This window comes from Rhizobium sp. A37_96 (assembly GCF_053521765.1).
Genome location: NZ_JBNWDS010000001.1, coordinates 729140 through 841000, shown reverse-complemented (window position 1 = coordinate 841000; position 111861 = coordinate 729140). Strand labels below are relative to the sequence as shown.

General features: G+C 60.9%; 115 protein-coding genes, 1 tRNA gene and 3 riboswitches (2 of these 119 only partly in view). Of the genes, 71 read left to right on the top strand and 45 right to left on the bottom strand.

The features are described 5' to 3' along the window. On the bottom strand, nt 1–3274 hold the 5' portion of the coding sequence (locus ACQZ6J_RS04085) for a hybrid sensor histidine kinase/response regulator (RefSeq protein WP_449082125.1). 107 nt of this gene lie to the left of the window's left edge; only the first 3274 of its 3381 coding nucleotides appear in the window; its start codon is at nt 3272–3274; the stop codon falls past the left edge of the window. A 229-nt stretch (nt 3275–3503) separates the two neighbouring features. Here ACQZ6J_RS04085 and urtA point away from each other — a divergent pair, with 229 nt between their 5' ends. From urtA to ureG, 16 genes are all read left to right on the top strand, one after another. Continuing rightward, a complete protein-coding gene (urtA, locus tag ACQZ6J_RS04080; protein ID WP_163986436.1) occupies nt 3504–4793 on the top strand; it encodes an urea ABC transporter substrate-binding protein in 1290 nt (429 codons plus the stop codon). A 70-nt stretch (nt 4794–4863) separates the two neighbouring features. Further along, nucleotides 4864–6489 carry an urea ABC transporter permease subunit UrtB gene (gene urtB / locus ACQZ6J_RS04075; RefSeq protein WP_449082123.1) on the top strand — a complete coding sequence of 542 codons (1626 nt, stop codon included), beginning with the start codon at nt 4864–4866 and terminating at the stop codon, nt 6487–6489. Then, nucleotides 6486–7646 carry an urea ABC transporter permease subunit UrtC gene (gene urtC / locus ACQZ6J_RS04070; RefSeq protein ID WP_163986434.1) on the top strand — a complete coding sequence of 387 codons (1161 nt, stop codon included), beginning with the start codon at nt 6486–6488 and terminating at the stop codon, nt 7644–7646. Before urtB ends, urtC begins: the two co-directional genes overlap by 4 nt. Before the next feature lie 4 nt (nt 7647–7650). After that, entirely contained in the window at nt 7651–8406 is a 756-nt protein-coding gene (urtD, locus tag ACQZ6J_RS04065) for an urea ABC transporter ATP-binding protein UrtD (RefSeq protein WP_163986433.1), read from the top strand. A gap of 1 nt (nt 8407) precedes the next feature. Continuing rightward, a complete protein-coding gene (urtE, locus tag ACQZ6J_RS04060) occupies nt 8408–9103 on the top strand; it encodes an urea ABC transporter ATP-binding subunit UrtE (protein ID WP_449082120.1) in 696 nt (231 codons plus the stop codon). A 164-nt stretch (nt 9104–9267) separates the two neighbouring features. Further along, entirely contained in the window at nt 9268–10089 is an 822-nt protein-coding gene (locus ACQZ6J_RS04055; RefSeq protein ID WP_449082118.1) for an urease accessory protein UreD, read from the top strand. A 142-nt stretch (nt 10090–10231) separates the two neighbouring features. Then, nucleotides 10232–10534 carry an urease subunit gamma gene (locus tag ACQZ6J_RS04050; protein ID WP_034503828.1) on the top strand — a complete coding sequence of 101 codons (303 nt, stop codon included), beginning with the start codon at nt 10232–10234 and terminating at the stop codon, nt 10532–10534. A gap of 7 nt (nt 10535–10541) precedes the next feature. Continuing rightward, nucleotides 10542–10796, top strand: coding sequence for a DUF1272 domain-containing protein (locus tag ACQZ6J_RS04045; RefSeq protein WP_449082115.1), 255 nt, complete (start codon nt 10542–10544; stop codon nt 10794–10796). Nucleotides 10797–10806: 10 nt separating this feature from the next. Continuing rightward, nucleotides 10807–11112 (top strand): urease subunit beta, encoded by a 306-nt coding sequence (locus ACQZ6J_RS04040; RefSeq protein ID WP_449082113.1) that lies wholly within the window; start codon nt 10807–10809, stop codon nt 11110–11112. A gap of 26 nt (nt 11113–11138) precedes the next feature. Then, entirely contained in the window at nt 11139–11570 is a 432-nt protein-coding gene (locus tag ACQZ6J_RS04035; RefSeq protein WP_449082111.1) for a lysozyme inhibitor LprI family protein, read from the top strand. 17 nt (nt 11571–11587) lie between these two features. After that, nucleotides 11588–12211, top strand: coding sequence for a Urease operon accessory protein (locus ACQZ6J_RS04030; protein ID WP_449082768.1), 624 nt, complete (start codon nt 11588–11590; stop codon nt 12209–12211). Nucleotides 12212–12214: 3 nt separating this feature from the next. Continuing rightward, on the top strand, nt 12215–13927 hold the full coding sequence (gene ureC, locus ACQZ6J_RS04025; protein WP_449082109.1) for an urease subunit alpha: 1713 nt from the start codon (nt 12215–12217) through the stop codon (nt 13925–13927). Nucleotides 13928–14201: 274 nt separating this feature from the next. Next, nucleotides 14202–15062 (top strand): GGDEF domain-containing protein, encoded by an 861-nt coding sequence (locus tag ACQZ6J_RS04020; protein WP_449082107.1) that lies wholly within the window; start codon nt 14202–14204, stop codon nt 15060–15062. Nucleotides 15063–15140: 78 nt separating this feature from the next. Beyond that, nucleotides 15141–15644: an urease accessory protein UreE gene (ureE, locus tag ACQZ6J_RS04015; protein ID WP_449082105.1), complete on the top strand. Its 504-nt coding sequence runs from the start codon at nt 15141–15143 to the stop codon at nt 15642–15644. A 6-nt stretch (nt 15645–15650) separates the two neighbouring features. Continuing rightward, nucleotides 15651–16337, top strand: coding sequence for an urease accessory protein UreF (locus ACQZ6J_RS04010; RefSeq protein WP_449082103.1), 687 nt, complete (start codon nt 15651–15653; stop codon nt 16335–16337). A gap of 106 nt (nt 16338–16443) precedes the next feature. Further along, nucleotides 16444–17055: an urease accessory protein UreG gene (gene ureG, locus ACQZ6J_RS04005; protein WP_449082101.1), complete on the top strand. Its 612-nt coding sequence runs from the start codon at nt 16444–16446 to the stop codon at nt 17053–17055. Nucleotides 17056–17093: 38 nt separating this feature from the next. Here the strand turns inward: ureG and ACQZ6J_RS04000 are convergent, their stop codons facing one another. From ACQZ6J_RS04000 to ACQZ6J_RS03970, 7 genes are all read right to left on the bottom strand, one after another. Further along, nucleotides 17094–20417, bottom strand: a complete 3324-nt coding sequence (locus tag ACQZ6J_RS04000) for an efflux RND transporter permease subunit (RefSeq protein WP_449082099.1) — start codon at nt 20415–20417, stop codon at nt 17094–17096. A 14-nt stretch (nt 20418–20431) separates the two neighbouring features. Next, nucleotides 20432–21622, bottom strand: a complete 1191-nt coding sequence (locus tag ACQZ6J_RS03995) for an efflux RND transporter periplasmic adaptor subunit (protein WP_449082097.1) — start codon at nt 21620–21622, stop codon at nt 20432–20434. Nucleotides 21623–22117: 495 nt separating this feature from the next. Further along, nucleotides 22118–23086, bottom strand: a complete 969-nt coding sequence (locus tag ACQZ6J_RS03990; RefSeq protein ID WP_163986421.1) for an ABC transporter substrate-binding protein — start codon at nt 23084–23086, stop codon at nt 22118–22120. A 55-nt stretch (nt 23087–23141) separates the two neighbouring features. Further along, entirely contained in the window at nt 23142–24275 is a 1134-nt protein-coding gene (locus ACQZ6J_RS03985) for an ABC transporter permease (protein ID WP_449082094.1), read from the bottom strand. Then, a complete protein-coding gene (locus tag ACQZ6J_RS03980; protein ID WP_449082766.1) occupies nt 24272–25159 on the bottom strand; it encodes an ABC transporter permease in 888 nt (295 codons plus the stop codon). The genes ACQZ6J_RS03985 and ACQZ6J_RS03980 overlap by 4 nt, the downstream gene beginning before the upstream one ends. A gap of 2 nt (nt 25160–25161) precedes the next feature. Then, complete coding sequence (locus tag ACQZ6J_RS03975) at nt 25162–25497, bottom strand: hypothetical protein (RefSeq protein WP_163986418.1); 336 nt, start codon at nt 25495–25497, stop codon at nt 25162–25164. Nucleotides 25498–25611: 114 nt separating this feature from the next. Beyond that, nucleotides 25612–26403, bottom strand: a complete 792-nt coding sequence (locus ACQZ6J_RS03970; protein WP_449082092.1) for an ABC transporter ATP-binding protein — start codon at nt 26401–26403, stop codon at nt 25612–25614. 121 nt (nt 26404–26524) lie between these two features. On the opposite strand from ACQZ6J_RS03970, the gene ACQZ6J_RS03965 reads away from it, so the two are divergent. Beyond that, nucleotides 26525–26962, top strand: coding sequence for a cupin domain-containing protein (locus ACQZ6J_RS03965; RefSeq protein ID WP_163986416.1), 438 nt, complete (start codon nt 26525–26527; stop codon nt 26960–26962). Nucleotides 26963–26971: 9 nt separating this feature from the next. On the opposite strand, the gene hydA is transcribed toward ACQZ6J_RS03965, so the two are convergent. Continuing rightward, a complete protein-coding gene (gene hydA / locus ACQZ6J_RS03960; RefSeq protein WP_449082089.1) occupies nt 26972–28426 on the bottom strand; it encodes a dihydropyrimidinase in 1455 nt (484 codons plus the stop codon). Nucleotides 28427–28474: 48 nt separating this feature from the next. Beyond that, the gene (locus ACQZ6J_RS03955; RefSeq protein ID WP_449082087.1) at nt 28475–29728 is read right to left on the bottom strand and encodes a Zn-dependent hydrolase; all 1254 of its coding nucleotides are present in this window, start codon (nt 29726–29728) and stop codon (nt 28475–28477) included. Between the two features lie 300 nt (nt 29729–30028). On the opposite strand from ACQZ6J_RS03955, the gene ACQZ6J_RS03950 reads away from it, so the two are divergent. Next, the gene (locus ACQZ6J_RS03950) at nt 30029–30673 is read left to right on the top strand and encodes a TetR family transcriptional regulator C-terminal domain-containing protein (RefSeq protein ID WP_163986413.1); all 645 of its coding nucleotides are present in this window, start codon (nt 30029–30031) and stop codon (nt 30671–30673) included. A 238-nt stretch (nt 30674–30911) separates the two neighbouring features. On the opposite strand, the gene preA is transcribed toward ACQZ6J_RS03950, so the two are convergent. The 4 genes from preA to ACQZ6J_RS03930 all read right to left on the bottom strand — a co-directional run bounded on the left by preA (nt 30912) and on the right by ACQZ6J_RS03930 (nt 36051). Beyond that, nucleotides 30912–32225, bottom strand: coding sequence for an NAD-dependent dihydropyrimidine dehydrogenase subunit PreA (gene preA / locus ACQZ6J_RS03945; RefSeq protein WP_163986412.1), 1314 nt, complete (start codon nt 32223–32225; stop codon nt 30912–30914). A 13-nt stretch (nt 32226–32238) separates the two neighbouring features. After that, the gene (locus tag ACQZ6J_RS03940; RefSeq protein WP_449082085.1) at nt 32239–33597 is read right to left on the bottom strand and encodes an NAD(P)-dependent oxidoreductase; all 1359 of its coding nucleotides are present in this window, start codon (nt 33595–33597) and stop codon (nt 32239–32241) included. A gap of 480 nt (nt 33598–34077) precedes the next feature. Continuing rightward, a complete protein-coding gene (locus ACQZ6J_RS03935) occupies nt 34078–35028 on the bottom strand; it encodes a sensor histidine kinase (protein ID WP_449082764.1) in 951 nt (316 codons plus the stop codon). Between the two features lie 228 nt (nt 35029–35256). After that, nucleotides 35257–36051, bottom strand: coding sequence for a response regulator (locus ACQZ6J_RS03930; RefSeq protein WP_163986410.1), 795 nt, complete (start codon nt 36049–36051; stop codon nt 35257–35259). A gap of 266 nt (nt 36052–36317) precedes the next feature. On the opposite strand from ACQZ6J_RS03930, the gene ACQZ6J_RS03925 reads away from it, so the two are divergent. After that, the gene (locus ACQZ6J_RS03925; protein WP_163986409.1) at nt 36318–36524 is read left to right on the top strand and encodes a NepR family anti-sigma factor; all 207 of its coding nucleotides are present in this window, start codon (nt 36318–36320) and stop codon (nt 36522–36524) included. 12 nt (nt 36525–36536) lie between these two features. Then, entirely contained in the window at nt 36537–37088 is a 552-nt protein-coding gene (locus ACQZ6J_RS03920; RefSeq protein WP_449082082.1) for an RNA polymerase sigma factor, read from the top strand. An 88-nt stretch (nt 37089–37176) separates the two neighbouring features. Here ACQZ6J_RS03920 and ACQZ6J_RS03915 read toward each other — a convergent pair whose 3' ends face one another. The 7 genes from ACQZ6J_RS03915 to hemP form a co-directional block, all read right to left on the bottom strand. After that, complete coding sequence (locus tag ACQZ6J_RS03915) at nt 37177–37581, bottom strand: hypothetical protein (RefSeq protein WP_163986407.1); 405 nt, start codon at nt 37579–37581, stop codon at nt 37177–37179. A 9-nt stretch (nt 37582–37590) separates the two neighbouring features. Beyond that, entirely contained in the window at nt 37591–37941 is a 351-nt protein-coding gene (locus ACQZ6J_RS03910) for a glycine zipper domain-containing protein (protein WP_163986406.1), read from the bottom strand. Between the two features lie 165 nt (nt 37942–38106). Then, entirely contained in the window at nt 38107–38898 is a 792-nt protein-coding gene (locus tag ACQZ6J_RS03905; protein ID WP_163986405.1) for a heme ABC transporter ATP-binding protein, read from the bottom strand. A gap of 7 nt (nt 38899–38905) precedes the next feature. Further along, nucleotides 38906–39997: a FecCD family ABC transporter permease gene (locus ACQZ6J_RS03900; protein ID WP_449082762.1), complete on the bottom strand. Its 1092-nt coding sequence runs from the start codon at nt 39995–39997 to the stop codon at nt 38906–38908. Between the two features lie 19 nt (nt 39998–40016). Then, nucleotides 40017–40949, bottom strand: coding sequence for a heme/hemin ABC transporter substrate-binding protein (locus tag ACQZ6J_RS03895; RefSeq protein WP_163986403.1), 933 nt, complete (start codon nt 40947–40949; stop codon nt 40017–40019). 10 nt (nt 40950–40959) lie between these two features. Beyond that, nucleotides 40960–42015 carry a hemin-degrading factor gene (locus tag ACQZ6J_RS03890; RefSeq protein ID WP_449082079.1) on the bottom strand — a complete coding sequence of 352 codons (1056 nt, stop codon included), beginning with the start codon at nt 42013–42015 and terminating at the stop codon, nt 40960–40962. Nucleotides 42016–42023: 8 nt separating this feature from the next. Next, complete coding sequence (hemP, locus tag ACQZ6J_RS03885) at nt 42024–42197, bottom strand: hemin uptake protein HemP (RefSeq protein ID WP_449082077.1); 174 nt, start codon at nt 42195–42197, stop codon at nt 42024–42026. A gap of 192 nt (nt 42198–42389) precedes the next feature. Between hemP and ACQZ6J_RS03880 the strand changes: the two genes are divergently transcribed. The 5 genes from ACQZ6J_RS03880 (at nt 42390) to ACQZ6J_RS03860 (ending at nt 45371) form a co-directional block, all read left to right on the top strand. Continuing rightward, entirely contained in the window at nt 42390–42857 is a 468-nt protein-coding gene (locus ACQZ6J_RS03880) for a hypothetical protein (RefSeq protein WP_163986401.1), read from the top strand. A gap of 4 nt (nt 42858–42861) precedes the next feature. Beyond that, nucleotides 42862–44115: a TonB family protein gene (locus ACQZ6J_RS03875; RefSeq protein ID WP_449082074.1), complete on the top strand. Its 1254-nt coding sequence runs from the start codon at nt 42862–42864 to the stop codon at nt 44113–44115. A gap of 249 nt (nt 44116–44364) precedes the next feature. After that, nucleotides 44365–44763 (top strand): DUF2325 domain-containing protein, encoded by a 399-nt coding sequence (locus tag ACQZ6J_RS03870; protein ID WP_163986399.1) that lies wholly within the window; start codon nt 44365–44367, stop codon nt 44761–44763. Beyond that, entirely contained in the window at nt 44760–45038 is a 279-nt protein-coding gene (locus tag ACQZ6J_RS03865) for a hypothetical protein (protein WP_449082072.1), read from the top strand. The genes ACQZ6J_RS03870 and ACQZ6J_RS03865 overlap by 4 nt, the downstream gene beginning before the upstream one ends. 18 nt (nt 45039–45056) lie before the next feature. Then, nucleotides 45057–45371 (top strand): antibiotic biosynthesis monooxygenase family protein, encoded by a 315-nt coding sequence (locus tag ACQZ6J_RS03860; protein WP_163986397.1) that lies wholly within the window; start codon nt 45057–45059, stop codon nt 45369–45371. Between the two features lie 69 nt (nt 45372–45440). Here ACQZ6J_RS03860 and ACQZ6J_RS03855 read toward each other — a convergent pair whose 3' ends face one another. The 3 genes from ACQZ6J_RS03855 to ACQZ6J_RS03845 form a co-directional block, all read right to left on the bottom strand. Then, the gene (locus tag ACQZ6J_RS03855) at nt 45441–45818 is read right to left on the bottom strand and encodes a DUF423 domain-containing protein (RefSeq protein WP_449082070.1); all 378 of its coding nucleotides are present in this window, start codon (nt 45816–45818) and stop codon (nt 45441–45443) included. Nucleotides 45819–45825: 7 nt separating this feature from the next. Beyond that, a complete protein-coding gene (locus ACQZ6J_RS03850) occupies nt 45826–46215 on the bottom strand; it encodes a group II truncated hemoglobin (RefSeq protein ID WP_449082068.1) in 390 nt (129 codons plus the stop codon). Between the two features lie 90 nt (nt 46216–46305). Beyond that, complete coding sequence (locus ACQZ6J_RS03845) at nt 46306–47349, bottom strand: substrate-binding domain-containing protein (RefSeq protein WP_449082066.1); 1044 nt, start codon at nt 47347–47349, stop codon at nt 46306–46308. Between the two features lie 135 nt (nt 47350–47484). On the opposite strand from ACQZ6J_RS03845, the gene ACQZ6J_RS03840 reads away from it, so the two are divergent. The 14 genes from ACQZ6J_RS03840 (at nt 47485) to olsC (ending at nt 61050) form a co-directional block, all read left to right on the top strand. Next, a complete protein-coding gene (locus ACQZ6J_RS03840) occupies nt 47485–48528 on the top strand; it encodes a Gfo/Idh/MocA family protein (RefSeq protein ID WP_449082064.1) in 1044 nt (347 codons plus the stop codon). A gap of 4 nt (nt 48529–48532) precedes the next feature. Beyond that, complete coding sequence (locus ACQZ6J_RS03835) at nt 48533–49426, top strand: sugar phosphate isomerase/epimerase family protein (protein WP_449082062.1); 894 nt, start codon at nt 48533–48535, stop codon at nt 49424–49426. A 232-nt stretch (nt 49427–49658) separates the two neighbouring features. Beyond that, on the top strand, nt 49659–50924 hold the full coding sequence (locus tag ACQZ6J_RS03830; RefSeq protein ID WP_163986391.1) for an ABC transporter substrate-binding protein: 1266 nt from the start codon (nt 49659–49661) through the stop codon (nt 50922–50924). A gap of 71 nt (nt 50925–50995) precedes the next feature. After that, nucleotides 50996–51901: a carbohydrate ABC transporter permease gene (locus ACQZ6J_RS03825; RefSeq protein ID WP_163986390.1), complete on the top strand. Its 906-nt coding sequence runs from the start codon at nt 50996–50998 to the stop codon at nt 51899–51901. Between the two features lies 1 nt (nt 51902). Beyond that, entirely contained in the window at nt 51903–52778 is an 876-nt protein-coding gene (locus ACQZ6J_RS03820) for a carbohydrate ABC transporter permease (protein ID WP_163986389.1), read from the top strand. A 94-nt stretch (nt 52779–52872) separates the two neighbouring features. Further along, complete coding sequence (locus tag ACQZ6J_RS03815) at nt 52873–53961, top strand: sn-glycerol-3-phosphate ABC transporter ATP-binding protein UgpC (RefSeq protein WP_163986388.1); 1089 nt, start codon at nt 52873–52875, stop codon at nt 53959–53961. Nucleotides 53962–54059: 98 nt separating this feature from the next. Next, on the top strand, nt 54060–54623 hold the full coding sequence (locus ACQZ6J_RS03810) for a TetR/AcrR family transcriptional regulator (RefSeq protein ID WP_449082058.1): 564 nt from the start codon (nt 54060–54062) through the stop codon (nt 54621–54623). A 19-nt stretch (nt 54624–54642) separates the two neighbouring features. Beyond that, nucleotides 54643–54984 (top strand): DMT family transporter, encoded by a 342-nt coding sequence (locus tag ACQZ6J_RS03805; protein WP_163986386.1) that lies wholly within the window; start codon nt 54643–54645, stop codon nt 54982–54984. 163 nt (nt 54985–55147) lie between these two features. Next, entirely contained in the window at nt 55148–55933 is a 786-nt protein-coding gene (locus ACQZ6J_RS03800) for a ThuA domain-containing protein (protein WP_449082055.1), read from the top strand. A gap of 8 nt (nt 55934–55941) precedes the next feature. After that, entirely contained in the window at nt 55942–56985 is a 1044-nt protein-coding gene (locus tag ACQZ6J_RS03795) for a Gfo/Idh/MocA family protein (RefSeq protein ID WP_449082053.1), read from the top strand. A 41-nt stretch (nt 56986–57026) separates the two neighbouring features. After that, the gene (locus ACQZ6J_RS03790; RefSeq protein WP_163986383.1) at nt 57027–57854 is read left to right on the top strand and encodes a class I SAM-dependent methyltransferase; all 828 of its coding nucleotides are present in this window, start codon (nt 57027–57029) and stop codon (nt 57852–57854) included. A gap of 64 nt (nt 57855–57918) precedes the next feature. Beyond that, nucleotides 57919–58006, top strand: a riboswitch (Fluoride riboswitch). Between the two features lie 115 nt (nt 58007–58121). Beyond that, nucleotides 58122–59492, top strand: coding sequence for a voltage-gated chloride channel family protein (locus ACQZ6J_RS03785; RefSeq protein ID WP_449082051.1), 1371 nt, complete (start codon nt 58122–58124; stop codon nt 59490–59492). A gap of 23 nt (nt 59493–59515) precedes the next feature. Beyond that, entirely contained in the window at nt 59516–59905 is a 390-nt protein-coding gene (crcB, locus tag ACQZ6J_RS03780; protein WP_163986382.1) for a fluoride efflux transporter CrcB, read from the top strand. A 299-nt stretch (nt 59906–60204) separates the two neighbouring features. Then, nucleotides 60205–61050, top strand: a complete 846-nt coding sequence (olsC, locus tag ACQZ6J_RS03775; RefSeq protein ID WP_163986381.1) for an ornithine lipid ester-linked acyl 2-hydroxylase OlsC — start codon at nt 60205–60207, stop codon at nt 61048–61050. An 82-nt stretch (nt 61051–61132) separates the two neighbouring features. On the opposite strand, the gene ACQZ6J_RS03770 is transcribed toward olsC, so the two are convergent. The 5 genes from ACQZ6J_RS03770 to olsE form a co-directional block, all read right to left on the bottom strand. After that, nucleotides 61133–62851, bottom strand: a complete 1719-nt coding sequence (locus ACQZ6J_RS03770; protein ID WP_449082048.1) for a flotillin family protein — start codon at nt 62849–62851, stop codon at nt 61133–61135. Beyond that, nucleotides 62848–63501 (bottom strand): OB-fold-containig protein, encoded by a 654-nt coding sequence (locus tag ACQZ6J_RS03765; protein ID WP_449082046.1) that lies wholly within the window; start codon nt 63499–63501, stop codon nt 62848–62850. The genes ACQZ6J_RS03770 and ACQZ6J_RS03765 overlap by 4 nt, the downstream gene beginning before the upstream one ends. A gap of 3 nt (nt 63502–63504) precedes the next feature. Beyond that, a complete protein-coding gene (locus tag ACQZ6J_RS03760) occupies nt 63505–64650 on the bottom strand; it encodes a PspA/IM30 family protein (protein ID WP_449082044.1) in 1146 nt (381 codons plus the stop codon). Nucleotides 64651–64908: 258 nt separating this feature from the next. Next, a complete protein-coding gene (locus tag ACQZ6J_RS03755; protein ID WP_449082042.1) occupies nt 64909–68232 on the bottom strand; it encodes a thiamine pyrophosphate-dependent enzyme in 3324 nt (1107 codons plus the stop codon). Nucleotides 68233–68451: 219 nt separating this feature from the next. Further along, nucleotides 68452–69447 (bottom strand): ornithine lipid hydroxylase OlsE, encoded by a 996-nt coding sequence (olsE, locus tag ACQZ6J_RS03750; RefSeq protein ID WP_163986376.1) that lies wholly within the window; start codon nt 69445–69447, stop codon nt 68452–68454. A 133-nt stretch (nt 69448–69580) separates the two neighbouring features. Between olsE and aac(6') the strand changes: the two genes are divergently transcribed. Further along, complete coding sequence (aac(6'), locus tag ACQZ6J_RS03745) at nt 69581–70021, top strand: aminoglycoside 6'-N-acetyltransferase (protein ID WP_449082040.1); 441 nt, start codon at nt 69581–69583, stop codon at nt 70019–70021. Nucleotides 70022–70052: 31 nt separating this feature from the next. Here the strand turns inward: aac(6') and ACQZ6J_RS03740 are convergent, their stop codons facing one another. Together ACQZ6J_RS03740 and ACQZ6J_RS03735 are read right to left on the bottom strand one after the other, a co-directional pair. Further along, the gene (locus ACQZ6J_RS03740) at nt 70053–70712 is read right to left on the bottom strand and encodes a GNAT family N-acetyltransferase (protein ID WP_163986374.1); all 660 of its coding nucleotides are present in this window, start codon (nt 70710–70712) and stop codon (nt 70053–70055) included. A gap of 29 nt (nt 70713–70741) precedes the next feature. Then, the gene (locus tag ACQZ6J_RS03735; protein ID WP_449082037.1) at nt 70742–71425 is read right to left on the bottom strand and encodes a pyridoxamine 5'-phosphate oxidase family protein; all 684 of its coding nucleotides are present in this window, start codon (nt 71423–71425) and stop codon (nt 70742–70744) included. Nucleotides 71426–71519: 94 nt separating this feature from the next. On the opposite strand from ACQZ6J_RS03735, the gene pdxR reads away from it, so the two are divergent. After that, nucleotides 71520–72947, top strand: coding sequence for a MocR-like pyridoxine biosynthesis transcription factor PdxR (pdxR, locus tag ACQZ6J_RS03730; RefSeq protein WP_449082035.1), 1428 nt, complete (start codon nt 71520–71522; stop codon nt 72945–72947). Here pdxR and ACQZ6J_RS03725 read toward each other — a convergent pair. Then, nucleotides 72937–73800: a helix-turn-helix domain-containing protein gene (locus ACQZ6J_RS03725; RefSeq protein ID WP_449082033.1), complete on the bottom strand. Its 864-nt coding sequence runs from the start codon at nt 73798–73800 to the stop codon at nt 72937–72939. The genes pdxR and ACQZ6J_RS03725 overlap by 11 nt on opposite strands. A gap of 133 nt (nt 73801–73933) precedes the next feature. Between ACQZ6J_RS03725 and ACQZ6J_RS03720 the strand changes: the two genes are divergently transcribed. Beyond that, nucleotides 73934–74869 (top strand): phytanoyl-CoA dioxygenase family protein, encoded by a 936-nt coding sequence (locus ACQZ6J_RS03720; protein WP_449082031.1) that lies wholly within the window; start codon nt 73934–73936, stop codon nt 74867–74869. An 88-nt stretch (nt 74870–74957) separates the two neighbouring features. Here the strand turns inward: ACQZ6J_RS03720 and ACQZ6J_RS03715 are convergent, their stop codons facing one another. The 5 genes from ACQZ6J_RS03715 to ACQZ6J_RS03695 all read right to left on the bottom strand — a co-directional run bounded on the left by ACQZ6J_RS03715 (nt 74958) and on the right by ACQZ6J_RS03695 (nt 78838). Then, nucleotides 74958–75539: a histidine phosphatase family protein gene (locus tag ACQZ6J_RS03715; protein ID WP_449082029.1), complete on the bottom strand. Its 582-nt coding sequence runs from the start codon at nt 75537–75539 to the stop codon at nt 74958–74960. A gap of 131 nt (nt 75540–75670) precedes the next feature. Next, the gene (locus ACQZ6J_RS03710) at nt 75671–75877 is read right to left on the bottom strand and encodes a hypothetical protein (RefSeq protein WP_449082027.1); all 207 of its coding nucleotides are present in this window, start codon (nt 75875–75877) and stop codon (nt 75671–75673) included. Further along, nucleotides 75874–76629, bottom strand: coding sequence for a COG4280 domain-containing protein (locus ACQZ6J_RS03705; protein WP_449082025.1), 756 nt, complete (start codon nt 76627–76629; stop codon nt 75874–75876). The genes ACQZ6J_RS03710 and ACQZ6J_RS03705 overlap by 4 nt, the downstream gene beginning before the upstream one ends. A gap of 120 nt (nt 76630–76749) precedes the next feature. Next, entirely contained in the window at nt 76750–77649 is a 900-nt protein-coding gene (locus ACQZ6J_RS03700) for a MurR/RpiR family transcriptional regulator (protein WP_449082023.1), read from the bottom strand. A gap of 151 nt (nt 77650–77800) precedes the next feature. Beyond that, nucleotides 77801–78838 carry an LLM class flavin-dependent oxidoreductase gene (locus ACQZ6J_RS03695; RefSeq protein WP_163986365.1) on the bottom strand — a complete coding sequence of 346 codons (1038 nt, stop codon included), beginning with the start codon at nt 78836–78838 and terminating at the stop codon, nt 77801–77803. Between the two features lie 199 nt (nt 78839–79037). On the opposite strand from ACQZ6J_RS03695, the gene ACQZ6J_RS03690 reads away from it, so the two are divergent. Further along, a complete protein-coding gene (locus ACQZ6J_RS03690; protein ID WP_449082021.1) occupies nt 79038–79415 on the top strand; it encodes a cupin domain-containing protein in 378 nt (125 codons plus the stop codon). A gap of 75 nt (nt 79416–79490) precedes the next feature. Here ACQZ6J_RS03690 and ACQZ6J_RS03685 read toward each other — a convergent pair whose 3' ends face one another. Then, complete coding sequence (locus ACQZ6J_RS03685; RefSeq protein WP_449082019.1) at nt 79491–81044, bottom strand: phosphoethanolamine transferase; 1554 nt, start codon at nt 81042–81044, stop codon at nt 79491–79493. Between the two features lie 353 nt (nt 81045–81397). On the opposite strand from ACQZ6J_RS03685, the gene ACQZ6J_RS03680 reads away from it, so the two are divergent. After that, nucleotides 81398–81784, top strand: coding sequence for a response regulator (locus ACQZ6J_RS03680; RefSeq protein WP_449082017.1), 387 nt, complete (start codon nt 81398–81400; stop codon nt 81782–81784). A gap of 12 nt (nt 81785–81796) precedes the next feature. Here the strand turns inward: ACQZ6J_RS03680 and ACQZ6J_RS03675 are convergent, their stop codons facing one another. Both ACQZ6J_RS03675 and ACQZ6J_RS03670 read right to left on the bottom strand, forming a co-directional pair. After that, complete coding sequence (locus ACQZ6J_RS03675; protein WP_163986361.1) at nt 81797–82564, bottom strand: phosphatase PAP2 family protein; 768 nt, start codon at nt 82562–82564, stop codon at nt 81797–81799. A 217-nt stretch (nt 82565–82781) separates the two neighbouring features. After that, complete coding sequence (locus tag ACQZ6J_RS03670) at nt 82782–83159, bottom strand: VOC family protein (RefSeq protein WP_163986360.1); 378 nt, start codon at nt 83157–83159, stop codon at nt 82782–82784. 365 nt (nt 83160–83524) lie between these two features. Between ACQZ6J_RS03670 and ACQZ6J_RS03665 the strand changes: the two genes are divergently transcribed. Both ACQZ6J_RS03665 and ACQZ6J_RS03660 read left to right on the top strand, forming a co-directional pair. Next, complete coding sequence (locus ACQZ6J_RS03665) at nt 83525–83917, top strand: YciI family protein (protein WP_163986359.1); 393 nt, start codon at nt 83525–83527, stop codon at nt 83915–83917. 31 nt (nt 83918–83948) lie between these two features. Beyond that, nucleotides 83949–85220, top strand: coding sequence for an RNA polymerase sigma factor (locus tag ACQZ6J_RS03660; RefSeq protein ID WP_449082014.1), 1272 nt, complete (start codon nt 83949–83951; stop codon nt 85218–85220). A 32-nt stretch (nt 85221–85252) separates the two neighbouring features. Here ACQZ6J_RS03660 and ACQZ6J_RS03655 read toward each other — a convergent pair whose 3' ends face one another. Beyond that, entirely contained in the window at nt 85253–86653 is a 1401-nt protein-coding gene (locus ACQZ6J_RS03655) for an MFS transporter (protein WP_163986357.1), read from the bottom strand. A 121-nt stretch (nt 86654–86774) separates the two neighbouring features. On the opposite strand from ACQZ6J_RS03655, the gene ACQZ6J_RS03650 reads away from it, so the two are divergent. Beyond that, nucleotides 86775–87770 (top strand): LysR family transcriptional regulator, encoded by a 996-nt coding sequence (locus ACQZ6J_RS03650; RefSeq protein WP_163986356.1) that lies wholly within the window; start codon nt 86775–86777, stop codon nt 87768–87770. Between the two features lie 19 nt (nt 87771–87789). Further along, nucleotides 87790–88308, top strand: coding sequence for a GNAT family N-acetyltransferase (locus ACQZ6J_RS03645; RefSeq protein WP_449082011.1), 519 nt, complete (start codon nt 87790–87792; stop codon nt 88306–88308). Between the two features lie 30 nt (nt 88309–88338). Here the strand turns inward: ACQZ6J_RS03645 and ACQZ6J_RS03640 are convergent, their stop codons facing one another. Next, nucleotides 88339–88800, bottom strand: a complete 462-nt coding sequence (locus ACQZ6J_RS03640; RefSeq protein ID WP_449082009.1) for a cupin domain-containing protein — start codon at nt 88798–88800, stop codon at nt 88339–88341. A gap of 426 nt (nt 88801–89226) precedes the next feature. Between ACQZ6J_RS03640 and ACQZ6J_RS03635 the strand changes: the two genes are divergently transcribed. The 23 genes from ACQZ6J_RS03635 to ACQZ6J_RS03525 all read left to right on the top strand — a co-directional run bounded on the left by ACQZ6J_RS03635 (nt 89227) and on the right by ACQZ6J_RS03525 (nt 110220). Continuing rightward, nucleotides 89227–90327 (top strand): porin, encoded by a 1101-nt coding sequence (locus ACQZ6J_RS03635; protein WP_163986353.1) that lies wholly within the window; start codon nt 89227–89229, stop codon nt 90325–90327. Between the two features lie 284 nt (nt 90328–90611). Next, nucleotides 90612–90926: a hypothetical protein gene (locus ACQZ6J_RS03630; RefSeq protein ID WP_163986352.1), complete on the top strand. Its 315-nt coding sequence runs from the start codon at nt 90612–90614 to the stop codon at nt 90924–90926. A 401-nt stretch (nt 90927–91327) separates the two neighbouring features. Next, nucleotides 91328–91539: riboswitch (cobalamin riboswitch) on the top strand. Nucleotides 91540–91637: 98 nt separating this feature from the next. Further along, complete coding sequence (gene metE, locus ACQZ6J_RS03625) at nt 91638–93980, top strand: 5-methyltetrahydropteroyltriglutamate--homocysteine S-methyltransferase (protein ID WP_449082006.1); 2343 nt, start codon at nt 91638–91640, stop codon at nt 93978–93980. Between the two features lie 8 nt (nt 93981–93988). Continuing rightward, nucleotides 93989–94798, top strand: coding sequence for an acyl-CoA thioesterase (locus ACQZ6J_RS03620; RefSeq protein ID WP_449082004.1), 810 nt, complete (start codon nt 93989–93991; stop codon nt 94796–94798). Nucleotides 94799–94824: 26 nt separating this feature from the next. Continuing rightward, nucleotides 94825–95043, top strand: a riboswitch (cobalamin riboswitch). Between the two features lie 251 nt (nt 95044–95294). Continuing rightward, nucleotides 95295–95516 (top strand): glutaredoxin-like protein NrdH, encoded by a 222-nt coding sequence (gene nrdH, locus ACQZ6J_RS03615; RefSeq protein WP_163986349.1) that lies wholly within the window; start codon nt 95295–95297, stop codon nt 95514–95516. Nucleotides 95517–95526: 10 nt separating this feature from the next. Further along, nucleotides 95527–95922, top strand: coding sequence for a class Ib ribonucleoside-diphosphate reductase assembly flavoprotein NrdI (nrdI, locus tag ACQZ6J_RS03610; RefSeq protein ID WP_163986348.1), 396 nt, complete (start codon nt 95527–95529; stop codon nt 95920–95922). Then, on the top strand, nt 95910–98084 hold the full coding sequence (nrdE, locus tag ACQZ6J_RS03605; RefSeq protein WP_449082001.1) for a class 1b ribonucleoside-diphosphate reductase subunit alpha: 2175 nt from the start codon (nt 95910–95912) through the stop codon (nt 98082–98084). Before nrdI ends, nrdE begins: the two co-directional genes overlap by 13 nt. 25 nt (nt 98085–98109) lie before the next feature. Continuing rightward, the gene (gene nrdF / locus ACQZ6J_RS03600; protein ID WP_163986346.1) at nt 98110–99084 is read left to right on the top strand and encodes a class 1b ribonucleoside-diphosphate reductase subunit beta; all 975 of its coding nucleotides are present in this window, start codon (nt 98110–98112) and stop codon (nt 99082–99084) included. Nucleotides 99085–99441: 357 nt separating this feature from the next. After that, nucleotides 99442–99651 carry a cold-shock protein gene (locus ACQZ6J_RS03595; RefSeq protein ID WP_163986345.1) on the top strand — a complete coding sequence of 70 codons (210 nt, stop codon included), beginning with the start codon at nt 99442–99444 and terminating at the stop codon, nt 99649–99651. A gap of 106 nt (nt 99652–99757) precedes the next feature. Further along, on the top strand, nt 99758–100045 hold the full coding sequence (locus tag ACQZ6J_RS03590) for a cold-shock protein (protein ID WP_163986344.1): 288 nt from the start codon (nt 99758–99760) through the stop codon (nt 100043–100045). A gap of 14 nt (nt 100046–100059) precedes the next feature. After that, on the top strand, nt 100060–100296 hold the full coding sequence (gene rpsU / locus ACQZ6J_RS03585; protein ID WP_163986343.1) for a 30S ribosomal protein S21: 237 nt from the start codon (nt 100060–100062) through the stop codon (nt 100294–100296). Between the two features lie 36 nt (nt 100297–100332). Then, nucleotides 100333–100536 (top strand): hypothetical protein, encoded by a 204-nt coding sequence (locus ACQZ6J_RS03580; protein ID WP_163986342.1) that lies wholly within the window; start codon nt 100333–100335, stop codon nt 100534–100536. A gap of 304 nt (nt 100537–100840) precedes the next feature. Next, a complete protein-coding gene (locus ACQZ6J_RS03575) occupies nt 100841–101050 on the top strand; it encodes a cold-shock protein (RefSeq protein ID WP_163986341.1) in 210 nt (69 codons plus the stop codon). 109 nt (nt 101051–101159) lie between these two features. After that, nucleotides 101160–101333 carry a hypothetical protein gene (locus ACQZ6J_RS03570; RefSeq protein WP_449082800.1) on the top strand — a complete coding sequence of 58 codons (174 nt, stop codon included), beginning with the start codon at nt 101160–101162 and terminating at the stop codon, nt 101331–101333. 23 nt (nt 101334–101356) lie between these two features. Continuing rightward, entirely contained in the window at nt 101357–101761 is a 405-nt protein-coding gene (locus tag ACQZ6J_RS03565) for a hypothetical protein (protein ID WP_449081997.1), read from the top strand. Nucleotides 101762–101917: 156 nt separating this feature from the next. After that, nucleotides 101918–102202: a DUF982 domain-containing protein gene (locus ACQZ6J_RS03560; RefSeq protein WP_449081995.1), complete on the top strand. Its 285-nt coding sequence runs from the start codon at nt 101918–101920 to the stop codon at nt 102200–102202. Nucleotides 102203–102581: 379 nt separating this feature from the next. Further along, nucleotides 102582–104156 (top strand): hypothetical protein, encoded by a 1575-nt coding sequence (locus ACQZ6J_RS03555; protein ID WP_449081993.1) that lies wholly within the window; start codon nt 102582–102584, stop codon nt 104154–104156. Nucleotides 104157–104578: 422 nt separating this feature from the next. Then, nucleotides 104579–104959 (top strand): GtrA family protein, encoded by a 381-nt coding sequence (locus ACQZ6J_RS03550; RefSeq protein ID WP_449081991.1) that lies wholly within the window; start codon nt 104579–104581, stop codon nt 104957–104959. A 10-nt stretch (nt 104960–104969) separates the two neighbouring features. Beyond that, a complete protein-coding gene (locus ACQZ6J_RS03545) occupies nt 104970–105728 on the top strand; it encodes a class I SAM-dependent methyltransferase (RefSeq protein ID WP_449081989.1) in 759 nt (252 codons plus the stop codon). A 1-nt stretch (nt 105729) separates the two neighbouring features. Further along, entirely contained in the window at nt 105730–106443 is a 714-nt protein-coding gene (locus ACQZ6J_RS03540) for a class I SAM-dependent methyltransferase (protein ID WP_449081987.1), read from the top strand. Nucleotides 106444–106481: 38 nt separating this feature from the next. Then, on the top strand, nt 106482–107333 hold the full coding sequence (locus tag ACQZ6J_RS03535; protein ID WP_449081985.1) for a transketolase: 852 nt from the start codon (nt 106482–106484) through the stop codon (nt 107331–107333). Then, entirely contained in the window at nt 107330–108259 is a 930-nt protein-coding gene (locus ACQZ6J_RS03530; protein WP_449081983.1) for a transketolase family protein, read from the top strand. Before ACQZ6J_RS03535 ends, ACQZ6J_RS03530 begins: the two co-directional genes overlap by 4 nt. Next, nucleotides 108256–110220 carry an NAD-dependent epimerase/dehydratase family protein gene (locus ACQZ6J_RS03525; protein ID WP_449081981.1) on the top strand — a complete coding sequence of 655 codons (1965 nt, stop codon included), beginning with the start codon at nt 108256–108258 and terminating at the stop codon, nt 110218–110220. The genes ACQZ6J_RS03530 and ACQZ6J_RS03525 overlap by 4 nt, the downstream gene beginning before the upstream one ends. A 397-nt stretch (nt 110221–110617) precedes the next feature. On the opposite strand, the gene ACQZ6J_RS03520 is transcribed toward ACQZ6J_RS03525, so the two are convergent. The 3 genes from ACQZ6J_RS03520 to ACQZ6J_RS03510 all read right to left on the bottom strand — a co-directional run. Continuing rightward, a tRNA-Arg gene (locus tag ACQZ6J_RS03520) sits at nt 110618–110694 on the bottom strand. A 162-nt stretch (nt 110695–110856) separates the two neighbouring features. Continuing rightward, nucleotides 110857–111639: an ATP-binding cassette domain-containing protein gene (locus tag ACQZ6J_RS03515; protein WP_163988080.1), complete on the bottom strand. Its 783-nt coding sequence runs from the start codon at nt 111637–111639 to the stop codon at nt 110857–110859. 15 nt (nt 111640–111654) lie between these two features. Further along, nucleotides 111655–111861 carry the end of a sugar ABC transporter permease gene (locus tag ACQZ6J_RS03510; protein WP_163988078.1) on the bottom strand. The gene runs 1122 nt beyond the window's last position, so 207 of the gene's 1329 nt are visible here — the last part of the coding sequence; its start codon lies beyond the right edge, outside the window; its stop codon occupies nt 111655–111657.

Sequence of the window (111861 nt, the reverse complement as noted above, 5' to 3'; positions counted from 1 at the left end):
CGAGCTTGGCGAGGTCCGCAAGCTTCGCCTCGATGCCCCTGATATAGCCAATCTCGCCGAGCCGCATCAGCTCGCGCACATGATCTGTGCCGGGGCTCTTCAGGGGTGGCGGCGGCTTCGGCACGATCGGAACGATGGCATCGGCATAGATCCATTGCAGGCCGAGATGCAGCGCCAGCTTGTCGCGAAGCTGGCGGATGTCGACCGGCTTGGATATGGCGTCGTTATGGCTGTCGTCGCTGTCCGTCGCGGCGGCTGCATCGCCGATATTGGCCGACAGCATCAGGATCGGCGCCGTCTGGCCGTTTTCCCTGAGCCGCGAGACGAGCTGCCAGCCATTCATGCCGGGCATGGAGATATCGACCAGAAAGAGATCCGGCTTGATGCCTTCGATCAGCGTCAGGCAGTCGGGGCCGCCGGCGGCGGTCAGCACGATGAAATCGAGCGGCGACAGGATCTCGCGCATCAGCTCGCGATGGTCTTCGTTATCGTCGACGACGACGATGGTGCGCCGCGGCCCCTCGTAGCCGGCGATGCGCTGCTCCTGGGCCGGCGGCTTCATCGGGCGGATGACGGCCGACAGCATCAGGCGCACGCGGAATGTCGAGCCCTTGTCCTTTTCGCTGGTGACGGAAATCTCGCCGCCGAGCGTGTTCGTCAGCAGCCGCGTGATGGTCAGCCCCAGACCGAGGCCCGGCATCGGCCTCACGCTGTCGGCCTCGCCGCGCTGGAAGGGCTCATAGATGCGGGTGATATCTTTCTCGGCAATCCCCCGGCCCGTATCGGCGACGGTGACGGTGGCGACCTGGTTGCGGTAGCCGACATCGAAGCGAACGCTGCCCGTATCTGTGAACTTGATGGCGTTGGAGAGCAGGTTGACGAGGATCTGCCGCAACCGCTTCTCGTCGGTGCGGACATAATCGGGCAGGGCGGCGGCGCGCTCGTGGATGAAGGCCAGCCCTTTCGCCTGTGCCTGCGGACGGAACATGTCGACGATCTGGTCGAGGAAATCCTGGATATTGATCTCGTTGGAATAGACCTGCAGGCGGCCGGCCTCGATCTTCGAAATATCCAGCAGCCCGTCGATCAGGCCGGAAAGATGCTCGGCGCTGCGGCGGATGACCTTCAAGGAGGATTGGCGGGGAGCGGGAATGGTCTCGTCGCGCTCCAGGATCTGCGCGTAGCCGAGCACGGCATTGAGGGGCGTGCGCAATTCGTGGCTCAAGCCCACGACATAGCGGCTCTTGGCGCGGTTCGCCGCCTCGGCTGCCTCCTTGGCGCTCTGCAAAGCCGCATCCGTCTTTTTGTGGGCGGCAATCTCTTTCAGCAGCAGCGTGTTCTGGCGCGAGGATTCCTCCTCGGCGACCACGCGGCTGTCATGGGCGAGCACGTAGAACCAGCAGACGACGCCGGCGATGACGGCAAAGACGAAGAAGACGATCAGGATGGTGCGGTCGACCACGAAGGCCGTTTCGGGGGAAGCGGCGCCGACCTGATGCGCGATCATTGCCAGAATCGCGCCCATGGCGGTCAGCGCCAAGGCAACGGCAATGCCGTAGCGGCCGAGGCGTGTGGCGAGCTTCGCGACGATGCTTTCCGGCAGCAGGGTCTTTGCGACGGTGCCGACCTGCGTATTGAGCCGCGCCTTCGGCTTGCACATGTCATGGCAGCGGCTGTCGAGCGAACAGCAGAGCGAGCAGATCGGCGCGGCATAGGCCGGGCACCATGCCATATCTTCCGGCTCGAACGGATGTTCGCAGATAGAGCAGGTGATGGTGGTCAGGTTTTTCCAGCTCTGTCGCGGCTTGCGGGCGAGATAGTATTTGCCCTTGGTGGCCCAGGCGATGGCGGGCGAGGCGATGAGCGCGACGATCAGGGTGATATAAGGCGCAAGCGAAGCGGCGACCGTGCCGAAGGCGCCGAAATGCGCAATCAGGGCGATGGTTGCGGAAAGCGCCATGGCGCCCAGGCCGACCGGGTTGATGTCGTAGAGATGCGCGCGCTTGAATTCGATACCCGGCGGCGCCAGTCCCAGCGGCTTGTTGATGAAGAGATCGGCCGAGATGGTGCAGAGCCAGGCCATGGCGATGATCGAGAAGATGCCGAGCGTCTCCTCCAGCAGCCGGTAGATGCCGAGTTCCATCAGCAAGAGCGCGATGGCGACGTTGAAGACGAGCCAGATCACGCGGCCCGGATGGCTGTGCGTCAGCCGCGAAAAGAAGTTCGACCAGGCGAGCGAGCCGGCATAGGCGTTCATGACGTTGATCTTCAGCTGCGAGATCATCACGAAGGCGGCCATCAGCAGCAGCGCGGCATTGTGCCAGGGGATCATGTAGCCGAAGGCGGTGAGATACATCTGCGCGGGATCGGCGGCGCGATCGGCCGGCACGCCCGAGGTCAGCGTCAGGACGACGAGGAAGGAGCCGGCGAGCAGCTTCGGCGCGCCGATGATGACCCATCCCGGCCCGGCAAGGAAGATCGCCAGCCGATGCCGCCACTTGCGATGCCCATCCGGCGGCAGGAAGCGCAGGAAGTCGGCCTGTTCGCCGATCTGCGACATCAGCGCCAGGATGACGGCGGACGCGGCGCCGAACTCCACCAGATCGAAGGGAGCGGCGCTGCCCGGCGCGCTGGCAGGATGGTGAATACCGGCAAAGGCCCGCCAGAGATCGAACTTGCCCCAGTCGGATAGAGCGATGAAGACGAAGGGCAGGACGTTGAGAACGATCCAGAAGGGTTGTGTCAGCAGCTGGAACCGGCTGATGAGGCGCACACCATGGGTCACTAGTGGAATGACCATGACGGCGCTGACGATATAGCCGATCCATACGGGTATGCCGAGCGTCAGCTCCAGCGCGCCGGACATGATCGAGGCTTCGATCGCAAACAGCATGAAGGTGAAGCTGGCATAGATCAGCGAGGTGATGGTCGAGCCGATGTAGCCGAAGCTCGCGCCGCGCGTCAAAAGATCGATATCGACGCCGTGGCGGATGGCATAGCGGCTGATGGGCAAGCCCACCGCCAGCATGACGAGGCTGGCGACGATAATGGCGTAGAAGGCGTTGGTGGTGCCGTAGGACAGCGTGATCGCGCCGCCGATCGCCTCAAGCGCCAGGAAGGAAATGGCGCCGATCGCCGTCTGCGAGATGCGCTGCGAGGAGAATTGCCGCGCGCTCTTGGCGGTGAAACGAAGGGCGTAGTCTTCCAGCGTCTGGTTCGCGACCCAGCGGTTGTACTCGCGTCTCACAGGTATGATGCGTTGCCGCGCAGCCATGCTTACCCTTCAGCAGTCCCGCCATCGTAATTCCGGCAGTCCAGAGATGTCGTAACATGGATCCATACGGCGCTTAAGGGCACGAGGGCGCGCAAAGCTGCACATTTCGCCCCGACGCCTACGTCATATTACGTATGTGGTTTCCCCAGTGGCTGCCGGATAGTCGCGAAAGGCAACGGTTAATCTTCGTTTACCGGCCGTTGCGGCAGACAAAAAGAGGGGAACCACGATGAAATTCAAGACTCTCGTCTCCGGCGCGCTGCTTGGCGCCATCATGTCCACGACCGCATTCCACGGCGCCTTTGCCGCCGACGATACCATCAAGGTCGGCGTGCTGCATTCGCTGTCCGGCACCATGGCGATTTCGGAAACGACGCTGAAGGACGCCATGCTCATGCTCATCGACGAGCAGAACAAGAAGGGCGGCGTTCTCGGCAAGAAGCTCGAGCCCGTCGTCGTCGACCCGGCCTCCGACTGGCCGCTCTTTGCCGAAAAGGCCCGCGAGCTGATCGAGAAGGACAAGGTTTCCGCCGTGTTCGGCTGCTGGACCTCGGTGTCGCGCAAGTCCGTTCTGCCCGTGTTCAAGGAACTGGATTCGATCCTGTTCTATCCGGTGCAGTTCGAAGGCGAGGAGTCCGAGCGCAACGTCTTCTACACGGGTGCTGCTCCGAACCAGCAGGCGATCCCGGCCGTCGACTATCTGATGAAGAACGAAGGCGTGCAGCGCTGGGTGCTCGAAGGCACGGACTACGTCTATCCGCGCACGACCAACAAGATCCTCGAAGCCTATCTGAAGTCGAAGGGCGTCAAGGACGAAGACATCATCATCAACTACACGCCGTTCGGCTTCTCCGACTGGCAGACGGAAGTCTCCAAGATCAAGGCCTTTGGCGCAGCCGGCAAGAAGACAGCCGTCGTCTCCACGATCAACGGCGATGCCAACGTTCCCTTCTACAAGGAGCTGGGCAACCAGGGCGTCAAGGCCGAGGATATCCCGGTCGTCGCCTTCTCGGTCGGCGAAGAGGAACTGGCAGGCGTCGATACCAAGCCGCTTGTGGGGCATCTCGCCGCCTGGAACTACTTCCAGTCCGTCGACACGCCGGCCAACGCCGCCTTCATCAAGGAATGGCACGCCTACACCAAGAACGACAAGCGGGTGACCAACGACCCGATGGAAGCCGCCTATATCGGCTTCAACATGTGGGTGAAGGCCGTCGAGAAGGCCGGCACGACCGATCCCGACAAGGTCATCGATGCGCTCGTCGGCGTCTCGGTTCCGAACCTTTCGGGCGGCTATGCCACCATGATGCCGAACCACTACATCACCAAGCCGGTGCTGATCGGCGAAGTGCAGGAAAACGGCCAGTTCGACATCGTCTCGCAGACGCCTGAAGTGGTGGGCAAGGAATGGTCGGACTACCTGCCAGACAGCAAGGATCTGATCTCGGATTGGCGCATGCCGATGAACTGCGGCAACTTCAACGTTTCCACCGGCAAGTGCGGCGGCAAGGGCTCCTGAGATCCGCCATCGATGCGAGACCGCCGCGGGCAGGCTTCTCTGCCCGCGGCAGCTTGAGGGGACGGGCGCAATGTTCGACAAATTCGTTTACCGCATGGCCCTGGCGCTGGTCGCCGGCTTCTGCCTGGTGCTGGTGCTGACGGCCACAGGCCTGCGCGCCCAGGAGGATGCGCACGGGCTGATCAATTCGCTCGGCCAGGCCAATTTCCAGAAGGCCGGCGAGATCGTCCAGGATCTTGCAAAGACTGGCGATCCCAAGGTGGTGCCGGCGTTGCAGGCCTTCTCGGACGGCGATCTCTACGTCCGCAAATCCGACAATCAGGTGTTCATCGCCAAATCCTCCGGTGAGACGATGGACCTGCTGGATCCTCTGAGCGGGCAGGCCGGCGGGCAGGAAGCCAAGGACAATCTCAGCAAGATCAAGATCAACAACAGCCTCCGCCGCGCCGTTCGCGCGGCTCTCGGCAGTCTGACGCTGATGAGCCCGGATCGCGGCGTTCGCCTGGAAGCAGCGCAATCGGTGTTGAAATCGCCGAGCGCGGATTCGCTGGAGGCGGTCGAGACCGCACTGCAGAACGAGAAGGATGGAGAGATTCGCGCCGTGCTCGAACGGGCAAGGGCTGTTGCCGTGCTCGGCTCCGACCGTCCGCTGGAGGACAAGAAAGCCGCGATCGAGACGATCAAGAACGAAGGCGGCCGGGATGCCATCGGCATTCTCTCCTCGGTTTCCGTCGATGATAGTCTCAAGCCGGATGTCGCCGCCGCGATCGCCGGCATTCAGGAGCAGCTGAAGTTCTGGGATGCGGTGCAGAATGTCTGGTACGGCCTGTCGCTCGGCTCGGTGTTGCTGCTGGCCGCCATCGGCCTTGCCATCACCTTCGGCGTCATGGGCATCATCAACATGGCGCATGGCGAGATGGTGATGCTCGGTGCCTACTCGACCTTCGTCGTTCAAAGCATCATCCGCACCTCCTATCCCGCGCTGTTCGACTGGTCGCTGGCCATTGCCCTGCCGGTTGCCTTCATCGTCACCGGCGCCGTCGGCCTCGTCATCGAGCGCGGCGTCATCCGTTTCCTTTATGGCAGGCCGCTGGAGACGCTGCTTGCCACCTGGGGCATTTCGCTGATCCTGCAGCAGGCGGTGCGCTCGATCTTCGGGCCGACCAACCAGGAAGTCGGCAATCCCTCGTGGATGTCCGGTTCCTTCGACCTTGGCTATCTCTCGATCACCTGGAACCGTCTCTGGATCATCGTCTTCTCGCTCGGCGTCTTCGTGGCGCTGCTGCTGCTCCTCAAGCGCTCGGCCTTCGGGCTGCAGATGCGGGCGGTGACGCAGAACCGCCGCATGGCCTCCTCCATGGGGATACGCACATCCTGGGTCGATGCCTTTACTTTCGCCCTGGGATCCGGCATTGCCGGCATGGCGGGCGTCGCGCTCTCGCAGATCGACAACGTCTCGCCGAACCTCGGTCAGAGCTATATTATCGACAGTTTCATGGTCGTGGTGTTCGGCGGTGTCGGCAATCTGTGGGGCACGCTCGTCGGTGCCTTCTCGCTCGGCATCCTCAACAAGTTCCTCGAGCCCTATGCAGGAGCGGTGCTCGGCAAGATCCTCGTTCTTGTCCTCATCATCCTCTTCATCCAGAAACGTCCGCGCGGGCTCTTCGCGCTCAAGGGAAGGGCGGTGGAAGCATGATTACCGCCTTCATTCTTCGTTCGCTCGACCGCCGCATCAGCATCGCCATTGCGATCCTGCTTGCCGTCGCAGTGCTGGTGCCGCTGTCGAACCTGCTGTTGCCGGAAACGAGTGCGCTGCATGTGCCGACCTACCTGATGTCGCTGCTCGGCAAGTATCTGACCTATGCGCTGCTCGCTTTGGCACTCGATCTGGTCTGGGGTTATTGCGGCATTCTTTCGCTCGGCCACGGCGCGTTCTTCGCGCTCGGAGGCTATGCGATGGGCATGTATCTGATGCGGCAGATCGGTTCGCGTGGTACCTACGGCAACCCGATCCTGCCCGATTTCATGGTGTTCCTGAACTGGAAGGAGCTGCCGTGGTTCTGGTACGGCTTCGATCAGTTCTGGTTCGCCATGCTCATGGTTCTGGTCGCGCCCGGCCTGCTCGCCTTCGTCTTCGGCTGGTTCGCCTTCCGCTCGCGCGTCAACGGCGTCTACCTGTCGATCATCACGCAGGCAATGACCTATGCGCTGCTGCTTGCCTTCTTCCGCAACGACATGGGCTTCGGCGGCAATAATGGCCTGACCGATTTCAAGGATATCCTCGGCTTCAACATCCAGGCCGATGGCACGCGCGCCACGCTCTTTGCCGTGACGGCGTTGTTCCTGGCGTTGGCACTGCTATTGTCCTCGGCCATCGTGCGCTCGAAGTTCGGCAAGGTGCTGGTCGGCGTACGCGACGCCGAAAGCCGGACGCGCTTCCTCGGCTACCGCGTCGAACACATGAAGCTCTTCGTCTTCGTCGTATCGGCGATGATGGCGGGGATCGCCGGTGCGCTCTACGTGCCGCAGATCGGCATCATCAACCCCGGTGAATTCGCCCCGGCCAACTCGATCGAAGTGGTCATCTGGACGGCGGTCGGCGGACGGGCAACGCTGATCGGCCCGATCATCGGCGCCATCCTAGTCAACGGCGGCAAGACCGTTTTTACCGGCCTGTTTCCTGATTTCTGGCTGTTTGCGCTCGGCGGCCTGTTCGTCGCGGTGACGCTATTCCTGCCGAAGGGCATCGTCGGCACCATCGCGCAATATCTCGGCAGGAAGCGCAAACCGGCAAGCCCGCCGCCAAAGGCCGCGAAGGATGACACCCAACAATCGGTGCAGGCTGCGGAGTAGGACCATGATCCCGGATATCAAGCCCAACAGCATGCTCTATCTCAACAACGTCTCTGTCTCGTTCGATGGCTTCAAGGCTTTGAACGCATTGTCGATCGTGATCGAACCGGGGGAGCTTCGCGCCATCATCGGCCCGAACGGCGCCGGCAAGACCACGATGATGGACATCATCACCGGCAAAACGCGTCCCGACGACGGCGAAGTGTTCTTCAACGGCCAGATCGACCTGACGAAGAAGGACGAGGCCGATATCGCCCAGCTCGGCATCGGCCGGAAATTCCAGAAGCCGACCGTCTTCGAAAGCCATACCGTCTGGGACAATCTCGAACTGGCGCTCAACCGCAATCGCGGTGTTTTCGCGACGCTCTTCTATCGGCTGACGCCTGCCGATCGCAGCCGCATCGAGGAGATTCTTGAGACGGTGCGCCTGTCACATCGCCGCGACGAGCTGGCGGCCAACCTCTCCCATGGGCAAAAGCAATGGCTGGAGATCGGCATGCTGCTTGCGCAGGAGCCGAAGCTTCTGCTGGTGGACGAACCGGTGGCCGGCATGACGGATGCGGAGACGGCGGAGACGGCAGTGTTGCTGAAGGAGATCGCCAAGACGCGCTCGGTGGTGGTCGTCGAGCACGACATGGGCTTCATCCGAGACCTCGGCGTCAAGGTGACATGCCTGGCGGAAGGATCGGTTCTGGCGGAAGGGTCCATCGATTTCGTCAGCAGCGATCCGAAGGTGATCGAGAACTATCTGGGGCGGTGAGATGCTGACAGTCGAAAACGCAAATCTGCATTATGGCGCCGCGCAGGCGCTGCGCGGCATCTCCATCAAGGCGGAGATGGGCAAGATCACCTGCGTGCTCGGGCGCAACGGGGTCGGCAAGAGCTCGCTGTTGCGCGCCGTCACCGGGCAGCATGCATTGTCGGCAGGTACGGTTGCCTTCAATGGCGTGGCGCTGAACGGCATGGCGCCGTTCGCCCGCGCCAAGCAGGGGATCGGTTACGTGCCGCAGGGGCGCGAGATTTTTCCCCTGCTGACGGTCAGGGAAAATCTCGAGACCGGCTATGCGCCGCTTGCCCGCCGTGACCGCACTATTCCGGATGATATCTACAATCTGTTCCCCGTGTTGAAATCCATGCTGTCGCGTCGCGGCGGCGATCTCTCCGGCGGCCAACAGCAGCAGCTGGCGATCGGCCGGGCCATGGTGACGCGGCCGAAGATGCTGGTGCTGGACGAGCCGACCGAGGGTATCCAGCCGTCGATCATCAAGGATATCGGCAGGGCGATCCGCTATCTGAGGGATTCCACCGGCATGGCGATCCTGCTGGTCGAGCAATATCTCGATTTTTGCCGCGAGCTTGCCGACTACGTCTACATCATGGATCGCGGCGAGATCGTGCATGAAGGGCTGGCGGAGACGCTGGATACGCCCGAGGCCCGCAGGCACCTGACCGTCTGAGGCGGTTGCCTTTCTTTTCGGCGTTTGGTGAAAAATGCGGCTGGGGCGCACGGCGGCAGGCCATGATCGCGAGGGATCGCATAAGGCACAGAAATTGCTTGCGTTTATTCTTTGCCGGGTTTCAATGACCGGGCATCGGCATGATGTGGTGTGTGGAGAGGCAGATGGCAATGACGGCGGCAGGCACAAGACCGCAGCGGGCGCGTGGTCGCGGCCATCTTGCGGCCAAGTGGCTGGGCGGCCGAACGCGCCTTGCCGAGCTCTATCAGGAGGGGGCGGCCAAGATCCGATTGCCCGAGACCTTCGACCACTCGATAGAAGCAGTCATCATCAACACGGCAGGCGGCCTGACCGGCGGCGACCGGATGGACTGGAGCGTCGTTGCCGCGCCGGGCACGCGCATCGATGTGACGACGCAGGCCTGCGAAAAGATCTACAAGGCTTCGGCCGGCACGGCCGAGGTGGAGACGTCGATCAAGGTCGGCAGCGGCGCGAGGGTCGATTGGCTGCCGCAGGAGACGATCCTGTTCGACCGCGCCTCGCTTTCGCGTGCGTTGAACGTCGAGCTTGACGACACGGCGGAATTCCTGGCCGTCGAGGCGATCCTGCTCGGGCGGAAAGCCATGGGCGAAGCGATGGAGCAGGGGCTGTTCCGCGACCGCTGGCGCATCCGTCGCGGCGGCCGGCTGGTTCATGCCGAGGAGCTGCGCCTAGACGGCGATGTCGCCGGATTGACGGCCAAGGCGGCCGTGTTGAGCGGTCAGGTTGCCTTTGCGACCCTGCTTTATGTCGGGCCGCAGGCCGAAACCTATCTTGGCCGGATCCGGCCCCTCCTCGAAACCCATATGGGAGGCGCCAGCCAGTGGGGCGAAAAGCTCGTCGTGCGGCTCGCCGCCGCCGATGGCTTCGCGCTCAGAAAAATCCTCATCCCGATCATTTCAGCCTTGCGCAATGGAGCGCCTGTGCCGAAAGTCTGGAACCTGTAGTCCCCGGAGGTAGATGACTTTAGGCCCGCTTGACCTGAAATCATCCGGCTCCAAAATCAAAGAAGCGGAGCATGATGCCGTCCGAAACCCGCTCACACTTTTCGGCGTCGCGCTCTGAAAACCGCAATCACATAGGTAGGCGATGAACCTCACTCCGAGAGAAAAAGACAAGCTGCTGATTTCCATGGCGGCAATGGTGGCGCGGCGGCGGCTGGAGCGCGGCGTGAAGCTCAACCATCCCGAAGCCATCGCGCTGATTACGGACTTCGTCGTCGAAGGCGCGCGCGACGGCCGGCCGGTTGCCGAGCTGATGGAGGCCGGCGCCCACGTCATTACCCGGGATCAGGTGATGGAAGGCATTGCCGAAATGATCCATGACGTTCAGGTCGAGGCGACATTTCCCGACGGGACCAAGCTCGTGACCGTCCACGAGCCGATCCGGTGAGGCTGCCATGCTGGAGCTGAGGCCTAATTGCGAATGCTGCGACAAGGATCTGCCGCCGGAAAGCAGCGAGGCGATGATCTGCACCTTCGAGTGTACGTTTTGTGCCGATTGCGCCGATAATGTCTTGGATGGCGCCTGCCCGAATTGCGGCGGTGACTTCGCCCGTCGCCCCGTCCGCCCGGTGGCGTTGCTTGCCAAATATCCTGCTTCGACCAAGCGTATTCTGAAAGCAGAGGGATGTGCGCCCGTCCGGGCCGCATGAGGAGAAAATCATGATCCCAGGTGAAATCATCGCTGCGAGCGGCGACATCGAACTCAATGCCGGAGCGCCGACCGTGTCGCTGGAGGTGTCCAATACCGGCGACAGGCCCGTGCAGGTCGGCAGCCACTATCATTTTGCCGAAACCAATGCCGGGCTTTCCTTCGATCGCGACCAGGCAAAGGGGATGCGGCTCGATATTCCCGCCGGGACGGCTGTGCGTTTCGAGCCGGGGCAGACGCGTTCCGTGACGCTGATCCCCTTGTCGGGCAAGCGCGAAGTCTACGGCTTCCGTCAGCAGGTCATGGGCAAGCTTTAGGTTTTCTTGGGGGGAATTGCATGTCGATGAAATTGCTTATGCCCGCTGCAGCTCTTGCCGCAATCCTGCTCTGCGGTTCCGCTTTTGCACAGAACGATGCGGATGAACCGAAGATCGATTGCGCCAAGGCGGAAGCGCAGACGGATCTGAACATTTGTGCCGCGCGCGATTTCGACACGGCCGACAAGGCGCTGAACGTGCAATACAAGAAGACGCGTGCTGCGATGATCGCCATCGATGCCGATCTGGACGACGATATGAAGGGAGCCGAAAAGGCGCTCATCAAGGCGCAGCGCGCCTGGGTGGACTATCGCGACGGCGAATGCGAGGCGCAAGGGTTCCAGGCGCGCGGCGGTTCCATGGAGCCCATGCTCGTTTCAGGCTGCAAGGCGGACCTGACCACGAAGCGCACCAAGGAATTGAAGGATCTCGCCGACGGGCCGGAGGGCGATCAGTGAGCGCCAGGCGCAGCGTAATGATCGTCGGCAATGGTGAGATTGCGGCAGGCTCAGCCGCCGCGATCGACGCCGCCGATCTCGTGATCCGCTTCAACGATTGCCGCTCGATGGGCGCCGGGGGCAGCCGGACGGATGTCGTCGCCGTCTGCAACACCGGCCGGCCGGCGCGCGCCATGCTCGGCTCGGCCGAGTGGCGCAAGAGCCCTGCCGTCGCTTCTGCATCGGAAATCTGGAGCGTGCGCGATCCAGGCAAATTCGCCGCGCTGCGTGCGCCGCTGGCGATCTCGCATCCGGAACTCGACGATTTCTGCGATGACTATACGGACCAGTTCGCCGCCTTCTGCCAGGCAACGGGCAAACGTCATGCGGTGATCGGCCAGTCCGTCCACGAGGGCGTCGATGCCGCGCTCGCCGACCATGATCCCGGCTCCTACGTGGTGCCGAGCAGCGGCATGATCGTCATTGCCGATGTGCTGTTGCGCCATCCGGACGACGATGTCGCCATTACCGGCTTTAGCCATACCGGCTGGGAGGAGCATCCGTTTGCCGCCGAGAAACGGCTGGTGGACGCTTATATCTCTCTCGGCCGCCTGAAACGCCTTGCCGACACGAACCTCATCTCTGCCTCCCAAGGAGACTGATTCATGCCCTACAAGATTTCCCGCGCCGCCTACGCCAACATGTTCGGACCGACGGTCGGCGACAAGGTTCGTCTCGCCGATACCGAGTTGTTCATCGAGGTGGAGAAGGATTTCACCACCTATGGCGAGGAAGTGAAGTTCGGCGGCGGCAAGGTCATTCGCGATGGCATGGGGCAGAGCCAGGTGACGCGGGCGAACGGCGCCGTCGATACCGTCATCACCAATGCGGTGATCCTCGACCATTGGGGGATCGTCAAGGCCGATATCGGCCTGAAGGACGGCCGCATCGTCGCGATCGGCAAGGCCGGCAATCCGGATACGCAGCCTGATGTCAACATCATCGTCGGACCGGGCACGGAGGCGATCGCGGGCGAGGGCAAGATCGTCACCGCCGGCGGCATGGACAGCCATATCCATTTCATCTGCCCGCAGCAGATCGAGGAAGCGCTGATGTCGGGCATCACCACCATGCTTGGCGGCGGCACCGGCCCGGCGCATGGGACGCTGGCGACGACCTGCACGCCGGGTCCCTGGCACCTGGCGCGCATGATCGAATCCTTCGACGCCTTTCCCATGAACATCGGCCTGTCGGCCAAGGGCAACGCGTCTCTGCCGGCGGCGCTGGAGGAAATGGTGCTCGGCGGCGCTTGCGCATTGAAGCTGCATGAGGATTGGGGCACGACGCCAGCGGCGATCGACTGCTGCCTCAGCGTTGCCGACGAATACGATGTCCAGGTGATGATTCACACGGATACGTTGAACGAAAGCGGCTTCGTGGAAGACACGATCGGCGCCATCAAGGGCCGTACGATCCATGCCTTCCACACGGAAGGCGCCGGCGGCGGCCACGCGCCCGACATCATCAAGATCTGCGGTCAGTCGAACGTCATTCCCTCCTCGACCAATCCGACGCGGCCCTACACGGTTAATACCATCGCCGAGCATCTGGACATGCTGATGGTGTGCCATCACCTGTCTCCGTCGATCCCCGAGGATATCGCCTTTGCCGAAAGCCGCATCCGCAAGGAGACGATCGCGGCGGAGGATATTCTCCATGATATCGGCGCATTCTCGATCATTTCATCGGACAGCCAGGCCATGGGCCGCGTCGGAGAAGTGGCGATCCGCACCTGGCAGACCGCCGACAAGATGAAGCGCCAGCGTGGCCGACTGGCCCAGGAGATTGGCGACAACGACAATTTCCGCGTGAAGCGCTACATCGCAAAATATACGATCAACCCGGCGATCGCGCACGGCGTCAGCCATGAGGTCGGGTCGATCGAGGTCGGCAAGCGTGCCGATCTGGTTCTCTGGAACCCGGCCTTCTTCGGCGTGAAGCCCGAGATGATCCTGCTCGGCGGCTCCATCGCCGCGGCACCCATGGGCGATCCGAATGCCTCGATCCCGACGCCGCAGCCGATGCACTACCGGCCGATGTTCGGCGCCTACGGCAAGAACCGGACGAATTCCTCCGTGACCTTCGTTTCCCAGGCCGCGTTCGATGCCGGGCTTGCCGGCAAGCTCGGCATCGCCAAGACGCTGCTGCCCGTCCGGAACACGCGCGGCGGCATCTCAAAGGCGTCGATGATCCACAACAACCTGACGCCGCATATCGAGGTGGATCCGGAAACCTACGAGGTGCGCGCGGACGGCGAACTTCTGACCTGCGAACCGGCGATGATGCTGCCGATGGCGCAACGCTATTTCCTCTTCTGAGGATCTTTTGGCCATCAGCCATCGGCGAATGTGAAAGCCCCGGCAATCCGGGGCTTTTCTTCTGCTGCGCACTGAATACAGCATTATCGAAGATGGGAAGCGGCGGCGCCGCGGTGTCGCATTCTTGTCGGCAAACTGGATTTTGCGGGTGTGTGCTTCCTGCTGTTCACAACTTGGGAAATGCCGCGCATTTTAATCATTGCATTAAAGACCTGGAAGCGTCTTGGCCCCTATCTCACATGTTCGAAACGGTGGGCTGAGGAAGGTGAATCGCATGAAACAATGGATTTCGCTGCAGGCCGAACTCGGTAACTTTCAGCAGCGACGTGCGATTTTTATTTTCGCGCTTAAGATGAGTTTTGTCGCCGTCATCATGTCGCTTGCGATCATTCTGACGTTATTGCTCGTGCTGCAATGGCTCGATCTTCTGCCGCTGCCGATTCTGGAGGCGATGCGCCTCGGCGTTCTCCTGGCCTGGATCATCGGCGGAACCGTGTCCGGCGCGCTGGCGATGCTGGCCGGCTTTTCGATCCACAAGCTTGCCGTTTCCCGCGCCGAGTTCGAGCGGTTGAGCCGCACAGATACGCTGTCCGGCCTCCTCAACCGCCGCGCCTTCACCGAAGCGTTGAACATGGCTGGGGACGGCGCGTCTCTGGTGATCTTCGATGTCGACCGCTTCAAGACCATCAACGATCGCTTCGGGCACGCATCCGGCGATGCCGTGATCGTTGCCGTGTCGCAGATGTTTTCGGATGTCTTTGTTGGAAACGACGTCGTTGCGCGGCTCGGCGGGGAGGAGTTCGGTGCCATCATCCACGGCGGCGATACGGCGGAGCGCATCGCCCGCGTCGAAGAGGTCAAGGAGCAGATTGCCGGGCATTCGATTTCTGTCGATGGCGGGTCGGTGAAGATCACCATTTCCGCCGGCATCGCCGATATCGGCAAAGATCGCAAGACGGAGACCGTCTATGCCGCGGCCGACAAGGCCCTTTATCTGGCCAAGACGCTCGGCCGAAACCGCGTCATGCACGAGCGCGAGCGACTGTCCCAGGTCTGGCAACGCTGTGCGACCGAGCACGAACAGGAAGCGACGACCGATGTGAGGGAATTGCAACGGTATGTGCAGCGGATGTAGTCGCGCCAAGCGCCATAGCCGCTTGCACTGAGGGCGACTATTTTGCATGGTCTGACAAAGCTCTCATTTGGAACCGCCATGCAACGCGTTACCTCCTATCTGCCGGCCGGCACCCCTTCCTCCAATCCGATCGATCGCGTCGTGCTGCCGCACGATCTGCGCCATTTGCGCCGCAAGCTGCTGCATCTCGAAAACGGCGAGATGGTCATGCTCGACCTCAAGGAGCCGGTGCTGTTCGCCAGTGGCGATCTGCTGGTGCGCGAGGATGGCGAGCTGATCGAGATCGTGGCTGCGGACGAAAAGCTCTTCGAGATCCGTCCGCGCGACCGCAGGCATCTGATCGAACTTGCCTGGCATCTCGGCAACCGGCATCTTTCCGCACAGATCGAGGAAGAGCGCATCCTAATCCTGCGCGATCATGTGATCCGCTCCATGCTCGAAGGGCTGGGCGCGACGGTGAGCGAAGTGAGCGAGCCTTTCCAGCCTGCCCGCGGCGCTTATCATTCCCATGGCGGCCATTCGCATGGCCACGGCCAGCATCATGACCATGGGCACGATCACCACGACCACTCGCATGATTGAACGCCGATGACCGATACGGCGGTGACGGACAATAGCGATCTGCAGGCGCTCCTGCGGTTGATGGCTTGGCTGTCGCCCGCGTTTCCGGTGGGATCCTTCGCCTATTCCGGCGGCCTGGAGCGTGCCGTCCACGACGGCCTGGTAGGCGACGGCATCGGGCTCAAGGATTGGATCGAGGCCCTCATCCGGCATGGTTCGGTGTGGAATGACGCGGTGCTGCTGGCCGAGGCGCATCGCGCCGGTGGGGACATGACGCGGCTTGCAGCCGTTGCCGAACTTGCCGAGGCGCTGGCGGGCTCGAAAGAGCGCCATAACGAGACCATGCTGCTTGGCGATGCCTTCCTCTCGGCCGCGGGCGCCTGGCCGCACGAGATCTTTTCCATGCTTCCGGCAAGGACGGCTTATCCGGTTGCGGTAGGGGCCGTCGCGGGAGCGCATGGCATCCCGGCCGAAAAGGCCACCGCCGCGTTCCTGCATGCGCTCGCCTCACAGATGGTTTCGGCCGGTATCCGCCTCGGCGTCGGCGGACAGAGGGAAGGCGTCGCAATCCTTGCGCGGCTGGAGGATCTCCTTGCCGATGTGGCGCGGCGCGCAGCGCACTCAAGCCTTGATGAACTCGGCTCGGCGAGCGTCCACGCGGACATTGCGAGCCTGAGGCATGAAACCCAGGGCACTCGGCTCTTTCGTTCGTGATGTCCATTGCCGGGAAAATACTGAAATCGAAGCACGGCCTACGTCATTCGCCGCTGTGCGGCGGCGGGGTGCTTCGCTATGCTATCGCTTTATCGGAGTTGCGAGCATGAAATCGAGAAATGGACCCTTGCGCGTCGGCATCGGCGGCCCGGTCGGTTCGGGCAAGACGGCGCTGACGGAGAAGCTGTGCAAGGCGATGCGCGACGAGTATTCCGTCGCCGTCGTCACCAACGATATCTACACGACCGAGGACGCCGAGGCGCTGGTGCGGATGCAGGCGCTGACGTCGGATCGCATCGTCGGCGTCGAAACGGGCGGGTGCCCCCATACGGCAATCCGCGAAGACGCGACGATCAACCTGCAGGCTATCGCCGGCCTGAACGAGCGGCTTCCCGACCTGGACGTGGTCTTCATCGAATCCGGCGGAGACAACCTGGCGGCAACCTTCTCGCCTGACCTTGCCGACATCACCATCTACGTGATTTCGGTTTGCCAGGGCGAAGAAATCCCGCGCAAGGGTGGCCCCGGCATCACCAGATCGGACCTTCTCGTCATCAACAAGAAGGATCTGGCGCCCTTCGTGGAAGTCGATCTCGACGTGATGGATCGGGACGCGGCCCGGATGCGTCAGGCTCGTCCCTTCGTCTTTTCCGACATGAAGCGAGGCGAGGGCGTCGGCAGGATCGTCGATTTCCTAAAGGAACAGGGCGGCCTTTGAGCCGCCCCGTCATTTCTCGTATATCCAGTTAGGCCGTCTTATTCCGCCGCGAAGGGCGGGAGCTTCAGCACATTCGTGCCTGCCGGCTTTGCGCTGCGCGTGCCCCTGCTTTCCATGGCCTCCAGGCGCTCTTCCAACGTGGCGAGCGACTGCCGGTTTTCGTTGACGGCGGCCGCCAGGCCTTCCTTGGTCACGACCTCGTCATCCGCATCCTTCCTGCCGACAAGCTTGCCGAAGAGGAAGCCGAGCAGGCGCGACAGGTCGTTCATGATCAGGAAGAAGGACGGCACGACCACCAGGCTGAGCACGGTGGAGACGATGATGCCGCCGATCACGGCAATGGCCATCGGTGCGCGGAAGGAGCCGCCTTCGCCGACACCGAGGGCGGACGGCAACATGCCGGCCGACATGGCGATCGAGGTCATGATGATCGGGCGGGCCCGCTTGCGGCCGGCTTCGACGACCGCTTCCAGCCGCGGCATGCCCTGATGCATCATCTCGATGGCGAAATCGACCAGAAGGATGGCGTTCTTCGTCACGATGCCCATGAGCATCAGAATGCCAATCATGACGGGCATTGAAAGCGCGTTGCCGGTCAGGATCAATGCCAGCGCCACGCCGCCGATCGCCAAGGGCAGCGACAGCAGAATAGTGAAGGGCTGGATGATGTCCTTGAACAGCAGGATCAGCACCGTCAGAACAAGCAGAAGGCCAAGCAGCATGGCATTACCGAAGCTCTGCTGCATTTCCTTCTGGACCTTGGTGTCGCCGCTTTCCGCCAGATGCACCGTTGCCGGGATCTTGGCGTTGTTGACGATGTCGAGGAAGTGTTCGGACGCCGTATCCAGCGCCACACCCTGCGGCAGGTCGGCGCCGATGGCGACGACGCGGTAGCGGTTGTTGCGCTTGATGGAAGACAGGCCTTCCGAATAGTCGATGTCGGCAACGCTCGATAGCGGAACCGTGGTGCCCGAGGCGGTCTTGATGCGCAGGGCGCGGATCGCCGCGAGATCGCGACGCATGCCGAGCGAGGCCTGAACGCGGATCGGGATCTGGCGGTCGTCGAGCGAGATCTTCGCGAGCGAGGCGTCGATATCGCCGATGGTGGCCACGCGGATGGTATCGGAAATCATCTGCGGGGTGATGCCGAGGCGCGCGGCCTCGTCCTTGCGCGGATAGATCTGCAGTTCGGGACGCGGCAGGGCGCCGTCGGCGCTGACATTGGCGAGCGCCGGGTCGGTCCGCAGCTTGGCTTCCAGAATGCCGACGGCCTGGTTCAGATCCTTCTCGCTACGCGAGAGGAAGTTATAGGTCAGGTCGCGGTCGCCACGGTCGTTCAGCTTGGTGATGCGGACGTCGGGGATCGAGCGCAGTTTCGCAAAGACTTCTTTTTCCACGTCCCACTGCGGCCGCACGCGGCCGTGGACGGCGACCTTCGGCAAGTAAGGGCCGATGACCGGCAGCGAGCCGAGAACATCGTTCACCAGCTTCTTCGTCAGCGACTGGTCGAGCTTGCCGAGCGTCAGCGTCACGGTTGCGCGGCGCAGTTCCAGATCGCCCTTCGGCGATGCGCCGCCGAGAACGAAGACGTTTTCAACGCCGTCGATATCCTTCACGCGCCGATAGATTTCGTTGGTCGCAAGTTCCGTATCGTCGAGCCGCGCATTCGGCGGCAGTTCGGCCGACAGCACGATACGCGAGGAATCGTCCGGCGGAATGAAGCTGCCGGGGACGAACATCACGAGAGCGACAACGGAGGCGACCGAGAAGGCGAAGGCGGCAATCAGCGTCGGATAGCGCGTGTACCAGCGCTTCGTCGTCTGCCGCACCAGCCAGCTATAGCCGCGCATGAAGCGGCCGTCATTGTCGTGATGGTCTTCGACGCCATCCTCGGCGCGCATCAGATAGGCCGCCATCATCGGCGTTATCAGGCGCGCCACCAGCAGCGAGAAGAACACCGAGAAGGCGACCGTGAGGCCGAACTGGATGAAATACTGGCCCGGGATGCCCGGCATGAACGAGACGGGCACGAAGACCGCGATGATGGTGAATGTGGTCGCGATGACCGCCAGGCCGATTTCGTCGGCAGCATCGATGGCGGCCCGATATGGCGTCTTGCCCATCTTGATGTGGCGGGCGATATTTTCGATTTCGACGATGGCGTCGTCCACGAGAATACCGGTCGCCAGCGTCAGCGCCAGGAAGCTCACGAGGTTCAGCGAAAAGCCGATCTGGTGCATGACCCAGAAGGTCGGGATCGCAGACAGCGGCAACGCGACCGCCGATATCAGCGTCGCGCGCCAGTTCCGCAGGAACAGGAACACCACGATAACGGCCAGCAGGGCGCCTTCGAGCAGCGTATGCATCGCGGACTCGTAGTTGCCATAGGTATAGTAAACGGCGTCGTCGATCATCTCTATCGAGACGTTCGGGTTCTCCGCGCGTACCTTGCTGAGTGTATCGGCCACCGTCTTCGCGACCGTTACTTCGCTGGCGCCCTTGGCGCGGAACACGCCGAAGGTGACGACAGGCGCGCTGTCGAAGCGCGAGAAGGATTTCGGTTCCTGATAGGTGTCCTTGATCACGCCTAGATCGGAGAGCTTGACGAAGCGGCCGTTGGTGAGCGCGATCGTCGTATCGGCAAGCTGGGCGACATTGCGGGCGTCGCCGAGCACGCGGATCGCCTGTTCGCTGCCGGCGACCTGGCCGCGGCCGGAGCCAAGATCGATATTGGTGCTGCGCAGCTGCTGGCTCACCGAAAGCGCCGTGATACCGTAGGCGTTCAGCTTGTTCGGATCGAGCTCGATGCGCACTTCGCGGTCGGCGCCGCCGTAGCGATCGACGCGGCCGATGCCCGCCTGGCCCTGCAGGGCGCGCTTGACGGTATCGTCCACGAACCAGGACAGTTCTTCCAGCGTCATGTTCGGCGAGGAAACCGCAAAACTCTGGATCGCCTGGCCTTCGACGTCGACCTTGGAGACGATTGGCTCGTCGATCGTGGAGGGCAGGTTGCCGCGGATGCGGTCGATGGCGTCCTTGGTGTCCTGAACCGCCTGCTCCGTCGGCACTTCCAGGCGGAAGATGACCACGGTCTGCGACTGGCCGTCGGTGACGGTCGACTGGATCTCGTCGATGCCGTTGATGCCGGCGACCGCGTCTTCGACCTCCTTCGTCACCTGCATTTCGAGCTCGGCCGGCGAGGCGCCGCTCTGCGTTACGGTGACGTTGACAACCGGCACATCGATGTTCGGGAAGCGGGTGATCGGTAGATTGAAGAACGCATGCGCGCCCACCACCATCAACAGGAAGAAGCCGAGGAGCGGCGCGACCGGATTTCGGATTGACCAGGCGGAGAAGTTCATCTTGCCGTTCTCGCTCAGTTGGAGGCTTGCGACGCGTCGCGCACGGGCGTGATGTGATCGCCGTCGCGAACGTAGGCACCGGCCTTGGCGACGACTTCGTCGCCCGCCTTGAGGCCGTTGAGAATCTCGACGTAACCGCCGTCCTGAATGCCGGTCTCGACATTCACGAACTTGACCACGCCGTTGTCGACCTTGCGGGCGGAGGAGCCGTTTTCATCGCTGTTGACGGCCGTCAGGGGCAGGGCGACGCCATCCTCCTGGCGAATGATGATCTCGGCGCTGCCATACATGCCGGCGCGAGCCTTCTCGCCATCGTCGATGGAGATATGCACCGCGCCGAGACGGGTGACAGGATCGACGATCGGCGCAACGAGACGGACGGCTCCGGCAAGCTTCTCGCGGCTGCCGGAAAGCGCCATGAGAGCCTTCTGCCCGATGGCGATCTTGGTAATGTCGCTCTCGGACACATCGACCACCAGTTCGAGCTGGCTTTCGCGGATGATGGTGAAGAGCGGATCGCCATTGCCATTGGCGATGGCGCCGACGCGGGCGTTGCGCGAGGCGACGGTGCCCGCAACGGGGGTCTTGATGCCGGTGCGGGCAAGCTTGAGGTCGGTGTCGGCGATCTGGCTGTCCGTGACCTTGAGGTCGGCCTCGGCAACCGCGATCGCCTGTTCGGCGGAAACCACGCGCGCCTTGTTGGCGGCGGCGGCAGCCGTCGCCTGCTCGACCGAGGAGGTCGATACCGTGCCCTTGGCGCCCATGGCGACGGCTCGGATCCGCTGCAATTCCGCTTCTTCCGCATTGGCGCGAGCCTCGGTGAGCTGCGCGCGCAGCTGTGCAAGGCTTGCCTCGCCCTTGGCCCGGGTCGCTCCCATCTGGCTCTTCTGCAGGATCAGCGCATCGTCGTTCAGCGTGGCGAGCGTGCTGTTCGCATCGACCTTGTCGCCGACATCGGCATTGAGCGAGCGGATGGAGAGGCCATCGACCTGCGGCTGGATATAAACCTCCTCGACCGCCTTCACGGTGCCGGTCGCAACGACCTTGTCGGTCAGGTGGCGGATCGCGGCTGCCGTGATGACGATCGCGGGCAGGTTCTGCTTCGGCGTGGTAACGGCTGGCTGCTCTGCCAGCGCGGCGGGTGCCGAAAGCAGGGAAAGCAGGATTGCGGTCGTGCTCAGAAGTCTAAACGGCGTGAGGGCCATGCGTCCGGTTCCAGTTCGGCATTTGGTAAATGGGATTTCGCTGTTTTCCGTCGCGAACACGGGGGATCAATGCATGCGAGCCGGCTTACCCGGTGGATTACTGCATAATTCTTTAAATCGGAATCGATTTAAGGATAAAATTATGCAGCAAATTTAAAGTGTTACAGCGACCTTTGCGCGTCATATTTGACGTGCGGCGCTGTAATATCCGTCTGTCATGCGTTGCGGGTCCCTCATCCTAAAATCGCCTTGTAGATGGGAGCGGTTTTCAATTCTCGCAAGATCACGAGAAAATGATTTCGCGGGTATTTCTATCCTTCGCAACCTTGCGAAGCAATCACGGCATTGTGATGTCAGCATTCGAATAGTTGATGGCCGAGGGCTTTTCAGCCAAATGCTGCAAGAAAGCCAGCCTTTTGTTGCTGCTGTTACAAAATGAAAAAAACGCGCGAGGCCGGAACCTCGCGCGTTTCAGTGGCTGGAAGCGGTTTGAGACTACTTCAGCGCGGCGTCCGTGATCTCATGCGTATAGGCGCCGGACGGCTTCTTGGTGATGATCTTCTGATCGAGCAGGGCTTCGATCGTGCGGTCGTAAAGCTTCATGTCGAGCTTGCCGCTGCCGATCAGCTTGGCGACTTCGCCTGCCATGCGCTTCTGGTGGTTTTCATCCTGACCGCCGTTGTCCATGACGATCTCGGCGGCTTCGTCCGGATGTTCGACGGCGTATTTCCAGCCCTTCATCGAAGCGCGAACGAACTTCACCATGTCGGCCTTGAACTTCGCGTCCTTCAGCTTGTCTTCCTTGACGTAGAGACCGTCTTCCAGAAGGTCGTTGCCGAGCTTGGTATAGTTGAAGACAGTCAGGTCTTCCGCCTTGAAACCGGCATCGATCGCCTGCCAGTATTCATTATAGGTCATGACGGAGATGCAGTCGGCCTGCTTCTGGACGAGCGGCTGCACGTCGAAGCTCTGCTTCAGCACGTTGACGCCATCCTTGCCGCCGTCGGTTTTCAGGCCGAGCTTGTGCATCCAGGCGAAGAACGGATACTCGTTGCCGTAGAACCAGACGCCGAGGGTGTGTCCCTTGAAATCCTTCTCCGTCTTGACCGGGCCGTCCTTGGGGCAGATCAGCTCCAGGCCGGACTTGTCGAAGGGCTGGGCGATGTTGACCAGCGGCACGCCTTTCTCGCGGGCAACCAGCGCACCGCCCATCCAGTCGACGATGACATCGGCGCCGCCGCCGGCGATCACCTGTTCGGGAGCGATATCCGGGCCGCCCGGCTTGATATCGACATCGAGGCCTTCCTCCTTGTAGAAGCCCTTGTCCTTGGCGACGAAGTAGCCGCCGAACTGGCCCTGGGCCACCCATTTCAGCTGCAGCGTCACCTTGTCCGCTGCCATTGCAGCCTGGGTGGCGGCGAGCGTCATTGCGCTCGCCATCAATGCAAACATTATTTTTTTCATGTCTTCACCCTTTTCCCTCTGGAGTTATGCCTTGATCCCTTGAGGAGATCCTGGATTACGTCTGCCCACCACGGATAGACGGATGCCAGAACGTCACCATTCGTTCGATGATGGCGACGATACCGTAGAAGACGGAGCCTGCGATCGCGGCAACCGCGATTTCGGCCCAGACCATGTCGAGGTTCAACCGGCCGTTTTCGGTTGAAATGCGGAAGCCCATGCCCGACATGGGCGTGCCGAAGAATTCCGCCACGATGGCACCAATCATTGCCAGGGTCGAGTTGATCTTCAGCGCGTTGAAAATAAAGGGGGCGGCTGCAGGCAGGCGCAGCTTGAACAGGGTCTGCCAGTAGCTCGATGCGTAGGTGCGCATCAGGTCGCGTTCCATGTTGCCGGCGGCGGTGAGGCCCGTCACGGTGTTCACCAGCATCGGGAAGAACGTCATGATGACGACGACGGCGGCCTTGGACTGCCAATCGAAGCCGAACCACATGACCATGATCGGTGCGACGCCGATGATGGGTAGCGCCGAGACGAAATTGCCGATCGGCAGCAGACCGCGGCGCAGGAAGGCGAAGCGATCCGCGAGGATGGCAACGACGAAGCCGCTGGCGCAGCCGATGACGTAGCCGATCAGGACCGACGTCAGGATCGTCTGGCGAACGTCGATCCAGAGCGTCGGCAGCGAATTGGCGATTCTGACGCCGATGGCGCTGGGCGGCGGCAGCAGAACCAGGGAAACGCCGGCGCCGCGCGTGACCGCTTCCCAGATGATCAGGATCCATACGCCGAAGACCGCCGGGATCAGCAGGCGCAGCGCGTAGTTGCAGGCAGTCGATTGCGCGCGCATCGAGGACAGGACGGAAACGCATCTCCACGCCAGCAGCCATGCGGCTGCAATCAGAATGAAGAAGGATATCTGTGCCGTGCCTTCATTGCCGGAAACCCCCGACAGCAGCAGCCATGCCGCAGCATGCGCCCCGAAGAAGAGGATCGCCGCGCACAGGTCCTTTGAGATATTCATGAAGGAGAAGGCGGCGGCGGCGGCAATGAGAATGAAAACGACAAACGTCGTTCCGCTGCTGACGGGCGCGGCGGCATCGGCGCCAAGCAGCGGCAGCGCGGGGATCGCCACAAGACAGAGAAAAAGGGAGAGCGCGCCCTGCCAGGAAAAATGAAAATGCTTCATGCCGTTCTGCCTCCCATCGAACGGTCGACGATGCGGGCAGCGATGCTGACGATGCCGACGAGAATTGCCGCAAGAACGGAGCCGGCGACCAGCGCTGCCCAGATGTCGATCGTCTGGCTGTAGTAGGAGCCCGCGAGCAACTTCGCCCCGATGCCGGCAACCGCGCCCGTGGGAAGCTCGCCGACGATCGTGCCGACGAGGCTTGCGGCGATGGCGACCTTCATGGAGGTGAAGAGGAATGGGATCGAAGCGGGTACGCGCAGTTTCCAGAAGGTCTGCCAGGAGCTCGCATTGTAGGTGCGCATCAGGTCGAGATGCATGATTTCCGGCGAACGCAGGCCTTTTGTCATGCTGACGGTGACGGGAAAGAATGAGAGATAGGTCGAAATGAGAGCCTTGGGGATCAGTCCGTCTATGCCGAGGGCGCTGAAGACGACGATGATCGTCGGTGCGATGGCAAGGATCGGTATGGTTTGCGACGCGATGATCCAGGGCATGAGGCTGCGGTCGAGCGCGACGAGATGAACGATGCCGACCGCAAAGAGGATGCCGAGGATGGTGCCGAAGGCAAAGCCGACCGCCGTCGGAGCCAGGGTGACCCAGGCGTTATAGACGAGACTGCGGTTGCTTGTGGGCACTCGCAGGAACGTGTTTTCGAAGACGTTCTGCGCGACCTGATGCGGCGCAGGCAGCGTTGGCTTCGGCTGAGACAGCGTCTTGCCGATGAATTCCACCATCGTTGGCGCAACATTGCCGCGCCGGTCGATATCGCGCTGGAACGGCGCGTTGAGCAGAAAGGCGAAGACGTACCAAAGCAGGAGGATTGCGAGCACGATGGTCGTGACCGGCAGGAACTTGTGCTTGAAGAACTGTTCCTTTTCCATGCTCATGCCCTTCCTTGCGCGGGAAGCAGCATGAGCGCCATGGCAACGATGCCCAAGCCCACGCCGGCAAGCTGCTGCAGGCTTAGCCGCTCGCCGAAAACCATGAAGGCGATGATGTTGACGACGACGAGCTGTGCGATGGAAGAGGCCGAGATGGCCAGGCCAAGCCCACCTTCCCGCATCAGCCGAACCATCATCAGGTTCCCGACGCAATAGAGAACGAGCGCCAGAATCAGGACCAGTATGTTGTTGTTGGTAATATAGGCGCGCGAGGCGGTCGCGCCGCTGATGAAGATCGCCATCGCGCCGGCGAGCCAAAGGAGGAATTGCGGGTTCATAACGCGCCTCCTGTCATGGGAAGGCCCCTTATCCGGCTTGTTGGCCACCTTCTCCCGGTGTCCCGCAGTTGGGTTAGGGTGACGGGAGGTCGCGTGACGGCGCTATGTATCGACCTATTCTTCATAGCTGTGCCCCGCTCTCAGACCTTCCCGCACGCGATGGGCGATTTCCAGGAATTCCGGCGTTTCGCGAATGCCGAGCGGCCGTTCCGTCGGGAGCGTCGATTCGATGACGTCGGCGACACGGCCGGGACGCGGCGACATGACCACGATCCTGGTCGAAAGGTAGACGGCTTCCGGGATGGAGTGGGTGACGAAGCATATGGTCTTGTTCGTCCGCTTCCACAGCTTCAGCAACTGTTCGTTCAGGTGGTCGCGCACGATTTCGTCGAGAGCGCCGAAGGGCTCGTCCATCAGCAGGAGGTCGGCATCGAAGGCCAGCGCGCGGGCAATGGAGGCGCGCTGCTGCATGCCGCCCGAGAGCTGCCAGGGAAATTTATGTTCGAAGCCGTTGAGGTTGACGAGTTCGAGCGTCTGGGCGATGCGCCTGGCCTGCTCGCCCTTGTCATATCCCATGATTTCGAGCGGCAGGGCGATGTTCTTCTCGATCGTGCGCCAGGGATAGAGTGCCGCGGCCTGGAAGACGTAGCCGTAGGCGCGAGCCTTGCGGGCGTCTTCCGGCGACATGCCGTTGACGGTGATATCACCCGAGGTCTTGCGCTCGAGATCGGCGACCACACGCAGGAAGGTGGTCTTGCCGCAGCCGGACGGACCGATGAAGGAGACGAAATCACCCTTGCGTACATCGAGATCGACGTTGCTCAGCGCGTGCACCGGCCCGTCGTTCGTATTGTAGGTGAGACAGAGATTCCGCGCGGAGACGACGGAGGAAGCGGATGACGTCATTAACACCTACCAGTCCTGTTTTCGCCGCGCGGTCGGGGCGGATTGCGTGTTATCCTGCTTGGCATTGCGGCCTGGATTGGCGAGGGTGCCTTGCGGCTGCGAAATCCAGGGGAGCAATGCCATGAGTGTTTCATCGAAGCCCACCTGCCATGTCGTGCGGCCCGGCAATGCCTATGCCGGAAAACAGGGCTTCAACTATTTCGAAGGGATCGCCGCCGAGACAGTGGGCTCGACGGGGATCTGCATGCATCTTCTGACCATTCCGCCGGGCGCCCGCGCCAAGGCGCATCTTCATGCCTCGCATGAGACGGCGATCTACGCGATTTCCGGGGAGACGCATTGCTGGTTCGGGGACGAACTCGAAGAGCACGTCATCGTCCGCGAGGGCGAGATGTTCTATATCCCGGCCGGCGTTCCGCATCTTCCCGCCAATCTCAGCGACCGGCCGGCGACAGCCATCATCGCCCGCACCGATCCGAACGAGCAGGAAAGCGTCGTCCTGCTGCCGGATCTGGAGCGGTATGTGCCGCGCCAAGCGGTCGATGAGCCGAGGCGTTGATGGCAAGCGTCACACCCCGCTTGCGGGGATGCCGCTGCGCTGCACCTTGCGCGGCGCGGTGACTTCCTTCCAGGTCGAAAGGGCCCGGTTGACGGCGGTAAACGGCTCGCGCCTGACGAATTCGCCGTGGCCTTCCTTTGTCTTTACAGTGCCTTCCTCGATGGCGACGACGCCGCGCGTCAGCGTGTAGCGCGGCAGGCCCGTCACCTCCTTGCCTTCGAAGACGTTGTAGTCGATCGCCGACTGCTGCGTCTTGGCGGTGATCGTCTTCGAGCGCTTCGGATCCCAGACGACGATATCGGCATCGGCGCCGACGAGGATCGCGCCCTTCCTCGGATAGACGTTGAGGATCTTGGCGATGTTGGTGGAGGTGGCGGCGACGAATTCGTTCATCGTCAGGCGGCCGGTGTTGACGCCGTAGGTCCAGAGCATCGGCATGCGATCCTCGAGGCCGCCGGTGCCGTTCGGGATCTTGGTGAAGTCGTTGAGGCCGAAGCGCTTCTGCTCCGTCGTGAAGGCGCAATGGTCGGTCGCGACCACCTGCAGCGAACCGGAGGCAAGACCGGCCCAGAGGCTGTCCTGATGCTGCTTGTTGCGGAATGGCGGGGACATGACGCGGCGGGCGGCATGGTCCCAATCCGCATTGGCATATTCGCTTTCGTCGAGCGTCAGATGCTGGATCAGCGGCTCGCCATAGACGCGCATACCCTTCTGACGGGCGCGGCGGATGGCTTCATGCGCCTGTTCGCAGGAGGTGTGGACGATATAGACGGGCGAGCCGGCCATGTCGGCGATCATGATGGCGCGGTTGGTAGCCTCGCCCTCGACCTCGGCCGGACGGGAATAGGCATGGGCCTCCGGTCCGTTGTTGCCTTCGGCCAGCAGCTTTGCCTGCATCTGCGCGACCACATCGCCGTTTTCGGCATGGACGAGCGGCAAGGCGCCAAGCTCGGCGCAGCGCTGGAACGAGGAGAACATCTCGTCGTCATCCACCATCAAGGCGCCCTTGTAGGCCATGAAGTGCTTGAAGGTATTGATGCCCTTGTCGCGGACGATGGCTTCCATCTCGTTGAAGACCTGTTCGCCCCACCAGGTAATCGCCATGTGGAAGGAGTAATCGCAGGTGGCGCGGGTGGACTTGTTGTCCCACATCGTCAGCGCCTCGAGCAGCGACTGGCCGGGCGAGGGTAGGGCGAAATCCACCACCATCGTCGTGCCGCCAGCAAGGGCCGCGCGCGTGCCGCTCTCGAAATCGTCGGAGGAATAGGTGCCCATGAACGGCATTTCGAGATGGGTATGCGGGTCGATGCCGCCGGGCATGACATAACAGCCTGAAGCATCCAGCACTTCGCTGCCCGAGAGGTTCTGCCCGATTTCGACGATCTTGCCGCCTTCGATCTTCACATCCGCCTTATAGGTCAGGTCGGCCGTGACGATGGTTCCACCCTTGATGACTGTGCTCATGGTGTCTGCTCCAAATGTGTGGGGTTCCGATGCTGGGAATCGTGGCGGTCAAGCCACGATCTCCGCCGTCTCGACGACTGCGTGGAACAGCACATCCGCGCCTGCGGCTGCCCATTCCTTGGAGATTTCTTCGGCTTCGTTGTGCGAGAGGCCGCCGACGCAGGGGCACATGACCATCGTGGCGGGCGCGACCTTGGCGGCCCAGCAGGCATCATGGCCTGCGCCGGAGATGATGTTCATGTGGCTGTAGCCGAGCCTCTCGGCGGCATTGCGCACGGAAGTCACGAGCTTCGGATCGAAAGTCACCGGTTCGAAATGACCGATGGCTTCCACGGAGCAGCCGACGCCGAGGCTGTCGCTGATCTTTTTCGCTTCCGCCTCGATCTTGGCACGCATGCGATCGAGCTTTTCCTTGTCGGGCGTGCGCAGGTCGACGGTGAAGACCACCTTGCCCGGCAGGACGTTGCGCGAGTTCGGCGAGAAGAAGACCTGGCCGACGCCGGCGACGGCGCCCGGCTGGTTTTCCATCGCCACGCTCTGCACCATCTCGACGATCCGTGACATGGCAAGGCCGGCGTTGACGCGCATGGCCATCGGCGTCGAGCCGGTATGCGCTTCCTTGCCGGTGAGCGTGAATTCCAGCCACCACAGGCCCTGACAGTGCGTGACGACACCGATGGTCTTGTCCGCGGCTTCGAGGATCGGTCCCTGCTCGATGTGATATTCGAAATAGGCGTGCATCTTGCGGGCGCCGACCTCTTCGTCGCCGAGCCAGCCGATGCGCTTCAGTTCGTCGCCATAGGTCTTGCCTTCCGGATCCTTGCGGCCATAGGCATAGTCCAGCGTATGCACGCCGGCAAAGACGCCCGAGGCCAGCATGGCGGGCGCAAAGCGCGCGCCTTCCTCGTTGGCCCAGTTGGTGACCACGATCGGATGCTTGGTCTTGATGCCGAGGTCGTTCATCGTACGGACGACTTCGAGGGCTGCGAGCACACCGAGCACGCCGTCATATTTGCCGCCGGTCGGCTGGGTGTCGAGATGCGAGCCGACATAGACCGGCAGCGCATCCGCATCGGTGCCGGCGCGGGTCGCGAACATGGTGCCCATCTTGTCGACGCCGACGGTCATGCCCGCCTTGTCGCACCAGGTCTTGAAAAGGCTGCGTCCCTCGGCGTCGGCATCCGTCAGCGTTTGACGATTGTTGCCGCCGGCGATGCCGGGGCCGATCTTCGCCATGTCCATCAGCGTATCCCAAAGGCGGTCGCCATTGATACGCATGTTTTCTCCTGGCGCTGCCACCATGATGCAATCCTCACCTGTTTGTCCTGGGGCATGCAAGGCGCATGCCCAATTGTTCCCGTTGGTCTTGTTCCGGAGCGTCGTCTTGTTTTTCTCGCCCGGAAAATCGCCAGTTGCCTTTAAGAAACATCTGACGGATAATTTGACCGATTGGTAAACATTACAACTTCCGTGGCGCGGCTCAAGACGAAAAGCACGAAAATTTCCGATAAAATTTCAGGCGATTGCCTAAATTCTATCCATCGACAGGGTGAATGAGAGCTCGGCCGAAAGGCTTGGATTTCAAGGAGAAACAGAGCACACATGGCCATCCCCAGAGCCGCCAAGACGCAGCGCCGCACCCGAATCCAGGAAGAGAAAGAGGAAATCATACTCGAGGCTGCGCTGGACGTATTTTCCGTCAGCGGCTTCCGCGGCTCGACCATCGACCAGATCGCCGAGGTGGCCGGCATGTCGAAGCCCAATCTGCTCTACTATTTCCGCACCAAGGAGGCGATGCATCGGGCGCTGATCGACCGGGTGCTGTTTACCTGGCTGGAGCCGTTGCGCGCCTTCGACGCCAACGGCAATCCCGAGAGCGAGATCCGCTCCTATATCCGTCGGAAGCTTGAAATGGCACGCGATTTTCCCCGCGAAAGCAGGCTATTCGCCAATGAGATGCTGCAGGGCGCCCCGCATGTGGAGGACGAGCTGCGCGGGCCGCTGAAAAGCCTTGTCGACGAGAAGGCGGAGGTCATCCGCGCCTGGGCCCAGGCCGGCAAGATCGCCAGATGCGATCCCTATCACCTGATCTTCTCGATCTGGTCCACGACGCAGCATTATGCCGACTTCGACGTACAGGTGCGTGCGGTACTGGGGCAGGAGCACTCGGGCGAGGGGCGATTCGAGGATGCCGCGCGCTACCTGGAGCAGCTTTTCGTCGACGGACTTCGCATTCGCCACAACTGAGCTGCGGCGCAATCTGTCCGGGGGAACGTGCCGCGCGAGGCTGATGATTCTCAGCGCCCCTCGCTAAATACTCGTCCCGTTCAATGCCGTCGTACCGGCCGGATTTCAGGCAACAGTTTCTTGAAGCCGCCTCCTCGAGCCGGCAGGCCTCCGATATTAGCGACCCCGAAATTTGTGGCAAAAAGCGGCCGCAGCAAGCTGCGACCGCCAATTCATGCCTACGCGGATTCTCCCGCCTTTATTCCGCCGCCTGCCGGGCCATCGGATTGTTCGGATGGGTCGTCCAGTTGGCGTAGTTCGGGTCGACGACCTTGCCGGTGCGCTTGTCGAGGCTGCCGGCCGGCAGGGCTTCCATGGTGATGCAGTTCTCGACGGGACAGACGCTGACGCAGAGATTGCAGCCGACGCATTCGTCGTCCATCACCTCGAAATGCCTGACGCCATCGACCATGTTGGTGATCGCCTGGTGCGAGGTATCCTCGCAGGCGATGTAGCAACGGCCGCACTTGATGCAGGCGTCCTGGTCGATCTTGGCCTTGGCAATGTAGTTGAGGTTGAGATACTGCCAGTCGGAGACATTCGGCACGGCACGGGCGATGATATCGTCCAGGCTGCGGTGGCCCTTCTCATCCATCCAGTCGGAAAGGCCCGTAATCATCTCCTCGACGATTTTGAAGCCGTAGGTCATCGCAGCCGTGCAGACCTGCACGTTGCCGGCGCCAAGCGCCAGGAATTCCGCCGCATCGCGCCAGGTGGTGATGCCGCCGATGCCGGAGATCGGCAGGCCGTAGGTATCGGGATCGCGAGCGATCTCGGCCACCATGTTGAGCGCGATCGGCTTCACCGCCGGGCCGCAATAGCCGCCATGGCTGCCCTTGCCGCCGACGGTCGGGTTCGGCGCGAAATTGTCGAGATCGACCGACACGATCGAATTGATCGTATTGATCAGCGACACGGCGTCGGTGCCGCCGGCCTTGGCGGCGCGGGCAGGCTTGCGGATGTCGGTGATATTCGGCGTCAGCTTGGTGATGACGGGCATGCGGGTGTATTGCTTGCACCAGCGCACGACCATCTCGATATATTCCGGCACCTGTCCGACGGCGGCACCCATGCCGCGCTCGGACATGCCGTGAGGACAGCCGAAGTTGAGTTCGATGCCGTCGGCTTCCGTTTCCTCGACCAGCGGCAGGATCGCCTTCCAGGCATCCTCGACGCAGGGAACCATGATCGAGGCGATGAGCGCGCGATCCGGCCAGTTTTTCTTCACCTGCTTCATTTCGCGCAGGTTGGTATAGAGGTCGCGGTCGGTGATCAGCTCGATATTGTTGAGGCCGAGCAGGCGGCGGTCGGCGCCCCAGATCGCGCCGTAGCGCGGACCGTTGACGTTGACGACCGGTGGGCCTTCCTCGCCCAGCGTCTTCCAGACCACGCCGCCCCAGCCAGCCTTGAAGGCGCGCTCGACGTTGTAGGCCTTGTCGGTCGGCGGCGCGGAGGCCAGCCAGAACGGGTTCGGGGATTTGATGCCAACGAAATTATTGCGGAGATCAGCCATGTCGGTTCTCCTTTCAGGCGACTGCAACGGCCGGCTTGGCGGCAGCGAGCGCACGGTTGATGGATTCGGCCGCGTCGCGACCGTGCGCTACGGCCGAGACCGTCAGGTCATCGCCGCCGAGCACGCAGTCGCCGCCGGCCCATACGCCTTCGATCGAAGTGCGGCCTTCGCCATCGACGACGATGCGGCCGGACTCGATGCGCAGCGCGCCGAGGCCTGAAGCCTCGAACGTCTGGCCGATCGCCTTGAAGATCTGATCGGCGGCTATCACGCCGACATCGCCTGTGCTGGCAAGCTTGCCGTCGCGCAGCTCGGTATATTCGACCTCGATGCCGGCGACCTTGCCGTCCTTGTCGAGGATGCGCTTCGGGGCGAGCCAGTGGCGGATGATGACGCCCTTGGAGGCGGCCAGATCCTGCTCGAATTCCGAGGCGTTCATATGCTCCTTGCCGCGGCGATAACAGATCGTCACTTCTTCGGCGCCGAGCAGCTTGGCCTGTACGGCCGCGTCGATGGCGGTCATGCCGCCGCCGAGGACGACGACGCGGCGGCCGATGGCGATATCTGCCTTGCTGCCGGCCTGACGAAGTTCGGCGATGTAGGCGACGGCGTCGGCAACGCCGTCGAGCTCTTCGCCTTCGGCGCGCAGCGCGTTGACGCCGGCAAGGCCGAGGCCAAGGAACACGGCGTCATATTGCTGGGAGAGGTCGGAAAGGCTGAAATCGCGGCCGAGCGCCTGGCCGTTCTTTACCTCGATGCCGCCGATGGCGAGCACGTAATCGACTTCCTTCTGCGCGAAGTCATCGACCGCCTTGTAGGTGGCGATACCATATTCGTTCAGGCCGCCGGCCTTTTCGCGGGCGTCGAAGATGGTGACGTCGTGGCCCTTGACGGCGAGACGGTGTGCGCAGGCAAGCCCGGCCGGGCCGGCGCCGATGACGGCGATCTTCTTGCCGGTGGATTCGGCGCGCGAATAGAACTGCTTGTTCTCCGCCATCGCCGCGTCCGTCGCGTAGCGCTGCAGACGGCCGATTTCGACCGGACGCTCTTCGGCGGTGTTGCGCACGCACGCCTGCTCGCAGAGCTGTTCGGTGGGACAGACGCGGGCGCACATGCCGCCGAGGATGTTCTGGTCGAAGATCGTCTTGGCCGAGCCGATCGGATTGCCCGTCGAGATCTGGCGGATGAACATCGGAATGTCGATGGAGGTGGGACAGGCCGTCATGCACGGCGCGTCGTAGCAGAAATAACAGCGGTCGGATGCGACCAGCGCCTCGTGTTTGTTGAGGCGCGGGTGAAGATCGGAAAAGTTTGCATCATATTCGGCGGGCGTGAGCCTGCCTTTATGAATCCCAGTTTCCAGTCGTCCCATTGAAGTTCCCTCTTATAGTAAACGGCTAGTGCTGGAACGGTAACTCAGGATAAAAAATTTATCAAACGGTAAAATTTTTGCCGCCGAATGTGCCTTGACCTGCCTTTCAATCGGGCCGCGGGTCACCGGAGAAAAGCCGAAGGCGGTCATTCAACCTATTGTTTTTGAATTGAATTCTTGACGGATGCAGGCGTGGATATTCGGCTGCATCATGGTCTTGCCAGAAGGCATGAAGCCGCCCGAGGAGGCCGCTGGCATTTTGACCGGCGCTGGCGATATGAAGAAAAGATGAATTTTTTCACGATGGCATGGAACCAAGGCTCCGTAGCGTCGTTATGCAGATGTCCTGACGATATCGCATCTTCCGATGCACGCCCAATACATCTCAGGACTTCTACTCACGGTCCCCTCCCGATGAGTGCAAAGCAGCCAGTGCGCCGCCCTCGCACTGGCTGTTTTCTTTTGTCTTTGCCGTGGGCCTCAGCGGCGTCTCAGGATTTCATATTCGGTTTCGGGAATGGTCAGGCGGTAGCCTATGCCGCCGTCCGTGATGGCGAAGTCGGCGCGGCCGTTCATGGAGGTCGGCACGACGCGTTCGAGCACCGTGCGGCTGAAGCTGTTGTCCTCGAATTCATGATCGGAAGGGGCATAGAAGCGCTCCGACCAGGCGACCTCTATCGCCTTCTTGCCGTCAAGTTCGGCTTCCTTGCAATTCAACGTGATGCTGGTGGCGCCCGTCGAGATGGCGCCATGGGATGCGGAATTGACGATTAGCTCGTGCAGGGCAAGCCCCAGGTGCACGGCGGCATTGGGCGTGAGGTGTGCGTTGATCCCATAGATCGGCATGGGCACGCCGGCATCGGGCCAATAAGGAGCGAACTGCTTTTCCGCCAGTTCGAAGAGATAGGCGCCGCGCCAGCTGGAATCCGTGATCAGATCCTGCGAATTCGACAGGGATTGCAGGCGGCCGCGGAACTTGATGAGGAAATTGTCGACGGAAAGCGTGTGACGCGCCGTCTGTGTGGCGATGCCCTGAATGATCGCGAGCAGGTTCTTGGAGCGATGCGACAGCTCGCGCAGCAGCGACTTCAGAACCTTTTCACGATGGCGGCTTTCGGTGATTTCGGAGATCACGGAGAGCACGCCCTGCGGCTTGCGCCCGCCGATCCGCTCCATCTTCAGCTCATAGATGCGTACGCCGTCGCCACTGGCGATTTCGACCTCGGCGGTCACGGGCTTGCCGCTATCGAGAACGCCCTTCTTCAGTCTCAGAAGATGTTCGCCGTCCTTTTCGCCGAACAGATGTTCGTCATTGCCGCCTATGACAAGAAGCGGCTGCAAATGATCGGGCAGGTTATCGGCGTGGCGGATTGCAAGGGTCGTATCCTGAAACAATATCGACACGTTGGCGCTCGAAAGCGCCCGCTCCATCAGAGCGGCTTTGCCTTCCACACTCAAAGGCGCGCCGGGTAATGGTTCAGACGTATTCACCGGCTTGCCTTTCACTCGAATTCCGAGAACTCCGCCGATAGGACATTCTCACACGTAACAATTTGAACCGACCTATAAAATCGCCCCGTATAACAGTCGGTAAACCGGCCGTCCTCAACCCCAACGCCCGGTCATAATTTTTGTTCCGCCCCAGGGTCTTCACGTCAGTCAGGCGGCTACTTTCGTGGTTTCGTTGAAGAAAAGTGCCTGGCTGATGAGGGCCTTCACCATGTCCGGGTTGAACGGCTTGGTCACGAGGAAGGTCGGTTCGGGCCGCTCGCCCGTCAACAGCCGTTCCGGGAAGGCGGTGATGAAGATCACCGGGATGCTGGCGGATTTCAGGATGTCGTTGACGGCATCGATCCCCGAGCTGCCATCCGCGAGCTGGATGTCGGCAAGCACCATGTTCGGCTTCGTGGCATTATAGAGCGCCACGGCTTCGGCATGCGTGCGGGCGATGCCCGTGACGCGATGCCCGAGGCTTTCCACCATCTGCTCGATATCCATCGCGATCAGCGGCTCGTCTTCGATGATCATGATGTCCGTGGCCACCTGGCGCGAGATTTCCTGGGACGCGGTATCGAGCAGGTGCATGGCATCGCTTTCCGAGACGTCGAGAATATCGGCGATCTCGCCGAGACGGAAACTTTCGACCGAGGCCAGCAGGAACGCCTGGCGGGCAAGCGGGGAGACCTTGGAAAGGTTCACCGAGGCGCGCTGTTCCCAGGCAAAGGGAGAGGTTGGTTCGGGAATCTGAAGTGTCACGGAACCGAACAGCTTCGTGAACAGTTTATAGAGTGCGACACGGTCGCTATCCGTGTCCGGAAAGATGGAGATGTCGGCGATGATGGCTTCCAAAACCGCGGCAACATAAGCGTCTCCCGACGTCTGCGTTCCGGTCAAGGCACGGGAATAGCGGCGCAAATACGGAAGATGCGGCGCAATACGTGTGGAAAGTGTCATCAATGGCTCCCGCCTTTTATAAAATTCTAATTAAATACAGCCGCAGAGGCTGGAATGACTAACAAACGTCAGTTCAGTAAAAAAGTTCCTCTTTGTCGGAACTTTTTTTAGGCAGTCGCATTACAATGCTTACAATCGGCAGACCTCAACCTTTACGATTCGTTAGGTAATAGTTTTGGACGAGGTCGACCGGTCTCCTGGACGAGGGGGGCAAGAGTGCGCGCCTTATCGATGAACGCGAGACAAGTAAGAAGCGAGCGGGTTAAATGACTATCCAAAATCACGAGGACGCAGACAAGAAGGCGTCGGACCTACGTGCGATAGATATCCTCGATCCCAACAATCAGATCGGCAACCGGCTGCGTTCATTCTACGCCGCCATGCAGGACGAAGTTATTCCCGATCGTTTTCTCGATCTTCTCGAGAAGCTGGATCAGGCCGAACGCTCGGCCTCCGCAAAGGTCTCCGAATAGGAGGTGGGCGCGATGGAAACGCAAACGAGTTTCAAACGCGAACTTCTCGCAGCTCTGCCGAGCCTGCGTGCATTCGCCATCTCCCTGACCGGTCGTCACGACCGGGCCGACGATCTCGTCCAGGACACGATCATGAAGGCCTGGGCGAAGCAGGATCATTTCGAGATGGGCACGAATATGAAGGCCTGGCTCTTCACCATCCTGCGCAACGAGCTCTACAGCCAGATGCGCAAGAGCGGCCGCGAGGTGCAGGACACCGACGGCGTCTTCACCGAATCCATGGCAACGCATCCCTCGCAATATGGTGCGGTCGATCTGCAGGACTTCCGCAAGGCGCTGGAGCAGCTGCCGCCGGATCAGCGAGAAGCCATCATCCTGGTGGGCGCATCCGGATTTTCCTATGAGGAAGCCGCCGAGATTTGCGGCTGCGCGGTCGGTACGATCAAGAGCCGCGTCAACCGCGCGCGCCAGCGCCTGCAGGAACTACTGGGCATTTCCGGCGAAGCGGATTTCGGCCCCGATGCGACATCGGCTCCGCTGACCTCCAAGGCATTCGCCTTCTGACAAAAGAGGCCCGGTCTTCCGACCGGGCCGTTTCTCATTTGACGATGCGGGCCTGTCGGCCGCTGTCGAGTTGTTTCAGGCGACCGGATCAGTCGTCTTCATCGCGCGTTCCAAAGAGATTACCGAACACGAGAGCTGCCGCAACGGCTGCGGTCATCAGCGGCTGCTTGCGCACGAGGCCGAGAACCGCGGCCGCCATCGATTCCATCGCGAGACGGCGCTCGCGGGCGCGGCGCTGCTCCTGCTGGTTGATGATGGCCATGATGACGAGGACGATCAACCCCAGCACCAGCGCGCCCGCCGCTATCAGAAGCGCCGAGACGGCGGCGCCATAGATCGTCGCGAGCCATATGGCGGCCGCTACAAGCGCGAAGGCATAGCCGGTAAACAGGAGAAGCGCCGCGATGGCGATGAAAATACCGTTGCGCTTGGTTCGCGCAACGGTGCGGTTGAATGTGCCTGACAGAAGCAGGCCGAGGATCGGAGCGAGCATCCCGCCACCCTAGCGGCGAGACAGCAACAGAGCAACAGCGAGGCCGAACGCGGCCGCGGCGCCGATGGTGGCGACCGGGTGCTGGCGCACGGTCCTGCGCATTTCGCGCGAGCCCCTTGCATAGCCGCGCTGGAGATCGCGCAGCAATTCTTCGCCGCGAACCGTCAGGTCATCGAAGCCGGATTCGGCACTGGCACGTAGTTTCTTGCCCTGCTTTGCCCCGTTCTCGCCGATCAGCTTGGCAAAGGCCGCGACTTCCTCGCGCAGCGATTCGATCTGCTCTTCGATGCTTGCCTCGACGTCATCCAGGCTGGTGCCATTGCGCTTACCGCGCCCCGAATGGAGAATAGATGTAGCCATGGTCAGCTCCCTTTGGTTTTTGCTCGGGCGCCTGTGGCGCCTATTATCCCGCGCTGGTCGGAATTACCCGACACACTAAACTATCGTCCGTTCGAAACATTGATTTCGATCGCTTGTGTCAACGCGCGGATGCAACAAAAAGTTCCAGAACCGGCATTGCGGTTGTCAATCGGTCAGCGCGCTGTGAGCGAGGACGAAGGGGGCGCCATCGGCGGGAACGCGGTTGACCCGCAGGTTGCAGCCGAACACGTCCTGAAGATGCTGGTCGATCAGCACGTCCTTCACCGAGCCTTTGGCTTGCAGCCGGCCGTTCTTCAGCAGCACCATCCGGTCGGCGAAAAGCGCGGTCAGGTTGAGATCGTGCATCACGGCGATGACGCCGCCGCCACGCCGGCAGAATTGCCGGGCAAGCGTCATGATGGTGAGCTGGTGGCTGATATCGAGGCTGGAGACCGGCTCGTCGAGAAGAAGCCAGCAGGGCTTGCCGTCGATGACCGGCTCCGAGATCTGGCAGAGTACGCGGGCAAGCTGCACGCGTTGCTGTTCGCCGCCGGAAAGCTCCTGATAGAAGCGGCCTTCGAACCCGGCCAGATCGACGACGGAAAGAGCTTCCGTTGCGATGCGATCCGCCTGTTCCGGATGGCGGTTGCGGCCGCTGGTCAGACCCATGCGAACAATTTCGCGGACCGTGAAGGGGAAGGATATCGAGCTCGCCTGCGGCAGCACGCCGCGCATTTCGGCAAGCTGCCAGGCCTCGAGGCCACCGATTTCGGCTCCGTTCATGTGGACCGAGCCGCGATAGGCCAATTCGCCGGAGATGGCTTTCATCGTCGTGGTCTTGCCGGAGCCGTTCGGTCCGCAGATCGCCGTCATGGTGCCGGCCTCGGCCGTGAAGGATATGTCCTGCACGACCGGCTTGCCGGCAAGCCGGACGCTCAGATTGGAGACATCGATCATCGCAGGCTCACAGGCTGAGGCGCGAGCGCTGCCGCAGCAGCATCCACAGGAAGAAGGGGCCGCCGACGCCTGCCGTCAGAATGCCGATCGGCAGCTCCGCCGGGGAAACGATGGTGCGGGCAACCACATCGGCGATCATCAGCAGCGAACCGCCCAGCAGCGCCGAGGCGGGCAGCAGGAAACGATGGTCGGGCCCGATTACCATGCGCAGGATATGCGGGACGACGATGCCGACGAAGCCGATGCCGCCGCTGACGGCGACCGAGGCGCCGACTGCCGCCGCCACGCTGACGATGGCGATATTCTTCAACCGCTGCACGGCTATCCCCATGTGGAAAGCCGCCGCTTCGCCGAGCGTCAGCGCGTTCAGCCCGCGCGCCATGAAGGGGAGAGGCAGCAGGGAAAGGATGATGATCGGTCCGGCGCCGGTAACCTTGCTCCAGGTCGAGCCCGCCAGCGATCCCATGCTCCAGAAGGTAAGGTCGCGCAACTGACGGTCATCGGCCATGTAAATGAGGATTCCGGTCGCCGCGAGAGCGAGCGAACCGAGCGCGATGCCGGCAAGCAGCATGGTCGCGATGGATGTCTGCCCATGCCTGGTCGCCACCTTATAGAGCAGTACCGTCGTTGCCAGGCCGCCGATGAAGGCGGCGATCGGCAAGGAGAAGATGCCGAAGATATGCACGACGGGGGCCAGGACGCCGCCGCCGAGAACGATCATGGCGACCGCGCCGAGGCTCGAGCCGGCGGAGACGCCGATCAGCCCCGGATCGGCCAGCGGATTGCGAAAGAGGCCCTGCATGACCGCGCCCGAAACCGCCAGTCCGCCGCCGATCAGGAAGCCAAGCACGGCGCGGGGCAGGCGGATGTCGAAAATGACGATGCGATCGCGAATGCTGAGCGTGCTCTCGGCACTGCCGCTCACCATCCCGGCGATCACGTCGATGACCGAGGCATTCGAGGCGCCCGTGGTGATCGAGAAGAGAAATGCAGCCGCAGAAACCAGCACGAGACCGGCGATGACGAGGATCGCAAGTGCGGTGCGATCCCCCTCGCGACGGCGTGCCGTGGTTTGCGACATTTGCTTCAGCCCTGCCATGGCATCGTTGAATGCCACGTCAACCTCCGTAGATTGCGGCGTTCAGCTCGCGGATGGCGCTTGCGGTGCGCGGTCCGAAGCCGAGCAGGTGCAGGCCGTCCATGCGCACGATGGCCTTGTGGCTGGCCGCCGGCGTCAGCGAAATGGCCGGCTGCTTGAGCAGGTCCTCGTTCGACATCGACAGCGGGCCTTCGCGATCCATGATCAGGATGACGTCGGGCTTGGCTTCGATGATCGCCTCATCCGTTATGGACTTGTACCCGGAGAAGCCGCTGATCGCATTGATGGCGCCGGTGAGCTTGATGATGCCATCGGCAGCCGTGTTGCTGCCGGAGGCGAGGATCTTGCCGTTCTGGTTGCTGAGAATGAAGAGCACGCGCTTGCGCTCGGCTTCCGGGCGCTTGGCGGAATCGTTGATCGCCGCGTCGAGATCGGCCGCGACCTTGTCTTCCAGGGTCTTGGCCTTTTCCGGCACGCCGAGCAGCGCGCCGACGACTTCGATCTTCTTCAGGATGCCGTCGCGATCATAGTGCTGCGGCACGGTTTCGAAGGGTAGGCTGGCGTTGCGCAGCACGGCCAAGGCTTCCGGCGGGCCGGAGCCTTCCACGGCGATGATGGCCGTCGGATTGACGGCCAGGATGCCTTCCGGCGACAGCGCGCGCATGTAGCCGACATCGGGAAGCGTCGTCGCCTCCTTGGGATACAGGCTGGTCGAATCGCGGGCGATAAGCCGCTTTTCTTCGCCGAGCGCATAGATGATCTCGGTGACATCGCCGCCGATGGCGACGAGGCGCGACGTATCCAGCTTGGGCGTTTCGGCGGCATGTGCATGGCGCACGAGGCTGCCGAAGCCGGCAATCGGGTTCGCCGGCACGAGGGGCAGGGCCATCACCACCATGGTCAGGGCGATTTCCCACGGCCTGATGCGCTTGAAGTTCTTAAACATCGTCATCGACCATCTTTCATGCGGCGACGCTGGTGCCGGCCTTCGTCAGGTTTTCCATGATGACGCGCCAGGCGGGCTGCTCATCGAAGCCTTCCTTGCGCTTGCCGAAGAACTGGATGATCATCTCGCCCTTGGCGTTGTAGGCTTCGAGCGAGGTCACATGGCCGTCCTTGGTCGGCTTGCGCACCGCCCATGCCTCGGCGATATGATCCTGGCGCAGATGCAGGTGGAAGGTCGGGTCCATGACGTTGATCCAGGGGCCCATGGTCTGCACGTTGAAGATCGGGCCGGAGTGGATCTGCACGGTGCCTTCATTGGCAACGAAGCACATGATCGGCAGGCCTTCCTGCACCGAGGCGTGCATCATCTCGGCGACGGAGCCGGCATCCAGCTTCCATGCATAATCGTCGCCGACGGCGCGAACCGCTTCCTGGCGGCCGATCTTCAGCTTCTTCAGCATGCCGAAGAATTCGTGCGTATCCGTCATGCGGCTCCAGTGATCGCGCAATTCGTCGCGGGTGACATCGCCGTCCGTCGCGCCATTGTCATAGCCCGAGCGGTCCTCGACGAATTCCTGCGACTGGTCCTCGATACGCAGTTCGGCGACCATGGCGTGATAGGCCTCGACGTTCGAATCGGGGCGCAGATGTACCTTGTGGACGGCATCGCCGGCCTTGTCGAAGAACTGCAGGCTGAACTTCTCCTGATCGCCATCGGTCTTGGTGACGGCGAAGCCGTAGGCCCAGCGCTTCGGGAAGATGCGCAGGTCGATGTTTTCGCCCAGCACGATCGCCGCCTGAGCACCGAACTTCATGTTTTCATAGACACCGATCTTCTCATGCACGGCGCTTTCGTTGCGCGACAGGGCCATGATCTCGCCGAGCGAGGCAATCCGCTCCAGAAAACGATCGACGCCCGCATCGATGCGGATGGCCGAGATGCCGACTTCGGCCGCCACCAGCGCAGCTTCGGAAATATTGAGCCGTGCTGCGATATCGCGCTCGCGCATCTTCGGGTTTTCGGCGCGGAAGGCGCGGATTTCGGCGGGGGTCGGGCGGGTCGTCTCAGTCATCTGTCTGCCTATTTGTTGAGTATGAGCTTGCCTTGGCGTGTAATCTTCATGCGATAGATGACGCCTTCGTGCTTGATCATGATTTCGGTCTGGCCCCGGAAAATATCCGTGCTCTCGACAATTCTTACCTGCGGTGCGGTCGTGCATTGCACCGGCGGCGTTGGGGTCTTCTCAGCAATCATCCTGTTTAGTTTTGCCTGAAAATTCATCGGGGGCCGAACCGCTGTTCGGCCAAATTTATCTTGACTCTCATATTCATGCTTCCATAAAGACGCAATAGGAGACCGATAAAGTCAAGTTTAAAATTTCGACGATACACGCCAGGGCCGCTGGCCGGGCACGCAAGCGTCAAAACATATTCAGGAGACATGCCGATGCTGACGAAAACGATCTTGGCTCTCGCTGCTTCGGGGCTGTTCGCTGCGGCATCCTGCGTTCCCGCCCTTGCCCAGGATGCAAACGCGGCTGCGGCGCCTGCATCGACGGTCCCGGCTGCTGTCCACAAGCTCAACGTCGAGCTCAATGCGCTGGCGCCCTCCCAGAAGGGATGCATGATGACCTTCGTCGCTGAAAACGACATGGCGACGCCGATCAACAAGATCTCCTTCGAGCTTGCCTTCTTCAACGACAAAAACGCCGTCGACCGCGTCACCGTTCTCGATTTCCGTGACCTGCCGCTCGGCAAGAAGCGGGTGCGGCAATTCGATATGCCCGGCGTGAAGTGCGAGACCGTCTCCCGCATCATCATCAACGACACGCCGGTCTGCGATGGCCCGGCGGCGGGCGAGTGCAAGGCCGCGTTGACGACGCGCTCGCAGATATCGGTTCCATTCGAAGGCTGAAATCATGGCGACGCGCTCGGTCAAGGTTTCCATGGAGCGCCGCCGCGCAAGCGGCGACATGAACGACAACAATCCGAATGCGCTCCCCGGCCACGAACTGACCGGCCTCGAGGGCGTGCCGAGACCTCCTGCGGGGGAAGCGGTCGTCCACTACAGCCGCTTTACGCAGATCGATTCCTTTCCGAACCATCCGAGCGAGCCTGCGGCCATTGAGACGGCAGAGCAACTGCCGATGGATGCGCTGCCAGAGAGAGCGGGCAGGATAGCGGCGGGACATAAGACGTCGTTCATTTTCTCCGGCCTCGGCTCTTGCCTGTTTCACGCCGCGATCGTTGCGGTTCTGCTGATAACTTTCGTCGCGGCACCGGAAGACGCGCAGGAAGAGGCGGGCGACACCGTCAGCGTCATCATGATTGGCAATTCTGATGCCGATCAAATGACGGCTGGTGAGGAAGATCAGCATCCGGATCCTGAACAGGTGACTGCAGAGGCGGTTCAGCCGCAAACGGTTCAGCCGACCGAGGTGACGCCGGAAGAAACACAGGCACCGCAGCCCGACGTTGTTCAGCCGCAAACGACGGAAGCGCAGCCCGTCCAGACGGCTGAGGCCGTCCAGCCGGTCGAGCAGGCTCCACCCGAGACAGTCGCCTCCGAGCAGCCGCAGATATTGGCGACGCAAGCGCCGGCTGAAACGACTGTCGTTCAGCCCGTTGATCCGGTCCAGCCTGTCCAGAACGAAGTGGTCGAGGCGCAGCCGGTCGAACCGGCGCCGGAAGTCGTAACGCCTGTTGAAAAGCCGAAGCCTGTCGAGAAGCCGAAGGAAATCAAGAAGCCGGTTGCAAAGATCGTAAAGGCGAAATCCGGGTCGAGAGGCGATAACCAGCAGGATTCCAAGAGGGGATCTGTCGATGGGACCGAGACGGCTCAGTCCGATAACAATTCAGTTGTAAATGCGCGACGCACCGGGGCGGGAAGTGCCGAGATTGCCAATTATCCGGGCAAGGTTCAGTCGCGTATCCGTCGAGCGGTTCGGCTCTCGTCGAAATACCAAGGCGGGATCACAGTGCGTGTCCGCCTTACGATTGGGTCGAGCGGTGATCTGACATCGATGTCGATCGCCCGCAGCTCGGGTATTCCGGAACTGGATCAGTCAGTCACCGATGGTATTCGGCGAGCCGCACCGTTCCCGCCACTGCCATCGGAATGGGGCAAGCCGAGTTGGTCCTTCACCCAAGAGGTCCAGGTTACAGGGCGCTAGATTGGGGAGTGAGCGATCACCTCCCCACCGGCGGCAGCATTCGACGTGCACACCTCTGCTGCGGGCGCGAAGGATCGGTCTAGTCCATGGCATCCACTGGGCGAGGGGTTTCTCATCCAGGCATTTCGCTGCATAAAAATATGATGAAAACTCTCAACTTTATACTTTACTCCAAAACTCATGTTTAATAAGGTTGCCTCGCGCTCGATGGAATCGAGCGTGCAAGAGCAACCAGCAAACGGGTGATGTATGGCGCGTAAGGGGAAGAAGGATTTTGGCCGTGAGAGCCGCCAGGCGCAGACGCCGGCGCAAGTTCCGGCGAAATCCGGTCTCGACGTCCGCAGTTTTCTCTATGTCGGCGGTCGCGATTGCCAGGTGGCGCATCTGCGTCAGATCGCCAGCAATTTCGGGGCTGAACTGATCCATCACGATGGCGGCCTGCGCGAGGCGGTGTCGCGCATCGATACCGTTCTGCCCTCGGTCGACTGCGTCTTCTGCCCCATCGACTGTATCAGCCACGATGCCTGCTTGCGGGTGAAGACCGGCTGCAAGAAATTCGGCAAGGCGTTCATTCCCTTGCGCAACGGCAGCAAGTCCAGCCTCGAGCGCGCGCTGCAGACAATGAAAGAACGAGACGTTTCCCAATGATCGAGAATGGCCCTGACGGGTTTACGCTGATCGGCCTGCACAAGCTGGCCGCGCAGAATGGCGATGGGCTGGTGCCTGAACTTTACGAACTGTTGATGCGTCGTGCCGAAGAGCAGCGGCGTGCTGTGAATGTGACGACTTTTCCGGCCTGGAAGACGCGGAAGCCGGGAGAGGCGCCGGGTCTGCAACTGGACGAGGCAAGCCGAGACGGCGCGAATGTCATTGCCTTTGCGCCGGACGTGGATAAGACTGTCGCGCGTCGCAAGAAGGTCTGATCGTCGAACGAGGTTGCCATGTATATTGCCATGAACCGCTTCAAGGTCGTCATCGGTTTGGAGGGCGAGTTCGAAGAGGTTTGGAGAGGACGCGATTCCCGGCTGTCCGAAGTGCCCGGCTTTCTCGAGTTTCGCCTCCTGCGCGGCAAGGCGAATATGGATGAGGGCTATACCCTGTTTTCCTCGCACACCGTTTGGCACAGCGAAGAGGATTTCATCAACTGGACGAAATCCGAGCATTTTCGCATGGCGCATCGCAACGCGGGCGATAACAAGCGCCTCTACTGGGGTCCGCCGCAATTCGAAGGCTTCAGCGTGGTTCCCGGCATTTAGGGCAATTCCGTGAAAAGCTGAGCCGCTCAGCGGGGAAAGCCGGCTCGCGAAGCGCAATAATCCTTGGCTTTATGCCTTTGCCGTTCCCGTCCTGAAGAAGGCGCCGAGCGCTATCGCCACCCAGCCGGCAATCATGCCCATTCCGCCCATCGGGGCCGCCATCGGAAAGAGCGAGCTGCCGCCGAAATGCCTGATGATGAGATCGCCGGCGAAGATCAGCGTTCCCAATCCCAACAGGATAGCGGCGGCCGGCGCGGTGCGGATGCGGTCATAGCCGGCATAAAGCGCCAGCAGCGCAGGAGCATGGGCGAGGCTCATGGTGGAGGCCGCGCCGAGGAAATGCGTATCGCCGCCATGGGTGGCCGCTGCGGCAAGCGCGACGCCACCGCCGCCGAGAATGCCGGCAACAAACAGGGTGGCCGGACGGATTGCGGTGCCAATGCTCATGTCTTTGTCATTCCCTGTTCTGCATATGGAAAGCCAGACGCTCGACCGGCTCCCAGATGATTGCCCTTAGTTTTTCGTTCTCGATGGTTTCGTCCATGGCCCGGCGGAAGCATAGCAGCCATTCGTCGCGTTCCGTGGGGCCGATGGCGGCGACGAAATGCCGGCTGCGCAGGCGTGGGTGGCCGCGCTTTTCGATGTAGAGCTGAGGCCCGCCCAGATAACCGGTCAGATATTCGTAGAATTTCTCCTGCGAGCCTTCCAGGCTCGGCGGGTGAACGGCCCGGCAATTGGCTGCCTCCGGCAGCGTGTCCATCAGTTCGTAGAAACGTGAGGTCAGTGCCCGCACCGTCGGATCGCCGCCGATCGCTTCGTAAAGTGTGATGGTATTTTCGCTCAAGCCTCGGCCCCTGTTTGCGATGTCCTACATGGCAACTGAAGAGCGATGCCGCAACCGCCGAAGCGGCCGGTGCGGCGTTTCGGCGCTGCCTTATTTCGTCGTCTTCAGGTAGAAAGCGTCGCTTTCTCCAGGGATGAGCTCGAGCGGCCACACCGTCTGGCATGTCTGCCTTGGGTATTCCTGGCTGTAGGCGGGCATGCTGGAGAGCAGGACTTCAGCCAGTTCCACGCCGAGGTCATGCAGCGATGTGCGAAAGCAGGTCAGCGCCGGCTGCAGGAATTTGGCGCGTGGCGCCTCGCGAAAGCTTACGACGGCAATGTCGCGTCCGGGAATGATGCCGGATTCCATCACGCGCCGATAGAGGCCGATGGCCATCAACTCATAGATCAGGATCACGGCCGTCGGCCTGTCGTCGAGGCGAAGCAGCTCGTCCGCGACCTGATAGCCACCCTGTTCGCTCGATTTCGCGCGGATGACCATGGCCGGGTCGTAGGGGATGCCGTGCCGCTCCAGCGCGCGGCGATAGCCCTCCACGAAGACGAAGCCGAGATTGATGTCGCTCGAGGGCGCGCTGATGGCGATGCGGCGATGCCCATGCGCCACGAGCCTGTCGACCGCGCAATTGACGACGCCGTCGAAATCGAGATCGGCCCAGGGGTGCTGCGTGCCTGAAAGGCTGCGGCCGAGCGCGGCGAAGGGAATCTTCGCCTTGGCAAGCAGATCGAAGCGCTTGTCGATGCGCTGTGTCTCCGAAATGATGAGCGCATCGACGATGCGTCTTGCCACCATGCGCTTCAGATATTCATAGGGGTCCTCGTCATGCGGGCAGGGCAGCATGATCAGATCGAGCTTGTGGCGCGAAAAGACGCTCTGCAGTCCACCCGTTACGGTCAGGAAGAAATTGTCGCTGTTTTCAACGGTTTCCTTGCTGGATTGGATCATCAGACCGATGACATTCGTCGTGCCTTGCCGCAGACTGCGCCCGGACTGGTTCGCCACATAGCCCAGCTGTTCGGCAGCGGCGAGAACGCGCTTGCGGGTCTCGTCGTTGACATCAGGCTTGCCGTTCAACGCGCGTGATACTGTGCCGATCGAGATATCGAGATGTTCGGCAAGCTGACGAATTCCCTTCATCGGCCGCGGTTTTCCTCCCTGAACCATTTTCCGTAGTCCTCCTCTATTGACACAGGAAAATCTTTTCGCATAGTATCGTAAACGTTTACGGAGCGCGTGTCATGAGGGGTTACGCACCGCCCGCTGGAGGACATCGTGAAATTTAATGCCATTTTGTGCGGGTGCGGAGCTATGTCCAAGGGCTGGCTCAGGGCCATCGCCTCGACACCGGCGCTTGCCGAATCCATTCAGATCGTGGGTCTGGTCGATCTCAACAGAGCGACCGCTGAAAACCTCGCAAAAGAGTTCTCTCTCGAAAGCGTCGTTATCGGCTCCGATCTTGCAGACGTCATCGCGGCCACCAAGGCCGATCTGGTCTTCGACGTCGTCATTCCGGCCGCGCGCTTCGGCGTGGTTTCGACGGCGCTGAAGGCCGGCTGCCATGTGCTCAGCGAAAAGCCGATGGCGACGTCGCTTGCCGAGGGCGCCGCGCTGATCGATCTTGCCGCTCACGCCGGCAAGGTCCATGCCATCATCCAGAACCGCCGCTTCATCTCGGGCGTCCGCCGCTTGCGGCGTTTCGTGGAGGAGGGGGCGATCGGCGATCTCACCGGCGTCCATTGCGATTTCTTCCTCGGTCCGCATTTCGGCGGCTTCCGCGAGGAAATGGACAATGTGCTGCTGCTCGACATGGCGATCCACACCTTCGACGCCGCCCGCTTCGTGTCCGGCAAGGTGCCGCTCTCGGTCTATTGCGTCGAGAAGAACCCGGTCGGATCTTGGTACAAGCATGGCGCATCCGCTCACGCGCTGTTCGACTTTTCCGACGACGTCGTCTTCAGCTATCGCGGTTCCTGGTGTGCCGAAGGGCGGCGCACGAGCTGGGAAAGCCAATGGCGGCTGACCGGCAGCAAGGGCATGCTGACCTGGGATGGCGAAGAGAATTTCGAAGCGGCGGTTGCCGGCAATGAGCCGGGTCTGCTGCACGGCTTCACCCCGATCGAGGTTCCCGGACCGAAGCACGAGGAGGAGACGCATGGCCATGCCAGCGTCATCGCCTCCTTCATCGAGGCGATCAGGACCGGCAAGCCGCCCGAGACCGCGAGCGGTGACAATATTCGCAGCCTCGCCATGGTTCTCGGCGCGATCGAGAGCGCCAAGACGGGCCGGCGCGTCGATATATCAGCACAAGGACAGTGACATCATGACAAATCCGGCAAAGGCCATCCGCATCGGCACGATGATCAGGGCGACGAACGAGGATGCCGCCAAGGGCATCGCCAAGATCGCCGATCTGGGCTTCGAAAGCTTCGAGCCCTTCTTCTGGCAGACCACCAACGGCCAGAACCTTGCGGAACTCGGCAAGCGCTGCCGCGACGCCATCGGCGACCGCGACATCACGATTTCGACCCTCGGCATGTTCGGCAATCCGCTTGAAGAGCGTGAGCTGGACCTGCAGACGCTGCAGGGCTGGAAGGACTGCATCGACAACGCCCATCATTTCGGCGCCACCTGCGTCGCCGGCTTTACCGGGCGTATCCGCAACAAGCCGCTCACCGACAGCCTGCCGCGTTACAAGCAGATCTGGAGCGAGCTTGCCAAGCGGGCCGCCGACAAGGGCATCAGGATCGCTTTCGAAAATTGCGCCATGGACGGCAACTGGGCGACCGGCGACTGGAACATCGCGCACAATCCCGATGCCTGGGAGCTGATGTTCAACGAAACGCCGGACGACAATCTCGGCCTGGAGTGGGAGCCGTGCCATCAGATGGTCTATCTGATCGAGCCGCTGCCGCAGATCCGCAAATGGGCGAAGAAGATTTTCCACGTCCACGGCAAGGATGCGACGATCCGCTGGGATGTCATCAAGGAGCACGGCATTTTCGGCAAGGAGAAGTTCGTCTTCATGCGCACGCCCGGCTTCGGCGACAGCAACTGGACCGATATCATCTCCGAGCTGCGGCTTGCCGGCTGGTCCGGTTCCATCGACATCGAGGGCTGGCACGACCCGGTCTATCGCGACGCGCTGGAGATGACTGGTCAGGTTCACGGCCTGAACTATTTGAAGAGCAGCCGGGGCGGGGAATTTGTCGAATAGCGCGCATGTTTGCGAATCTGCATCGATTTAGGAGGCAAGTTGTGCGTTAATCAAATGCCCGGGGCGCGTGACGCTTCGGGCAGGACGGATACCAAAACGGAGGAACTGCCGAGCGTCCGCTCCTTGTCCCTGTGACCGGCGGACGCTTGGTGCAAGCGAGAGAAAAGCCGATGGCAGCGCGGGCCATGTCGTCGGTCAGATACCGTCACGGTTCGCAGGTGGAGGAGAATATATGAGTATTTTTTCGAAGCTGGCGATCACTGCCGGCATGTCGCTTCTGTTGGCTGCCGGTGTGGCGCAAGCCCAGAGCAAGACATTTAACGTCTGGTGGTACGAACTGCCCGACACGCCTCAGGCCGTGGCCTGGACGAAGGCACTCGACGTATTCAAGACCAAGCATCCCGATATCACCGTCAATTTCGAACAAAAGACCTTCGATCAATTGCAGAAGGCCGGCAGTCTCATTCTCAATTCGGACCAGGCGCCCGACGTGCTCGAGTACAACAAGGGCAACGCCACGGCAGGCCTCGTCGCCTCGCAGGGGCTCCTGACACCGCTCGACGACCAATTCAAGGCGCGCGGCTGGGACAAGGTCCTGAACGAAACCAACACGCAGCTCAGCAAATATGACGAGAACGGCGTCTATGGCTCGGGTCCGATCATCGGCATTCCGGCGCTCGGCGAGTTCGTCTCCGTCTTCTACAACATCGACATGTTCCAGGCCGACGGCCTGAAGGTGCCGACGACGCTGGCCGAGTTCGAGGCGGCTCTCGACCACTTCAAGCAGAAGGGCATCACGCCGCTCGCCTATGGCACGGTCGATTCGAACGCGCAGCATCTGCTTTACACGCTGGCGCTGACGCAGGCCGACGACACCTGGGTGAAGAACTATCAGGGCCTCAAGGCCCCGCTCGACACCAAGCCCTTCCTGTTCGCCGCTCAGAAGATCGCCGACTGGGTGAGCAAGGGTTACATCTCGAAGGATTCGACCGGCCTCAAGGGCACGGATGCCGCCACCGTCTTCTCTTCGGGCAAGGCGCCGATGTTCGTCAGCGGCACCTGGAACAACGGCAATTTTGCCAACACCATCAAGACGTTCAAGTGGAGCCAGTTCCTTTTCCCGACGCCGAAGTACACTGTCGGCTCGACCGGCAGCATGTTCATGGTGCCGAAGAGCGCCAAGAACAAGGATCTCGCCTATGAGTTCATCGACCTGGTGCTGAGCAAGGATAACCAGAACCTGCAGGCAAACCTCGGCGGCGTCGCCATTGGTGCCGATCCTGCTGCCATCACCGATGAAGTCGGCAAGCGCAACGTAGAGCTCTTCAACGAGATTTCCAGCAAGGGTGGCCTCGGCTTCTACCCGGACTGGCCGGTGCCCGGCTACTACGAGCTGCTGATCCAGGCAACGACCGGCCTGGTCAACGGCTCCACGACGCCTGATCAGTTCGTCGTGCGCCTGAAGAAGGCTTACGACGACGTACAGGCGGCCCAATAATCCCATCGGCGACAATCACAACGGCGGGACGGCCTTCAAGCCGCCTCGCCGTATCGGACTGGAGGAATTCGATGGATAAGTCGAGGAGCGCCGGCAGGGCGGGGTACTATCTCTATATGATCCCCGGAATGCTGGGGTTTGTGGTGGTCGTGCTCATTCCGCTGATTGCCAATTTCGCGATCAGCTTCACGACATGGAAGGGCGGCGTCATTCCGCCCCGTTATGTCGGTTTTGAAAACTATGCGAGGCTGCTTCAGGATGCCGCCTTCTGGGGCTCCATCCAGCACACGCTGCTGTTCATCATCTCGATGACCATCGTGCCCATCCTCCTGGGGTTGGTGCTTGCGGCGGTGCTGTTCGACTATATCAGCGCGCAATTCAGCGAGACCTGGTCGAGCTTCTTTCGCGCCGGCTTCTACCTGCCGCAGATCCTGCCGCTGACCGCGGCCGGCGTTCTCTGGGGATGGATCCTCAACCCCATCGGCATCATCAACGCCGTGCTGAAGGCGATCGGTCTCGACTTCCTGGCCAAAAACTGGCTGGGGGATGCCAACTACGCGCTCTGGGCGGTCTCGGCCGTGATCGTCTGGGTGCAGGTCGGCTACTGCCTGGTCGTCTTCATGTCGGGTTTGGCGCGCGTCGACCCTTCGCTGTACGAGGCCGCCGAGCTTGACAATGCAAGCTGGTTTGGGCGTTTCCGCTCCATCACGATCCCGATGCTCATGCCCGAGATCTTCGTCGTCGCTCTCACGACGCTGATTGCGGCACTCAAGGTCTTCGCGCCGATCTACGTCCTGACATCGGGCGGGCCCGACAACGCGACGACGGTTCCATCCTATCTGTCTTATTATCACTTCTTCACCACGAACCGCGTCGGCTATGCGGCCGCGATCGCGACGCTGCAAACGGTCATGACCATCGTGCTCGGCATCGTGTTCCTGCGCATGCAATCGAAGCAGACCGAGGGAGGGCACTGAGATGGCCGCCACATCTTCGATTTCCGCCTCGGTCGTTTCGACGGATCGTCGCCAGGGGAAGGGCTTTGGCCGCTGGGTGGTTCTGGCTGTCCTGCTCGTCTTCCTCGCGGGAACGCTCTTTCCGTTCTTCCTGGCAGCCTTCAACGCCATCAAGACGCCGTCCGACTATGCCGCCAACGGCCCGCTTGCATTCCCGCACAGCTTCGACCTGACGGCACTCAAGAACTTCTGGGACACGGTGAATTTCCCACGCAAGCTCTTCAACAGCATTCTCATCAGCGGATGCACGGCCATATTCGCCGTCGTTCTCAGCCTGCTCAATGCCTATGCCATCGGCATCGGCCGGGTGCGCGGCGGGCAGGCGTTGCTGGTGGTGCTGCTGATCGCCATCATGGCGCCGCAGGAAGCGCTTGTTTATCCGCTGTACTATATGGCCAAGCAGGTGGGCCTGTTCGATTCGATGTTATCGGTGATCCTGATCATCGGCGTTCTGCACACTGCCTTCGGCACCTACCTTCTGTCCTCGGTCCTGACGACCTTTCCGCGCGAGATCATCGAGGCGGCGCAGATCGACAACGCTACGCGATGGCAGATCCTGTGGCTGGTGATCGTGCCGGTGCTGCGCCCGACGCTGGCCGTGCTGGCGACCTTCTTCTTCATCTGGACCTGGAACGAGTTTCTGATTCCCTTGGTGTTCCTGGTCTCCAACAACAACCAGACGGTCTCCGTCGCCATGGGCGTTTTGTCGGGAGCCAATACGCAGGAACCGACCGCGATTGCGGCGGCCTCGCTGCTCGGCATCACGCCGACGGTGATCTTCTTTCTGATTTTCCAGCGGACACTGACGCGCGGCGTCGCCGTCGGTGCCGTCAAATAGACGAATGCGGAAGCCCCGTTCCGCCGGCGACGGTCGGGACGGGTGCGATGAATGGCAGGTCCGACGAAGTTCGATTTTCCGCAGGAGGAGTAAAGTGGCAGGTATCAATATCAAGTCCCTCACCAAGCATTTCGGTGCCGTGCAGGTTCTCAACGACATCGATCTGACGATCGAGCGCGGGGAGTTCGTCGTCTTCCTCGGCGGCTCCGGTTGCGGCAAGTCGACGTTGCTGCGGATGATCGCGGGCCTGGAGTCGATCACCAGCGGCGAGATCTGGATCGGTGGGCGGCGTGTCGATCAGCTGCCGCCGGGCGAGCGCGGGGTATCGATGGTGTTCCAATCCTACGCGCTCTATCCGCACATGACCGTGCGCGACAACATGTCGTTCGGCCTGCGCAACATCAAGACGCCGAAAGCCGAGATCGACCGGCGCATCGAGGAGGCTGCCAAGATCCTCGAAATGCCGCATCTCCTCGATCGCAAGCCCTCGGCGCTCTCCGGCGGTCAGCGTCAGCGTGTCGCGATCGGCCGCGCCATCGTGCGCGAGCCCGATGTGTTCCTTTTCGACGAGCCGCTCTCCAACCTCGATGCCGGCCTGCGCACGCGCACCCGCGTCGAGCTGGCACAGCTGCACGAGCGGCTTGGCGCGACGATGGTGTTCGTCACCCACGACCAGGTGGAGGCGATGACGCTTGCCGACCGTATCGTGCTGCTCAACAACAAGAAGATCGAGCAGGTGGCTTCACCCGTGGAGATCTACACGCGGCCCGCGACGCGCTATGTTGCCCAGTTCGTCGGCTCGCCGGGCATGAACTTCATAAGCATAGCCGGCGTCGGCGATGCCGGCGGCCTGGCGACGGCGACCTTGCCGGACGGCTCGGTCATCAGGACGGCTGTCGCGCTCGACGGCCTTTCGAACGCCGGGCTGACGCTCGGCATCCGCCCGGAGCATCTGGTCGTCACGACCTCGGAGAAGGGCGATATTGGCGGCCATGTCGAGACCGTGGAGCGTCTCGGCGACCGGTCGCTCGTTCACGTCAGGCTCAAGGACGGCTCGAAGATCATCGGCACCGATCCCGGCATGACGACCGTTGCGACCGGTTCGCCGATCGCCTTTGCCGTCGATGCAAAGAAAGTGAGCATCTTCGATGCGAACGATGCCGCGTATCATTCCGTAAACTGAGGAGGACACAACAGAAAGACCAGCCATACCCGACTGTGCCTTCAAAGGCCGCCGATTAGATCATTGACGAAACCGTCCAACTGGTATGTTATGTCGCCATGTCCACTGCGCACCACAGGAAGAAGCAACCTCTGTTCGTCCGCCAGCAATTGCTGGAGGTCGCGGCGCGGCTTGCTTCCGAAAAGGGGATGACAGCGGTGACGCTGGATGCCGTTTCCGGCGCGTCCGGCGTCAGCAAGGGCGGTTTGCTGCATCATTTCCCCAGCAAGAACATGCTTCTGGAAGCGCTGTTCGACAGCCTTCTGGAACGGCTCGACGCTGCAATCGAGGAAGCGATGCGCGCCGATCCGCTGCCGCATGGCCGCTTTACCCGCGGCTACCTGCATGCCTGCCTGGCATTGCGGGATCAGCCGCAGGGCACGAAGGACTGGGCACAGGTGACGATGGTGCTGCTCAGCGAACCGCAATTGCGGCAGCGCTGGCGCGAATGGGTGCGCGAGCGCAGCGAGGAATATGTCGGAACGGACTCATCGGTGGATGCCGCAATCGTCAGATTGGCGACCGATGGGATCTGGCTTGCGGACCTGCTCGGCAGCCACGACATGGACCAAAGCTCTCGTCAAAGGCTGATCGACCGGCTGGTCGAACTGACACAGCTCTAACATTATCGGAGAAAATGGAATGGCGAACGCATCGGTCTATGCAGTGCTGCTTGTCGCGATCGTGCTGGAGGTCGTCGGTACGACGGCCCTGCAGATGTCGCAGCAGTTCACTCGTCTCGGCCCGACGGTGGTTCTGGTGGTCTGCTACGCGGCCGCCTTCTATTGCCTTTCGGTAACGTTGCGGGTCATCCCGGTGGGCATTGCCTATGCCATCTGGAGCGCGCTCGGCATCGTGCTGATTTCGATAGTGGGGGTGGTGCTTTTCCGCCAGAAACTCGATCTCGCCGCCATCATCGGCCTCGCGCTGATCATTGTCGGGGTGCTCGTCGTAAACCTTTTCTCAAAATCCGTGTCGCACTGAAAACAGAGGTGTAGTTCATGGTTGCTTTTGCCTTTGTCAGATCGCTGTGGAGGCATTATGTCTTGCCCGAATAGGCTGACGGAGGCTTGAAATATGGCGCTTTCCCAAAGCGCTTTGGATCGCATAACCTATTCAATCTCAATGGTATCAGAGGAGTGCCGTAATGACTATTCGTGCCGTCGTATGGGGCGAGAACATTCATGAGCAGACAAACAAGATCGTCGCCGAGATCTATCCGGAAGGCATGCACAACACCATCGCAAAGGCGCTCAATACGGATGCCGGTATTCAGGCAACCACTGCAACGTTGCAGGAGCCGGAGCATGGCCTCAGCGAAGCTCGCCTGAAGGATACCGACGTTCTGCTGTGGTGGGGCCACAAGAACCATGGCGGCGTCGCGGACGAGGTCGTCGAGCGCGTGGCCAAGCGGGTATGGGAAGGCATGGGGCTCATCGTCCTGCATTCCGGCCACTTCTCCAAGATCTTCAAGCGCCTGATGGGCACGCCCTGCGCGCTGAAATGGCGTGAGGCCGGCGAGCGTGAACGTTTGTGGGTCATCAATCCGCGCCATCCGATCGCAGCCGGTCTCGGCGAGCATTTCGAGCTTGAGAACGAGGAAATGTACGGCGAGCAGTTCTCCGTTCCGGAGCCGCTGGAAACCGTGTTCATCTCCTGGTTCCAGGGCGGCGAAGTCTTCCGTTCGGGCATGACCTGGCGCCGTGGCGCCGGCAATATCTTCTATTTCCGCCCCGGCCATGAGACCTATCCGACCTATCACAACGATACGGTTCACAAGGTTCTCATCAACTCGGTGAAATGGGCCTACAACCCGCTCGGTACGCAGGCCAGCATCCACGATGCGCCGAACGTGCCGGTCGAAAAGGCACTGGAGCCGATCGTCGAACGCGGCCCGAGACTCCACCAGGCCGGCGAAGCCGGTTATCGCTGAGGTATCAGATGCGTCTCATAGTAGTTGGCACGGGCGGCATGGCGAAGAACCATGTGGAGCATTTCGCCCGCATTCCTGGCGTCGAAATCGTCGGCGCCGTCGATACGGATGCGACGAGGCTCACCGCCTTTTGCGATACGTTCGATATCAAGGAGCGCTTTTCGTCGCTTGACGAGGCGCTGGCCTGGGGCGAGTTCGATGCGGCGACCAACGTCACGCCGGACAAGGCTCACAACCCGACGACGTTGCCGCTGCTTGCCGCCGGCAAGCATGTTCTCTGCGAGAAGCCGCTCGCGGAGAATTATGAAAAGGCACTCGAGATGACGGAAGCTGCCGAGAGGGCAGGGGTCGTCAACATGGTCAACCTGACCTATCGCAATGTCGCGCAGCTGCAGAAGGCGCGCGAGATGGTGATTTCGGGCGAGATCGGCACGGTCAAGCATGTGGAGGCTTCCTATTTGCAGAGCTGGCTGGTCTCCAAGGCGTGGGGCGATTGGCGCAGCGAGTCCAAGTGGCTGTGGCGCCTGTCGACCGGGCATGGTTCGAACGGCGTTCTCGGCGATATCGGCATCCATATCCTCGACTTCGCCGCCTATGGCGCCGCGACGGATATCGACCACGTCTTCGCCCGCCTGAAGACCTTCAACAAGGCGCCCGGCGAGCGTATCGGCGAGTATACGCTCGATGCGAACGACAGCTTTTCGATGGCTGTCGACTTTGCCAACGGTGCGCTTGGCGTGGTGCATGCGAGCCGCTGGGCGACGGGGCACCTGAACGAGCTGAAGCTGCGCATTTACGGCGAACGCGGCGGCCTGGAAGTATCTCACAGCCCGAACGGCTCCGAGCTGCGGGGTTGCCTCGGCGATGACACCGAAACGGCGACGTGGAGGGTCATCGAAGTGCCGCCGGTGCTGACCAACTACCAGCGTTTCGCCGAAGCCGTCATGACCGGCAGCAGCCAGGACCCAAGCTTCCGCCACGCAGCCAACTTGCAGCGCGTGCTGGATCTTGCCATGGTAACGGAAACCGAGCGGCGCGAACTGAAGGTCTGAAGCCACGGACCACCTTCAGGCAAGGCCTTGGGAGTGCAAGCATGTCTACCGAGGAAAAAGTTGCCAGCCACTACACGCATGGATCGCTGGAAACGGCGATCCTGCAAAGCCTTGCTGAAAACGGCAAGGATATCGACAATCTGCGTCTCCGCGATCTGGCCGACGTCGATGAGTTCCATCTGGGGCGGCATGCGGCCACGGTGGATTTCGCGCGCGATCTCGATCTGTCCGCCGGCCTGCGGCTTGCCGATATCGGATCGGGGCTGGGCGGACCCGCCCGCCATTTTGCCGATGCCTATGGATGCAGCGTATCGGGCATCGACCTCACCGATGAATTCGTTCAGGTCGCCAATTCGCTCACGGTCCGCTGCGGCATGGCGGACCAGGTCTCCTTCCGGCAGGGGAGTGCCTTGGACCTGCCCTTCGAGAGCGGCAGCTTCGATCGGGCAACGCTCATTCATGTCGGCATGAACATCGAGGACAAGGCGGGGCTGTTCGTCGGGATCCGCCGCATTCTCAAGCCGGGCGGTCGTTTAGGGCTCTATGAGGTCATGCAGATGCGTGACGGCGCGCTTCCCTTTCCGATGCCCTGGGCGATGGAGCCGGAGACGAGTTTTGTCCGCAGTCCCGATGTCTATCGCCATCTGCTGGAGGAGGCCGGCTTCAGGCTCGAGCTGGAGCAGGATCGCAGCGCCCTGGCGATCCGGCTGGCACATGAAGCGCGGGCCAAGGCCGCCGCAGGCGGCGGCCGAAACCAGGGCTTTCGCACGCTGATGGGGCCGCGGGCCGGCGAGCGGAGCGGCAATGTCAACATATCGGTCGAAGGCGGCTTGCTCGCGCCGATCGAGATGATCGCCAGGGCCGTTTGAAGACATGGCAGCTGATGCTTTTGGCCGCAGTCCGTTGACAGCGGCGGGCCTGTTTCTATATTGAAATATCAACGGTAATGGATTTCTGCCGGGCCATGTGGCCGAACCGCTGCTCTGATTTTTCCAGGGAAGCTGATGACTCCTACTCAAGGCGCCTGAAAGGCGAAGGAGTAGAGTCGTGTCTTTTTTCTTGCCGTTATCCCGTTCATATTTCCTATCCAGTATCCCCGCAAGACCGTCCGTCGGCTTCGCGGGAGGGGCAAACTGATGTCCGCATCCGTATACTTCCATCATCGCTTTCAGCAATTTCGCAGCCTGTTCAAATGGATCATCCTGGTCGTGCCGATGGCTGTCGTTGTCGGCTCGCTCTGCGCGGCGTTCCTCTGGAGCCTGGACAAGGCAACCGCGACGCGCTTCGACCATCCCTGGCTGATTTTCCTGATGCCGGTCGCCGGTTTTCTCATGGTGCTTGTCTATCAGCGCTTCGGTCGCGGCTCGGAAGGCGGCAACAATCTGATCGTCGACCAGATCCATGAGCCCGGGGGCGGCGTGCCGTTGCGCATGGCGCCCTTCATTCTGGTCTCGACGGTCCTGACGCATCTGGTCGGAGGTTCGGCGGGCCGCGAGGGGACGGCCGTGCAGCTTGGCGGCAGCATTGCCAGCGCCTTCGCGAAGACCTTCCGGCTCAGCCACGCCGAGATCCGGATTCTTCTCATGGCGGGCATAGCGGCGGGCTTCGGCGCAGTGTTCGGCACGCCGATCGCGGGGGCGGTCTTCGCTATCGAGGTATTGACGATCGGGCGCATGCAATATGAGGCGTTGATCCCCAGCCTTGCGGCCGCGATCGCGGCCGACTGGACCTGCCACGCCTGGGGTATCGAGCATATCCAGTATCAGATCGGCTACTTTGCCGGCACCCCGGCCAGCAGCTTCCATCTCGATGCGTTGCTGCTTGTCAAGGTCGGCATTGCCGGTGTCCTGTTCGGCCTGGCGGCACGCTGCTTCAGCGAGGTCTCGCATATGGCGTCTGCGGCCTTCAAGCGCTTCTGCGCCTATGCCCCGCTGCGGCCCGTGATCGGCAGCGCGGTGCTGATCGGTCTCGTGTACCTGCTGGGCACCCGGCAGTATCTCGGGCTTGGCGTCTGGTCGCCCAATCCCGGCGATGCGACGATCCTCGGTTTCTTCGATCCGGCCCATATCGACTACTGGAGCTGGTTCTGGAAGGCGGTCTTTACGATCGTGACGCTCAGCGCCGGCTTCAAGGGCGGTGAGGTGACGCCGCTTTTCTTCATCGGCGCGGCGCTCGGCAATGCGCTTGCCGCCATTCTGGGCGCGCCCACCGATCTCTTTGCCGGATTGGGCTTTGTTGCCGTCTTTGCCGGCGCGACCAACACGCCGCTCGCGTGCATGATCATGGGCATCGAGCTGTTCGGCGCGACGCATACCGTCTATCTCGCCGTGGCCTGCTTCCTTGCCTACATCTGCAGCGGGCATACCAGCATTTATCTGTCCCAGCGTCTCGGCATCGCCAAGAGCGCAGTCTCCGGGCAGATTCCTGCCGATATGTCACTTCGCCATATTCGGGAACGCGGCCTGGAGACGCGGAGAAAGAATACCCATAAGATCGAAAGGGTCTGACGCAAGGATTGGTGGAGGTTGTCGTGCTCTATCTCATCGTGTTTCTCGGTGCCGGAGTGGGCGGCGCATTCCGTCTCGGCATCAACGAGGTCGCCGCCCGCCTGCTCGGGATCGAATTTCCATTCGGCACGCTCATCATCAATGTCCTAGGAGCGTTCATCATGGGGCTGCTGACGGAATATTTCGTCTTTCGCGGCGGTGTGTCGCAGGAGGTGCGATTGTTTCTGACAACCGGCGTTCTTGGTGGATTCACGACGTTTTCGACCTTCGCACTGGAAAGCGTCGCGCTCTGGGAGCGCGGCCAGTGGGTGCCGGCCATTGCCTATGTGATCCTGTCGGTTTTGCTGTCGATCGGCGCTCTGATTGCGGGACTTGCAATTGTCCGGCTAATAATTCAGGCTCAAACCGTATAGTGATGCGGCGTCGATCGATCTCGCCGTATTTTTGCCGATTCTGAGGTGAATTCCTCTCGGGAATCGCCGGAGACTCATTCCAGGACAAACCACCGCTCGTTGTGGAGGGACTCTCTTGCGAAATTCGACTAATCAACTCATATAATCGACTATTGCAATCACCGCATAACAAAGGAGTCGGGTGTCAATCGGGAAGGGACAGGCGAATATCCCAAGTTTCGATCCTGTTGCCCCTTCGGGATTCGCATGCAGATTCCCCGGGCCAAGACTTTCTCCCTGGACAGCCCTTAGAGACAGACATGACGGAGAGCCCCTTGAGCGCACCTGCTCCCACTTCCAATCAATCTCCCAGCCCGGAACAGACCTTCGGCACCGCCGGCATCGCTCCGATGGATCGTGCAAGCGCCATGACGCGCTTCTTCATGGGCATCGTTGCCTGGGCCGAGCGGCTCAATCTCAAATATGCCAAACTCGGCAATCCGCCTGTCTATGACAACGCGACTTTCCCCTGGGCCGCCGAGATCGAGAAGGATTATCCTGCGATCCGCGCCGAGCTCGAGAAGGTGCTGCTGCGCCAGAGCGAGCTGCCGACCTTCCAGGACATTTCCACCGACGTGAAGACCATTTCGACCGACACGCGCTGGAAGACCTTCTTCCTTCTCGGTTTCGGGGTGAAATCGGAGCAGAACATCAAGGCGTGCCCGAATACCTGGGCGGCGGTGCAGAAGATCCCCGGATTGACGACGGCGATGTTCTCCATTTTCGAGCCGGGCAAGCATCTTCCCGCCCATCGTGGCCCCTATAATGGTGTGCTGCGTCTGCATCTCGGGCTGATCGTGCCGGAGCCGAACGAGAAGCTCGCCATCCGCGTCGACAAGCAGGTTTGCCATTGGCAGGAAGGCAAGGCGCTGATCTTCGACGACGCCTATGAGCACGAGGCCTGGAACCATTCCGACAAGACCCGTGTGGTGCTCTTCGTCGATTTCGTCAAGCCGCTGAAATTCCCGGCCCGCTTCGTCAACTGGGCCTTGATGAACCTGGCGATCTTCACGCCCTTCATCAAGGAGGGCCTCGACAATCACAAGGAATGGGAAAAGAAGTTCTACGCCCAGGCAGAGGCGTTCAGAAATCGCCCGAAGGCTTGATCCGGCCGGCAGGTGAAGTAACGAAAACCCCGAAATCCATAGGGATTCCGGGGTTTGTTTTTTTGTTCGCCGAGCTTAACCGTCAGGCCGGCTTATCCGTCTCCTCGGTATCTTCGTCGTAATATTCTTCGTCCGGCTGTTGGGCATTGCTCTTGCCGTCCAGATTGCCGAGCAGCGCGGAGATGGCGTTGTCGCCATCGAAGCCGGCCTCCTTCAGCAGGCGGTCGAGGATAGGCTTGTTGGCCTGGTAGGAGAGCAGCTGGCCGGCAAGACCTTCGCCGAGACCGACGCCGCTGCCGCCGTTCGCGCCGTTGCCGTTGCGGCCGAGCATGCCGCCGGTGTCGAAGATCCGGATATCGGAGATCTTCTCGATCGGCTTGACCGCTTCGGCAAGTGCGGCCGGTACGATACGGATGCGCTCGCGGGTGATCTCGAATTCGATGATGGCGGGGCTGAGCTTGTTGCGGGCTTCGTTGAGCAGCGCTTCACTCTCGGCGGTCGCCTTACCGGTTTCCAGAATACCCTTGGCCTTGATGATCGCGGCGTCGGCCTCTGCTGTCGCCAGCGTCTTGATGGCGTCCGCCTGGTCGATGGCCGCCTGCTTTTCGGCTTCAGCGGCAATCGTGACGGCCGTCGCCTGGGTCTGTGCGCGCTTCTGCGCGTCGATCACGGCGATCTGCTTTTCACGGTCCGCGATTTCGACGGCCTTGGCGGTGCCGACCTTTTCTTCGGCGGCGATCGCAAGCGCGCGGGCGGCTTCAGCCTTTGCCTTGGCTTCCGACTCCTCGCGGCTCTTGTTGGCAACCGCGATGGCGCTTTCCTGTGCGACGATCTGGTTGTCACGGCGAGCTTCGGTCTCACGCTGCTGCACGGCGCGAGCCGAGTCGATGTTGGCGGATTCACGGGCCTGCTTTGCGGCGGCCTCGCGTTCTGCGATGGCCTGTTCGGAGGCGATGCGTGCTTCCTCTTCGGCGCGCTTGGCTGCCTGCTCCTGCTGTGCGGTTTCAGCGCGGGTGGCGGCCGACTTGTTGGCGATGTCGCGCTGCTGGTTCAGCTCGGCCTCGCGCTTGGTCCGCTCGATGGTGAGCGATTGCTGGCGGGCCTCGAGGTCCTTCTGGGCAATGGCGACTTCGGTATCGCGAACGACTTCGTTGCGCTCCTTCTTGCGGGCCTCGGTGACGCGGGTCAGCGCGGCAAGGCCGTGCGCGTCGAAGAAGTTGTTGGCGTTGAAATGCCTGATATCGGTCTGGTCGAGGCGCGTCAGCGACACGGATTCCAGTTCGAGACCGTTGGATTGCAGGTCTGAGCCGACGGCATCCTGCACGGCCTTGACGAAATCCATGCGCTGCTCCTGCAGGGCATCGAGGCTCATCGTGGCCGCGACCGAACGCAGGCTGTCGACGAACTTCGCCTCGATCAGCTGGCGCAGCTGCTCGCTGTCGTTGGTGCGGTTGCCGAGCGTCTGGGCGGCGAGCGCGATCGAGGAGCTGTCCGGCTTGACGCGGACATAGAACTCGGCGCCGATATCGACGCGCATGCGGTCCTTGGTGATCAGCGCGTCGTTCTCGCCGCGCTGCACTTCCAGGCGCAGGGTCTTGAGGTTGACGCGGGCGATCGAATGGAAGATCGGCAGGACGACGGAGCCGCCGTCGAGCACGACTTTCTGACCGCCGAGGCCGGTCCGTACATAGGCCTCATCCCGGCTCGAGCGGACATAGAGCGAGGCAAGGACAAAGCCGATCCCGAGGATCAGGACGAGGCCGATGCCAGCGGGAAGAATAAGGTCGTAAATGCCGTTCATGAAGGTTGCTCCGTAGAGGATTTATCATCGGATCCCACAAGGTCCGATGGGGCGGAAACTGCGATGAAGATGTCGGCCTTGCGGTCGACAAGCAGAACTTGGGCGCCGATCGGCAAGGGGCTTTCGCCCTTGGCGGCGCAGGCGCGCAGCTGATGCCAGTTGCCATGTGCGTCCTTGACGCTGACGCGCCCGGGCAGGCCCTGATCCAGAGGGCCGATGGAAACAATGCCGGTGCGGCCGACGAGATCGGCAGTGTCGACGGCATAGGTTTCATCGCGCGGCACGATCCTGGCGATCGTGCGCGTCGAACGCCGGACCAGGGGGACGGTGACGAGAAAGGCCGGAGGCGCGGCGATGATCGCCGGCAGCGGCGCCCAGACCATGTCGGCCACGGTCTGGATGGCAAAGCCCGTCACAGCGAAGATGCCCAGGACCAGCATGATCAGGATCAGCAACGGCACGCCGCCGATGTTGATCCATGACAGCAGGCCGGCGAGTACGCCGTCATGACCTTCGAAATGCGGCTTGCCGATGAGTTCGCTCAGCGAGAAGCCGAGCAGCAACGACAGGATTTCGATGACGGTCAACCCGATCAGGATCATTGCCGCTATGGCAAAAGGCGCACATTCGGGTGCGAGGAAGAGGTGCATCGTTTACTGGCCGTTGGCCTTGAAGCGGGCAAGGCGTGCTTCGATGGCCTGCTCCCGGTGCAGGCGGTCGAGCTCGTCGAGCTCGGCACTGGTGGCTGGTTCGCCCGACGGTACGCCGGTCAGGCGCGAGACGGCGGCGGCCGCGCGGGCTGCCCCGGCTGTCGGCGTTGCGCGCGGATTTCCGCCCACTGCTTCCTCGGGCGCATGGCGGGCAATGCTGCGCTTGAAATCGACCAGCCGCGCTTCCGCCTCGCGGCGGGTAGCAAGCACGGCCTGAAGCGCCTTCTGGCCCTCGTCGATCTGCGCGTTTGCATCCGCGAGAGCCTTGTCGAGCGCGGCGGTCTGGGCTTCGAGATCGATCTGGCGCGCGACGCCGGCCTTGGCGAGATCTTCGCGGTCGGCGGAGATCGCGAGCCGGATCTTTGCCTCCAGAGCCGCAAGATCCTCGACGATTTCGTTGCGGCGGCTCTGGATGCGGTATTCCTCGGCGCGCGCCTTGCCGAGATCGGCGCGCGCTTCGTCAGCGGCCGCATCGATCTCGCGCAGCGCCTGCTCGATGACGGCAACCTTGTTGGCGCCTTCTACGGTGTCGACCGCGGCATTGGCGAGGCCTGCGATCAGTCGTCCCATGCGGGAAAGAATGCCTTCATGCATCGTCATGTTATCCTCCGTTCGGGGGGAGTTTGGTGTTACCCCGATGTGAATCGCATAGTGGCCGCCATCGGCGATCAGGTAGGCGGGGATATTGCTGTCCCAGCCCTTGAAATAGCCGGCCACGTCGAAGGGCACGGCAACCCGGCCGTGCACCGTCGAGATTGTCAGGTCTGACGGACCCTTGATGGCAAAGAGCTTTTCATCCAGCGGCAGCCGGCTCAGATCGGCAGGCTCGCCGCGATTGGCCGCAAAATCACGCAGGCCGAGCGTCACGAGGCGCGCGGGCAAAGCTGTGCGTTCGCGGATGGTCTCATAGGCAAGATCGTGAAGCGTGACGAGGTTCGCGCCGGCCTTGTCCGGAACGATCTCTGCCAGCAGCTTCATCATCCGCCCGTATGCGGCAAAGGTATCGTCCAGCGCCTGGCGCGCTGCATCACTGGGGACGAGATCGTATCGCAGACGAGAGCGGTGCGTTGGTGCGTGTGCCTTAGCCATGCATTCAAGTAAAGCACCGCTCAGGTGCTTTTCAAGGGATCACGGCATTAAACATGAATGAATTGTAATGAACGATGGGCCGTATAGGTTGCAAAAACTTGATGCTTCACGCTTCCCATAGGCGGCAGGCCTGGAAAATCTTCGCGCATATGTAGTGATTGGATCCAGAAAAAACCATAGCCGCGTAAGCAACGCGGCCTGTCGGCCACGCTGGATCACTGATCATGGATTGAAGCCGCGTCTAAACTGCGCGTGCGGCTACTTTACGGTCCGCACGATCGCCGCACCGGCGGTCATGCCGCCCCCGAAGGCCACCAGGCCAAGGTTCAGGGGCTCGGACCGTTCGTTGGCGACATGCAGCATGGCAAGCGGAATGCTTGAGGAGCTGGTGTTGCCATAGGTCTCGATGACGCTCAGCGCCGGGCGGCCACTGCGCTTGGCAATGGTGTCGATGATGCGCTGGTTGGCCTGATGCGGCACGAGCAGATCGAGATTGGCAAGCTCGATACCGGCATCGACACAGGCGTTTTCGATCGATCGGGTCATCGAATGGACGGCTTCGGTGAAGACCGAGCGGCCGTTCATGGCGATGACGCCATCGTCCGGGAGCGGCACGTAGAGCAGATCTCCCGGCTCCGGCCGGCCGCTGACGATGGGTCGGCTGGCGGTAAAGAGCGGGTTGCGCGCCATGTCGCGGCTTGTCACGAGGCTGGCCGTTGCGGCGTCGCCGAAGAGGATCGCGGTGGAGAAATCGTTCATGTCGAGCAGCGGCGACAGGACTTCCGAAGTGATGATGAGCACCTTGGCGTCGTTTTGCTGCGCGATGAAATCATGGGCCTGCTGGAGCGCGTAAAGATAGCCGGAGCAGGCCGCGCCCATGTCGTAGGCTGCAAGCGAAGGCCGCACGCCGTCTTCGGCCACGGCAACCGCGACGCGGCTTGCGAGCGACGGCGTGGCGATATCAGGCGTTCCTGTCGCGGCAATCACCAGATCGATATCGTGGATCGAGATCTGGTTCTGCCGCAGCAGATCGCGCGCAGCCTTCGTGGCGAGGCTCAAGGTGCCTTCGCCGGGGCCGATCCAGAAGCGGCTCTTGATGCCGGTCAGTGCGAAGATTTCCTCAGCACGCCGGTTCGGCCAATTGTGGATGATCTCTTCATTGGAGACGCGGCGGGCGCCCGTCGCGAAACCGATGCCGTTGATGGCGATTTCGGAGAAGTTGCCGGAATGGCGGCGCAGCGTCGGAATGACATGCGACTTGAGGCGACGCAGTACGAACTTGTTCTGGATTTCGGACGCGAGCGCAAAATTCTGCTCGCTCAGATCGCGATTGGCGTCGACGGTCAGAAGCGGGCTGTCCGTGGCGATCTGGTCGCCGATCTTGGCGAAAACTTCCTGCACCACGCCGCCGATATTGGCGCAGATCTCGACCGATGCCTTGGTCGCCTCGACGACGGCGACGAGCTGACCGACTTCGATCTTGTCTCCGGGCTTGACGAGCATATCCGTCACCAGGACATTTTCGTCGGCCGGACCGGAACCGATCGCCTTGATGGCAGCCGTCGGACCGCTGTCGTCTTCTTCGTGCCAAGTTACCTCGCATTCGAGGACCTCGGCCATCAGGTCGACCAGCTTGCGATAGGAGGGCAGGGTTTCAAGCTGATTGCGGAAATTGAAGGGGATGTGGGCGTCCGAACGCGCGAGCCTGCGCACGACGACGGGCACATCGGTCTTTTCGGTAACGGTGGCAATGATTTCCGCACCCATGCCAACGGTGCGGTTGTCCTCGTGGACGACGATCAGGCGGCGGGTGCGCCTTGCGCTTGCCAGCACTTCCTTCTCATCCCAGGGCGAGATCGAACGAAGATCGATCACTTCCACGGAAAAGCCCTGGGCCTCGAACGCGCTTGCGGCATTGGCGCAGAGCGAAACGGTGTTGCCGTAGCTGACCAGGGTGATATCGCGGCCGCGGGCGACATGGCGCGACAGGCCGGGATGGACAAAATGCTTGTCGAGATCCTCGGAGGTGCGGCCGTCGGAATTGTTGAGGACAGCCTTGGGATAGAGGAAGACCGTGGGGCGGCGCGACTCGAAAGCGGCGTTGAGCAAGCCGGCGGCATCGCCGGCGCTGGACGGCATGACGACGTCTATGCCCGGCGTGTGGGCCAGCATTCCCTCGAAGCTCTGGGCATGGAACGGGCCGAGGCCAGGCTTGTAGCCGCCGCAGCTTACCATCAGGATCACCGGGGCTTCCCAGGCGCCATTGGTCCGCCAGAACATGCTGCCCATTTCCGAGACGATCTGGTTATAGGCAAGCGGCAGGAAATCGGCGAACTGCAGGAAGGCGACGGGGCGCTGGCCGGCCAGCGCCCGGCCGACGGCGGTGCCGACGATGGTGGATTCGGTGAGGGCGGCGTTGCGCACGCGGCCGGGATATTTGTTGCTGAGTCCGCGGGTGACGCCGAAGACGTCGCCCTTCGGATCTTCGATGTCTTGCCCGAAGAGAACGACTTCCGAATTGGCGGCGAGTTGCTTGTCGAGGACGACGTTCAGCGCCTCGCGCATCGTCAGCGTCGATGCGCTCTCGTTGCCGCGATATTCCCTCTTGCTTTCGAAGGAGGCAGGATAGGGAGCCTTTGCTTCCGGCTCGACCTTGGGCGCATCTTCCTTGCGGGCAAGCGCGGCTTCCGCCTGCACTTCGGCTATCAGTTCCTGTTCGATCTTCTGAAGCGCGTCGGCATCGACACCCGCCTCATGCAGCATTGCCCGCAAGCTCGGCAGCGGATCGCGCGAGGAGCCTGCCTCGATTTCGAGCAGCGTGCGATAGGTCTTCTGATCGTCGGCATTGGTGTGATCGGAGAGACGTTCGACGTTCAGCAGCACGATGCTTGGCGTGCGGTTGTTTCGGCTGTGGCGGACGGCCTTGCGGAAAGCATCCCGAGATGCCGCCAGATCGTCTCCGTCGGTGCGAATGATGTCGACGCCGTAGAAGGAGGAAGCCGGGCCGTCGGGGAGGTCGAAGAACGTCTGCCTGCTCGTGCGCGTCGAGATGGAGAAGCTGTTGTCCTCAATGACGAACACGACCGGATATTGGCTGCGCACGGCCTCGGCGACGGCTTCAAGGAATTCGCCCTGCTGCGTGGTGCCGTCGCCAACGCAACAGATGGCGATCGGCATGCCGGGCTTGTTCTTCAGCGACGCGCCGACGCCGACGGCGTGCAGAGCGTTGTTGCCGACAGGGCCGACGATCGACGTGATGTTGAGAGCGCGGGATGAAAGATGCGCGCTCATCTGCCGGCCGGCGGAATGGGAATTGGCGGTGGCGAGCAGGCTGGAGAAAAACTCGCGAATGGGCATACCGCGGGCCAGCATCAGGGCCTTGTCGCGATAATGCAGATGCAGCCAGTCGTCGTCGTGAAGGAATTCGTTGAGCAGCGCCGTAGACTCATGCCCGGCGCCGGAAACATGAAAATGTGCTATGCCTTGCTTGATGAATTCACGCTCAAGGCGGTCTATTTCTCGGGAAATGAAAAATATTCTATGAAGTTGCTTGAGGTATTCTCTTGTAAACCTCCCTTCCATCTCAATGATTTTCCTAATCTTTCGCCTAATTCGATTTCAGGGACCCTAGGTAGACCCCTGAGCTGCCTTTTTCAATACACGTTCCATGACAATATCTTCCCGCTTTGAAACGGAAATTTGCATAGTGTCGGGCTGAAGTTTTTCCGGATGTTTCTATCCACAAGGTATGCTCGACGAAGCACCTGCCGGATGCCGAAGGTGTGCTCCATCGAAAGCCTGCTAGCCGGACTTGCGGATCGAGGCGTTGGCGCGCTGCCTTGCCGCGGCCGCCTTCGCTGCTTGTTCTTCCTTTAAGATCAGTTCCTTGGGCTTCTTGCCGATGATCTCCTTGCGGCCCTTCTTGGAGAAGGGTTGCGCAAGCTGGGCGAGGAAGCCGTTGGCGACCTTGCCGGTGATGCCGATGTTCGTGGAGGAGGGGCGTGGCGGGTTGTAGAAGGTCCCGAGAAGCTGGTCCCAGATCACGAGGTTTTCCCCATAATTCGTATTGCCTTCGGCAAGCACCTTCGAATGATGCCAGCGATGCAGGCGCGGCGTGGAGAAGATGAGGTCGAGCGGTCCGGTGCGCATGTCGATGTTACAATGCGTGAGCAGACCGATGAAAGCCGTGACCGCACCGATCCAGAGGAATACCGGTAAAGGCGCGCCGAGCAAGTAAAGCGGAATCTGCCCGAGCGCGATCTTGAACAGCGTGTCGATGACGTGGAAACGGCCTGTGTTGATGACCCAGAGGCGTTCGACGCTGTGATGCAGGGCGTGAAAGCGCCATAGCGACAGATGCTCGTGCGCCAGGCGATGCGCCATGTAGAGACCGAATTCGGCGATGACGAGGCCAAGCGCCACCTGGAATATCATCGGCCACTGGTCCGGCCAGAAATGTGAGTGATAGCTCAGCGCCGGCTGTGCAACGGTCGCGACTGCCATGGGAAAGGACGTGCCGATCGCGGCGGCAATCTGCACGCCTCCCTTGTTCAGCAGCGTGTGGGCGACGTCGTTGAAGGTTTCGTTGTCGCGCTTCAGCCAGGTCTTTTCATAGGGCATGAGCCGCTCGAACAGGGCAATCACCGCCACCGTCGAAAGATAGACGACGTTGAACCAGAGCAGATGCATGTCCGAGTTGAAGGCGAAATAGGCGCCGGTCAATCCGGCGCACAGGATGGCGGGCCACAACAGGGAGGAAACAGCAGCGTAGAGACGCGAACTGCTTTGCAATCTCATTTCATCGTCCTCAGATTCTGGTCAGCGAAAAATTTACGCGGGAGTATGGGCGATATGTAGCGTGATGATTGTGGAGTCGAAAGCGAAATTTTTCCGTTCGCCGGCGACGAGCGGTTGGGTGGGAGGTCGAGACATGCGGATAGAGCAAGCGGGGCACGGGCATTTGGAGGGTTGGGCGCGCTTGCGCGCGGAGCTCTGGCCCGATGGTTCGTTCGAACATCATCGCGCGGAGCTGGCGCAGTTTCGCTCCAATCCGAATGGCGTTGCTCTGGTGGCGATCGATTCTGCCGGTCATGTCGTCGGTTTTGCTGAAGCGACATTGCGGCACGATTACGTCAATGGCTGCGAAACGTCTCCGGTTCTCTTCCTCGAAGGTATCTATGTGCGCAGCGAGAATCGGCGTGAGGGGATTGCACGGGCGCTTTGCCGGTCTGTCGCCGCATGGGGGCGGGCTACCGGCTGCAGGGAGTTCGCCTCGGACGCACTGGTCGACAATCTTGCCAGCCACGCCTTTCATGCCGCGCTCGGCTTTATCGAAACCGAGCGCGTGGTTTATTTCCGCAAATCCCTATAGGTCTCAGGGCTTGAGGGACAGACCTAGCCTATCAGAACGCCAGCCTGGTTTTCTGATGCCCGGCCTCGTCGAAATTCTCCGGGGCCAGCCAGCGCTCGTAGCCGGCCTTCAGCCGCGGCCAGTCGGAGTCGATCATGGCGAACCAGGCGGTGTCGCGATTTTTACCCTTCGCGACCATATGCTGGCGGAAGATACCTTCGAAGACGAAGCCGAACCGTTCGGCCGCCCGTTTCGACGGTTCGTTGAGGTTGTTGCACTTCCATTCGAAGCGGCGGTAGCCGAGCGTATCGAAGACGTAGGATGCGAACAGATAGAGGGTTTCGGTCGTCACGCGGCTGCGGGCGATCGCAGGCCCCCACAGGATGCTGCCGATCTCGATGACGCCATGCGTATTGTCGATCCGCATCAAAGCCTGCCGGCCTTCGGCGCGGCCCGTTCGCTTGTCGATCGTCGCGAAGAATAGCGGATCGGTGCCGGACGCCGCTTTCTCGAGCCAGGGAGTAAAAGCCGCACGGTCGGCCGGCGCATCCTCGAAGAGGTAGCGGAAGCGGTCTTCCGCGCCCGGTGCCTGGGCCGATGCGAAAAGATCCTCGCCATGGCGGGCCGGATCGAGCGGTTCTATCCTGGCATAGCGGCCGTCGAGGGTAATGCGTTCGGGGCGAGCCACGCCCTTCCAGTTCGTGAGGTCCATGTCAAAGTCCTTTGGTCATCAAATGCAATCTAGCGAAGCCGGCCGGATTGTATCAGCTCTGCAAGCGATTGGGGCAGTTCTATCCCGTCGGGCAAGCCGGGCGCCGGCTGGGGTGGCACCAGACGGCTTTCGATGGGCAGGACGCCGGCCCAGACGGGATGATCTGCCTCGTCGCTATCGCCGGGCGGGCCGTTGCGGATCTTGGCGCTGGCCTCATCGATTTTCATCCGCAACACCGACGTTGCCTTCACCTCCTGCCTCGTCATCGGCCTCAGGCTGTCCCAGCGGCCGGGAAACAGGTCATCGACGAAGCGGCGCAGCGCATCGGTCTTTTCCTCGATGTCATCGACGAGACGAGCCGTGCCGAAGACCATGGCCGAGCGATAGTTGACGGAATGATTGAAGGCCGAGCGGGCAAGCACGTAGCCGTCCATGATGCTGCAGGTCAGGCAGACCTGCATGTCTTCCGCTGCGCGCAGGAAGCGGCTGGCGGCGGAGCCGTGCCAATAGACGTAATCGCCCTCGCGCCAGTGCAGGGTCGGCGTCACATAGGGCGCACCGTTGATGACATAGCCGACGTGACAGAGCGGCGCGGCATCCAGAATGGCATGGACGTCGGCGTGGGCGTGGCTGCCGCGCTTCGGGCTGCGCCGCACGCGGGTACGCTCGGTTGCTGGATAATCCTTGGTATCCGGCGAGCAGTGATCGGCCATGTCTTCCTCATCGATTGAGCGTTGATCTCTGCCAGCAAAGAGGTAGGCTATAAATAGCCAGTTTTTTGATTTTCAGCAGACCAGTTGAGGTTTCATGGTATCCGCGGCACGATGGCCGGCACTCGACCGCACGTCAGGCGATCTGGAGGGACAAGTCTATCGGCTGATGCGCGATCGCATCCTTCACGGGCAGATGCCGGCCGGGCAGCGTGTACCGTCGACGCGGACGATGGCTGTTTCGCTCGGCGTTGCGCGCTCGACCGTGGTCAATGCCTATGAACGCCTGAAGGCGGAGGGTTATCTGCAATCGGCAACCGGCGCCGCCACGCGTGTCGCGGTTTTCCCGACGGCGCCACTATCCGGGCAGGCCGCAGCGCCGCCGGCCAACCTGCCACGCGTTACGGAGTTCAAAACCGGAGGATTGTTCGAACCCGGAGTGCCTGACGTTTCCGCCTTTCCGCATGGCGCCTGGGCGCGCTGCCTCGGGGCCAGGGCTCGTTCGCTGCGGGTGCATGATCTCGGCTATAGCGATCACGGCGGCGTTCATGAGTTGCGCGAAGCCATCCTCGATCATATAGCGGCGACGCGCGGCGTGGTCGCCCGTCCCGAACAGGTCGTGATCGTACCATCGACCGGCGCCGCGATCGGACTGCTTGCGAGCGTGTTGCTGCATCCCGGTGATCCCGGCGGTAACCTGGTCTGGATGGAGGAGCCGGGTTATGCCAGCGCGCAGGCGATCTTGCGGATGGCCGGAGCCGAACTCGTGCCGGTGCCTTGCGATGCCGAGGGCATCGATATTGCGCGCGGTGCCGGGCCTGCGCCGAAGCTGATCTATGTCACGCCTTCGCATCAATATCCGACGGGCGTGACCATGAGCCTGACGCGCCGTCTCGCCCTGCTCGAGTTTGCCCGGGCCAATGGCGCGATCGTGCTGGAAGACGATTACGACAGCGAGTTCCAGTATGCGTCGCGCCCGATCGCCGCCTTGCAGGGCATCGATAGCGGCGAGGTGGTCGCCTATATAGGCACTTTCTCAAAGACGCTCGCGCCTGGCCTGCGTGTAGCCTATGCCGTCGTCCCCTCCCGGCTCGTGACGGCCATCGAGGCTGCGCAACGGCTTAGAGGCGCTGTCGTGCCGATCCATATCCAGGCAGCGCTTGCCGATTTCATGCGCGAGGGACGGTTCCGCGCGCATCTGAGGCACATGAACGGTATTTATGCGGAGCGCATGGCGGCAACCGTCTCTGCGCTCGATCGCCATTGCGGCGCCCAGCTCGAGGTCGGAGCGGGCGGCGGCGGCCTGCAGCTGGCAAGCTGGTTCCGGGATGTCGAGACCGACGATCTTGCCGTAGCGCGCGCCATCAATGCCCACGGTTTCGCCGTGCGGCCGATATCGGCGCTGTATCTCGGTCCTGCGCGGTCGGGGCTGCTGCTCGGCATCGCCCGCATGGAGGCGCAGGCGGCGGACGCGGCGGCGGCGAAGATTGCGAGACTGCTCGCGGCGGCGGCGGTCAGCGCCTGAGGAACATCGCCCGGTATTCCCGTGGCGTCATGCCCTTCAGCGCCTTGAACTGCCTGTTGAAATTGGCGAGCGAGGCATAGCCGACCGCATCGCCGATGTAATGGATAGCCTGATCCGTGGAGGAAAGGCGGGCGCAGGCATCGCCGATGCGCATGCGCACGAGATAATCCGATATCGTCCCGCCGGTATGGCGGCGAAACATGCGGTGCAGGCCGGAGACGCTAAGCGCTGCGATATCGGCCAGTTCATCGAGGCCGATCGCGCGGACGTAGTGAAGATGCATATGCGTCAGGACACGGTCTATGCGGTCGCGGCTTTCCTTGATGTCCGGCGCTTGCGCCGGTGCGCTGGCAAGCGGAGTGGCATGCCGGTCTTCCGCAACCCTGACCAGGATGCCAAGCAATGACAGCAGGCGCTCGACGGGCGGCTTTTCGAAAATGGTTTCGAAGGCTGGGCGGACGGCTGCGGAGGTCGCCGCCGAGAAGCGCAGGCCGCTGTCTCCATGCTGCAGCATCGTTTCGATCGATCGGAATTCGACGGCGCCGCCCGTCATCCGCAGCAGCCACTCACGATTGAACCAGAGCACCAGCGCGATATGCGGCGTCTGTTCCTCGATCTTGGCGCGCGAAACCCAGCTATGCGGCAGGTTGGGGCCGACCAGCACGAGATCGCCGTCGCCATAGTCCCCGCTGTGATCGCCGATGAAGCGCTGCCCGATGGAGTTCAGCGTGAGCGTCAGCTCGAATTCCGGATGATGATGCCACTGGAAGGGAATGCAGTCGTCGAGCCGGCGGTTCAACATGCTCCAGGATGCTTCCGGCGAACGGGGCAGGACTTCGAGATAGGGCCTCATGGGGCGTCCATAATGCTAACGAAGACAGAATAGTATCAGAATTGGCCAGAGGCGGGCAACATCGAAGCGCCGCTTGCGGTTACAAGTTTTCCGTCACCCGAAACCTAAGGGGTAGCCAAGATGGAGGAAACCGATGCAGCCTGCCTTGAAACGAGATGCTCACCCGACCGCATCCACGGTTACGACGCAACTGAAGGATATCGAGAAGACATTGCCGCTCAGGGTGCTGTCGAAGGACGATTGGCAGCATTGGATCACGAAGGGCTATGTGATCGTGCGTCAAGCGGTGCCGGCGGCGAATGTCGAGCGGCTTGCCGACGTTTTGTGGCGTTTTGACGAGAAGGACCCGAACGATCCCTCCACCTGGTATGCGCCGCAGCGGCGCGAGCACAAGATGAAGGAGCTCAACAATACCGGCATGCTGGAGATCTACAATCACCAGTACCTCTGGGACAACCGCATGGAAAAGCGCATCTACGATGTCTTCGTCGACATATGGGATCGCGAGGATCTGTGGGTCACCATCGATCGCGCCAATCTCAACCCGCCGAAGAAGGTGAAGGGCAATCTGAACGGCTTCATCCATTGGGACGTCGACACCTCGATCCGCCCGCTGCCGATCGGCGTCCAGGGCGTGCTCAGCCTGAAGAAGCAGGATGGCGATGTCGGCGGGTTTCAGTGTGTGCCGCAGCTCTTCGAGCATTTCGAGGAATGGGAAAAGACGCAGCCGGCCGATCGTGATCCGATGCATCCCGACATGACGGGATTGTCGGTCGTCAACATCGATATGGAGCCGGGCGACCTGATGATCTTCAACTCGCTGCTGGCGCATGGCGTTCGTCCGAACCATTCCGACAACCGCGTTCGCATGGCGCAATATATCTCCATGCATCCGGCCGAATACGACAATGTCGCCGAGCGCGAGGAGCGCATCCGTCTCTGGCGTGAGCTCGACTCTCCGAAGCGTGATGCCTTTCCGGGCGACCCCCGCGAATGGGAAAAGCACAATGCGACCACGGCCGCGCTGACGCCGCTGGGTGAGAAGCTGCTGGGTCTCAAGCCCTGGTAAGTGGCTTAAGATCGACTTCCTGAAAGACATCGAGCGGCTCTGGGCCGCTCGAAACGTTTATGAAGACGTGGCGATTGCTGCGCGAGCGTCAGACTTCGTTCCAACGGCGGATGACAGGCTCGGTCAGATCATGTTCGTAGCCGATGACGCTGATGCTCGTGGTGTCGAGAACCAGATGCTCGCCGCCCTCCGGCGGCAGGCCGACCCAGCGGGCGGCGAAGACGCGCAGGAAATGGGCGCTGGAGAAGATCAGAACGGACCCGTCGATGCCGCGAAGTTCACCGATGATCCGGTCGGCGCGCGCGCCGACATCGGCTGCAGTTTCGCCATTCGGGCAGCCGTCGCGAAAGACCTGCCAGCCTGGGCGTTCGGCCAGGATCGCCTTGGTGGTAATGCCCTCATAGGCGCCGTAATCCCATTCCGCCAGATCGTCCTTGACGACGCGCCGGTCGCCGAAGCCGGCCAAAGCGCAGGTGTTTTGCGCGCGCTGCGACGGGCTGGACCAGACGGCGGCGAAATCGATGGCGGGCAGGCGACCTGCGACCTTGCGGGCAGCTTCCTCGCCGGCCGCGGTCAGGGGAATATCGGTCCGGCCGGTATGCCTGCCGGAGAGGCTCCACTCCGTCTGTCCGTGCCGTACGAGATAGACTTCGGGATAGGCGCTGCTCATGCCGTTTCTCCTTTTCGCTGAGGCTGCGGAATTCTTCGCATCTGCGAAGAGTTCTGTCGAGAATTAAAGCTGGACGGAAGGTGGCACGACAACAGCCTGCAAATCCAAGGCTTTGCAGGCTGTTGTGAATCTCATCGCTTCACGGCGCGGCGAACGCTGTAGAGCAGGATGGCTAGGCAGCCGAGCAGCAGGAGGAGCGCGCCCGCGAGCGGCGGCATGGCAAGAAACTCGACCGCTCCGGCAATCGCCAGGATGAGGATCAGGGAGAAGATGGCGAGGCTGCCGTCATCGATGAACATGCCGATGAGTTCGGAAAGGATGATGCGCAAGACGGTCATCGGGCTACCTTTGCTGCTGGGTTGCCGTTGGAGGCGCGCACGCCTCGTATGATGGCATAGGAGGCGAGCGAGACGATCGCGAAGATGGCGATCAAGGAGAGGTCGCCTCCCGGCCAATGCGCGCCGATGCCCTCGCCGGTCCAGAAGATGCCGAAGCTGGTGAGCATGAGGCCGACGACGAATTTCAGGGTGTTTTCCGGTACGCTGGCAAGCGGGCGGTGAACCAGCAGCCCGATCAGCATGACAAGCACGAAGGCGGCCAGCGCGCCAAGGCCGGCATAGAGCGTGAGGCCATGCGCGGCGCCGACTGCGATGACGATGAAGACCACTTCGACGCCTTCCAAGAGCACAGCCTTGAAGGCGGCGAGGCCGGCGAGATAATCGGCCCGGCGATCCGTGGATTGCGCTTGCAGCGAGGTCGTCTCTTTCAAGTAGGCTGCTTCCTCGTCATGCAGGGGGATAACGCCGAGCGAGCGAAGAATCGCTTTGCGCAGCCAGCGCATGCCGAACAGGATGAGGAGAACGCCGACGACGAATTGCAGCGTCTCGATCGGCACCAGCGTCAGCAGCGGCCCGAAGATGACGACGAGGGCGGCCAGCACGGCAAGGGCGAGGGCGGCTCCTGTCAGGGCCGGGCGCCAGCTTCGGGTGACGCCAACGGCCAGCACAATGGTAAAGGCCTCCACGACCTCGACGAACGAGCCGAGAAAGGAAGCCGTCACGGTGGAGAGAATGGGTGTGAGGCTGTTCATGAAAAGATTCCCGAATGACGATTAGGGATTTGAATTCGCAAGCTATTTTCCAAGGGGATTTTCTTCATGTCCTGGATGAGCTTGCGCGTTGGGCAGTCGAGTCCGGCGCTTTCGTCGCGCTCATTTGCGTTTCCTCGTGCCGCGTTTGCTCCATGCCTTGTCGATAGCGCCACGCAGCTGGCTGAGCTGGTCGAGGCTGTCGCTGGCACTGCCCTTGCCCTTCGCCGCCAGTGCGACGATCAGGGATTCGATCAGCACAAGCGTACCGCCATGCATGGCGAGGTGGCCGGCATTGCCGCGCGGGACGGGCAGGATTTCCGTCACCTTGTCGGCAACCAGCGGGCCGAGGTCGTCGCTGACGAGGATGACCGGCACGCCGCGCTTGCCGGCGTGTTCGAGCAGCACCTCGATTTCGCGATAGAGCGGCGCATAGGCCATGACAAGCACAACATCGCCTTCGCCTATCCAGAGCAGGCGGTCGGCGAGTGCAACGCCGGAGGCCGAGAGCGCGCTGGTCGGCAGGCCGATGCGATTGAACTGCAGGCTGGCATAATCCGCCATGGCACCGGACGGCCCGATGCCGAAGACATGACGCCGGGCAGCGTTTGCCAGCATATCGACGCAGTGCTCGAAGCTTGCTGCAAATTCCTCCTGGCGCAGGATGTCCAAAGACTTCTCGTGCATGCCGATGACGTGACGAAGCGCGTCGCCCGCCCGGCTGCCCGTTTCAGCCAGCGTGCGTTCCAGCCGTAAGCGGGGCGAAGGGGTTCCCGTCAGCTCCGCAAGCAAGGCCGCGCGCAGCGCCGAGAGGCTTTCGAAGCCGAGGGCGCGTGCGGTGCGCACGACCGTGGCGTCGCTGGTGCCCGCAAGCTGCGCGATCTGCGCCGCCGAATTCAACAGCGCGGCCTGCTTCTGATCGACGAAGAAGCGGGCAATGCGTTGCTCGGCGGGCGCCAGCGTGGCAATCGCGCCGAGAACGCGATCATCGAAACTTTGCAGGTCTTGGGTCTTCTCAGACATGCTGTCGCTGCCATGTAGTGAATATTACCGATATCGATATAGGTAGCATTTACTACGATAGAAAGACAGCGGAAAAGCGATGGGCGCCTCGCCGTGCAGCGAAGCGCCCGTTGATCCGATCGATCACCACGGAGGGAGTATCTGCCTGCGGCTATGCCGCCAGTGCGGCGCGCACGGCCGGGATCACCTTCTGGCCATAGAGTTCGATACAGCGCATCATCTTGTCGTGGCCGAGTGCGCCGGCGCTGTACTTCAGCTGGAAGCGGTTGATGCCGAGCGTCTTGATGACCGGGGCAAGCTTGGCGGCGACCGTTTCCGGAGAGCCGGCATAGAGCGAGCCCCGCTCGATCTCGTTGTCGAACTCCGCGCGTGTCATGGGCGGCCAGCCGCGCTCGCGGCCGATCCGGTCGCGCATCGCCTTGAAGCAGGGCCACAATTCCTCGCGCGCCTGTTCATCCGTTTCGGCGATGTAGCCCGGCGAATGGATGCCGATCGGTTGCACGGGCTTGCCCAGCTGCTCGAAGGCGCGGTGATAGAGGTCGACATAGGGCTGAAAGCGATAGGGGCTGCCGCCGATGATCGCCAGCATCAGCGGGAGATCGTAGTGAGCGGCGCGCACCACGGATTCCGGGCTGCCGCCAACGCCGATCCATGTCTTCAGATGGCCGCTCTCGATGGTCGGGAAGACCTTCTGATTTTGCAGCGGCGGGCGGATGCTGCCCTGCCAGTTCACCGGCTCGTTCTTGAGCAGGGCGGCGAACAGATCGAGCTTTTCCTCGAAGAGTTGCTCGTACTGCGACAGCTCGAAGCCGAACAGCGGGAAGGATTCCGTGAAGGAGCCGCGGCCGAGAATGACTTCGGCACGGCCGTTCGATATGGCGTTAAGGCTGGAGAAGCGCTGGAACACGCGGATCGGATCGTCCGAGCTCAGCACCGTCACGGCCGATCCCAGATGGATTTTCGATGTGCGGCTGGCGATGGCCGCCAGGATCGTTTCGGGCGAGGAGACGGCAAAGTCTTCGCGGTGATGCTCGCCGATGCCAAAGAAATCGATCCCGAGCTGATCGGCGAGGACGCCTTCCTCGACGACATTGCGCAGGACCTGCGCATGCGGCAACGGCGTGCCCTTGTCGTCAAAGGTCACGTCGCCGAAAGTATCGAGGCCGAATTCGACATTGTTTATCGTCATGATTTTTCCTGTCATGTGTCGAAGTGATGTTGCGACAGCATGTAGTGTCGTTCCCCATCATCCACTACCCGGAAAGTTTCGGCGGAAACCTTCGATGAATTCGATATGCCGGGCGGCGGCGGCCGTTGTCTTACTCCTTACTCCCGCCAATATTATTGTCGGCGACATCGAGCCATTCGAGGCCGGAAGGAGGAAGCATATGGTTGTGCTGAAAAAGATCAATCTTACCAAAGCTTTTGCCGCTTTCGATGAGACATGGAGTCCGCGCATCGGCGGCGACATCAACGATTTTCAGGTCAAACTCGTCAAACTGGACGGCGCATTCCATTGGCATCATCACGACGAGGAAGACGAGCTGTTCCTTGTTGTCAGGGGCACGCTGCGCATGAAGCTGCACGACGAAAACGGCGGCGATATCGTGCTTGGACCCGGCGAATACGTCATCGTTCCGCATGGGGTGGAACATTGCCCGGTCGCCGAGCCGACCTGCGAAGTCGTGCTTTTCGAGCGGAACACGACGCTCAATACCGGCAATGTGGAAAACGAGCGGACGATCCGCGAGCCCAAGCGTCTTTGATCGATCCTTGATGACCGATCCATAAAGACCGGCGGCCCGTGTCGGAACGGGGGTCGCCGGTTATTGCGCGATATGTCAGTTCAGCGCCAGCTTGTTCGACGGCGTGCGGCAGGCGGAGAAGACGTCCAGCTTGGGATCGTAGACCTTCGTCGAAACATCCATCATGCCGAGAACGCTGTGGAAGATGTTGTCGTGGGAGTAAGTGCCTTCGCCTGCCTGCTTCGAGAGGCACGCCATGTCGAAACCGGCAGCCTTGGCGAGATCGTCGGCCATCCACACCAGCATCGGCACATGCGTCTGCTGCGACGGAGCGATGATATAGGGTGTGCCGTGCAGGTAGATGCCATTCTCGCCGAGCGACTCGCCGTGGTCGGAGAAGTAGAGCACGGCGCCGGATACCGAGTTCGAGCGCTGCTTCAGTTTGTCGATGACCATCGCGACTATATGGTCCGTGTAGAGGATCGTATTGTCATAGGCATTGGTGATTTCTTCCTGCGAGCAGGCGCTGAAGTCGTTGGAACGGCAATCCGGCCGGAAGCGGCGGAACTCTTCCGGATAGCGCTGGTAATAGGCCGGGCCATGGCTGCCGAGCTGATGCAGCACCAGCACGCTGTCACCTTTCACCTTGTCGAGCCAGCCGTCGATCTTGTCGACGAGGATTTCGTCCTTGCATTCGCCGTCCTTGCAGAAGCGCGGATCGGCGGAAGGCGGCAGATAGGTATAGGAGACGCGGTTGGTCACATCGTAGCTGCCGGTGTCGTTGTCGAGCCAGGTCACATCGACCTTGGCATGGGTCAGCACATCGAGCAGGTTTTCCGTCTCAAGTCCTTTGTGATGCGTATACTGCCCGCGCGTATAGACCGAGAACAGGCAGGGTATCGAGGTTGCCGTCGCCGTCCCGCAGCTGCTGGTGTTGGGGAAGTAGACGACATTGCGCTGTGCCAATTCCGGATTGGTCAACTTGCCGTAGCCGCCAAGGGAGAAGTTCTGGGCGCGTGCGGTTTCCCCGGCGACGATGATCGTCACGCGCGGCTTGCCGTTGTCGGCCACGCCGACCTTGTGGGCATCCGTGCCCAGCGGCTGCGCCACCACGTCGGCGTTCCTGTGCGTGTCGATGACGTACCGCACTGCGCTTGTGATCGGCAGCACCGGATTGAGGGTATCCATCAGGTCGCGGTGAGCGCGACCGACGCCGGCATAGGTCTTGTAGAAACTGGTGCCCGCAGCGACGAAGATCGCTGCGCAGGCGAGGATGACGGCGGTATTGTGGGCCAGCTTCTTGAGGATGGGACGATGGAGGATCCGAACCCATGCGATGACCAGCGAGGGCAAGATGCCCGTCAGCAGGACATATGTCACGAAGCGCGCCGTGATCAGGTGCCCGCTTTCCGCACCCGTCGATACGGCCGCATTGCGGATCATTTCCTTGTCGATGATGACGCCGAACTGGTCGTTGAACCAGGAGGATACGGAGGCTACCAGCACGAAGAAGATCAGCACCGGCTTCGTGATGTATTTGGCGGAAAAGAACGTGAAGAGCGCCATGATGGCCGCGGCAATGCCGATGACGAATGCGGCAAAGGCAGTATGCTCGGTTGTGAAGTAACCGTAGGCCTTGGTCCAGAACATACGATTTGTCACAAGAAGTACATAGAGCGCTGTTATGAAGCACAGCGTGACGCTACCGACGGCTGGCCGAATGTTTTGCCACCCGGAGGTCGCTTTTTCATGAGTCAATGGTTTTCTCCGAGACGTGTGCTACCGGTTGGGTGGGAAGCCCTCTACCGCAAGGTGTGCGTCGGCTGTCAAAGCCCGCCACCATGGCGACGATTCCTGACATTTACCTGAACGACGCATTCTTTTTCAGGGGCTATCTGGGCCACTATTTGGCTTGGTTTCGCTTTTTACGGTCTCCGCAAGGGGGTTCAGGTTACCGTCAGAAATAGGCATCATACCGGCCCGATTGCAATGGGGGCGCAATCGTGCGGCTTTTATTAGTCGAGGATAATCCGATTATCGGCAACGCCGTGCGGGATCACCTGTGCGCCGACGGCTGGTCGGTCGACTGGTCGATGAATCTGGAATCGGCAACGGGTGCCGTCGCGGGGGAACCCCGTGACGTGGTTCTGCTCGACCTGCGCCTGCCTGATGGAAGCGGCCTCGATGTGCTGAAGCTCATGGGCGCGCGCGGAGATTCGACGCCGGTCGTGGTCATCTCGGCCTATGATCAGCTGTCGGACCAGATCGCGGCTATGCGCAGCGGTGCGGTGGACTATCTCGTGAAGCCCTTTGCACTTGCCGAAATGGCGGCCCGTGTGCGAAAGGCGGCCATGCATGGCCGGCTGAGCCGTATGCGCGATGTCGGTTAAGTGGCGTGCTTTTCAGGCGCGGCTCGACGCTTCCGGTCGCAGGAAGTCGATCACCGCCATGGCGGCGGCGAAAACCACCAGTGACAGAAGCCAGCCCAAAACCGCGTCCGAGAGGTAGTGGGCGCCGGTCAGCACGCGCATGAACGGCATGATGATCGCAGCGACCGCGAGGGGGACGCCGAGCGGGAGACGCAGGCGCGGCGGCAGCAGCAGCACAAGGCAAAGCAGCCAGCCGCCGGACGACGCCTCTCCGGAAACGAAGGAGCAGTTTCCGAGGCACCGGCCGGCAAACGAACCTGCCTGGACGAAATCGAGCGAACCGCCGAAAAGATCCGTGCTGCGCGGACGCGGCCTGCCGGCATAGCCTTTGAGCAGCGTATTCACGATGAGCCCGCAGCCGACCGCCAGCGACAGCAGCGCTGCGATGGAGCGATCCGTTTCCAATGTTCTGTGCCGGATTCCATGCCGGCGCCAGGACGCGATCAGCGTCGTCAGCAGCGCGGCAATGGCGATGTAGGGCAGGGCCAGCGTTATGCCCCGCACGATCTCGAGGAGAGGATTCTTGGCGAGAGCAAAGGTGCCGCAGATTTCCTTCAGGGGAGCGGACGGCGCGCAGGGTTTGGCCGTGAAGACGCCCTGGGCGACGGCGAGATCGATGCCTGGAAATCGATAGAAGACGAGCAGCAGCAGCCACCAAAGCGCGAACAGCGCAAGAAAGGCGACGAGGGGTCTGCTAACCGATGCGGTTCGTTTCGCATAAGCAATGGAATTGTCATACATCGGGAATGCCGGCCACTGTCTGAACGAGGTCAAAACGAGCGCCCGGCGGCGTTTTAGGAAAAACGCCAAGACGGCCGCTGTCTGGCATCCACTACGACAGAAGCCTGACAGCAGCCTGAAAGTTCAAATGCTTAGGAAAATCGTCACACGAAATCGACGCCCCGTCGGATCGATCCTGGCGGGGAGGGCGGATCGCGATGCCGCTGTGGGATGTACCCTATTCGCCGGTCTGGAAATAGGCTTCCAGCCGGTAGCCGTCCGGGTCGATGATGAAGGCGGCGTAATAGAACTGGCTGTAATCCGGCCGGATGCCCGGCTTGCCATTGTCTTCGCCGCCATTGGCGATGCCGGCGGCATAGAAGCCGTCGACGGCAGCCTGGCTCGGCGCCACGAAACAGAAATGCAGGCCCGAGCCGCGATCGGCCGGCACGGGCCGCTCCACTTCGCTCACCCAGAACTGGGCACGCTCCGCACCATATCCGATCGTGCCGTCGAAGTTGCTCAGGCGCTCATAGCCAAGCGGCGCCAATGCCGCATCGTAAAACGTCTGCGCCCGCGCCAGGTCTTTGACGCCGATCGAAATGTGGTCGAACATAGAAACAAGCTCCCGCCATGTTGACTCCGGAGCTTTGCGGAAGACTGCGACCCTGGGGAGACGCCGGCTTTCGAAAGTCCGCAGGTCCAATTTCGCCTCACCATCTTGCAATGGTTCTGGGAAGTCAACAAAGCGATGCGGGGGGTGGGGATCGTGCGATTGAGGATTTTACCTGCACCCAAAGTCGTTTGAGCGACGCCGCCCTTGATGATTAGCGCGGGCTGGACGTAAGATTTTCCGATGATCGACAGCGATGCGGATTTTTTTGAAACGATTGTCGATTTCCAGAGGCATGCTTCGTCGTCAACATGAGCGGGCTTGTTATGCGGCAATGGTGCCGGCGTCTCGCTTCCGGAGGAATTTCCATGCGTTTCATGTCTATCGTCCTTGCCAAAGATTTCATGCTGCCGACGCCGGAGCTTGCCGAGGCCATCCACAAGATCGCGGATCGGGAAATCAAGGCTGGACGCATGATCGACACGGCCGGCCTGCTGCCGCTTGCGACAGGCGCTCGTGTCTCTATCAAGGATGGCAAGCTGAGTGTTGTCGACGGCCCCTTCGTGGAGGCGAAGGAAGTCGTCGGCGGCTATGCGATCTTCGAATTGCAGACCAAGGAGGAGGCCGTGGCGCTGGCGGTCGAATTCATGCAGCTGCACAAGGATTTCATGCCCGGCTGGGAAGGCACATGCGAGGTGCGCGCCTTCTATGAACCGGGCGCGGAGGGGATATGCGATCCGCTCGCCGAAGCAAGAGTATGATATTTTCGGCCTCCCGTCGGGGCAGGCGGCCTTGACGGCCGCCGGCACCCATCGGGCCATCCTGGCCGTGTGGCGGATCGAACAGCCAAGGCTCATCACGAGCCTGGCACGGTTGCTGCGCGACGTGCCGCTGGCCGAGGACCTGACCCAGGAAGCTCTGGTCGTTGCGCTGGAGCGATGGCCGGAGACGGGAATCCCCGAGCGGCCCGGCGCATGGCTCATGACCACGGCCAGACGCCGGGCGCTCGACCATCTGCGCCGTCGCCGGATGCTCGACCAGAAGCACGGGATGATCGTTCGGGAAATGGAAGAGGAGGAGCAGGTCATGCCGGATCTGGACACTCCTCTGGATGACGATATCGGCGATGAAATGCTGCGCCTGATCTTCACGGCCTGTCATCCGCTGATCTCGCGCGAGGCGCGCGTGGCGCTGGCCTTGCGGATGATCTGCGGCCTGACGACGGAGGAAATTGCCAGGGCGTTTCTCGTATCGGACGCGACCATCGCGCAACGTATCGTGCGCGCCAAGAAGACATTGGCCGAATCGGGGCTGGCCTATGAGACGCCGCACGGCGAGCAATTGTCGCAACGCCTGGCCTCTGTGCTGGAGGTCGTCTATCTGATCTTCAACGAGGGCTATACGGCAGCGCGCGGCGAAAACTGGCTGCGGCTGCAATTGTGCAACGAGGCGCTACGCCTGGGCCGAATACTGACGTCCGTGGCACCAGGGGAGCCGGAGGCTCATGCGCTGTTGGCCCTGATGGAGCTGAATGCCTCCCGCGCCGCGGCGCGGACGGACGCCGCGGGCAACCCCATCCTTCTGCTCGACCAAAATCGTGCCCGCTGGGACCGGCTGCAGATCCAGCGCGGTCTGCAGGCGCTGAAGCGGGTCGAAGAGCTCGGAGGCGCTGGCGGGGTCTACGCCTTGCAGGCCGCGATTATCGCCTGTCATGCGAGGGCGGTCACGGCGGAGGAGACCGACTGGCGGCGGATCGCCGACCTCTATGCCGAACTTGCCCGGCTCCTTCATTCGCCGGTCGTCGAGCTCAATCGTGCCGTGGCGGTCGGCATGGTCGAAGGCCCGGCGGCGGCGTTGGAAATCATCGAGCGCCTCGGGAATGAGCCAGCGCTGAAGGACTACCATCTCCTGCCGAGCGTTCGCGGCGATCTTCTCTACAAGCTCGGCCGCTACGGCGAAGCGCGGCAGGCCTTCGAGACGGCCGCCGCGCTCGCTGAGAACCAGAGGGAGCGTGATTTTCTGATGCGCCGCGCTGCCCAGGCTGCCGGCGCAGAGGCGGAGTGACCCGCCCATCGGGCGGGTCGTCCCGTTTTGCGTTATTCCGCCGCCTGATAGTTTGCCGCTTTTGCAGCGGATGAGCGCGGACCGACCGCGGCGAGCAGCGTGATGGCGGCAGCGAGGATCGTGACGAAGCCGATGCCGGCAATATAGGGGTTCCAGCCATAGCTGGGTGCTGCGCTGAAGACCGCCGAGGCTGCCGCCAGGATGATGCCGCCGCCGATCTGGAAGGAGGCAAACAGCATGCCCGAAGCCAGGCCGGACTTGTCTTCTTCGATATCGGACAGTGCTGCCACCTGAATGGACGGATAGGTCATGGCATAGCCGACGCCAAGCAGCAGTTGCGAGATGGCGACCAGCACGATCGTATCGATCTGGCCGACCGACAGCACCCAGAAGAGATAGCTGATGGCCTGCAATCCCACGCCGAACGTCATCAGCAGGGTCGTGCCGCGGGCCTGGCCGATCGTGGCAAAGCGCGGTGCGAGGAACATCACGCAGACGCCACCGACGGCGAAGGCGAAGCCGGTCGCGAAGGCCGACCAGCCGACGACTGTCTGGTAATAGAGCGTCGCGATGAATTGAAAGCCGACATAGGCCCCCTGGAACAGCGCGGCGATGGCATTGGCGTGGCTGAGCTTGGCACGCCGGAACATGGCAAGCGGGACCATCGGATCGCTATGGCGCCACTCAACCACCAGGAAGAGCAGGATCAGCACCAGAGCCGCCACCAAAGATCCCCATGTCGCGAATGCCTGCCAGCCGTCGGCCGCGGCATTGGTGACGCCGAACACGAAGAGCAGCAGGCCGGGGGTGATCGTGATTGCGCCTGCCCAGTCGAAGCGGGCACCGGGGCCGCTCCGCTTGTGATCGGCGGGCAGGACGAAGGGGGCGACAATCAGCGCGAGGATGGCGACGGGTGCGCCCATGACCAGGGTCGCCCGCCAGCTGATGATGGTTGCGGCACCGCCCAGCACCATGCCGAGGACGAAACCGGCGGCGCCGGTGGAAGAGAATACGCCGAGCGCCTTGGCGCGGGCATTGCCTTCCCCGAAGACGGAGAGCAGCAGTGCGAGGGCGGCCGGTGCCGTGAAGGCGGCGGCAATGCCCTTGATGAGGCGGGCGGCGATCAGGGTCTGGGCGCTATCGACGAAGCCGCCGGCAATGCTCGCGGCAGCGAAGACGGCAAGCGACCAGAGAAACACGCGGCGGTGGCCGAAGAGATCGGCGACGCGGCCGCCGAGCAGCAGGAAGCCGCCATAGCCGAGCACATAGGCGCTGACGGCCCATTGCAGCGATGTCGCCTGCATGCCGAGCTCTTTCTGGATCGCGGGCAGCGCCACCCCAATAGTGGAGACATCCATGGCGTCCAGGAAATTGGCGGCGCATAGCAGTAGCAACGCCAATCCGGCCCCGCTTCGGGTTTGGGAAGAAGTCATCGGGATCGTTCCTTTCTGTGCTGCCGTCTTTTTGGGAGGCTGGGAGCGGCAGGGAACGAGAAAATGTACATCTTCAAACCCTATTGCAAATTGATAGTAACCATGTCAGGTATTACTGGCGATGATGAATGATGCGACCCTTCGGAAAATCGATCTCAATCTGCTGCTCGCCTTCTCCGTGCTGATGCAGGAGCGGAACGTGAGCCGTGCGGCCGAGCGTTTGCTGCTTGGCCAACCGGGTCTTTCCGCTGCATTGCGCCGGCTGCGCGAGACGCTGGATGACGAATTGTTCGTGCGCGTCGGCAGAGGTTTGCAGCCGACGCCACGGGCGCTCTCCATCGCGCCGGCGATCGAGGATGCGCTTTCCGGCATCGAGCGCGCCATTCGCCCGCCCGCCGCTTTCGATCCGGGAAGCTGGCAGGGCGAGTTCCGCATCGGGCTCTGCGACAATCTCGAATCATCCTTCTTCGGGCCGCTGGCGGCGCGGTTGCGCCAGATGGCGCCCGGCGCCCGCTTGGTCAGCATGGCCTTCGACAGGCGCGACGCCGCTCGCCTGCTGGACGAGGGGGCCTATGAATTCAGCATCTCGGTGCATGACGAGCCAGCCTCCTGGCATATTCGCGCGCCCCTCTTCGAACAGACGTCATTGTGCATCTACGATCCCCGGCATCTGAAATGCGCGGCACCGCTCAGCCTCAAGCATTTCGCGAACGCGCCGCACGTAACCGTGTCCATTGAAGGCACCATATCCACAAACGTGGATGCCGCTCTCGCCCGTCTCGGCTACCGTCGTCAGGTGGTGGCGACCGCGCCGCGTTTTTCGGCCCTGCCGATGACGTTGCAGGCCATGCCGGCGATTGCGACCGTGCCGGAGTCCATCGCCCACTGCATGGCGCAGCTGCACAATCTGGCGATTTCGCCACCGCCATTCGAGTTGCCCGCCGACCCCGTGACGATGCTCTACCGGCGCGTGGATCAGGCTGACGGCCGCTCCCTGTGGCTGCGTCGCCTGTTCGTGGATGTGGTGAGGGACGCGCTTGAGGCGAGCGGGTGCCGCGTGGGCGTCTCCACGGATGCCTGCTGCTACGATCCGCCTGTTCTTGCCGAGGCGGTATGATCCTTCAAGGAGAGGGAGCATGATCCGGCATACGTCGCGCCTATCCCTGCGCAGGCCGGAAGAGCAGGATCTCGATTTCATTACGACACTGTTTGCCCGGCCGGAGCTCGTAGCCCATCGGCCGGATCCGAGGCCGGATTCTCCTGCCGAGAGCGCCCGGCGCCTCGCCCGCGACCGGGCACATTGGCGCTTGCATGGGTTCGGACGCTGGGCGGTCGAAACGGAAGGTCGGCTGATCGGCTTCGGCGGTGTTACCGTCTCGACGGAATTCGAGGGGCTCAATCTCTCCTATCACCTGCATCCCGATCACTGGGGCAACGGTTATGCGACCGAACTGGTGAAGGAGGCTTTGGCCTTCGCCCGCAATGATCTGCAGGCGCAACGCGTTATCGGGCTTGTTCGCCCCGTCAATGTCGCTTCCCGGCGCGTGCTGGAAAAATGCGGCTTCGGTTTCGAGCGGGACGTGATGCTGCATGGCGCGCCGACACGTCTTTTCTCATACCGGACGGCTCCGGCGAGCGGGGATGAACGGAGATAGCCGCGCGGCCGAGCCAGCGCCGCGGCCATTCTAACCGTCCGGATAGGGCATCCCGTCCTTGTGCACGAACAGTCCGTCCGTGCTCGAGCTCATCATGTCGATATCGGAGCAGGTAATGAGGTCCGTTGGAGAACGGGTGCCGGCCTCGAGATAGATCGCCATGGCGTTCGATTTGTTGACCATGTGATGACCGTTGCCCGAGTCTTTCGGGAAGGCGGCACAGTCGCCGGCGCGCAGCACCGTTTCGCCGTCATCCTCGATCAGCGTCAACTCGCCTTCCAGCACATAGACGAATTCGTCCTCTTCCGAATGCCAGTGCCGCTGGCTCGACCAATTGCCCGGCGGCAGCCGCATCAGGTTGACGCCGAAATCCTGGAGACCGCCGGCATCACCCAGCCGCTGGCGTATGCGCTCGGCGCAGGGTTCGTTGAATGGAGCGGGATATCGGGTGCCCTTGATTTTAGGCACGGCTGCAACATCGATCTTCGGCATGATGATCCCGCCTGCGATTTGCCATGGATGGATACGCTGTCTGCGCTCCGTGAGTCTATCAAGACTCGTTGCCGGCAGTCCAGCGCCGTATACCGCGACCGGATTCGCGACAGGGAACGGCCGGCGGGCTGGCGGACTTGCTCCCCGGGCATCTACCCATGCGTGTTTCCGTGGTTGCGATACTGATTGTGGATTGGTGTGTTTGTCACACTCCTGTCATGCTCCGTACACATGTGCGTCGTTTGGGCAACACGGCATATGTACGTGCTGTCACATATGTTTAGGTCCTTGTAAAAGCGGGATCGCAAATGCAACTTTCTGCCCGGAAGCGAGGCGTTGTGCTTCGGAACTAAGGACTGAAACTTGATGTCGAGCGGCCCCCCAGGTTCGTCAATCGCGCAAGTTCAAATGAGGAATGGAGTTACCATGAACATCAAGAGCTTGCTTATTGGCTCCGCTGCTGCCTTGTGCGTCGTATCCGGCGCCCATGCTGCCGACGCTATCGTCGCAGCCGAACCCGAGCCGCTGGAATATGTTCGCATCTGCGATGCTTTCGGCGCTGGTTACTTCTTCATCCCCGGCACCGAGACCTGCCTGCGGGTCGGCGGCAAGGTTCGCACCGAAGGCCAGTGGAAGGATCCCTACAATCGTGACAGCAGCTTCGGCACGAAGTGGCACACCCGCGCCGAACTCGACGTCAACACCGCGACCGACACCGAATACGGTCCGCTGAAGACCGAAACCATCGTTCGCTGGGACTGGAATGACGGCGGCTCCACCGGCACCAACCTGCTGTGGTCCTACATCACCCTCGGCGGCTTCACCGTGGGCAAGACGGACTCGCAATACAACCAGTTCGTCGGCTATGCTGGCGACGTGATCCAGGACGACGTCATCTATGACGGTCCGTACGAATTGAATCAGCTCACCTACAACTATGACAGCGGCACCGGCTTCACGGGCGTCATCTCGCTCGAAGACAGCAACTCCGGTACCACCTCCAGCGCTTACGGTGGAAGCTGGCAGTTGTCCGAGTCCGACCACTATGCCCCGAACGTCGTTGCCGGTCTCGGCTACAAGGCTGGCGCATGGCAGTTCCGCGTCGTCGGCGGCTACGACTCGATCGTCGAAGAAGGCGCCATCAAGGCTCGCGTCGATGCCGACTTCGGCGTCTTCTCCGCCTTCCTGATGGGCGGCTGGAACACCGATGGCGACAAGCTCAACCAGTATGCCGGTTCGAACCAGAACGTCTCGGCCTGCACGACGTCCTCCGGCGTTGTTCACGGCGCGGATTGCGGCTGGGGTGACTGGGCCGTCTGGGGCGGCGTCGGCGTGCCGTTCAACGACAAGCTGAAGTGGAACGTTCAGCTCGCCTACACCGACTCCAAGATCTTCGAGGCAACGACGAACCTGAAGTTCAACCCGGTCAAGAACCTCCTGGTCGAGCCGGAAGTGACCTATGTTCACTACGATGTGCCGGGTGACGATACCTTCTCGGGCATCCTTCGCTTCGAGCGGACTTTCTGAGACTTCGGCTCAGCTTGATTTGATTGCAAATGAGGCCCGGTATTCGTATCGGGCCTCGTTCGTTTTGCGGGACAACTTGAAAATCTGCGCCCGGATCTGCATCCGGCCGGTGGGCGCAGCGAGGCGCGAGCGCCTTGCGCTCAACCGTACCGATGATGTGCCGTTTGCTTCTGACAGGGATGTGAATAGCCGACGGGGGGAAGTCGGCTCGCTGTCATAAAACTGAAGCTAATGAAGGAATAAGTCATTTTCAGCGCCATTCGGTGTTGATTAAAGGAAGCCCCATGAAGACGATCGTATTACTTGCAGCAATCGGAATGATTTCCACGAATGCCATGGCCATGTCGGCCTACAATTCCAAGTCAATGACCTGCGCAACCGTGCATGAAAAGATGGCGCAGGAAGGTGGTTCAGTCGTGCTGAAATACCCGTCGCACCATCCGGGCATGATGATGTACAACCGAACCGTTTCGAATTCGATGTCGTGCCTCGGCCAGGGTACGATGGCCAGCGCCAGCGTCCCGACAAGCGACGATCCGAGCTGCAAGATCAAAACCTGCAGCTTCACCACCGGCAAAGGGCCGAACAAGAACCACTAAATTCGTGGCGAACGGCAGCTCGGCCGATTAGCCAATCGAAGCAAGGCGCCGGCACGGCGAGAGATTTCCTGCCGGCCGTCACTCCAGCCTGGGCCAAAATGTCTCGGGTCTGGCCTGGTTGCGTTGTCGCCTGCGGATTTTCCGCAGGCTTCGGAGGCCGGAGGGGCGTTATGCTTTTCTCGGTCGTTTGCGTCCGCTTTCACTCGCGATCGCGTACGGGCCTCAAAGCGGCAACCTTTTCCCATCGAGACGCTGCAGCAAACCATTCGCCATGGATGGCAGCGTTATTGGGGCCGCGCACGGTCGATGCGTCTCCGATGCCCATGATCTGCAGCTCACGCAATTCCAAACCAAGATATAAAGATATCTTTATATCTCCTTGACGCTTGCGCCTGCGTCGTTCATGTTGACGCCATCGTGGTTCTTACCCGCGCCAATGCGGATGAGCTAAGAGGGAATTCGGTGCGACGATGTTCGTCCATGCCGAAGCTGCCCCCGCAACTGTAGGCGGAGAGCCGCCGTTCCACCATGTCACTGAGGAAGACGCCTCGGGAAGACGGAACGGTAGCGATGACCCGCAAGCCAGGAGACCTGCCGCGATAGATAACGTCCACGGGCGGGGTGTCCCGGTGTGCCGCGTTGCGACGGGCGCACTGTGCCTATCGTCGATGCGTCAGCCAATGCCTTGCCCACAACCTTCGGGGTAAGGAAATGACCATCAAGACCGCAAATCTCGGTTTTCCACGTATTGGAAGACATCGCGAACTGAAGTTCGCGCTCGAATCCTATTGGGCCGGCAAGACCGATCGGGCCGCGCTTCTGGAGACTGCCAGAACGCTCCGCGCCGATCATTGGCGACTGCAACGGGAAAAAGGGATCGACATCATCCCCTCCAACGACTTCTCCTTCTACGACCACGTTCTCGACACGGCGGTCATGGTGGGCGCTGTGCCTCCGGTCTACGGATGGCGCGGGGGACCGGTCGATCTCGACGTCTATTTCGCGATGGCCCGCGGTTCGTCCGGTAACGGACACGCCGATTGCGGACATGCGCACCATGCAGCCGGTGCGGCCGCGCTCGAGATGACGAAGTGGTTCGATACGAACTACCACTACATGGTGCCGGAACTCAAAGCCGATCAGCGCTTCGAGCTGACATCCAACCGGCCTCTCGAAGCCTTTCTGGAGGCGAAGGCGCTCGGCATCCACACCCGGCCGGTGATCCTCGGGCCGGTGACCTTCCTGAAGCTCAGCAAGGCGCTCGACGATTCCGCTCCGATCGACCTTCTGGAGCGGCTGCTGCCAGTCTATGCCCGCATCCTGTCCGAGCTGGCCGACGCAGGCGTCGACAGCGTCCAGGTGGATGAGCCGGCTCTGGTCCTCGATCTCTCCGACAAGGAAAGGCAGGCCTTCGCGCTGGCGTATAAGGCGCTCGCCAAGGCAGCACCAAACCTCAAGCTCGTGCTTGCGACCTATTTCGGGTCGCTGGGCGACAATCTCGACATCGCTCTGCAGCTTCCCGTCGCCGGATTGCATCTCGATCTCGTTCGCGGCGGCAGCACGCTGGAGGATATCGTCCGTCGTGCGCCGGCGCATCTCGCTTTGTCTCTCGGGATCATCGACGGGCGCAACATCTGGCGAAGCGATCTTCAGGCCATCGCCTCACGCATTGCCGCCGTGGCCGCGCTTCGCGGCGAGGCGGATATCGTGATTGCGCCGTCCTGCTCGCTGCTGCATGTCCCGATCGACATCGAACTGGAAACGGCCCTTGACGACGAACTTCGCTCCTGGCTCGCATTCGCGACGCAGAAGCTCGACGAAATCGCCCTGCTTGGCCGCCATTTCACGGCCGGCGATGACGCCTCGTCGCTCACGGCATCGCAGCAGACCATGCATGCCCGGCTGACTTCCGTCCGGGTGCATGATCCGCTCGTCCAGGGCAGGCTTCATGAGCTGCGGGGCATCGAGCAAAAACGGCAATCGCCGTTTTCGGCCCGCCAGCCGATCCAGCATCGCCGGTTCAAGCTGCCGGCCCTCCCGACAACGACCATCGGCTCGTTCCCGCAGACGGCCGAGGTCCGCAAGGCGCGCTCGCTGCACGACAAGGGAGAGCTCAGCTATGTCGACTACGAGGCCTTCCTGGAAAAGGAAACGGCGGCAGCGATCCGCTGGCAGGAGGAGATCGGCCTCGACGTCCTTGTCCATGGCGAGTTCGAGCGCAACGACATGGTGCAGTATTTCGGCGAACAGCTTTCGGGCTTCGCCTTCACCAAGCTCGGTTGGGTGCAGAGCTATGGATCGCGTTGCGTGCGGCCGCCGATCATCTATGGCGATGTGGCGCGTCCGAACCCGATGACCGTCCGCTGGTGGAAATACGCGCAATCCCTGACCGACAAGCCATTGAAGGGCATGCTGACAGGGCCGGTCACCATTCTCAACTGGTCCTTCGTGCGGGACGACCTTCCGCGCGAAACCGTGTGCCGGCAGATCGCGCTCGCGATCCGTGACGAGGTCCGTGACCTTGAAGAGGCCGGCGCCGCGATGATCCAGATCGACGAGGCGGCATTGCGCGAGGGACTGCCGCTTCGACGGGCGGATTGGGCACACTATCTCGCCTGGGCGGTCGAGTGCTTCCGGATCTCGTCAAGCGACGTCTCCGATGAAACGCAGATCCATACGCATATGTGCTATTCGCAGTTCAACGACATCATGGAGGCGATCGCGGCCATGGATGCGGATGTCATCTCCATCGAGACGTCGCGGTCGCGGATGGAACTGCTCGACGCCTTCGTCGAGCGCGACTATCCGAACGAGATCGGACCGGGCGTTTATGATATCCATTCGCCGCGCATCCCCTCCATCGAGGAAATGGGGACGTTGCTCTCGCTCGCGCGCGAACGGCTGACCGACGGCCAGCTCTGGGTCAATCCGGATTGCGGTCTGAAGACCCGGAAGTGGGACGAGGTCAAGCCGGCGCTGGCGAACATGGTCGCCGCCGCCGCGAAGCTTCGGCTGGAGCTTGCGCGCAATGGCCAGCGCACGGCAAGCGTATGAGCCGGGACTTGCCATCATCGGGGGAGCCGGCCGGCGGGCCGGCTCCCAGCACACTTATCGATATCGTCTTTCCCGGCGACACCAACCATCATGGCACGCTTTTCGGCGGGGCGGGCCTTGCCCTCATGGATCGCGTCGCCTTTATCGCGGCCAGCCGTTTCGGCCGGGTGCCGTTCGTAACGGCGTCCTGCGAGAGGGTCGATTTCAGGAAGCCGGCCCGCATCGGTGAAATCGTCGAAGTGACAGCAAAGCCGATATCGGCCGGACGCCGCTCGTTGACCATCGAGGTCAGCATGACGGCCGAGACGATCGTCGGGGCCGGGCGGCATCTCTGCACGTGCGGCGTCTTTCATATGGTTGCCGTTCCGGACGAGGATCGCCCGACCGACTGGAGCCTGCCGTCGCTGCCCGACGGGATCGAGGACTGCCACCGCGACGGGGTACGGATGGTCGATATCGTCTTTGCCGATCAGTCAAACAGCGCCGGCAAGATGTTCGGCGGCGAGGCGCTCGCCTTCATGACCAAGGCCGCCTTCGTTGCCGCCTCGCGGCGCTCGCGTACCCTGACCGTGCTTGCATCTTCCGAGCGGATCGACTTCCAGCGTCCCGTTGCCATCGGGGAGATTGTCGAGGCCCTGGCGAAGGTGACGAAAATCGGAACGGCATCCATGGCCGTCGAGACCGAGCTCTGGTCAGAGGATCCCTTGTCCGGCAAGCGCCATCTGACAGCCCGCGGGACTTTCAACATGGTTGCCGTCGATTCAGACCATCGTCCAGTTGCAGTCATCCCCAGGAATCCGGAGGGGCTGCGATCATAATTATTGACCCAAAATTTACCTCGTCTACTATATATAGTGTTCGAGGTTCTTCTGATTCGCAAGAATTGGAAGCTAAGAAGGGAATCCGGTCGGCAAGCATGATGATTGCCAAGCCGGAGCTGCCCCCGCAACTGTGAGCGGTGAGCATTCGTTCGATTAAAGTCACTGGGACCATGTGTCTTGGGAAGGCGAGGCGAATGCTGTGACCCGCAAGCCAGGAGACCTGCCTCGAGCAATAGCATCCACGGGCGGGGTGTCCGGCTGGCGAGCGATGGTTCCCGCGGCATGATGGCCGTCATCGCTTCCCCGAAAACCTCGCGAAAATTACTTCGGGGTGAAGTCCATGTTCTTGAGTATCCACAGCCGCCCGCGCGAGTGACGGTCGCTTAAGCGACCGGCTGCCGACTGGGTTTGCCTCCATTTTCAATCCCGCCAAGCGGGCATCATCCGATGCCCGAATGATTTTGCATGCCTTTAACAGACACGAGGATATTCGATGAGCATCACCGTCTACAGCAAGCCCGCCTGCGTCCAATGCACCGCAACGACCCGCGCCCTCGATCGCCAGGGCATCGACTATACGATCGTCGACGTATCGACCGATACGGCCGCCTATGATTTGGTGCAGGGTCTCGGCTACCGCCAGGTCCCGGTTGTCGTCGCCGGCGAGCTGCATTGGGCCGGTTTCCGTCCTGACATGATCAGCGCGCTCGCCTGAGGAGCTGGCGATGGGCGAGATCGTCTATTTCTCCAGCCGATCGGAGAATACCCATCGCTTCGTTGGAAAGCTTGCATTGCCGGCCGCGCGCATTCCGCTCGGCGCGGGAGACGAGCTTCGTGCGACCTCGCCCTATGTCCTCATCGTTCCGACCTATTGCGGCGAGGGAGGGAAGGGGGCCGTGCCCAAGCAGGTGATCCGCTTCCTCAACGATGCGGGCAACCGTTCGAACATTCGCGGGGTCATCGCCGCGGGCAACAGCAACTTCGGCGCGACCTTCGGGATCGCCGGCGACGTCATCTCCAGCAAATGCCAGGTGCCGTATCTCTATCGGTTCGAGCTTCTGGGCACGGATGAGGATGTCGCCAATGTCAGACACGGATTGGAACGATTTTGGACACGCTAAATACTTCTTTATCGCGGGACGCGGGCGACCGGTCGACAAAGGCCGCGGAAGCGGCACTCGACTATCACGCCCTCAACGCCATGCTGAACCTCTATGACGAGCAGGGCAGGATCCAGCTCGACAAGGACCGCATGGCGGCCAAGCAGTATTTCCTTCAGCACGTCAACCAGAACACGGTCTTCTTCCACAATCTGCGCGAGAAGCTCGATTATCTGGTGACCGAAGGCTACTACGAGCAGGAAGTGCTGGACTACTATTCCTTCAACTTCGTGCGCGATCTTTTCGATCACGCCTATGCGAAGAAGTTCCGTTTCCCGACCTTCCTCGGCGCCTTCAAATATTACACCAGCTACACGCTGAAGACTTTTGACGGCAAGCGCTATCTGGAGCGCTACGAGGATCGCGTCTGCATGGTCGCAATGGCGCTGGCGCGCGGCAGCGAGCAGCTTGCCCGCGATCTGGTCGACGAAATCATCTCCGGACGCTTCCAGCCGGCGACGCCGACCTTCCTCAACGCCGGCAAGAAGCAGCGTGGCGAGCTGGTATCGTGCTTTCTGCTGCGGGTCGAAGACAATATGGAATCGATCGGCCGCGCCATCAATTCCGCCCTGCAGCTTTCCAAGCGCGGTGGCGGCGTGGCGCTGTCACTCACCAACATCCGCGAAGCCGGCGCGCCGATCAAGCATATCGAGAACCAGTCTTCCGGCATCATCCCGGTGATGAAGCTGCTGGAAGACTCCTTCTCCTATGCCAACCAACTCGGCGCGCGGCAGGGTGCGGGTGCGGTATATCTGAACGCCCACCATCCCGACATCATGCGCTTCCTCGATACCAAGCGCGAGAACGCCCACGAGAAGATCCGCATCAAGACGCTGTCGCTCGGCGTCGTCATTCCCGACATCACCTTCGAACTCGCGAAGAACAACGAGGATATGTACCTGTTCTCGCCCTACGACGTGGAGCGCGTCTATGGCGTGCCGTTTACCGAAATCTCGGTCACGGAAAAGTATCGCGAGATGGTGGCCGACAGCCGCATCCGCAAGAAGAAGATCAAGGCGCGCGAATTCTTCCAGGTGATCGCCGAAATTCAGTTCGAGAGCGGCTATCCCTACATCATGTTCGAAGACACGGTGAACCGCGCCAATCCGATTGCCGGCCGCATCACCATGAGCAACCTCTGCTCGGAAATCCTGCAGGTCAGCGAAGCCAGCGAATATGGCGACGACCTCTCCTACACGCATATGGGCAAGGATATCTCCTGCAATCTCGGCTCGCTCAATATTGCCGCCGCGATGGACAGCCCCGATTTCGGCAAGACGATCGAGATGTCGATCCGGGCGCTGACGGCGGTCTCCGACATGAGCCACATCTCGTCGGTCCCTTCGATCGAAAAGGGCAACGACGAAAGCCACGCCATCGGCCTCGGCCAGATGAACCTGCATGGCTATCTCGCCCGTGAGCGCATTTTTTACGGCTCCGAGGAAGGCGTCGATTTCACCAACATCTATTTCTACACCGTGACCTATCACGCCGTCCGCGCCTCGAACCGGCTGGCAGTCGAGCGAGGCCAGAGCTTCAAGGGCTTCGAGAACTCGAAATATGCTTCCGGCGAGTATTTCGACAAATATACCGATCAGGCATGGGTGCCCGCGACCGAACGCGTGGCTGAACTGTTCGAGAAGGCTGGCATCGCCATCCCGACGCAGGAGGATTGGGTGGAGTTGAAGCAGGCCGTCATGGAAGGCGGGCTCTATAACCAGAACCTGCAGGCCGTGCCCCCGACAGGCTCGATCTCCTACATCAACCACTCGACCTCCTCGATCCACCCGATCGTCTCCAAGATCGAGATCCGCAAGGAAGGCAAGATCGGCCGCGTCTACTATCCGGCCGCCTTCATGACCAACGACAACCTCGATTACTATCAGGACGCCTACGAGATCGGCCCGGAAAAGATCATCGATACCTATGCCGCAGCCACCCAGCATGTCGACCAGGGCCTGTCGCTGACGCTGTTCTTCCGTGACACGGCGACCACGCGCGACATCAACAAGGCGCAGATCTACGCCTGGAAGAAGGGCATCAAGACCATCTACTACATTCGCCTTCGCCAGATGGCGCTGTCCGGCACCGAGGTGCAGGGCTGCGTTTCCTGCGCCCTTTGATTTCCGGTTTGAAAAGGACATTCCCATGAACATGCAATTCAAGCCGGCAAGCCGCGTTCGCGCCATCAACTGGAACCGCATCGAGGACGACAAGGATCTTGAGGTCTGGAACCGCCTGACCGGCAATTTCTGGCTGCCGGAAAAGGTGCCGCTTTCGAACGACATCCAATCCTGGGCGACGTTGAAGCCCGAGGAGCAGCAGCTCACCATCCGCGTCTTCACCGGCCTGACGCTGCTCGATACGATCCAGAACGGCGTCGGTTCCGTGAAGCTGATGGCCGATGCCGTCACGCCCCATGAAGAAGCGGTGCTTTCGAACATCTCCTTCATGGAGGCCGTGCATGCGCGCTCCTACTCGTCGATCTTCTCGACGCTCTGCCTGACGCCCGACGTCGACGACGCCTATCGCTGGTCGGAGGAGAACGAATTCCTGCAGAAGAAGTCGGCGCTGATCATGGAGCAGTATTCCTCCGGCGATCCCTTGAAGAAGAAGGTCGCCAGCGTCTTCCTCGAGAGCTTCCTGTTCTATTCCGGCTTCTATCTGCCGATGTTCTGGTCGAGCCGCGCCAAGCTCACCAACACGGCCGACATGATCCGCCTCATTATTCGCGACGAAGCCGTGCACGGCTATTATATCGGCTACAAGTTCCAGCGCGGCCTTGAGCGGCTTTCGGAAGAGCGGCGCCAGGAAATCAAGGATTTCGCCTTCGATCTGCTGCTGGAACTCTATGACAACGAGGCCAGGTATACGGAAGCGCTCTATGACGGTGTCGGGCTGACCGAAGACGTCAAGAAGTTCCTGCACTACAACGCCAACAAGGCGCTGATGAATCTCGGCTATGAAGCGCTGTTTCCGGCCGAAGCCTGCAAGGTCAACCCGGCCATTCTTTCGGCGCTATCCCCGAATGCGGATGAAAATCATGACTTCTTCTCCGGCTCCGGCTCGTCCTATGTGATCGGCAAGGCTGTCGCGACCGAGGATGAAGACTGGAATTTTTGAGAGAGCCGCGACAGTACGACCCGCAAGGGACGTGCTGTCGCAAAGCTTGCGTCCAATGATATAGTTCCGTCCAGGAGCGGCTTGATACCGGCGTCGGCGTGGCGAATATCTTCGTTGCGCGCGCTGTCGCTGCGCGCAACGAAAGCCCGGTGTCCGGATATTTGCCTGACCGTCTCCGGTTTATTTTCGGGCATGCTTATTGCCAAATCAGAAATAGAGCCTATATTCGGCTTATCGACCATTGCTTGTGATGTCGCTTAAGAGCCGCAAGGTTCCATCGGATTTCCTCTCAACTAATCGATCTAATCCCGCAAGGTATCGCGGGAGCAACAACGATTACTAAGAAAGGAAATCGTTATGAACACTGGCACTGTAAAGTGGTTTAACGCAACCAAGGGCTTCGGCTTTATTCAGCCTGACGATGGCAGCACGGACGTTTTTGTCCATATCTCTGCGGTAGAGCGCGCTGGTCTGCGTTCACTGAACGATGGTCAGAAGATCACTTACGACATCGTGCAGGATCGCAGATCCGGCAAGAGCTCCGCCGACAATCTTCGGGCGGCTTGAATTTGTCATTCGCTCCCGCTGACCACGGATGTACTGGCAGCGAAGCAGAGTGACCGTGAGAGGTCGGGTTAGCGCCCGGCCTTTTGTTTTTTTCCGGGAGAATACCATGCAAAACCGGCGCTACCGGTCCGGCGACTCGATTCTATTGAAGCCCGGTGCTCTTGGAAATTCTCAACCGTCTGGCAGAGGCAGTATTCTTTCTTGCCTGCCGGAGGCCGATGGTGTCGCTCAGTATCGCGTGCAGTTCGAGAATGAAAATTTCGAACGCCGTATCCGGCAGGACGACATCGATTTAACGGCCTCGCCATCAGCCGCCCCGGAAACGCGCTCCATGCCGCAGGAAAAGACCGCGAGCTGGATCAATTCAAGGGCAATCAGCATTAGAAAACGGTAACGAAAGAGACGATTTTGCAGGTAGACGTCAGAGATAACAATGTTGACCAGGCGCTTCGCGTTCTGAAGAAGAAGATGCAGCGCGAAGGCTTGTTCCGGGAAATGAAAGCTCGGCGCTCTTATGAGAAGCCGTCGGAGAAGCGCGCCCGCGAGAAGGCCGATGCCATCCGCCGGAGCCGTAAACTCGCCCGCAAGCAAGCGCAGCGCGAGGGCCTTCTTCCAATGCCCAAGAAGGTCGTTCGGGCGCGATGATCGCCCGCTCAGTTCTTTTTCCCGATAGGAGATGTCATGACCGTCACGAAAGAAAAGTTTTTCAAGCCGGGTAAAGTTTCCCCTCAGGATAAGACGTTGGCGACAGATTCGGCGGCAAGGCAAATTACTGCCGCTGAAGCCGCTGACCGGGAGAAAAAGACCGAAAAGCTTCGTGCTCTTCGATTGGCCCAACCGGCTGCGGAGACGACCACGCCGCCCAAGAAAAAGCGGCAGAAGTAGAAATTACAATAATTCATTCGAATTGTTGTAGTTATCAGTAGATCTTAGTGAAAAAATCTATTTTCTGTGATTTTCTGTAGTTCTATTGTAGCTAATATGTCCTGTGACGGGAAATCTATTTAGGTTAATAGCAAAACAACCTTATTGCGAACACAAATATCTGATATATAAACTTTATCGGATTTGCTTCGTTAGCTTTGTTTCTGCGCGCAGGCGCATTTACCGATCTTCCCTCTCAAGCTCGATCGTTGATAGCACGCGCATAGCGGGCATCGTAATTCCATGCGACTGAAAGGAAATCGTCATGACTGTAGGCACCGTGAAATTCTTCAATATCAGCAAGGGTTTCGGCTTCATTGCTCCGAGCGACGGCTCTCAGGACGTATTCGTCCATATCTCGGCGGTAGAGCAGTCCGGCATGTCTTCTCTTCGGGAAGGTCAGTCGGTCTCTTTCGAGCTGGTGCAAGACGCACGCAGCGGCAAGAACGCCGCGCAGAACCTGGCATCCGCGTAATCAATAGAGCAATCGGCTCGCGTCCCCTTTGACCACGGATGTACTGGCACTGCGGATTGCGAACCTTTGGAAAGGTCGGGCAAGCCCGGCCTTTTTGTTTTGGAGAGAAATGATGTCGAAGACAAACGCAGAGAAGATCCTTCGGCGGGCGCTACGCCAAGTGAAGAACACGAGTGGCGGCGGGCATCTGGGCGGCACGAATTTCGGGCAGGCCTTTGATGCGAAGACGTCGTCGACGAAGAGTGGAAACAATAAAGCGCGCAAGCCGGAGCGCATGAAATAGCCTTAAATGAAGCGCGATAATGCGTGATCGGCATCGCCTCGTCTTTGCTTTTGCTGGACGCGTGGTCGAAGCGTCGGCGGCAAGCCCCTTTGCAAGGGCGGATGTTTCCGACAGCCGCGCCAATCGGCTTGAAACATCCCCTGCACGCTGCCTTACGCGACAAGGAGGAAACAGCTATGCACATCCAAAATCCCGTCGTCTCGTCCGGATTGGGCTTGGCGTTGGAACTGCCTGATCCGATAAAGGCAGGAATGATCGGACCTCCGGATTTGGAGGCCTCCGATGGCGCAGCCAGAGAAGCCTACGAGCGCGGAGGTGACGCCGGCATGCGCGAGATGGCAGACGGGGAAAATCCCTATCCGGAAGGAAGCGCGCTCGCGAAAACCTATGAACACGGCTATCTCGATGGACAAAAGGCGCGGCGATAGAAAATAGTCTATCTGCGCGATGGACTCCAATTACTGGCTCTTCCGAGCGTATTTCCGCTATGCTTGGAAGAGATATACTTAAGAAACCCGGAAAATCCTTGGGATTCCTATCCTGACTTATGGTATTGACAACGACCGCAGAGGTTTTCCTCCGCGATGCCGAGGAGGAAGGCGATGGGATCTGTTATCAACGTGGGATTCTCTCTTATGTGGGAGACGCCGGTTCTCATTCACAAGGGCGATTTCTGTGTCAAAGCCATAGATGGTCCCAGGGAGGCGCTTCGGTATCTGCAGCAGGACTTTGGTCAACACTCGGGCCAGTTCTACTGGAATGCAGTTTATTCCTGCAAGACGGCCCTTCGATATCGATCCGCCCCCGAAACTGCCCGCAGATATTTTATCATAGCTTGCGGCAACGCCACCGATATCGCCGTGCCCTGAAAGGGCAGGTGAGGGCCAATGAAGTCGATGATATCGTTAAATTGAATGTGCGGCAGCGGTGGTGAGGATGCGCGTGTTCATGCCGTTGTTTTTCCTGTCGAGCCTCGTCTCTCTGTGAGGGATGCAGGCATGCCCGGAACTTCGCATAGGGTAGGGTCAAGCCGGATGAGACCTTTTCACCGTGCATGTTGGCTCGTGGCAAGATAACGGGATTGCCAACAAGCGACCGACGCGATCAAAGACCCGAGTTGATTTCAAATAGCGATCCGCGCACCATCGCCGGGCATGACTCTGCGATGCAGAGCCCGTATAGAGCGTTTACTAGGTCGCGTGCGGCATATGCTGCTGACGTTATGCATTTCTGGATCGACGCACAGGCATGAAATTTCCAAGTCAGACGACCGTTCGGGTTCCCTTCAATTTCATTGTGCGATTGGTGGTGGTCTTCGTTGCCGTCGTGCTTCCGCGCCTGGCGGTTTTGGGAAGCCCCCCTTCCACGGATGAAGGGGTCTACGCATATTTTGCGCAGATCGCGCATGCGACGTTGGCCACAGGGCAGGGATTGCCCGACACCGGCGCTCTGATGCTCTATCCCCTGCTTTTGTCGTGGTCCTTTGCGCTTCCTTTCAACCATTTGATCTTTTTACGCATTCTCGACATGGCTGTTAGCTTTGCGGCCGGATGGATCCTCTATGGTGTTGTAAGAAGAGAAAGCAGAAGCGCTTTCGCCGCCGCCCTGATTTCCTTTATCTTTCTCTTCACCATGAACCAGCCGATCTTCATTCAGTCCGGCTTCAAGAACAGCTTCTTTGCGGCATATGTTCCCCTGTTTCTGGCCGTATACCTTGCCCAGGCCGAGAAGACGCGAGAGGCTCGACGTTGGTTTGCAGTCGGGGCGCTGGTCGCTCTCGCTATCTTGCTGCGAGAAACCTTCATCCCTTTTGCGGTGGTCGGAGCTCTCGCAATCCTCGTCGGCCGTGGCTGGAAAGCCTGCCTGCAATATTTCGTCGGAGGAGTGGCGGCCGGCGGTTCGCTTCTCCTCGCCATCTTATGGGCGAGAGGCGGAGTTCATTCGTTGATCGCTGGTTACGAGGATTTCGGAGCGATCTATGCTTCCATGAGCGATCAATCGCTCACGCTGTTTGTCTCCAATGGTACGGTGGCAGGGCAGGAGATGTTGGCGGCGCTAGTTTTTGGTGGATTGTCTATCGCGGGGAGGCTGTTCGCATCAGCCGACACGCCGGCTCTTCGAGGCAGACTATGGTTCTGGGCTGCTGCCAGCCTCGTGCCGCTGATCGAACCGATTTCCAAAATCGGCTTCCCCTATCATTTTTCGGCATGCCTGCCGGGTCTGGCTGGGCTCGCGGCCAACGGTTGGCGCGCATTCACGCTCAATGACGGCGCGCGGGTAAGAGCAGGGTTCGGAGCCGTCGTCCTGGGTGCGGTTGTGCTTTCTCTTTTTCCGAAATTCACGCCGCTCGCGAACACTTGGGCTGCAACGCGTATCAATGCCTGGAACTGGAACAGGAATGAATGGCCCGTCGATTCCATATCGACGTCCAACTATCTGCTTGCGGCAGATGCCCTTCGAAAGAATGCGCCGCCAAACGGAACAATGAGCGTCAGCGGCTTCATGTACGCGCTCTTCCCGCTCACGGGCCTCACTCCGTCAGACTACGAACTGAGCCATCTGACGACGCTCGCCATCAAGCTTGGCTTCGACAAGGATCAGGTGCAGAAGGCTCTAAGCCAATGCCCTCCCGATGTCCTCATGACAAGCAGCCGCGCGGATATCCCGGGAGCCGATATCGTTACCGAGGCGGTCGAGCAGTCGGGGCTGTATCAGGCCGTGGCTACCATCCCGATTTCGCCGGAGAAATCCTACGGCAATTTTGCAGGAACCATCTACAAGCGAAACTCCGGTGGAGGCGAGTGTAAAAGTCGTCCGCATTGAACCGAGTTTCGTGACGATGATATAGGGTGTGGTGGCCAATAATATTGGAAAGCTCGCGAAACATCGGCAGATGTTGAGCCGTGCATTTGCTGTCGTCGAGGGACATGGCCAGGCCTCCATTTTCTTGCTGCGCACTTGCAGCCTGTGGATGCTCGCCCGGTCCGCAGCAACTCATGACATCGCGCAGGTATTTTCGGCACGATCGGTCAATGACTCCTGAAAATGGCAACCCGCTCGAACTCTCAATGAGCCGGCACGAGCTCGCCCAAATCTTCCACCATGGTTTTTGCCGGTATCTTCCTGTGTGCTTGGCCGATGATGAGACCGCGAATAGCTGGAAACGGCCCGTCTTGTGTTGACACCAGGCGGTTTTGTCGTCATGGCAGGGCTTCGATCGAAGGCTGAAGGTTGCGGAATTCTTGATGGCAGAACTCGCGCGCATTGCACGCTTTATCGCCGTGGGCTTGCTCAACACGCTTTTCGGCTATGCGAGCTATGCGCTCTTTTTGTTCTTTTCCGTTCCGCTATGGCTGGCCCTGGTCGGGTCCATACTTGCAGGCTTTGCCTTTAATTTCGTGACCTACGGCGGGCTGGTCTTCAAAGACCTTTCGCGGCAGAATTTGCCACGATTCCTGTTGTTTTATTCTGCTTTGGCCGGCGTGAACTATATCGCCCTACGGCTTTTGGAGACCGCAGACGTGAAGCCGATCTTGGGGCAGGCCATACTGTTGCCTCTGCTCGCGGCGATATGCTATGCGGGCCTTCGACTGTTTGTCTTTCGAGCAGCCGGTTTCAACGGATAGCGAGGATCGGATGAGCGTCGACGTCACCGAAGAGTTCAAGCCGATCCCGGTGCGGAGAACAAGCGGACCGCTGGGAAAACTGCTTTACTGCCTGCGGCTTGTTATAGATTTGCAGCTGCTGACGTGCACTCGCTTCCTGACGCCGCGATTGGCGAACGTCGAAGGCGCGGTGCTGGATGTTGGTTGTGGTGAAATGCCCTTCCGCCCCTTGCTTCCGGCAAATGTGCGCTACACGGGCCTGGATGTGCCGCAGGCTGTTGCGTTTGGGATGAGCGATAACAAGCAGATCGTCGCGTTTGACGGGAAGACCATCCCCCTCCCGGACAATTCCCATGACGTGCTGCTATGCACCGAAGTGCTGGAACATGCAGTGGATCCGGTTACCCTGATAGAGGAGATGCATCGGGTTCTTCGGCCCGGCGGTTTGCTCCTCGCGACGGTGCCGTTCGCCGCCCGAGTTCATCATGCTCCTTATGATTTTCACCGCTTTACGCGATTTCGGCTCGCTGCAATGTTTTCGTCGTTCGACGGCGTGCAGATCATCGAGCGTGGCAACGATATCGCCGTCATAGCCAACAAGCTGATTGTCTTAAGCGTACGTCTGGCGAATCCGAAGAAGTCGAGAAACCTCTTCTGGACGGTGCCGCTTCTCGTTCTTCTGGCGCCATGCACAATTGTCGCTTTGATCTGCGCGCATCTGTCCCTTTTCCTCGGCACGGGTTCGAAGGACGACCCTCTCGGCTACGGCATAGTGGCGCGGAAGGGATAGGATGTCGAAATTCAAGATACAGGATGAGCGCGGCTTCAATCAGGTTTTTACGCCCGTCGGTTCAACACCGCTTCGGGCCACGAGAAGAAACGACTGGTTCATTTCCCAGGCTCGGCGCGTGGATGCGAAGCGGATACTTGAGATCGGTTGTGGCACCGGCGAGGCGGCGGCGCATCTGGCTCGGCATACGAGTGCCGAAGTAATCGGCGTAGACCTCAGCGACGCTTTCCTCGCCCACGCCAGCGCAACTCACCGGTCGAGCAATCTGCGCTTTGAAAAGCTCGACCTGCTGGGCGGAGATCCGCATATCCTCGGCAAGTTCGACCTGATTTACGGGAACGGCATTCTCCATCATCTGGTGCTGCAACTTGAATCGGTCCTGCGTACGCTGAAAGAGATGACCAACAGCGCAGGGGCGCTTGCCTTTATCGAGCCGAACTTCGTGAACCCGTATTGCGCGTTTATTTTTGGGACCCGGGTCGGCCGCAGATGGGCGCGCCTTGAGCCCGATGAAATGGCCTTTACAGCCGGGGGGCTTCGGAAGCGCGTGCTGGCATCCGGCTGGTCGGATGTGGATATCAACACGAAGGATTTTCTGCTGCCGGGGCTTCCCAGTCCGTTCATCAAGCCCACTCTGGCGATCGAACCCTTGCTGGAAGCTTCGCCTGCGACGCGCTGGCTGGCGCAATCTCACTTCATGACCGCGAGAGCTTAATTTAAGCCTGCTTTCATCGTTTATAGGGATGATACCAGGTGGTAGAACAAAATTGCGCGGCAGCGGTGACGCGCCGAGACCGGGGGCTCAACGTGAATACGCCATTTAAAGCGCGAAACCGTCTTGAGGACGCCGATTTCAGACATGCAAGGCTGCGCCTTCTGAAAATGCACTATGAGAGCGGTGTAGGACACATCGGGGGGAATCTCTCGGTGCTGGACGCGCTGCTGGTTTCCTTCCATGAGTTCGTGGGTCCATCCGATCGATTGATCCTGTCCAAGGGGCATTCCGCGGGCGCGCTCTACATTGCTCTCTGGAGCCTTGGTCTTCTGACGGATGACGACCTGAAGACCTTCCACAGGGACGAAACCCTTCTTGCCGCGCATCCGCCAGCCAGCGGCTTGCCGAAAATCGATTTTGCGACCGGAAGCCTTGGCCATGGGCTATCGCTTGCCGCCGGTACGGCGCTTGGTTTGAGACTGAAATCGAACAGTGGCCGGGTGTTCTGCGTGACATCCGACGGAGAGTGGCAGGAAGGCTCGACCTGGGAGGCTTTTATCTTTGCCTGCCATCAAAAGCTTGCGAATTTGACCGTGCTGGTGGATCACAACGGATTGCAGGGGTTTGGGACAACCAGCGACGTAGCATCGATGAATCCGCTTCCTGCACGGATCGCGGGATTTGACGCCCAGGTCGACGTCGTCGACGGGCATGACCCGGACGCCGTGCGGGAGGCGCTAAATCGCAGCGTCGATCGCCCGCATGTCATCGTCCTCGAGACAGTCAAAGGGAAAGGCGTGTCCTTCATGGAGAACCGCATGAATTGGCACTATCTGCCTCTTAATGAAGCACTCTACGCTCAGGCCGTTCAGGAATTGACCGCAGAATGAGAAATCAGTTTTGTGACGCGCTTGTTGCCCTTGCAGACAGGCCAGATCTTGTTTTTCTCACAGGCGACCTGGGCTTCATGGCCCTGGAGCCACTCCAGGAAGCGTTGAAGGACAGATTTATCAACGCGGGTGTCGCGGAGCAAAACATGCTTTCGGTGGCCGCCGCTCTTGCCAAGCAAGGCTTCAGCGCGTGGGCGTACAGCATAGCGCCGTTTTGCTACGCTCGGCCTTTCGAGCAAATTCGCAATGATGCCGCCTTTCATAACCTGCCGGTCAAGATCGTTGGGAACGGCGGCGGTTATGGCTATGGCGTGATGGGGCCGACCCATCATGCCATTGAAGACTACGGCGTTCTACTTACCTTGCCGAACACGCGTGCATTTGTGCCTGTTTTCGACGAGGATGTCGCGGCAGTCGTCTCGAAGATGATGGATAGCTCCGGGGTTTGTTACCTCAGGCTCGGCCGCGGGGAGCCGCCCGCGAACTGGACAGTCCCTCCCTATGCACCGTGGCGTCAACTTACCGAGGGCGGTGGCCCGGTGGTCATCGCAGTCGGGCCGCTGGCAGGTACCTATATTCAGTCGTTTAACGCGGTTGAAGCAGCGCTGCGGCCCAATTTGTGGGCGGTTGCGGAGTTACCGCTGTCCGCCAATCCCATCCCCGATCGCCTTCTGTCTGCCATTGCGGCTTCGGAGCAGTTCTTCGTGGCGGAGGAGCACGTTCGCCAAGGTGGCTTCGGGTCGGATCTGGCGCTCCATCTGATGGGCCGGAATGTAGCCCGGAACGCAAGGATCCGGCATTTCTACGCGAGAGCACACCATTTTCCGAAGTATGGATCTCAACATTACCTCCGCAGGGCGTCTGGGCTGGATCCGGCCTCTATGATGGTCGCGATTGAGAACCGGTTTTCAGAGCCTGCAGAATGATTGATATCGAGCCATATATACGCGCGCTCCACGGCCCCATCCTCGTGACAGGGGCTTCCGGTTTCGTGGGAGCAAACCTGTTCCACCTGATTGCAAGATATCGAAGCGACGTATTCGCCGTCGTCCAGCGCGAGAAAAACTGGCGTCTCCAGGATGTTCCCAACCATCAGGTAGCGGCCGTCGATCTCAACGACGAAAATGCTGTCAAGAACCTCGTTGACGGCACTATGCCGAAAACGGTCTTCAACTGCGTTGCCTATGGCGCCTATTCGTTCGAGAAGGATGCCGGCCTCATTTACGAGACGAACTTTTTGTCGACCAGGCGCCTGGCCGGGATGTTGGCAAATCGGCCGTTCTCGGCGTTCGTCCATGCCGGCAGTTCGTCGGAGTATGGAAACAATTGTGCTGGGCCGAAGGAAGACGATCCATGCGCGCCCAACAGCGACTACGCGGTATCAAAGGTCGCGGTCAGCAACTATCTCAACTACATGGGCAAGCATAAGCAGTTCCCATGCGTGAACCTACGCCTTTACTCGGTCTATGGGCCGCTGGAGGATACATCCAGGCTGATGCCAAGTCTTGTTCGGAAGGCTTTGGCAGGGCACTGGCCGCCACTGGTCGATCCTGAGACCTCCCGGGACTTCGTCTATGTCGAAGACGTCTGCAAAGCGTTCATCCTTGCTGCAGCGAAGATGAACCCGTCATTGTTCGGCGAGAGCATCAACATAGGCTCAGGCAAGAAAACCACCATTGCCGAGCTTGTGGGGATTGCGAAAGACGCATTCAGCGTGCCGGATCTGCCTGTCTATAATAGCATGGACGCTCGGTCGTGGGATTTGCGCGACTGGTTTTCCGACCCCGAGAAGGCTGAGCGAACCCTCGGTTGGCGAGCTGAAACCACGTTGGAGACGGGGCTGAAGACGCTATCCGAGTGGGTAGAGACGCTAAGCCCTGAAGAGATGGCCAGCAACACAAAGCGCGCAACAGCCGAAAAGAGACGCAGTGTCAGCGCGATCATTGCCTGTTACAAGGACGCGCAAGCGATCCCGATCATGTATCAGCGGCTGACCGACGTATTTAGAAAACTCCAGATCGACTACGAGATCATATTCGTCAACGACTGCAGCCCGGACAATAGCGCGGAGGTCATTCTCGGCCTGTCCGAGCAGGACAAGCACGTCCTTGGGATTACTCACTCCCGCAACTTCGGCTCGCAGATGGCGTTCCGCAGCGGCATGGAGCTGGCGACCAAGGATGCCGTGGTTCTTCTCGACGGGGACCTTCAGGATCCGCCTGAGCTGATAGAGCAATTCTACTCAAAGTGGGAAGAGGGCTTTGATGTCATTTACGGCCGCCGCATCAAGAGGGAAATGCCTTGGGCTTGGGGGCTTCTATATAAGGCCTTCTATCGAGTCTTTGCTGCCTTCAGCTATGTCGCCATTCCCCTCGATGCCGGCGACTTTTCGCTGATCGATCGCCGTGTGGTCGGATGGCTGCTTCGATCTCCCGAGCGCGACCTGTTCATGAGAGGGCTGCGGGCATATGTGGGTTTCCGCCAGGTCGGAGTCGACTATGTGCGGCCGGAACGCCTCTTCGGCCGATCCACCAACAATTTGCTGAAGAATATCGACTGGGCAAAGAAGGGCATTTTCTCGTTCAGCAATGTCCCCATGTCAATGTTGACCGCTTCCGGCGTGGTGCTGTTCGGTATCTCCCTTCTCGCCGTTGCAACAGTCATTGTCCTGCGCCTGCTGTTTCCGGAAATGTCGCCAAGGGGAGTTCCAACTCTCCTTGTCAGCACTCTCTTTTTCGGTTCGCTTAACCTGCTGGCGATTGGGCTCGTGGGCGAATACGTTGCGAAGATCATGACTGAAGTTAAGGGGCGGCCTCGCTTGATCCGCTCCGCCCTTATCCGCAACGGGAAGACAACTCACCTTCTGGCCGACGGGCCGGCTGAATGAGCCATCTGCATCGTTGAGTTTGTTAGATGTTCGGGTGCCGCTGCCTGCGTTTGGCTGCGGCGGCCCCGATCATCCAACCTCGATGTGGCCGCACGTCATGCCAACGAGCCTGTTTCTGCACGCAGAATCAGGCTCCGACGCATATTTGCCGATGGTTCCTCTTATATCGCACCAATCAATCGCATCGGGAAAAAGTCCAGCTCGGCGTACTGATGTATCTGCCTTCCAACAATTTTCAGCTTGCCGGTCAGCTCTTCAACTTGGCCGCATGATCCAGACTCACAGATCGCGGTCGATATTGCCCCTATCTTCACTATTCCTTTGACGGAGGAGACGAGCGGGTCCGGCTTGGATATTTCGAAATCTCAATGCATTGGTTGCCCGGCTTGAGAAGCAGTGGCGCACCCGACAGGATTCGAACCTGTGACCTTTGGAATCGGAATCCAACACTCTATCCAGCTGAGCTACGGGTGCATGCCGTGGCGGTTTGAATCGCCTGTCCGATGGCTGGTTCTTAGCCTAGGAAGCGTCAGGCTTCAATGTGTAAAATTGAGGAAAGCGCAGATCGGACGTTTTGGAGGGGGGAGGCCGCGGAATTCTTTGGGCGCGGCCTCGTTTTTCATGGGCCGTGTTGGCTTATTCCCGCATGGCGCCGGGGCCGGGGGTGGCCTTCGGGGGGACCTTGCCGAGGATGATCATGCCGAGGACTTCGTCCTTGGTGACATCTTCGGTGCGGGCATGGCCGACGACCTGGCCGTTCTTCATGACCGAGACGCGGTCGGCGAGATCGAAGACGTCGTGGATATCGTGGCTGATGAGGAAGATGCCGATGCCTTCCTTCTTCAGCTGCTTGATCAGCTCGCCGACCTGCGCCGTCTCCTGGGGGCCGAGAGCCGCGGTCGGCTCGTCCATGATCAGGATGCGGGCATCGAACAGGATGGCGCGCGCGATGGCGACCGACTGGCGCTGGCCGCCCGATAGCGCCTTCACCGGCTCCTTGAAGCGCTTGAAGTTGGGGTTGAGGCGCCCCATGACCTCGCGGGCCTTGGCTTCCATGGCGACATCGTCGAGCGTGCCCCAGCGGGTTTGCAGCTCGCGGCCGAGATAGAGATTGGCGGCGGCGTCGACATTGTCGGCGACGGCAAGCGTCTGGTAGATCGTCTCGATGCCGTATTTCTTCGCGTCGCGCGGGCTGCGGATATCGGCGGGCTCGCCGTTGATGAGAATATCGCCGCTGTCGCGCTTGTAGGCGCCGGAGAGGATTTTGATCAGCGTCGATTTGCCGGCGCCATTGTGGCCCAGCAGCGCCACGACTTCGCCGGGGTAGAGATCGACCGAGGCGTTGTCGACCGCATGGATGCCGCCGAAGGAGATGGAAATGTTCTTCATTTCCACAAGCGGAGTGGTTTGATCCGTCATGGTTCAGAATTCCTTTTACTTGGCGCGCGAGCGATAGACGATGTCGAGCCAGACGGCGACCACCAGGACGATGCCCACGACGACGTTTTGAATTGGCGTATCGACATTTGCGAGGCCCATGCCCGATTGCAGCGATTGCATGACCAGCGCACCGAGCATGGCGCCGGCGACCGTGCCGCTACCACCGGCAAGCGACGTGCCGCCGATGACGGCGGCGGCGAT

Bases quoted from the DNA above. Each gene is read 5' to 3' on its own strand.
- urtA (WP_163986436.1), top strand. From the start codon at position 3,504: ATGAAATTCAAGACTCTCGTCTCCGGCGCGCTGCTTGGCGCCATCATG.
- urtB (WP_449082123.1), top strand. From the start codon at position 4,864: ATGTTCGACAAATTCGTTTACCGCATGGCCCTGGCGCTGGTCGCCGGC.
- urtC (WP_163986434.1), top strand. From the start codon at position 6,486: ATGATTACCGCCTTCATTCTTCGTTCGCTCGACCGCCGCATCAGCATC.
- urtD (WP_163986433.1), top strand. From the start codon at position 7,651: ATGATCCCGGATATCAAGCCCAACAGCATGCTCTATCTCAACAACGTC.
- urtE (WP_449082120.1), top strand. From the start codon at position 8,408: ATGCTGACAGTCGAAAACGCAAATCTGCATTATGGCGCCGCGCAGGCG.
- ACQZ6J_RS04055 (WP_449082118.1), top strand. From the start codon at position 9,268: ATGGCAATGACGGCGGCAGGCACAAGACCGCAGCGGGCGCGTGGTCGC.
- ACQZ6J_RS04050 (WP_034503828.1), top strand. From the start codon at position 10,232: ATGAACCTCACTCCGAGAGAAAAAGACAAGCTGCTGATTTCCATGGCG.
- ACQZ6J_RS04045 (WP_449082115.1), top strand. From the start codon at position 10,542: ATGCTGGAGCTGAGGCCTAATTGCGAATGCTGCGACAAGGATCTGCCG.
- ACQZ6J_RS04040 (WP_449082113.1), top strand. From the start codon at position 10,807: ATGATCCCAGGTGAAATCATCGCTGCGAGCGGCGACATCGAACTCAAT.
- ACQZ6J_RS04035 (WP_449082111.1), top strand. From the start codon at position 11,139: ATGAAATTGCTTATGCCCGCTGCAGCTCTTGCCGCAATCCTGCTCTGC.
- ACQZ6J_RS04030 (WP_449082768.1), top strand. From the start codon at position 11,588: ATGATCGTCGGCAATGGTGAGATTGCGGCAGGCTCAGCCGCCGCGATC.
- ureC (WP_449082109.1), top strand. From the start codon at position 12,215: ATGCCCTACAAGATTTCCCGCGCCGCCTACGCCAACATGTTCGGACCG.
- ACQZ6J_RS04020 (WP_449082107.1), top strand. From the start codon at position 14,202: ATGAAACAATGGATTTCGCTGCAGGCCGAACTCGGTAACTTTCAGCAG.
- ureE (WP_449082105.1), top strand. From the start codon at position 15,141: ATGCAACGCGTTACCTCCTATCTGCCGGCCGGCACCCCTTCCTCCAAT.
- ACQZ6J_RS04010 (WP_449082103.1), top strand. From the start codon at position 15,651: ATGACCGATACGGCGGTGACGGACAATAGCGATCTGCAGGCGCTCCTG.
- ureG (WP_449082101.1), top strand. From the start codon at position 16,444: ATGAAATCGAGAAATGGACCCTTGCGCGTCGGCATCGGCGGCCCGGTC.
- ACQZ6J_RS04000 (WP_449082099.1), bottom strand. From the start codon at position 20,417: ATGAACTTCTCCGCCTGGTCAATCCGAAATCCGGTCGCGCCGCTCCTC.
- ACQZ6J_RS03995 (WP_449082097.1), bottom strand. From the start codon at position 21,622: ATGGCCCTCACGCCGTTTAGACTTCTGAGCACGACCGCAATCCTGCTT.
- ACQZ6J_RS03990 (WP_163986421.1), bottom strand. From the start codon at position 23,086: ATGAAAAAAATAATGTTTGCATTGATGGCGAGCGCAATGACGCTCGCC.
- ACQZ6J_RS03985 (WP_449082094.1), bottom strand. From the start codon at position 24,275: ATGAAGCATTTTCATTTTTCCTGGCAGGGCGCGCTCTCCCTTTTTCTC.
- ACQZ6J_RS03980 (WP_449082766.1), bottom strand. From the start codon at position 25,159: ATGGAAAAGGAACAGTTCTTCAAGCACAAGTTCCTGCCGGTCACGACC.
- ACQZ6J_RS03975 (WP_163986418.1), bottom strand. From the start codon at position 25,497: ATGAACCCGCAATTCCTCCTTTGGCTCGCCGGCGCGATGGCGATCTTC.
- ACQZ6J_RS03970 (WP_449082092.1), bottom strand. From the start codon at position 26,403: ATGACGTCATCCGCTTCCTCCGTCGTCTCCGCGCGGAATCTCTGTCTC.
- ACQZ6J_RS03965 (WP_163986416.1), top strand. From the start codon at position 26,525: ATGAGTGTTTCATCGAAGCCCACCTGCCATGTCGTGCGGCCCGGCAAT.
- hydA (WP_449082089.1), bottom strand. From the start codon at position 28,426: ATGAGCACAGTCATCAAGGGTGGAACCATCGTCACGGCCGACCTGACC.
- ACQZ6J_RS03955 (WP_449082087.1), bottom strand. From the start codon at position 29,728: ATGGTGGCAGCGCCAGGAGAAAACATGCGTATCAATGGCGACCGCCTT.
- ACQZ6J_RS03950 (WP_163986413.1), top strand. From the start codon at position 30,029: ATGGCCATCCCCAGAGCCGCCAAGACGCAGCGCCGCACCCGAATCCAG.
- preA (WP_163986412.1), bottom strand. From the start codon at position 32,225: ATGGCTGATCTCCGCAATAATTTCGTTGGCATCAAATCCCCGAACCCG.
- ACQZ6J_RS03940 (WP_449082085.1), bottom strand. From the start codon at position 33,597: ATGGGACGACTGGAAACTGGGATTCATAAAGGCAGGCTCACGCCCGCC.
- ACQZ6J_RS03935 (WP_449082764.1), bottom strand. From the start codon at position 35,028: ATGGAGCGGGCGCTTTCGAGCGCCAACGTGTCGATATTGTTTCAGGAT.
- ACQZ6J_RS03930 (WP_163986410.1), bottom strand. From the start codon at position 36,051: ATGACACTTTCCACACGTATTGCGCCGCATCTTCCGTATTTGCGCCGC.
- ACQZ6J_RS03925 (WP_163986409.1), top strand. From the start codon at position 36,318: ATGACTATCCAAAATCACGAGGACGCAGACAAGAAGGCGTCGGACCTA.
- ACQZ6J_RS03920 (WP_449082082.1), top strand. From the start codon at position 36,537: ATGGAAACGCAAACGAGTTTCAAACGCGAACTTCTCGCAGCTCTGCCG.
- ACQZ6J_RS03915 (WP_163986407.1), bottom strand. From the start codon at position 37,581: ATGCTCGCTCCGATCCTCGGCCTGCTTCTGTCAGGCACATTCAACCGC.
- ACQZ6J_RS03910 (WP_163986406.1), bottom strand. From the start codon at position 37,941: ATGGCTACATCTATTCTCCATTCGGGGCGCGGTAAGCGCAATGGCACC.
- ACQZ6J_RS03905 (WP_163986405.1), bottom strand. From the start codon at position 38,898: ATGATCGATGTCTCCAATCTGAGCGTCCGGCTTGCCGGCAAGCCGGTC.
- ACQZ6J_RS03900 (WP_449082762.1), bottom strand. From the start codon at position 39,997: ATGGCAGGGCTGAAGCAAATGTCGCAAACCACGGCACGCCGTCGCGAG.
- ACQZ6J_RS03895 (WP_163986403.1), bottom strand. From the start codon at position 40,949: ATGACGATGTTTAAGAACTTCAAGCGCATCAGGCCGTGGGAAATCGCC.
- ACQZ6J_RS03890 (WP_449082079.1), bottom strand. From the start codon at position 42,015: ATGACTGAGACGACCCGCCCGACCCCCGCCGAAATCCGCGCCTTCCGC.
- hemP (WP_449082077.1), bottom strand. From the start codon at position 42,197: ATGATTGCTGAGAAGACCCCAACGCCGCCGGTGCAATGCACGACCGCA.
- ACQZ6J_RS03880 (WP_163986401.1), top strand. From the start codon at position 42,390: ATGCTGACGAAAACGATCTTGGCTCTCGCTGCTTCGGGGCTGTTCGCT.
- ACQZ6J_RS03875 (WP_449082074.1), top strand. From the start codon at position 42,862: ATGGCGACGCGCTCGGTCAAGGTTTCCATGGAGCGCCGCCGCGCAAGC.
- ACQZ6J_RS03870 (WP_163986399.1), top strand. From the start codon at position 44,365: ATGGCGCGTAAGGGGAAGAAGGATTTTGGCCGTGAGAGCCGCCAGGCG.
- ACQZ6J_RS03865 (WP_449082072.1), top strand. From the start codon at position 44,760: ATGATCGAGAATGGCCCTGACGGGTTTACGCTGATCGGCCTGCACAAG.
- ACQZ6J_RS03860 (WP_163986397.1), top strand. From the start codon at position 45,057: ATGTATATTGCCATGAACCGCTTCAAGGTCGTCATCGGTTTGGAGGGC.
- ACQZ6J_RS03855 (WP_449082070.1), bottom strand. From the start codon at position 45,818: ATGAGCATTGGCACCGCAATCCGTCCGGCCACCCTGTTTGTTGCCGGC.
- ACQZ6J_RS03845 (WP_449082066.1), bottom strand. From the start codon at position 47,349: ATGAAGGGAATTCGTCAGCTTGCCGAACATCTCGATATCTCGATCGGC.
- ACQZ6J_RS03835 (WP_449082062.1), top strand. From the start codon at position 48,533: ATGACAAATCCGGCAAAGGCCATCCGCATCGGCACGATGATCAGGGCG.
- ACQZ6J_RS03830 (WP_163986391.1), top strand. From the start codon at position 49,659: ATGAGTATTTTTTCGAAGCTGGCGATCACTGCCGGCATGTCGCTTCTG.
- ACQZ6J_RS03825 (WP_163986390.1), top strand. From the start codon at position 50,996: ATGGATAAGTCGAGGAGCGCCGGCAGGGCGGGGTACTATCTCTATATG.
- ACQZ6J_RS03820 (WP_163986389.1), top strand. From the start codon at position 51,903: ATGGCCGCCACATCTTCGATTTCCGCCTCGGTCGTTTCGACGGATCGT.
- ACQZ6J_RS03810 (WP_449082058.1), top strand. From the start codon at position 54,060: ATGTCCACTGCGCACCACAGGAAGAAGCAACCTCTGTTCGTCCGCCAG.
- ACQZ6J_RS03805 (WP_163986386.1), top strand. From the start codon at position 54,643: ATGGCGAACGCATCGGTCTATGCAGTGCTGCTTGTCGCGATCGTGCTG.
- ACQZ6J_RS03800 (WP_449082055.1), top strand. From the start codon at position 55,148: ATGACTATTCGTGCCGTCGTATGGGGCGAGAACATTCATGAGCAGACA.
- ACQZ6J_RS03795 (WP_449082053.1), top strand. From the start codon at position 55,942: ATGCGTCTCATAGTAGTTGGCACGGGCGGCATGGCGAAGAACCATGTG.
- ACQZ6J_RS03790 (WP_163986383.1), top strand. From the start codon at position 57,027: ATGTCTACCGAGGAAAAAGTTGCCAGCCACTACACGCATGGATCGCTG.
- ACQZ6J_RS03785 (WP_449082051.1), top strand. From the start codon at position 58,122: ATGTCCGCATCCGTATACTTCCATCATCGCTTTCAGCAATTTCGCAGC.
- olsC (WP_163986381.1), top strand. From the start codon at position 60,205: ATGACGGAGAGCCCCTTGAGCGCACCTGCTCCCACTTCCAATCAATCT.
- ACQZ6J_RS03770 (WP_449082048.1), bottom strand. From the start codon at position 62,851: ATGAACGGCATTTACGACCTTATTCTTCCCGCTGGCATCGGCCTCGTC.
- ACQZ6J_RS03765 (WP_449082046.1), bottom strand. From the start codon at position 63,501: ATGCACCTCTTCCTCGCACCCGAATGTGCGCCTTTTGCCATAGCGGCA.
- ACQZ6J_RS03760 (WP_449082044.1), bottom strand. From the start codon at position 64,650: ATGGCTAAGGCACACGCACCAACGCACCGCTCTCGTCTGCGATACGAT.
- ACQZ6J_RS03755 (WP_449082042.1), bottom strand. From the start codon at position 68,232: ATGGAAGGGAGGTTTACAAGAGAATACCTCAAGCAACTTCATAGAATA.
- olsE (WP_163986376.1), bottom strand. From the start codon at position 69,447: ATGAGATTGCAAAGCAGTTCGCGTCTCTACGCTGCTGTTTCCTCCCTG.
- ACQZ6J_RS03740 (WP_163986374.1), bottom strand. From the start codon at position 70,712: ATGGACCTCACGAACTGGAAGGGCGTGGCTCGCCCCGAACGCATTACC.
- ACQZ6J_RS03735 (WP_449082037.1), bottom strand. From the start codon at position 71,425: ATGGCCGATCACTGCTCGCCGGATACCAAGGATTATCCAGCAACCGAG.
- pdxR (WP_449082035.1), top strand. From the start codon at position 71,520: ATGGTATCCGCGGCACGATGGCCGGCACTCGACCGCACGTCAGGCGAT.
- ACQZ6J_RS03725 (WP_449082033.1), bottom strand. From the start codon at position 73,800: ATGAGGCCCTATCTCGAAGTCCTGCCCCGTTCGCCGGAAGCATCCTGG.
- ACQZ6J_RS03720 (WP_449082031.1), top strand. From the start codon at position 73,934: ATGCAGCCTGCCTTGAAACGAGATGCTCACCCGACCGCATCCACGGTT.
- ACQZ6J_RS03715 (WP_449082029.1), bottom strand. From the start codon at position 75,539: ATGAGCAGCGCCTATCCCGAAGTCTATCTCGTACGGCACGGACAGACG.
- ACQZ6J_RS03710 (WP_449082027.1), bottom strand. From the start codon at position 75,877: ATGACCGTCTTGCGCATCATCCTTTCCGAACTCATCGGCATGTTCATC.
- ACQZ6J_RS03705 (WP_449082025.1), bottom strand. From the start codon at position 76,629: ATGAACAGCCTCACACCCATTCTCTCCACCGTGACGGCTTCCTTTCTC.
- ACQZ6J_RS03700 (WP_449082023.1), bottom strand. From the start codon at position 77,649: ATGTCTGAGAAGACCCAAGACCTGCAAAGTTTCGATGATCGCGTTCTC.
- ACQZ6J_RS03695 (WP_163986365.1), bottom strand. From the start codon at position 78,838: ATGACGATAAACAATGTCGAATTCGGCCTCGATACTTTCGGCGACGTG.
- ACQZ6J_RS03690 (WP_449082021.1), top strand. From the start codon at position 79,038: ATGGTTGTGCTGAAAAAGATCAATCTTACCAAAGCTTTTGCCGCTTTC.
- ACQZ6J_RS03685 (WP_449082019.1), bottom strand. From the start codon at position 81,044: ATGTTCTGGACCAAGGCCTACGGTTACTTCACAACCGAGCATACTGCC.
- ACQZ6J_RS03675 (WP_163986361.1), bottom strand. From the start codon at position 82,564: ATGTATGACAATTCCATTGCTTATGCGAAACGAACCGCATCGGTTAGC.
- ACQZ6J_RS03670 (WP_163986360.1), bottom strand. From the start codon at position 83,159: ATGTTCGACCACATTTCGATCGGCGTCAAAGACCTGGCGCGGGCGCAG.
- ACQZ6J_RS03665 (WP_163986359.1), top strand. From the start codon at position 83,525: ATGCGTTTCATGTCTATCGTCCTTGCCAAAGATTTCATGCTGCCGACG.
- ACQZ6J_RS03655 (WP_163986357.1), bottom strand. From the start codon at position 86,653: ATGACTTCTTCCCAAACCCGAAGCGGGGCCGGATTGGCGTTGCTACTG.
- ACQZ6J_RS03650 (WP_163986356.1), top strand. From the start codon at position 86,775: ATGATGAATGATGCGACCCTTCGGAAAATCGATCTCAATCTGCTGCTC.
- ACQZ6J_RS03645 (WP_449082011.1), top strand. From the start codon at position 87,790: ATGATCCGGCATACGTCGCGCCTATCCCTGCGCAGGCCGGAAGAGCAG.
- ACQZ6J_RS03640 (WP_449082009.1), bottom strand. From the start codon at position 88,800: ATGCCGAAGATCGATGTTGCAGCCGTGCCTAAAATCAAGGGCACCCGA.
- ACQZ6J_RS03635 (WP_163986353.1), top strand. From the start codon at position 89,227: ATGAACATCAAGAGCTTGCTTATTGGCTCCGCTGCTGCCTTGTGCGTC.
- ACQZ6J_RS03630 (WP_163986352.1), top strand. From the start codon at position 90,612: ATGAAGACGATCGTATTACTTGCAGCAATCGGAATGATTTCCACGAAT.
- metE (WP_449082006.1), top strand. From the start codon at position 91,638: ATGACCATCAAGACCGCAAATCTCGGTTTTCCACGTATTGGAAGACAT.
- nrdH (WP_163986349.1), top strand. From the start codon at position 95,295: ATGAGCATCACCGTCTACAGCAAGCCCGCCTGCGTCCAATGCACCGCA.
- nrdI (WP_163986348.1), top strand. From the start codon at position 95,527: ATGGGCGAGATCGTCTATTTCTCCAGCCGATCGGAGAATACCCATCGC.
- nrdF (WP_163986346.1), top strand. From the start codon at position 98,110: ATGAACATGCAATTCAAGCCGGCAAGCCGCGTTCGCGCCATCAACTGG.
- ACQZ6J_RS03595 (WP_163986345.1), top strand. From the start codon at position 99,442: ATGAACACTGGCACTGTAAAGTGGTTTAACGCAACCAAGGGCTTCGGC.
- ACQZ6J_RS03590 (WP_163986344.1), top strand. From the start codon at position 99,758: ATGCAAAACCGGCGCTACCGGTCCGGCGACTCGATTCTATTGAAGCCC.
- ACQZ6J_RS03580 (WP_163986342.1), top strand. From the start codon at position 100,333: ATGACCGTCACGAAAGAAAAGTTTTTCAAGCCGGGTAAAGTTTCCCCT.
- ACQZ6J_RS03575 (WP_163986341.1), top strand. From the start codon at position 100,841: ATGACTGTAGGCACCGTGAAATTCTTCAATATCAGCAAGGGTTTCGGC.
- ACQZ6J_RS03570 (WP_449082800.1), top strand. From the start codon at position 101,160: ATGATGTCGAAGACAAACGCAGAGAAGATCCTTCGGCGGGCGCTACGC.
- ACQZ6J_RS03560 (WP_449081995.1), top strand. From the start codon at position 101,918: ATGCCGAGGAGGAAGGCGATGGGATCTGTTATCAACGTGGGATTCTCT.
- ACQZ6J_RS03555 (WP_449081993.1), top strand. From the start codon at position 102,582: ATGAAATTTCCAAGTCAGACGACCGTTCGGGTTCCCTTCAATTTCATT.
- ACQZ6J_RS03550 (WP_449081991.1), top strand. From the start codon at position 104,579: ATGGCAGAACTCGCGCGCATTGCACGCTTTATCGCCGTGGGCTTGCTC.
- ACQZ6J_RS03545 (WP_449081989.1), top strand. From the start codon at position 104,970: ATGAGCGTCGACGTCACCGAAGAGTTCAAGCCGATCCCGGTGCGGAGA.
- ACQZ6J_RS03540 (WP_449081987.1), top strand. From the start codon at position 105,730: ATGTCGAAATTCAAGATACAGGATGAGCGCGGCTTCAATCAGGTTTTT.
- ACQZ6J_RS03530 (WP_449081983.1), top strand. From the start codon at position 107,330: ATGAGAAATCAGTTTTGTGACGCGCTTGTTGCCCTTGCAGACAGGCCA.
- ACQZ6J_RS03525 (WP_449081981.1), top strand. From the start codon at position 108,256: ATGATTGATATCGAGCCATATATACGCGCGCTCCACGGCCCCATCCTC.
- ACQZ6J_RS03515 (WP_163988080.1), bottom strand. From the start codon at position 111,639: ATGACGGATCAAACCACTCCGCTTGTGGAAATGAAGAACATTTCCATC.